This is a genomic window from Streptomyces sp. NBC_01520, from assembly GCF_045040375.1.
Classification (GTDB): domain Bacteria; phylum Actinomycetota; class Actinomycetes; order Streptomycetales; family Streptomycetaceae; genus Streptomyces.
In genome coordinates this window covers 7556863-7672205 of the sequence record NZ_CP109404.1, presented here as the reverse complement: position 1 = coordinate 7672205, position 115343 = coordinate 7556863, and the positions used below count along the sequence as shown (strand labels likewise).

The window sequence follows — 115343 nt, the reverse complement described above, 5'->3', positions numbered from 1 at the left end:
GTCCGGGCCCCCTCCGCTTCGCCGTCCCGGGCCGCACTCCGGCAGGGACGGCCCAGCCGTACCCCACCGTCCCGCCGAGGCGGGGTAAGCGGGTGGCCGTGCACTACGCGGCCCACCGCGAGGAGGCCGAGGAGCCACACCTCGGTGACTGAGCACTTGGGGAGCCTGAGCACTTCGGGGCCTGACCGAACTACCGCGCCGAGGACAACCCGGAGACGCTCTCCGGGGCGGTTCTCGTCGACGCCGACCTCCCCAGTTCTTCACGGACGAGGAGCTTTCCGGACTCATCAACCGCGACCAGGCCGCAGGTCGACGCGGCGACGAAGACGCGCCCCACCTCGTCGCTCTCGACCGGCCGGACCCCGCTACGAACACGGCCACCTCGACGAACGCCCGATGCCGGCGTGGCATGAGCGACCGCAACCGATCCGCGGAACGCTGCCCGTCGATCCGGGTCACTGGCGCGGGAAGCGGGCGCGCATGGCGTCGACGCAGGTGTCCCGGGACGTGGGCCCGCTGAACCGAAGACGGTCATAGCCAGTGAACGCCGTTCGCAGCGTGTCGAGTTCGTCGCAGCGTCGGCGATTGCCCGCGCGATCCGTTCGGTGCCCGGCGCTCGGCCTCGGCAGCTGTCTGGAGGGCTTCCTGCACGGTCTGTTCGGCAATGACGGGTCTTCGTCCTGATGGATGAGTCGGTGGGGTCTGGCTTATCCCCCGCCCGCGCAGGTGGAGGGCCGTGGACATCGGACAGTCGCGCGATTCCACGCGCGGCACCCGGCTCTGCTTCGCCATCGGCCAGATCCTCACCCGTACGTAACGGCCCTGGCTGGGCCATGGCCCCACCGCGCCCAGTCACCCCGTCTCGCCGTCCACACCCACTATGGCTGGATCATGATGATTATTAAGATCCAGCCATGGCGAAAACGCACGTGGTGGCTGTACTGGCCTTCGATGGAATGGCGCCTTTTGAGCTGGGCGTGGTGGTGGAGGTCTTCGGCCTGTCCCGGCCCGAACTGGGAGACCTGCCCTGGTATGAGCTGCGGGTGTGCGCCGAGGAACCCGGCCGGGATCTGCGGGCGGTCGGCGGATTCACGCTGCGCGCCGGGCATGGGCTCGATGCGCTGACCACGGCGGACACGGTGATCGTGCCAGGGGTGGCCAAGGCCGGGGCGGAGGTGTCGCCCGCCCTGGTGGAAGCTCTGCTGCGGGCCCATGCGAGGGGGGCGCGCCTGGTATCGATCTGCTCGGGGGCGTTCGCGCTGGCCGCGACCGGCCTGCTGGAGGGTCGGCGCGCCGCCACCCACTGGCGCTACGCCCGCGCGCTTGCCGAACGGCATCCCGGTATCGAGGTCGACCCCGACGTGCTGTACGTCGACAACGGCGATGTCCTCACCAGCGCGGGCAGTGCGGCCGGTATCGACCTGTGCCTCTATCTGGTCAGGGCCGATCACGGAGCGGCCGTGGCCAACACGGTGGCGCGCCGCTTCGTCGTTCCGCCACACCGCGAGGGCGGGCAGGCCCAGTTCATCGAGGCGGCGGTGGGAGAGATCGGCTCCGAGGACGACGGCGTCACCCAGAGCATGGACTGGGCGCTGCGCCATCTGCACACACCGTTGTCCGTGCCCGCCCTGGCCCGGGCTGCGCGCATGTCGGAACGCTCGTACTTGAGGCACTTCGCCCGCCGCAACGGCGTGAGCCCCATGCGCTGGGTCATCACCCAGCGGGTGGCTGCCAGCCTGCCGCTGCTCGAGTCCGGTGAGGGCACCGTGGACGAGGTTGCCGCCGCGGTCGGCTTCGACAGCACGGGGACGTACCGACACCACTTCACCCGTCAGATGCGTACGACGCCGACGGCCTACCGCAAGACGTTCACTCGCGTCCCGAGCACGCGTGACGGTCACTCCGCACGACCGGCACGACTGGCGGAATCTTGATGGCCGAAGGCGTTTACGCCACTCGCAGGGCGGGCCTGGGGATCAGAAGATGGAGCCGTCGCCGGCCGGGGAATCCCGGCACGGACCACCGGCCCTCCTCCCAACCGGCAAGAACAAGAGGTACCCCATGTCTGCCGCCGCTTCCGCCGAGATCACCAGCGTCGCCCTGAGCGTGCCCGCCGCCGCACCGGCCGAGGGTGCCGCCCACTACGCCGCCCGCCTCGCCTTCGAGGCGGATGTCTCCGACGTCCACGCCGATCTGGCATCTGGCGCACCCGGGATCGTGGTGGTCGACACCCGCAGCGATGCCGCCTGGGACCAGGGCCACATCCCCGGCGCCCTCCACGTCCCCACCGCACAGATTGCCGACCTGGCACCGCAGCTGATCGATCCCGCCCAGACCGTGGTCACCTACTGCTGGGGCCCCGGCTGCAACGGCGCGACCCGCGCGGCGCTGGCCTTCGCCCGCCTCGGCTACCCGGTCAAGGAAATGCTCGGCGGCTTCGAGTACTGGGTACGCGAGGGGTTCACCTACGACTCCGCCACCGGCTCCGAACGGCGCCCTGTCGACGACCTGACCGCCCCGCGCTCGGGCGTCTCGTGCGCATGCTGAAGGACACCGCCCGGCCGGACAGCGTAATTCGGCCGGCCACCGCGGCCGACCTGCCGGCGATTGCCCACCTGTGCGCCGTCCATGCCGCCTTCGAGCGCGCCGGACCCGTGCCCGTTGATCTCGCCACCCGCCTGGAGCCCGTGCTGTTCTCGGCACATCCGAGAGCATGGTGCCTCGTAGCCGACCACGGAGGCGAACTGATCGGATACGTAACCTGCTCCCGGGAGTTCTCCACCTGGCAGGCGAACATCGGCAGCCCCGGCCAGTACGTGCACTACGCCGCGGCGAAAGCCGCGGTGGACGCGATGACTGCAGGGCTGTCCAAGGAAGTCGCCCTGGACGGCATACGCGTCAACTGCGTCGCCCCCGGCACCATCTGGCCGGAACGGGGGCTCATTCGCGGCAGGCCCACGCTTCGCGGCCGACGCCACCCTCATCCACCATCTGCGCGTGCCCTGCACCCCACCCCACCACGTACTCGATCAGATCGCCGCCGTCCTCGACGACGCCTGCTGAGGCAGAGTGTGGCCCGGCTGGGGTACGGCTTCTCAGGCTGACGGAGGTTTCGGTCCCTTGGAAGTTCCGAGCCGGGGTCGCCCTGCGGGATGCCGCGGAGCGACAAGTCACCGAGTTTCGTGGGAGAGAAGAGTGCCGAGGGGGCCGAGGTCCAGGTTGAGGTCCTCGCGGCGCAGACCGTGCAGCTCACAGAGTTGCGTCATCCGCTCGTCGAGGAGCATCAAGGTGGTCCCCACGCTTTCTTCCTGTTCCTCCGTCAGCTCTCCGCTGTCGAAGCGGCGGACCGCCTGGCGTTCCATGAGCTGCCTGAGAAGCTCCACGACCGTCAGCACCAGCGAGGCCAGATCACGGCCCACGTTGTGCGGATCGATGTCCACGCGGGCGTCGTTCACAGGGGCCCGCTGTCGGCCCACGGTGCGGGAACGCGCTCGCTCACGGATGCCAGCAGGGCATGCAGTGAAAGCCGGACCAGTGGTACGTCCGCGATGGCGATCACGAGATCTCCGCTGATGACGACGCCCGTACCGAGCACCCTGTCGAGCAAGTCAACCAGTGGGACTCCGATGGGGGTCATGGCTTCCGGGCCCTGCCACGGAACGGGGCTACGATTGCCGTGCAAGATCTCCTCCATCCGTGAACGAGTAGGGGGCCCAGGGCCCCGATACGTCGATCTCGACGCCATCGAAGTCCGGGGATGTACGGAGCCGCCCGATCGTGGCCGCCAGCTCCGCGCTCCGGTCTTCGGCGATCAGACAGGCGAGGTTCATTACCTGGGTGCGGTCCTTGCCTGTGACCTCGGGCCCGTGCGGACGGCGCCGGACCGTGCCGACCGCCAGCCCCCGTACCGTGCTGTCCACCTGATCGGCGGCTGCCAGCGCGGCTTCCCGGTGCGACTCGCGCAGTTTCTGTCGGCTGCGGAGGCTCTTCATATACGCACGGCCCGAAGCCTGTTGTGGTCCGGGCAGGGCTTCCGCGGGCGCCATCCCGGGTGAGGTCGGCGCCGCGCCCCGTGCCAACGTGTCGGAGTGCGTCATGTAGACCTTGACGGCCCACTCTGCCCGCCCGGCGACCTGGTCCAGCACCTTGCCGAAGCGCTCCTGGTTTTCCCTGAGGGCGGCACCGGCCCGTTCGTCATCGAGATAGAGCGTGGCCAGCGGCAGCGGGACTGTGGGGCCACCCGCAGCCGCAGTGGTGACGACGTCATGGTGGATTCGCGCACAGTATTCAAGTTCGGCGGCATCCGCGAGCCGGTCACGCAGAGCCGCTTCGGAGAAGTCAGCCGTCGGCACGTCCTGCACCACCGCGCGCAGCCGGCCGACCGTCAGCAGTCGCACCGGCCCGCCTCCGGCATGCCCAGAGAGCACAGAGGCGAGATTCCCGGAGCGGTCAGCCAGACAGACCGCGAAGGCGTAGGTGATGGTGGAGGCGATGCTGTCGGTTGAGCAGGAGGAGGGATGGGGGGTCACGGTCATCGGCGAGGCCATTCCCTTCTGCTGCCGATCTGCTGGGGACTCCCGCGGTGCCGAGTGTCGCCGACCTCCTGCGGCTCGTCACCCTCCAGAGCCTCGATCCGGTCGCGCAGCCGCTGATTCTCCTCGGACAGGGCGTCGCGTGCGGCGCGCGAGGAGAGGGCTGGGTCGGTCTCCCACCAGTCGATGCCTGCCTTCTTCGCTGTCTCCACGGACGAGATGAACAGACGCAGACGAATGGTCAGCAGTTCGATGTCGAGGAGGTCGATCTTGATGTCACCGGCGATGACGATGCCTTTGTCCAGAACCCGTTCCAGGATCTCGGCCAGATTGGCTGTTGCGGGCGGGTTCGACCGGGGCTCCGAACCCCAACTGTTCAGTTCCGTCATGGTGCAACTCCAGGTACCGGCGACTTCCTGTCGAGAATGTCCAGCAACCGCTCCTCCTCGCGTTCGAACCGCGGGAGGTCGATCTCACCGTCGTCCAGGGCACGGTTCAGCTCGGCAAGCTGTGCGCGGATCACCGCCGGGTCGTAGAGTTCCGCCTCCGCCGCGTCGATGAGCCGGTCGGAGATCCAGACCACTCCGCGTACGGGTGCCAGGGGAAGGAGGAGGACACCGGAGAGCAGCCCCATGTCAGGCCCTGGCCGGTACAGGTTCCGGAACCACGAAGCTGTAGCAGGGCAGAGGTCCGTTGACCCGCAGGTCGAGACGGTCCGTGTGGACAGCGGCGAACCTCTCTGCGACACCGCGGAAACGTCCTTCCACACGGCGGGGCACGAGGAAGGACGCGTTCAGGACACATCCTTCCACTTCCGGCCCGGAGCACATGTCGTCGGCGATCCCTGCGAATTCGGCCGGCAACCGGGCCGCTGCCACCGCGGCCCTCCGCCGCAAGCCTGCCGCCACGGCCTCGCCGAGGCGAACGTTGGCTTCGTAACCAGGGTGACGGCGCGTCTCGTCGCGAATCCCCCGGACAACCGGGTCCTCACGGATCAGCGCTGCCAGGTTGTCCTGCACCGGCGTGATCTTGATGTTCATCTCGATGCGGGAGTCCAGCCGCTCCAGAACAGCGGCGTGCTCGCTCCCGCGGGCGGCAACGCCCGCCAGCACCGTGGCCTCGTCCGGTGCCACCATGCCGAAGCGCATCGGCAGCACGGGCCCGGTTTCGGCCAGCGCCATGAGCAGACCCTGATGCGCCATCAAGTCGCGTCGCCGGGCCCGGAGCCCCGGATACGCGGCGCTGACCACGACGGCGAGATCCTCGACCGGCAGCAGCCGCACCGGTGCCGGCGGCTCGCCCACACCCACGGCGCCTGGAGGAAGTCCGTGGGAGCTGCCCACGATGCCGTACACGTAGATGCCTGAAGCAGTCATGGGTCAGCGATCCTCTTTGTGACGGCGGGTTCGTTCGCTTGCGGTGCTCCTGGAGCTGGAGGACGTCTTGGACCTCCGGGGGCGTTCCTCCTCCTGCTCGTCCTCGTCGTCCCCGCCGACACCCACGGCCTTCTTGACCTTGTCGCCCACGGACTGCGCAGCCTTCTTCGCCCCGGCCTTGCCGACGCTCTTCGTCATGCCGCCGCCGAACAGTTCGGGCACCGTCCTGCTGCCTGCGTCGTTCTCCAGATCCAGCCGATTGCATGCTTCGGCGAACCGCAGGTAGGTATCGACACTGGCGACTACGATGCGTGCATCGATCTTCAGGATTTCGATGCCGACCAGCGACACCCGCACGAAGATGTCGATGACCATTCCGCGGTCGAGGATGAGTTCCAGGACGTCGTAAAGGCTGCCGGCGCGCGGAACGCGGACAACCTCCTCACTGTATGTACTCAAGGGATGACCATCTCTCGGGATTGGCTCCGGTGCCCGGCGCTCACGTGTCCGCCTGACCACGGCGATAGCGACGCACTCTGCGGTACTGCAGCAGTGAGCCGTCCTCATCGATGTCCACTTCGTACGTGGCGAGCAGGCTGGTGGTGTCAGGGATTCGCGGGAGCTCAAGCACATCGACGTCGACATGCCAACCGTCGTCGGTCCGCGAGACGGCGGAGACGCCTTCGGTCCTGTGTCTGATCAGCCTCGCCAGGCTCTGACACGCGCGTTCGGCCGCCTCCTCCGCTCCCTTCACGTGCTCCTTGCCCGCAGAGGTACGGGTGGTTCGAGAAGTCCGGGCACGCCCGGCTTGCTGCTCTGGCATGTTCGCCAGTCTGCTGACCCTCCGGCCGTGCCGCACGTGGTGAGCAGCCGAACGGGGTGCCACGGAATCCGCACGAATGGCGGCTTGCCAGAGCCCGGAGGACATTGGGAGGAGAGTGCGCACCGCGATGGCGGCCAGCGCTCGCCGCAGAACACAGCGCCTTGCCACTCGCAGACACATACCTTCTCTTTTCTGGAGGATCTCCGATGGCCAGCACCGACATCAGCGGCAACACCCCTCTCCGCTCAAGCGGCGACGGTGCGGGGCCCCGCGGCACGACCACCATCGCCGACAACGTCGTCGCCGCCATCGCAGGCATCGCGGCCCGGGAGACCGACGGGATTTACGCGCTGGGCGGCAGCACCTCGCGGACACTGGGATCAATGCGGGACAGGGTGTCGAAGTCGTCCGACCCGAGAAGGGGCGTCAAAGTCGAGGTCGGCGAGGTCCAAGCCGCAATCGACCTGGACGTCGTCGTGGAATACGGCGAACCCATCGGGGACGCCGCGAAGGAGATCCGAACCCGTGTGACGGATGCGGTGGAGACCATGACAGGTCTGGAAGTCGTTGAAATCAACATCAACGTGCTCGACGTCCACCTGATCGGATCGGACGACGAAGGCGACGACGAGGACAGCAGTGGTCGCCGGAGCGAGCGAGTCCTCTAGGCCACTCCCGTCGCCTGAAGAGCACGCAGTCCCATCTACCAGCATGTCGAGGCACTCATGGAAAACAGTAGGAAAGTCGCTCTCGCCACCGCAGTGGCGGCTGGCTACGTCCTGGGACGGACCAAGAAGGGGAAACTAGCCCTCGGTGTCGCCTCCCTCGTCATGGGACAGCAACTGCCCATGAATCCACGGGAGCTCGTCACCCTGGGCGTCCGCAAGCTGGCCGAGAATCCTGCGGTAGCAACCCTGGTGGAGCAGGCACGAGGTGAAGTACTGGATGCCGGGCGCACGGCGCTGTCGGCGACGGCGAACCGTCGCCTCGAAGCGGTCGCCGGTGCGCTCCAGCAGCGCACCGATGCCCTGCTCGCAGGACCGGACGAAGAGGGCAACGAGGAAGAGGACAACGAGGAAGAGGATTCCGAGGCAACCTCCGACCTGGAGGAGGGCGAGGAGGAAATCGAGGAGGAGCCGGAGGAAGACAACGAGCCGGAGGAGGACAACGAGCCGGAGGAGGACAACGAGCCGGAGGAGGACAACGAGGAGGAAGAGGAGGAAGAGGAGGAAGAGGAAGCACGTCCTCGCCGTCGTCCGGCGAAACGTCCGGCGGCAAAGAAGTCGCCCGCAAAAAAGGCCGCAGCCAAGAAGCCGCCGCCGAAGAAGGCTGCTGCCAAGAAGGCTGCTGCCAAGAAGGCCGCGAACCGTAACAGCCGGAAGAGGTAGCTCTCATGGCCAAGCAGCAGGACGACCCCAAGAGCGCGTCCGGCCTGGATCAGGTCAAGGAGCAGTTTTCCGCCTACGTCGGGGCCCAGGGGCAGCGACTCCTTGACTCCGTCGGCGACAAACTCACGGATCTCTCGGAGGGCCTCGGGGAAGGCGCCGACGGAGGCGGGGGCGGGGGGCTCCTGAATGTCGGAAAGCGAGTGCTCGGCGGCGACAGCCCGGTCAAGGCCTTCATGGGCGAGAAGGCCGGCGCGTTGAAGGACAAGGCCGTGGATGCGGTCAAGGGCGCCTTCGGCGGCGGGGGCGGGAAATCCGGCAGCGCCAAGGTGATCAACATCGTGGAGGTCATCGACGTCGGAAAACCTCTGCGCACGGTCTATGACCGCTGGACCGAGATAGAGGAATTCAACTCCTTCACCAAGGGCGTCACCAGTGTGTCCAAGTCGGATGAAATCGAAAGCGACTGGAAGCTGAAAGTGGCCTTCTCCAACCGCAGTTGGAAAGCCACGGTGCAGGAGCAGGTTCCCGACGACCGCATCGTCTGGTCATCCGAAGGCGCCAAGGGGACGACACACGGCGCCATCACGTTCCACGAACTGGCCTCGAACCTGACCCGGGTCGTCGCCGTCGTCGAGTACACCCCGTCCGGGTTCTTCGAGAAGACCGGCAACATCTGGCGTGCGCAAGGACGCAGACTGCGCCTGGATCTCAAGCACTTCCAGCGGTACGCCACGCTGACGGACGACGAAGACGTCGAAGGCTGGCGCGGCGAGATCCGTGACGGTGAGGTCGTCCGAAGCCACGAAGAAGGGCTCGAGGACGACGAACCGGAAGACGAAGGTCCCGACGAGGAGGACGAGGAACCTGAGGAAGAGGCCGACGAGGAGGACGAGGACGAGGAACCTGAGGAAGAGGCCGACGACGACTACGACGAGGACGCAGAAGACCCGGATGCGGAGGAGGAAGAGGCACGGTGAGCGACACCCGGCCGACTCACTGATCGAGGCGTCGTCACCGCGGCGGGGTCACGGGTCCGGACCCCGTCTCCCGGCCGCCTCCGACACGCTGATGTGACCCCACCCCCATGTTGACCGGCTTTCCATGCCTCCGAGTTACTACGGCGACCCCGGCAGGATCTGGCGTCACCTGCGGGCATTGTGCCCATGCCGCCACCCGGCTGGTCAGCCGTCCGGCGGCATCGGCGGTCTTGAGGTTGCGGACCATGCCTCAAGGCTGGTGATGCAACGTTGGCCCTTTCAGCGCCTTCTACCCCCTTGCCACCGCCCCCCGGTCTTGGTCGGCGTGTGTCTGGGGCAGGGGGCTGAGCTGGAGCCACGCCCCCAAGGTGGTCGCCCATCTCTTGACGGACGGTCGCTGCGCCGCCCTCAGCCGTGGCCTGGAGGCGACAGCCGCGAGCCTGGAGGCGTTCGCCCCCGGGGACGGAGCCGCCTGGCAGGGCCTGCGGGAGGTCTGGGAGGCACTGCGACCTGGCATTCTCGACGCCCTCTTCGCCCCGTTCCCTCCGATCCGCGCAGGAGCCCGGCTGGCGCTGCGGCTGCGTGCGGCGGGCGGGCTGCGACTTGCCAGGACGATGGTGCTGCCAGTACGGGCGGCTGGGCGAGGAGGAGTTCAGCGGCGAGGGCGGCAGGCTTCGGTCTGGCCGAGGCCGGCCGATCATCTTCACCGGTGCGACCCGCAATTCCCTCGTCGTCAGAAAGCCGCGCCCGAGCGGTGTGCAGCCCTCGTCGTCAGCCAGCCCTCCCGTGGGAGGTGCCCTCCTCGCCACTTTCGGCGACCAACTGGGGCGCGACCCACTCCTTGCCCAGCGGTGCGTGAGGTACTCACCAAGGCATGATCCTGTCGTTGCGGTCACCGCCCCGGGGCGACAGGCTGGTGTGGTGGCCGGGTACACGCCGCCGGGCAACCACGCATGGTTTCATGCGCCCACCGTGGTGAAAAGCCGCAGGGCTCGGTGCGGCCGCAGGGCGGGAATCCGGTACTGATGATTTTCTGACAACGTCAGTGTCCAAACTCCTTCGAGGAACACAGCCATGGCACCAAAGCGTCCGCATTCTCCTCCACCATGCCGGGCATGAATACCGGGTTCAGCATTCAGCTCATCGACGGTCTGCACATACCTGTGCGCTCCCTGACAACCCAGTCATCGGCGATTCGCGACAACGGTGAAATCAGCGTCGCTGGATATGCAACCGAACCGTGCTGAATCCAGGGTTCTGTACCAGGCATATCCGAATGAAGGAGCGGAGACCGCCACGTGCGGATGTCACGCCGTTCACGTGTGCGCGCCGTTCTTGCCGGCGACGGCTTCCGGTGCCGTGAGTACCCCGTCGTTGACAAAGTCCGTCCAGGGCTGCTTGGTGCGAGTCATCGACTGCATCACTTTTCCCGGAGCTGTGTTCATGCCGCAATACGGCGAGGACCGGCACCTGTTCGAGTTCTGACATCTGCTGGGGCCGGATGAACAGGCGCGGAGCCGAGTCGGGTACGCCACCACTGTGCCGGGCCAGAAGGCGAGTCCCCTGCCAGGCCACCGCCGAGGACGAGGGGCAGGCCGGTGACGGACAACAGCGACGCAGCGCCCCGCGCCCTCCCCGGAGCGGCCGCAGCGAACCCAGGCGACACCGGAGTCGGTGCACCCGTGTCCCATTCGGCAGCCGACGCCTACGTGGACGAGGCAGGAAGATTGAAAGGGCTGTGCATGCTTGACGGGCGGGCAGAGCAGGGTGGCACCGCCGGCCTTCTCGGCCGGCAGAACGTCCCGGGCACCGCTGCCGACGCCATCATGGCCGTCAACGGCGTTCTCGCGGAGCAGCTGGACGTCAGGTTGCGCGAGGCACACGATGTGGACGCCGTGTTCGCTCGTGAAGTCGCGAACCGGGTGGCTGCGTTCGTCCAGCGAGGCGGGAAGCGGCTACGGACTGCCTTCTTGTGGTGCGGGTGGCGGGCCGTCGGCGGGGACTGCGATCCGCGAACTCTGCTCCGGATCGGGGCAGCGCTCGAACTCTTGCAGGCGTGCGCGCTCATACACGACGACGTCATGGACGGGTCGCCGATGCGTCGAGGTGCTCCCGCCGTTCACGCCGACTTCGCTCGTATGCACTGCGTAGGCGGGATGAAGGGTGCGCCTGAGAAGTACTCGGCTGCGGCTGCCGTGCTCACGGGCGATCTGGCGCTGGCATGGGCCGACGACCTGTTCACCGACATCGTGCTCACTTCGCCGCAGGGACGGCAGCTGCACTGCGAGTGGCAGGCGATGCGCGGCGAGATGGTGGCCGGGCAGTACCTGGACATCCGTGCCCAGGCAACCGGCTCGTCCGCCGCGGACGAGGCGGTACGGATCGCGACTCTGAAAAGCGCTCTCTACACCGTGGAGCGACCGCTCGCCCTCGGTGCCTCGCTGGCAGGCGCCGGTGCCGGAACCCTCGATGCGCTGCGGTCAGCCGGCCGATGCGCGGGACTGGCCTTCCAGCTCAGCGACGATCTGTTGGGTGCGTTCGGAGATCCTGCGGTGACAGGCAAGCCGGCGGATGAGGATCTACGGGGGCGGAAGCTCACCTATCTCCTCGCGGTGGCCGTGCGGCTCGCTTCCGCGTCGGACGACGCGGAAGCGATCGGCGCGCTCCGGTCGGAGGACGTCCCACGCTCCGACGACAAGGTCGCACGGATGCGCGCAGCGCTGGAACGCACAGGCGCGCGCGCAGTCGTGGAGGCCGATATCGCCGGTCTGTGCGCGCTCAGCTTGCGGCACTTCGCAGCCACTGGAGCGGATCAGCACGCTCGGCAGGAGTTCGCCTCGCTGGTCGAACGGGCGGTCGTCGCACCGGCAGGGAACGAGGGAGCCAAGTGAAGACCGTGTCCGGGTCCACGGACCATGTCGTGGTGGTCGGTGCCGGCCTGTCCGGACTGGCCGCCACCCTGCATCTGCTCGGTGCCGGCCGTCAGGTGACCGTCGTCGAGCGGAGCGGCGGGCCGGGTGGCCGTGCCGGTCTGCTGCAGCTCGGTGGATACCGGCTCGATACCGGCCCGACCGTCCTGACGATGCCGCACCTGGCCGATGAGGCCTTTGCCGCCGTGGGTGACAGCCTCTACCGGCGGGTGGATCTCATCGATCTGCATCCGGCGTATCGGGCCCGCTTCGGCGACGGCACTCACGTGGACGTGTTTACGGACGGGGATGCCATGGAGGCCGAGGTGCGTCGCTTCGCCGGCCCTTTCGAGGCCGAGGGCTACCGTCGGCTGCGCATCTGGCTGCAGCGGCTGTACCGGGCTCAGATGCACCGGTTCATCGATACGAATTTCGACTCACCTCTGCAGCTCCTGCATCCGGACCTGGCCCGGCTGGCTGTCCTGGGCGGCTTCGGGCGGCTGGACCCGCAGATCGGCAGGTTCCTCTCGGACGAGCGACTGCGGAGGGTGTTCTCCTTCCAGGCGCTGTATGCGGGAGTGGCACCAGCCCGGGCACTCGCCGCCTACGCCGTTATCGCCTACATGGACACGGTGGCGGGCGTCCACTTCCCCAGGGGCGGAATGCACGCACTGCCCCGGGCCATGGCGGATGCGGCAGGCGACGCGGGAGGCCGGTTCCGCTGGTCGGCCGAGGTGGTCGGACTGGAACGCTCTGCCGGACGGGTGAGGGCCGTACACCTGGCATCGGGCGAACGGATCGCCTGCGACGCCGTGATCCTGACACCCGATCTACCCGTCGTGCATCGTCTTCTGGGGCGGGCTCCGCGACGTCCGGTACCTCTGCGCCACTCCCCCTCGGCGGTGATTCTCCACGCCGGTACCGACCGCACCTGGCCCGAGCTCGCGCATCACACGATCTCCTTCGGAGCCGCGTGGGAGCGCACCTTTGACGAACTGACGCGAACTGGACAGCTGATGAGCGATCCGTCGCTGCTGATCACCAGGCCGACCACACACGACCCGGGACTCGCGCCGGAGGGAAAACACCTGCACTACGTCCTGGCTCCGTGCCCGAACACCACAATCGGCCCGTCCGGCGACGCGTGGCACGACCTCGGACCGCGCTACCGCGACAGCCTGGTGGCGGAGCTGGAACGCCGAGGGCTGAACGGTTTCGACGCCTCCATCGACCGTGAGCTGCTGGTGACGCCAGTGGACTGGTCGGCCCAGGGCCTTGCGGCGGGCACGCCGTTCTCCGTGTCCCACACCTTCGCCCAGACCGGCCCCTTCCGGCCCCGCAATCTCGTGCGCGGTTGGGACAACGTCGTGCTCGCCGGGTGCGGAACAACCCCTGGGGTGGGGGTCCCGACAGTCCTGCTCAGCGGAAAGCTCGCTGCCGCCCGCATCACGGGCTTCCCTCGATCCGGCGCACGCAGGAGGGGCCGCACAGCAGCGGACCGTCGTCCTGTCCTCGAAGGGCAGCGCCGATGACGCGTCGTGAACTGGACGCCGCGGGCATCAGCGACCCCGCGATGCGAGCGGCCTACGCGGAGTGCCGCCGGCTCAACGCCCGCCATGGCAAGACCTATTTCCTGGCGACTCGTCTGCTGCCGGTCGAACGGCGCTGCGCTGTCCACGCCCTGTACGGATTTGCCCGCTGGGCCGATGACATCGTCGATGACATCAACCGGCGGGAGACTCCGGAGCAACGTGATCGGCTGCTGCGACGGTTGGAGAGCGATCTGGCACACGGGCTGCGCACCGGCTGCGGGACCGAGCCCGTGGTGCGGGCGGTGGCGGAGACCGCGAGACGGTACGGGATCGATCCGAGGCTGTTCGCCGACTTCCTGGTCTCCATGCGCAGTGATCTCAGCGTCACCGACTATGCGACGTACACGGACCTGCAGGCGTACATGCACGGTTCGGCTGCGGTGATCGGGCTGCAGATGCTGCCTGTGCTCGGGACGGTGGTCGCCCGCGAGGAGGCGGCACCACACGCGGCAGCCCTCGGCATGGCGTTTCAGCTCACCAACTTCCTGCGCGACGTGGGCGAGGATCTGGACCGGGGACGCGTCTACCTCCCGGCGGACCTGCTCGCGGCCCACGGGGTGGACCGGCCGATGCTGGAGTGGAGCCGCCGGACAGGCGGCCATGATCCGCGTATCCGCGCCGCCTTCATGGCTGCCGAGGAGATGACGCGGAACGTCTACCGGGAGGCTGAGCCGGGCATCGGAATGCTCGACCCCCGGGTGCGGCCGTGCATCCGCGTTGCTTGCACGCTGTACGGCGGCATCCTGGATGCGATCGCCGAAGCCGAGTACGCGGTGCTGCACCGCCGCTGCGTGGTGCCGCGCCGGCGCAGGGCGCGCACGGCTGCCGCCGGACTCGTGCGCATCCTGAGTGCCCGGATCCGCACCAGGGCGCCCGCCACGACGGCGTCCGCGCCCGCAGCGGTGCATCAAGAGGAGGGATACGGCCGATGAGGGACCGTCGGGGCGTGGGGCGTTGGGCGTCGCCGCTGCGGGTGCGTGGCGGGCCGGGCTGGTTCGAGCAGGAACCGACGTGGCGGGAGGCGAAGCCGTCCGTGATCTCGGACGCCCTCGCGCGGGCCGGCGCGAGACCTTCGGGGAACTGGTTCGTCGTCGGGGCATCCCGGAACATCGTCGGCGGCCGCCCGTACGGCAGGACCGTGAGTGGCGTGGAGGTCGTGCTGTGGCGCACCCGGACAGGAGACCTGCGGGCCGGCCCTGGCACGTGCCCGCACCTGGGGGCGCCGCTGCGTGAGGGCAAGGTGGTCTGCGGAACGCTTGTGTGTCATTGGCACGGGCTGGCGATCAAGAAGGAGTCGTTCGCCGGCTGGTCGCCCTTCCCCGTCCATGACGACGGGGTGCTGGTGTGGGTACGCCTGGACGAGGCCGGGGGTGAGGTGCCGCTGGAACATCCCGTGCTGCCCGCACGCCCCCCGGCCGCACTCGCGCTGGACTCGGTTTTCACCACGGTCGGGCGGTGCGAGCCGCAGGACGTGGTCGCGAACCGGCTCGATCCCTGGCACGGGTCCTGGCTCCATCCGTACTCGTTCGTCGACCTGCGGGTCGTGGACACCCCACGGGGTGGTGCCCAGGACGCGTTCGCCGTCGAGGTGTCCTTCCGCGTCGCGGGGCGCCTGGTGGTGCCCGTGCGAGCGGTGTTCACCGCGCCGGAGCCGCGTACGGTCGTCATGCACATCACGGAGGGCGAGGGGGCCACCTCCGTCGTGGAGGCGCACGCCACTCCCCTGACACCCCGGGGGCATCACAGTCCTCGGACCGTCGTGGTGGAGGCGGTCGTCGCGGCGTCCGACAGGCGAGGTTTCGTCCTGGCACGTACGGCCGCACCGGTACTGCGCCCGCTGCTGCGCCGGGCGTCCGCCCGACTGTGGCGTGACGACTTGGCCTACGCCGAGCGCCGCTGGTCCCTGCGCCGCAGCGGCCTGTTCCCCGGCTGATCCGGCTGATCCGGCTGTCAGGTGTGCCCGGCCAGGCCGGCAAGGGTTCGCAGGATCGGGGAGCGGCCTGTGCGTGGCACCGTCCACAGCACCTGCCCGCGCACCTCCCATCCCGCGAGCAGCGCGTTGGCCGCCAGAAATCCGGTGGTGGCGGCACGTTCCATCAGCGCGACCGGCAGATCGCAGCGGACCGCGTCGCCGGCCGTCATCACCCTCGGATGCGGAGTACGTACCGAGGGTCGGTGCGGGTAGCCGCCGACCGGGAACATCGGGCAGTCCCCCCGCCATTCGTGGCGGGCTTCGATGATCCGGGCGTTCGTGGTCTCCGGGTAGACCTCGCGCAGTTGAGCGATCAGCCGGTCCTGTACCTCTTCCGGTTCGGCTCCGTCGTCCACGGCGTAGGCGTGCAGTTCCACCACTGAGCCGCCCGTCCGCCGCGCCCACCGAGCCGCCTCCTGGTCGAAGCGCTCCAGCACGCTGACGTTGTCCAGGCCTCGGTAGCCGCTGGTGCCGAGAAATCCGGCACGCTCCATGCGTACGGGCTGGTCGAGCCAGAGCCGCGAAACGAGGAACGGCGGAGCGTTGCGCAGCCGGCCGACATCGTCGCGCCAGGTGGCACTTCCCAGCCCCGGGGATGCCTCCACGACGTGGCGCAGTCCGGCCACGTCGAGGGCGAGGACCACCGCCTGGTGACGCTCGGTCCCGGCATCGGTCTCCACCTCTACGTCACCGCCGACGACCGGCCGGACACTGTGAGCGGTTGTGCCTGTGCGCACGTCCACGCCGAGCCGATCCAGATATCCGCTCAGCGGGTCCCAGAGGGCCTGCGGGAACGGCTCGCGCGGTACGTCGAAGAGGAGGCCCTCGGAGGAGCCGAGAAAGTAGAGGTGAAACATCAGCAGCATCTCGGCCGCGGACAGTTCGCGCGGGTCTGCGAAGAAGCTGCGTGAGAAGACCTCGAACGCCAGGTGCTCGGCTGCCTCGGGGAAACGGATGGCCGCCAGGAAGTTCGCCGCACTGACCTTGTCGAACCGCGCGTACACCTCAGGTACCCGCACGTCGAGCAGTGGCAGCGCCGAGCGCGGGTCCATAGCGGTCAGGTCGCGCCACCCGAACGTGGGGCTGAGGGCGACGAAGCCGAGTGCGCTCCAGGGGGGTGTGCGGGGCACGTGGGCGAAGCTGTCGGTCAGGCCACTGCTGTGCCGCAGCGGGTAGTCGGGCAGGGGGGTGAGTACGGAGAGTTCGGGATCCACGCGGCGCAGCAGGCCGCGCAGGTTGTAGTACTGACGGAAGAAGGCATGGAATCCGCGGCTCATGGTTGCTTCAGAGCCGTCGGCGAGGCGGGTGCGCCAGCCGCTCACCCGGCCGCCGAGCACCGTCTCCCGCTCGTACAGGGTGACGCGGACACCCCGTTCGGCGAGCGCCGTCGCGGCTGCGAGACCGGCGATGCCGCCGCCGATCACCGCAGTACCGGGCGCCTCTCCGAAGAAGCGGGCACGCCCCGGAGCCGGCAGGATCACCTCGGCCTTCCGGTCCCTGCCACGTCGGGCCGCGGTGTGCCGTGAGCTCGTTCTCATCGGCCGGCCGCCTGCTCGGAACGCAAGCGGTTCTCGGCGAGGAACGTGTGAACCACACCGGTCTGCCATCCGGCGACCGGGAGGGTACGCACGGTGGTGAAGCCGGCCCGGCTGAGCCGGGACGCGAAAGCCGGCGCCCTGTCGAAGGCAAGGACGCTGCGCCACAGGTGGTGGTACAGGTCGCGGTCGCCGGTCAGCGTGCCCGCAGGCCTGATCACTCCTCGGCACAGGGCGTTCCACAGGGCGCTGTGGAACGCGGAGCCGCTGAGGCAGTACTCGTGCACGGCGAGGCGCCCGCCGGGCCGCAGGAGCGAGCGGACCGAGGAGAGCACGGCGTCCGGATCGGTGATGTTGCGAAACAGATAGGCGGCCAAGACCGCGTCATAAGGACCATCACCGTCGGGCGCCATGAACTCCTCGGCGGTTCGGTGCAAGAAGCGCACGTTGTCGGGCCAGCGTTTGGCGAGCGCGCGTTCGAGCATCCCGGCGGACGCGTCGATGCCTGTGATGCGCGCGTACGGGGCGGCCTTCAGCAGTGCGCGTGTGGATGAGCCAGTACCGCAGCCGAGGTCGAGTACGCGCAGTCCCGCACCGCCGTGCGGGAGGCCAAGCCGCCGTGCGGAGCGGTTCAGCTCGATGCGGTAGCCGGGGTTGACCGCCGTGAGCCGGTCGTACGAGGGGGCGGCCTGGTCGAACGCTGCGGTGAGTTCTTGGTCTCGCAGAAGCTTCATCAGCGGCTCTCTTCGGGCGGGGTGGGGGCGCGTCGTTCGAGGAAAGGGAGTTCTGCGGCGGTGCGGAGCATGGGTAGCACAGGGGTACGCAGACCGATGCTGAGCTCCTCCCAGGGAGTGCTCGCGCCGTCGAGGAAGCGCAGCAGCAGCTCTGTCGGGGTGCGGCGGAAAAGGTCGGTGAAGAAGCGAGGGCCGTCGATGCGGCCTGTGTCGAGTGCGCGCAGCACCACCGCGTCCATCGCCACTGCCCGGCGGGGGTGGGGACGCGGCACGGTCGTCGTGCCGTCGCGGAGCGCGGTGGCGATGGCACGGCTCTGGCGTTGCACGGCGGCGAACGTGTAGCCGGTCGCCGGCCGGGTGGCCCCTCCTGCGGCCCCGATGCGGAAAACGGACTGCCCGGTCCTGCGCGGGAAACGTGCGTCGGTCATGGGGATGACGCCCTGTTCGGCGCTCTCGACGCTGAGCGGTCCCAGGTGCAGCACATCGTTGGTGTAGTGCCGCAGGGCGGTCTCGTACGCGGTCGTCGACAGGGCGGCTGGGGAGAATTCGGTGTACTCGACCAGTGCCCGGTCCGGTGCCAGGGGCAGGACGTAGCCGAAGGCGAGCCCGTGGACAGGCTGCGGTACACGAAAGTCCATCAGGTCCGCCACTTCGGGGTCGAAGCACGGTGTGGCCGTGCGGACGAACCAACCGCGGAAGTGCTGGAGCAGCGTGGTCCGGGCGGGCGGCAGACGGCGCAGGGGGCGTGAGTCGAAGACGTGTCTGCCGCGCACGGTCAGCGCGTCCCCTTCGGCGGTGGTGCAGGAGACCTCGGCTCCGCCTCTCATGTCACGCACCTCGTGGACGGTGGCGCGCAGGACCCGTGCGTCGGTGTATCGGCCAAGCCGCGAGTGGACCAAGTCCTCGAACGGCGCGGATCGCAGCATCCGGTAGCGAAGTGACATGGGGTCGGAAGTGATGGTGGTGCCGTCCGGTGCCGTAATCCGCAGACGTGACCAGGAGGCGATGACCGCTTCGTCGAATTCGCCTGGCCTGTCGTCCCAGTAGCACCAGGTGCGTTCGGCAGGCCTCAGCGGGCCGTCGGGCGCTTCGATGAGCGTCACGGCCGTGGTGCCCGTGCTCGTGAGCCAGTGCGCCAGACACAGCCCGGCCGCCCCACCGCCCACGACGACTGCGTCGGCGCGCTCCCGCTCCTCGGCCGCGGAGCCCGTCATGGGACTCGTGGCCCGAGGAAGGTGATCCCCTGGGAGTCGGTACGTGCCCTTTCTGCGTCAGCCGCAAGGGCTTCGACCGCGGTGTGAACGGCCGCACCGGGGTCAACTGCCTGCGGCACGGGGGGTGGGTGGCCGGCAACGGCACGGTCGGCCAAGCCGGTGTCCAGGTGTCGCGCGGACCTGGAGGCGCTGTAGTCGGCCATCCCGGGCTGAGGACGTTCGGCCACCACACCGGTGATCGCGGCGATGGTGCCGCCTGTGCCGAGCGCGGCACGGAAGAACGCGGCAGGCGCGAGGGCGCTCACCGCCATCAGGTGCTCGGCGATGTCGTCGCCCACCGCGTCGGCCTTCCCGACAGCCACCGAGCCGAACGCCGTCAGGACGGCGTCCAGGCCGCCGTGCTCGCCCGCCGTAGCGTGCACGGCGCGGGCGCACGAGTCCGGGGCGTACGCGTCGAACAGGACCGTAGGGGCGCCGCCGGGTGCCGGGGCGCGCCTCGTGAGGCGCTCCTCGTTCCGTCCGTCCAGGACAAGGCGCACGCCGCGAGCGCCGGGTCCGGCTGCCAGCGCTGCACCGATGACTCCCGTGGCGCCGGCAACCGGAACCCGCGCGCCTTCGGCCTTCACGTCTCACTCCGTTCGCTCGGTTGTGGCTGCACCTGCGCTCGACCGGTCAGCCCGGGCGCGAAGGTGCGTGCGAGGGCGGGGAGGCCGGGTGCCGGGAGGACCACGCCCGGGCAGCGGGCCAGCGGCCTCCCCCGGGCGCCTGGTGGGATCGGCGATCCGCACTCGTCCCCGGGATGTCCGGGCAAGAAGCCCAGGGGGTGACCGGCCTCAGTCACGGACGATGCCTGCCTCACCACCGGGCAACCCGGGCATCAACCGTCCCCACACCGTTCACATCGGCTGCCTGTAAGCCGACCACGAAGAGGCCGCCGAAGCCAGGAGCCTCCCCGGGCATCGGCACAATAATGGCGAAACCACGGGCCTCACGGAACGAGCGTCTCCCGGTGCGCGAACGCGCTCATCGCCGATGAGGGCTTGAGGCGGAGAAGGAGACCCGTGCCTGGAGGCGCTCAGGCGCAGCACGGCATAGCGTTTCCGGTAACGAGGCCGGGGCCGACTGTGGAGATACGAACGCGGAACACCCGGGGCCGCCGTACACCATGAGGGCGACGACCGGCTGGAGTTCTACCGGCAGCTGTCCCTGGCGCTGGAGCTGACTGAGACAGCCGCCATCAGGTAGGGCGCCCCGGGGTGGCTGTGCTTCCGACGGAGACGGACAACTTTCAGGTATGCCTGGCGAAGGCACGGCTCAGTCGCCGGAGGGGTCATTGGACGTCAGCCACGCCTCGCAGAGCGGAACCCGTCAGGCATGTGGGGCCGGCGAGGCGCCTGCCGTGCAGGAGCCCCGGGCACTCGGGCCCGACCCCTCACGCACCGTCCTCAGGCGGCGACGGTGCAACCCTCTCCGCAGCGGTGGTGACCCGACCTGAAGCGGCGAGAAGTGCGAGAAGTGCGAGAAGTACCAGCAGGATGACGACGAGCAGCAAGATCGTCAGGACCGTCGGGTGGTTCCAGAGTGCGAAGACCAGGGCCACGATCAGCATCATGGCCAGGGTGACCCACTTGCGGTGGGCCTGGGCCCACGTGCCGACCCGGCCGGTGTGGACGTCATGGCCGAACGCCCACCGGGCCGTCGAGTCCGCGGCGCGCTCGGACGTTCCACGGATCGCGACCGGCAGCCGTCCGGGGCCGATCAGGTAGGCGCCCAGCGCGATGACGACACCCAGCACGATCGCCGTGCGCAGGCTGACGCGCAGGAAGTGCAGCAGGGTGTCGAAAACGGCTGCGGCGGATGCCTCCGACTGGACCTGGGGCGGGAGGTGGTCGAGGTAGAACCGGCGCGCGATGACCAGGGCGATGGCCACGACCAGGCAGGCGCAGGCGGCGCCGAGGGCCGTACGTGCCAGGGCCCGTCGGCGTCGATGGGCCAGGAACACGCCGGCCGCGCCGATCAGCACGACGATCACGGGAAGCCAGTTCCCGATCGTGTCCAGCAGATGGACGGCGTCGCGGATCTTCTCCAGCTTGTCGGACTGGAAGAGCACCATCTGCTTGTCGACGTCGGGGATCTTGGAAGCCGGGGACAGTCCGGCGGCCACGAGATCTTCCTTGACCTGGTCGACGGCTTCGCCGACGTCGAGGGTGACCGTCCCGCCGCTCACGTCCAGCGCGCCGCGCCCCTCGCCGGTGAGCGCCTTGACGACGGCGTCGTGGGCCTCCCTGTTGGCCATCGTCCAGATCCGCTCGAAGCGGTCGCTGTCCACGAAACGCGTGGCCACCTTCTCGACCGTGGCGTCGACCGCGTCCTCGAACTGTGGACCCAGCCCCTTCAGAGCCTGCGCGGCCTTCGGAGGCAGCCCTTGCGACTGCAGCCAGGCGGCGATGTCCGAGGTGACCTGACTGCCGTCCACCCGAACGTCGGCGGCTTGGGTGATGCGGTCGACCGCGGCGTCCTCGATCGCCGGATCCAAGGCCAGCGGCGAGACCGTCGCCACGTACCGGTCGGTGTCCAGCGCGATGTCGTGCACCCATACCGTGAGCAGGGCGACCGGCACCAGGATGCAGGTCAGGACGATGAGGACCGCGGAGGCGATGTTCCGCGAGATCCGTACAGCCGCCGACCCGTGTTTGTGGCTGTTCCCCGCCGAGGCGCCGGCCTGCCTCTGTGGGGCTGCATCGGGCGCGGACGGCTCGTCGGGGCTGTTCATGTGGGCTCCAGGGCTGCTGAGTGCGTGCTTTGCCTGTCTCCATCTCGGCAGCTCCACCGCGAGACGGCACGCCCGGGCGGACCGTACGGGCGAGTCATGGCTACGCCCGTGCTCGCACATATCTGCGTGGCCGACGTCGACCCGCCGTTCCACACGACGCTCTCCGGCGTGTCCCTGTCCGTAGCAGGGTTCGCCGCGCTGTAGAAGGGGCCCACGGGCGATCATCCGGAGGTCTGGAAGAATGAGCAGTGGTGCTTGGGCAGGCGCCGCAGTGGCCACGGTCACCGCCGCGTACGCGCTGGGCTCGCGTCGGCTGTCCACCACGCCGATCTCGTCGGCGATGGTGTTCGTCGGTGCCGGCATCGTCATCGGCCCCGCCGTGCTGGACATCATCGACCTGGCGCACGACGCCGCGCCGATCGTCGCCCTCCTCGAAATCGCCCTGTCGCTCGTGCTGTTCACCGATGCCATGACGGTCCGCAGACGAGACCTCCGGGCGGGCGGATTCCTCCCCGGCCGCCTTTTGGGCATCGGGCTTCTGCTGAGTATCGGGGCCGGCTGGCTGCTTGCCTGGCCTCTGTTGCCGGGGCTGACGATGTGGGAGCTCGGCCTTGTCGGTGCCATCCTCGCCCCGACCGACGCCGCCCTCGGAAAGACGGCGATCACTCACCCCCGGGTCCCGACGCTCGTACGGCACGGGCTGAATGTCGAGAGTGGTCTGAACGACGGTATGGTGCTGCCCTTCTTCCTCCTGTTCCTGGCAGCCATCCCGGGCACGCACTACGCGGAGGAGGGCGTGGTCGGCGTCTTCTGGCGGGCTCTGGTACTGAGCACCGCGCTGGGGCTGCTGGTCGGGTGGCTGGGCGGCAGGCTCCTGCAGTGGTCCAGGGCCGGGGGATGGATCACTCGGGCGTGGCGTCACCTGTACCTGCCCGCCGTGGCGGCCGGGGCGTACGAACTCGCCGTGGTGACGGACGGCAGCGGCTTCATCGCCGCGTGGGTCGCCGGCTTCGCCTGCGGGTTCGCCATGCGGCAGCACTCGACGGGAGCCGACAAGGAGCGCCCCGACAACACGGCCGAGTTCACCGAGAACCTCGGCGAACTCCTGGCGGCGATCAGTCTTCTCGCCTTCGGGGCGGTCCTGCTCGGCCCTGCCCTGGAGCACCTCAGCTGGCGTATCGTCCTGTACGCGGTGCTCAGCCTCACCGTGGTCAGGACGCTGCCTGTGGCTCTCTCCCTCGCCGGGAGCGGACTGCGGCTGCCCACCGTGGCGTACATCGGCTGGTTCGGGCCGCGCGGTCTGGCCTCCGTGGTCCTGGCGCTGCTCGTAGTGGAGGAACACGTCCCCGGGGTGGAACTGCTGGGGAACGTGGTCGCGATCACCGTCGGTCTCAGTGTCCTCCTGCACGGCGTCTCGGCCGTGTCCCTCGCCGAGCGGTACGGCCGCTGGCACGAGGAGACCGCGGCCGCCTCTCGTAACCTGCGCGAGGGCACCCCCGTAACCGAGACCCCCGCGCGGCGCAGACTCGGCCAAGTCGACCATCCGGAAGAGTGAGGGATGCCGACTGCGACGTCAGGTCGCCTTCCTGCGGCCTACGATCGGCATGCTCAGATGCCCCCTCCCTGTGAGGACCAAGATCCGGGCCACACACGGACCGGCTTCCTGCGGCTTGGCCGGATCGTGACCGTTTCCGCTGGTCAGAGGTCACGTGAGGCGTGTTCGTCTGCTCCGCCCGCCGCCGTTTCTCATGGACGCCCGCCTCACTGACCTGTGATTGCTAGAGGCCTGCACTCGTCCCGGGCTGCCCTGTCAGGGCGGTGAGGGGTTGCGACGGGTGGGCCTGGTCTCGGGGTACCAGGGTCCTCTGCACTGGCCTTCGCTGGTCCGATGCGAGTCCGAAGGCGCCGTCAGAGCCGACTGATGCGGGTGACCGGAGGGCAGCCAGGAGCACCGCGGCCGGTCGTCGGCCCCTGGCGGCTCGGCCTTGGACTTGCCTCAAGCCAGCAGCCTGGTCTTGGCGCGCTCGAACTCATCCTGGCGGATGTCGCCCTTGTCCTTCAGCAAGGAAAGCTGACTCAGCTCGTCCACCGAGCCGTTTCCGGCTGCCGCAGCCGTCCGGATGTACTGCCGGACGCCTTCCTCGCGCTCCTGTCACCACTTCCGCCCCTCATGCATACAGTCGTCCTGGCGCAGCCGCATGCGCAGTAGATATCAGTTCCCACGGTGCATTCGACCAGCAGGATCACGTTGGGGCACGACAGAACCACGACCGGAGGCTCGCTCACGTTGCCCGGTGGCGATGCGGCATTTTGCAGCTCACTTCAGACTTGGGGGTATGTGCGTTTCCAAAGGATGGGAGAAATTCCGTGAAGGACCTCACGTTCGAGCAGAAGACCTCGATGTCGCGTCTGGAGGCAGCTGACCAGCTCGGCGCGCTTGCAGCCGCTCTCCGGGAAGGAGGGGACGTCGAGTTGGAATTTGGTTCCGCGACGTTGAGCCTGCGGGTCCCCGACGAACTTCGCAGCGAGATGGAAGTCGAAATCGGCGATGGCAAGGTCGAACTGGAGATCGAGTTCAAATGGCCGGCTTCACCGCCCAGGACAGCGCAGTCACGGACTGTTGCAGGCGCAGAGGGGGCCACGAAAGGTGCAGGCGCGCCCGCCAAGTCAGTGCGCAGTAAAACAGGGAGCAAGGACAGGAGCGCGAAGCGGTCCGCCACGAAGCCGTCCTGAGTCCTGCGATGACCTCACGCCCACCGACGCCCCGCCCACCGGCCGTCCGGCACTACAAGTGACGGCGATGCCAGTGGTGGGCCGCCGGCAATTCCGGCTCGGACTCCTCCACAACTCGAAGCCGGGCCCACTCGCGCCGCTCCGCCTGCAGAGCGGACGCCTCGCACACGGCATCTCACGGAGCACCGGCCGCAGCAGACGTGAGCCGGGGCCGTTCCGCGGAACCGGATCGGAAGGGGCGGCAGCCATGCCTACCTCCGGAAGGAAGAGATCGGCCGCCGCCGCACTCGCCGTGCTCACGCTCGTCGTCACCACGGCCTGCGGCAGCCCGGATGGAGGGGAGACAAGTCCCACGACGCCGTCCGCACCACGCGCCGACGTCCTTGCCGTGAAGATCGACAACGTAGCCGCGGCCCGGCCGCCGACCGGACTCGAGAAGGCCGACATCGTCTACGTGGAGCAGGTGGAGGCAGGCCTCAGCCGCATACTCGCCGCCTACTCCTCCGAGGTGCCGTCCGCCATCGGCCCCGTACGCAGCGCTCGCGAGACGGATCTGGAGCTTCTCCGGCAGTTCGACGAGCCCACCCTCGCGTACTCGGGCGCCCAGTCCGCCCTCCGGCCGTCGATCGAAGCGGCCCCTCTCCACGCGCTGCCGCCGTCGAAGGCACCGCACGCCTATTTCCGCAGCGGGGACCGCGCCGCACCGCACAATCTGTACCTGCGCCCGGGAGACATCCCGCACGCCGCGACCGGGGTGAACGCGGCCGAGGACCTGGGGCTCCGCTTCGCTGCGCCACCCCCGGGCGGCACACCCACCGGCGGACGCACGGTCTCGTACCCGTCGGCACGGTTCACCTTCACCTGGTCCCCGGACGAAGACCAGTGGCTGGTGAGTATGGACGGCACCCCGGCCCGCACTGCCTCCGGTGACCGGCTCGCAGCGGCCACAGTGGTCCTGCAGGACGTGGACGTACAGGATTCACGCTTCCGTGACCGAGGGGGAAACACCTCGCCCTTCACCGCGACGGTGGGGACCGGCTCGGCGGCCGTCCTTCGTGACGGCAAGTCGTACGACGTGGCATGGGAGCGGAACACCGCCGAGTCGGCGACCGGCTTCACCACGGAGGACGGCGAGCCGATGACGTTCGCGACCGGCCAGGTCTGGATCGTGCTCGTCCCGAAGTGACGCGGGCCGCCGGGGTCCGCACGTGCGGACCCCGGCGGCCCCGATGACAGAAGCGGGCGCTCCCAGCAGGCGCGTCACAGTTCGGCAATTGTGCCACTCCATCACCAACGTGGCCTGATCGGGCGTGAGATCCGTGGCGGCAGTTTCTATTTCGACGCTCCGGTGCTGGGCACCCGGCAGCCTGCCGAAGCCGGGCAGCTGACCGTTGCAGCCGCCGGACCCGGCGGTCACCGCAACGCCGTGACCCCCGTCTTCGACGCGGTCGGCGCCCGGACCGTGTGGACCGGCGAGGACGGGGCCGCTGGCAGCGCCACCCCGCTGAAGCTCGTGGCAAAGAGCTGGGTCGTCGTCGCCACCAACGCGGTCGGCGAGGTCCTCGCCCCCTCCGAGGCCCTGGGCGTGGACCCGCAGAGCTTCTTCGACACCATCGCGGGCGCCGGCCTCGGCCTGCCGTACCTGCGTGCCAAGGCCGGCCTCGTCCTCGATGGCCGACTGCCCCCGGCCCAGTTCACCGTGACACCGCTGCCAAGGACGCCCGCCTCATCGTCGGGGCAGGACGCCGGCACGGCGTCCGGCTCGACGTCGCCGCCGCGAGCGCCGACCGCCTGGAGCGCGCCGCCGCGGCCGGGCACGCCGACGAGGATACGGCCGCCGCGTACTTCGCCGGCTTCGACGCACCGCCCGCGTCCTGAAGCCCTGACGGCGGCCTGACCCGCGTGTGTTCAGCGCCGGTCTTCACTGGGGGCCGGGGGACGTCCATAAGTCATCTCGTTTGGTGGCTACGTGTGGGGGACCCTTGACGAGTTGAGCCCTCTCGCGCAGGCGGTGCCAGTACTCAGGGTCGTCCGCTTCGCTGAGTACAGGTATGACCCGTCGAGGCGGGCGATGCAGCGGAGCAGAGTGCTTCGACGGCGCGCTTCGAGCTCGCCGCCGTTCTTGATCCAGGTAGAAAAACCCAGCCTGCTGTTTCCGAGTCCAACATCACCATGTCGAAGCCGGCCCCGACCGCTCGCCGCTGTTCTGACGCACGTGAATCCGTACGGCCGGTTCGAATTGGACATGAACAGCCGCCTGGACCTGGAGCTTGCGGCTGCGGTGACAGTGCCTGGCCCACGCAGTCCGCAGAGCGAGGCCCCAGCTACACGGTGACCCGAGCTACTGCCAGGTGGTCGTAGAGCCCGGGAAGATGCGGCGAAGGGCCGTCGGTAGGCAGCGGCCGTGGCAGCCGATGCCGGACAGTCCGGGCGAGGGTGTAGATCAGCTCGGAATCAAAGTGAGCATCGAAGTGGACAAGTCCCCCGAGAACTCATGAGGGCAGCTCCGCTCATCAGGGCTTCCTCCACCCAACGGAAGGGCCCGACCGGGGGCGTCGACGAGCCGGCCATGTTCCAGATCCCGGCGGACACCCGCCGACGTCCCTCTGGATCTCCTCCCAGACGATGGGTACGGCCGACGGGACGGGAACCGGGGTCAGGCGTCTGACGACTGCCCAGCCCGGGCAGTCGCCGCCCGCGGTGACTCTCAACAGCCCGGCCGTGCAACTCGGTTCCGCCGTCGGCACCGTCCTCACCGCAGCCCTCGCCCCGAGTTTGCTCCCCTACCGCACTGCCGCACTCGCCCCACCCCTGTGTCGCGACACCGCGAACGTCGCGGCGCCGGTTCCGCCACAGGGGCGCTCCGCGGCGTCTCGAAGCGGCGACAGCGTCACCGTCAGCGGCCCTCGCAGGTGGGCCCTCAGTCCGTGAGGAAGGATCCCTCGCGACAAGTGCGGCAGACGAAGATGTAGCCCAGCTGACCGCCGAGGTTCATCGCGGTCTCCCAGGTTATCCCCTCCTCCAGGTGGGCCGCGAACTCCATCGTGCCGGTGCAGGAGGGACACACGGGCAGTCGGTCGTCCTCAAGGTAGGAGGGGCTGCCACCGAGCGACCCGAGCACTTCGCGCTGCTTCCCGAACTGGTCTTCGGGTCCTCTCTTCCACCCCGAGCGTGCAAGGTCGTACGCGTCAGGCTCGGTCCCTTCGTCGTCGCAGGCCTCCTCGGGGTCGATCGTCACGACATGGGTGCGGATGGCCGAGGTGGCGGGCAGCAGCGTCACACCCGCCTCGGGCACGGCCACTGGAAGCAGGTCCTCCCGGGGAAACAGATAGACCCGGCTCGCGCTGGAGGTCGCCTCCCAGAAATCGCACGCCCCGGGGTCGTTCTGACACACGAACACCGACAGGACAGCGCCCTCGACGGGGAGATGGGCGAAGAACTGCAGCGGCCCTCCGCAGCCGCACACGGGCCAGGCGAATCCGGCCGGAGCCAGCGGCACGCCCCCGGTACGCGGGGCGTCGGAATCGGCCGGTGCGGGGCCGTCGTAGATCATCAGCGCTGTCTGCATGGCGAGAGGCTACTGGCTGCCTGTGACAGCCGGTGGGAGAGGGCGCCCGCGCGGGACATCGCGAACGAGGTTTCGCTGTCGGCGCTCCCCGGTCGCCGAGCAGCTGGGGCTTACCGACGTCCTCTTCCATGACGGTGATGACCACTACGTCCTCCACCCGCACTACGACGCCCCTCCGAGCACGGGACCCTGGAAGCGGCACGACTGTGCGCGCCCGACATCGAGGTGCTGCGGACCGCGATCCTGAGCGAGGCGCTGACACGACGGCTGAACACGATGTGGTCGGCCCCTACACGGGCCAGAAGTACACACTGGGACGCGTGGCGTCCTTTCGGGCCGAGGGCTACGGCACCGAGATGACCTACACCGCGCTGCACCCGGCACTGACCCGGCCGGTGTGATGGACCGCCATCGCCGGGCACTGAGCGGTTGTCCGGTGCTCGGGTGGCGGGCGGTGAGGTCCATCGCGGAGGCTCCGTCGTGGATGCGTAGTGCCACCTGGTCGCGGTGCTGGACGTCGAGGATGTGTCCGGTACCGCGTACGAGGCGGAACATCTCGGAGATGTGCACGGTGTAGCCCGGCCGCGCGTAGGTCAGCAGCTCGCCGACTTCGGCCGCTCCAGCGGATGGAGGCGGCTTGAGGTGCCGCCCTCGAAGACGACCGGCTCCTCGATGTCGGCTTCGTCCAGGACGAGGGTTCTGACGGTCGGTCGACTGCGCCCGCCGACCACGGAGCCAGGCCGATGGGGTAGCCGCAGCCGCGGAGCCTGGATCCCTCGCAAGATCGGTCCCGGGCCCGTCCGCGCCAACCGGAGGCACTGTCGCCCTCCACTACTCGGTGATACCGTATAGTGGTACTCGGTACTACGTAGTACTGCTAGGGCTGAGGAGGAGTCGCGATGGACGACCTGACGGAGATGCTGAAGGGCACGCTCGAAGGGTGCGTGCTCGAAATCATCGGCGGCGAGGAAACCTACGGGTACGCCATCACTCGTCAGCTGAACGGGCTCGGCTTCGCCGACGTCGTTGAGGGGACCGTCTACACCATCTTGCTGCGACTGGAGAGGAACAAGCTCGTCCAGGTGACGAAACGACCATCCGGGGTCGGTCCGCCGCGCAAGTTCTACTCCCTCAACGACGCCGGACGCGAGGAACTCGCGAAGTTCTGGGCGAAATGGCAGTACGTCTCATCACGCATCAACAAGCTCAGGGAGGGCGGGAGATGAACTTCTGGGAGAAGATCACAGGCAGCGATCTCACCAGGGAATGGAAGGCGTTCGAAACCCGGGCGGAGGTCCTGCCGGACGGCTACCGGGCGGCGTGGGGACAGATCATCGCCCACCTCTTCCCCTATGGGGACTTCACCGGCCGCAACCTGATGCCGATCCTCGACGCCGCCCTGGGACTGCTCGAAGTAGCAGCGGCCGACGGGCAGAGCGTCCACGAGGTGCTCGGCGACGACATTCCAGGCTTCTGCACCGCGCTGGCCGGTGGGGAGGGGGCTCGAACCTATCGCGACCGGTGGCGCGAGCAGTTGAACAGGAACGTCGCAAAGAAGCTGAGCCGGCTGGGAGGCTGACGTGAGCATCCAAGACATCATCGAGGGCAAGAAGCAGTGGCGGACGCACATGGCCCGGGTCAAGGTGCTCCCGCAGGACTACCAGATCGTCTACAAGGAGATGCAGAAGTACCTGTTCAAGGTCGGACCGATCGACCTGCCTGACGGGCCCCTGCTCTCCGGGATCGTCGACTTCTTCGAGGAGGGCGCCGCCACGGGCAAGGGGGTCCTGGAGCTCATCGGCACGGACATCGCCGCGTTCTGCGACGATCTGATCAAGGACTCACGCACCTACGCAGACGTCTATCAGGAGTCCATCAGCGGGGAATCCGGCACGGCCGAGAAGTAGCACCCGTCGCCTTACACCAGCCGACTTGGCCCGCACGCGCGGTTCGTTCGCCCTGGCACAGCGCGAATAGATGCGGGCCGACCGGCCACCAGATGCCGCCGCAGATCCTGCCCACCGAGGTGGTCGAGCAGGTCTCCGGCGGCGGGTCGCTCCACACCATTTCCCGAAAGGAAGTCGCCATGCCTTCATCTGTCATGCCCACATCCAGGCAGGATGACGGTCACCCGTCGCCGACCGCCGTATCCGTCGTCGGCCTCCGCAAGTCGTACGGGGACAAGCTCGTCCTCGACGGGATCGATCTGCGCATCCCGGCCGGGTCCGTGTTCGCGCTGCTCGGCCCGAACGGTGCCGGCAAGACCACCGCCGTCAAGATCCTGTCCACGCTCATCACCGCCGACGCCGGTGACCTGCACGTCGGCGGGCACAACCTTGCCGCCGACCCACAGGCCGTCCGTGCCGCAATTGGTGTCACCGGGCAGTTCTCCGCCGTTGACGGCCTGATCACCGGCGAGGAGAACATGCTCCTCATGGCGGACCTGCACCACCTGTCCAAGAGCGAGGGACGACGGGTCGCCGCCGAACTCCTGGAGCGCTTCGACCTGGCAGAGGCCGCGAAGAAGCCCGCCTCGACCTACTCCGGCGGTATGAAGCGCCGCCTCGACCTCGCGATGACGCTGGTCGGCAACCCGCGGATCATCTTCCTCGACGAGCCGACCACCGGCCTCGACCCCCGCTCCCGCCACAACATGTGGGGCATCATCCGCGAACTCGTCTCCGACGGCGTCACCGTCCTCCTCACCACCCAGTACCTGGAGGAGGCCGACGAACTCGCCGACCGCATCGCCGTGTTGAACGACGGCAAGATCGCCGCTGAGGGCACCGCCGAGGATCTCAAACGGCTCATCCCGGGCGGGCACATCCGACTCCGCTTCACCGACCCGGTCGCGTACCAGTCCGCCGCTGACGCCCTGCGCGAAATCACCCGGGACGACGAGGCACTGTCGCTGTCCATCCCCAGCGACGGCAGTCAGCGCGAACTGCGCTCCATTCTCGACCGGCTCGACTCCGTCGGCATCGAGGCCGACGAACTCACCGTCCATACCCCCGACCTCGACGACGTGTTCTTCGCCCTGACCGGCCCAGCCAACGTCCCCAACCAGCCCAAGGAGAACTCCCGATGAGCTCCCTCTCGCTCGCTGTACGCGACTCGAACACGATGCTGCGCCGCAACCTCCTGCACGCATGGCGCTACCCGTCCGGGACCCTGAACCTGCTTCTCACGCCGATCATGATGCTGCTGCTCTTCGTCTACATCTTCGGCGACGTGATGAGCGCCGGCATCGGTGGCGGCGGCGCGGACCGCTCCGACTACATCGCCTATATCGTCCCCGGCCTGCTGCTGATGACCGTCGGCAGCACCGTGATCGGGGCCGCGGTGTCCGTCTGCGTGGACATGACCCAGGGCCTCACCGCCCGCTTCCGCACGATGTCGATCTACCGGGGCTCTCTGCTCGTCGGGCATGTCGTCGGCGGCGTGCTGCAGTGCGTGATGAGCGTGGTCCTCGTCGGAGCCGTCGGCGTGGCCATCGGCTTCAGGTCCACGGACGCCACGGCACTGGAGTGGATCGCGGCGTTCGGGCTGATCACGCTGTTCGCCCTGGCACTCACCTGGATCGCGGTCGGCATGGGCGCGGCCAGTCCGAACCCCGAGGCGGCCGGCAATATGGCCATGCCGCTGATCCTCCTGCCGCTCATCTCCAGCGCCTTCATCCCTGCCGGTACGATGCCGGGCTGGTTCCAGCCGATCGCCGAGTACCAGCCCTTCACCCCCGCCATCGAAACCCTCCGCGGCCTCCTCCTCGGTACCGAAATCGGCAACAACGGCTGGATCGCAGTCGTCTGGTGCGTCGGCCTGATCGCGATCGGCTACCGCTGGTCGACGGCGCAGTTCAACCGCGACCCGAAGTAGTCGGGACGACCGCATTGGCCGCCTCCCGCACCTCATCTCGCCCCGTCCGCGTGCGGATCCGCACCCGTGTGCCCGGCCGGTGGCGGGGCCGATCGCCATGGCCCTTGGCGGGCCGGCTCTGGCCCGATCTCGGGGCACAGGCCGATGTGGATCAGTGCGCTTCTCGTCGCCGCCATCCTCACCCCGACCGACATCGGTTGGCGGGTGCGCGAGGGCGGCCCGGTGAAGTTGCGGGAGCCGCATCGAGCGTGTTCTGAACGCCTATGCCGCGACCGGCGCCCCGGGCCCGGAGACCTACCCTGCACGTCTACGACGGGAGTCAGCACCTGTGCCACCCGCAGATGCCCGGCCCGCCGCTGCCCAGGCTCTGACGGGCCGCAGGCTCCAGGCGCCCGGGCGGGAGCGCGTTGGCCCCGCCCGGGCGCCTGGCAGTTGGGCCGTGCTCCTACCAGGTCTGATCGCCGTGCCGGATCACTTCGCCGTCCCCCGGCGAGCCGAAGAGCGTCGAAAAGAGCGACGGCGGCGAATCGGCAGGAATGCTGCGCCCGTCGTCCCCCGAGAACCGATGAGCATGCAGGCGTCTCACCTGGCGGGTGTGAAGTCACGCGCCCCGATGAACTCGGGCCGGCGGACCGGAGCCGCGAAGGGCTCCTGCGCCGTGTTCTCCACGCTGTTGAACACGATGAAGACGTTGCTGCGCGGATACGGGGTGATGTTGTCCCCCGAGCCGTGCATCGCGTTGCAGTACGCTCTGCGACTTCGGCTCGATGACCGAGCGTTCGTCGGCACGGACCGCCGGATCGGCGATCAGGCGTTCCAGCTCCGCGTGGTAGCCGGCCGCCTCCTGCGGCGTGACGATCTGGTCGACGGTGAGGAAGCCGTTCCGGCCGAAGCCCTGGAGGTCCTTCGCGGAAACCGGTCCCGGCGCGCCCGGCGCGGACCAGATGACCGGGTCCTGGCGGGGAGTGGTCATCTCGGCGGCGCCGCGCGAGGGGTACAGGTCGGCGCGTGCATCGGTGGTCATGGTTCAGCCCTCCTCTGTCAGCAGCGGGTAGACACCGTTCTCGTCATGGTCCTCCTGTCCGGTGACGGGAGGGTTGAAGACACACACGCAGCGGAAGTCCGTCCTCGGCCGCAGCGTGTGGTGCTCGTGGCCGTTCAGCAGGTACATCGTTCCCGGGGAGATCCAGTGCTTCTCGCCGGTCTCGTCGTTGGTGAGCTCGGCCTCGCCCTCCGTGCACAGCACGGCCTCGATGTGGTTCGCGTACCACATGGACGTCTCCGTGCCCGCGTACAGCACGGTCTCGTGGAGGGAGAAGCCCACCTTCTCCCCGGCGAGCACGATGCGCTTGCTCTCCCAGGTCCCGGAGGCTGCCCTCACATGCCGGTCGGTGTTCTCGATGTCACTGAACGATCGGACGATCACGGTGAGAAGGTGCCCTCTGTCGGTGCCAGCGAATGTTCGGCGGTGCGCGACTGGCCGGCAGTCGGGGCCCCGAGCGGCCTTCCGGTGGCGAGCTCACTCAGTTTCGCCCACAGCCTTGGCGAGACGCGGCAGTAGCTCCGTACCTCGGACTCCAGGCTTTCGAAAACACTCCTAGCATGCGACCTGGTCATGACACGCTCCTAATTGCTGCGATTGTCCAGCCGGTGGGCCCCGAGCGACGGAACGGAACCTTGCGTCAGTGGTCCGATGCGATACACGAATTCGGACTCATGTGCGTCAGGGAAGAGCCATGCGGGGAAGAGCAATTCACGCTGCACTGTCGCTCCGTGACGCTCGGCGTAGGAGACGAAAAGCCGCAGCGACGCATCGCTTCGCGGACTGGTAGTCGTTTCCAGCCGCTGAAGTACGCCCCGGGACCCCAGACGGGCAGTCAGGTGGTCCAGCATGGCACCGGCCAGACCACGTCCAGGCCAGTCCTCCTCCACAGCGATCTGCCAGATGACCAGCGCGCCAGGCGCCTCAGGGCGGATATATCCCGTCACGAAGCCGATGACTGTGCCCGTTTCGCCACAGGCAACCGCAGAGGTCGCCGCCAAGTCACGAAACCACAACACATAGCAGTAGGAAGAATTTGCGTCCAGCACACGAGAATCGCGTGCGATGCGCCACGCAGAAGCACCATCCTCGACCGCGGGCTCTGCAATGCGCTCCAGATGACCCTTCGCCGTCACCATGGGTACACACCTCCGTCTCCCCGTATCGAACAAGGCGGAGAACTCCCGATAACTCCCCGCAGGCAACTGCTGTAGAACACGGACGTAAGCTGCGGATCGCGTAGCGAATTCAGGACCCTGCCTGCCGTGGTCTTCTGCACCAGCGGCACGACGGGTGTGCCGAAGGGTGCCGTGCTCAGCCACCTCAACCTGGTGATGAACGCGACGGCCAACACATTCGACGCCAACGATGTCCGTCCGGACGACGTGGCCCTGGGCGCGCTGCCGCTGTTCCACCTTTTCGGACAGACCGTCGGTACGAACTCCGCCCATCCGCACTTCGGCGCCCGGGCCGGCACCGTCGGCCACGCAATCCGGGGCGTGGAAGTGGAGATCGCCCGCCCCGAGTCGGCGCGGAGCGGATCGAGTGGATGCCCGACGGTGAGCTCGGCGAGATCGTGATCCGCGGCCGCAACGTCCTCTCCGGCTGCCCGGGCCGGCGCAAGGAGACCTCGGCTGCGTTCATCGACGGCTGGTTCCGTACCGGCGACCTGGGACGGAAGGACGCCGACGGCTTCATCAGCATCGTCGACCGGACCAAAGACGTCATCATCCGCGGCGGCTTCAACGTCTACCCGCACGAGGTCGAGGAAGTGTTGCTGCGCCACCCGGCCATCGCGGAGGCCGCCGTCATCGGCCTGCCCCACGCCACCCCCGGCGAGGAGAGCTACGGCGTCCTCATCGACAAGCACGGAGATGCATTTCGTCGCCGCACTCGACTCCGCACCTCGGATGCGCGATGTGCCCGGCCTCTCCGAGGGCGTCGTCATCGGAGCCGCCGACGGCTACGCGCGCATCGCCGACAAACCGGCTGCCACCCTGCTGCACCTGAGTCCCGTCCTGGCCGGGCCGGCCGCGGTGGGGCTGTGGCACAGTCCCGTACCACGGCGAGCCGGCCGCTGGCCCAGCATGTGGCGGCGATTCAGTGGGGTGTGCGTGGCGCTCGCAGGAAGCCGGCAGTCCTGACGCTCGGGCCCGGCTGGGCCGGACAGACCGTGCCCGGGTTCCCGCATCCGCCAGGGCTCGCGGAGGCGGTCAGGACAGTGGAGTCGGTGGTGCTCGGGTGATGCTGTGCTGTCTGTCGGGTATCTGATCGCAGTGGCGCCTGGCGGCACCGGACGGAACGTGCTCGGGTGGACTCGTGAGGATTCGGTCCTGTCGCCTCGCGCCCGACGAACGGGGAGCGACGCGTTCCGTGTCAAGGCGCGTCGGTGTGATCCAACAGGCTGAAGAGCGGGCCGGAGGACGAATCCCGGCTCTCGATGCACCGAAGCCAGCGTCAGAGGAAGAGAAGCATGACCACTCAACACCTTCAGGCTCCGGACACGGTCGTAGTCGGCGCGGGTCTGGCCGGCCTGGCTTGCGCCCTGGAACTGTGCCGTGCGGGTCAACGTGTGGCGCTGCTGGAGGCGTCCGACGCCGTGGGCGGCCGGATGCGCACGGATCGGCGCGACGGATTCCTGCTGGACCGTGGATTCCAGGTGTTCAACACCTCCTACCCTCAAGTGAAGCGACGCCTGGACTTGCGGAGTCTGCGGCTGAGGCCACTCACTCCGGGCATCATCGCGCACACGTCGACGGGGCCTGTGTGCCTCGCCGATCCGACCCGGCGGCCCGACAAGGCGGCAGCGCTGATGCCCGGTCGGGTTCTGTCCGCCCGGGACCTCGCCGCGATAGCGGCGCTAACCGTACGGGACGCCGTCCTGCCCGTCGGCTTCCTCAAACGACGTCCGGACAGTGCCACCGCCGCCACCCTGTCTCACGCCGGGCTGTCGGCCGAAGCAGTCACTGAGATCCTGCGGCCATTCCTGTCTGGCGTGTTCCTGGAGGACCGGCTGGAGACCTCCGCCCGCTTCTTCCATCTGGTCTGGCGGAGCATGGTGAGGGGAACACTCTGCCTGCCGGCCGACGGCATCGGCGCCGTACCCGCCCAGCTGGCCGGAGGTCTGCCCGAGGGAGTCCTCCGGCTGGAGACCCCGGTCACCGCGGTCACCCCCACGGGGGTACTCCTGGCGGACGGCCGAGAGCTGCCGGCCACGTCCATCGTGGTGGCGGCGGATGCCACGTCGGCGGCCCGTCTACTGCCGGGTCTGACCGTACCGAAGGGCCGAACGGTCACCACCTACTATCACGCGGCCCCGATCACACCTCTGGCTGAGCCGACGCTGGTTGTGGACAGCACCGGAGCGGTGCTGAACACCTGTGTTCTCACCGAGGTCTCTCCCACGTACGCTCCACCCGGCACCGCGCTGGTCTCCAGCTCCGTACTCGGCGCCGAGCGCTCCGGCGCGGACGGGATGGTGCTCCGGCGGCTCGCCGAGCTCTACGGCACCGACACGAGCGGCTGGCAGCAGGTCGCCGTGCACACCGTTGAGGGGGCACTACCCGCGATGGAGCCGCCCTGGCCGCTGAGCCGTACGACACGTTTCTCACCGGGCACGTACGTCTGCGGGGACCACCGGGCAACCGGTTCCGTGCAGGGCGCGATGGCGTCGGGCACCCGCGCCGCCCGGGAGGTACTGAGCGACCTGGCGCGCGGTTGACCCCGGTCGGACCCTGCCCCCGCATCCACCGGCGGCCAGTTCACGAAACAGTCAGTTGAGACACCAAGCCGCCGACCTGTCCCCTGCGATCGGGAGAGAAACATGAACCTCAACGATGGGCGCGTGCTGATGGCCGGCGCCACCGGCGTCCTCGGTGGTGCCCTCACCGCCGAACTGGCCGGCCGTCGAGCCCGCACGGCGCTCGCAGGCCGCGACCCGGCCCGCCCCCCTACCGAGGCCGTGCGAACGTGCCCAGGCGCTCACACCGTCCTGTTCGACGCGTAGGACCCGCGTCGGGCGCAGGCCTGGGAGGGCTGGACGCGCCTGTGACGGCCCTCGGCTCGGGGTGGCCTTCGGCGGCGGAGGTCAGTGACGAGGTCGGTGAGCATCTGATGGCGGTCAACGTCCTCGCGCCCGCCGCGTTCTTCCGCGCCGCGCTCGGCATCATGCGGCCCGGCTCGGTGATCGCCGCCGTCACCGGCGCGGTCGCGGAACGCCCACGGGCGGGGATGGCCGACTACAGCGCCTCCAAAGCCGCACTGAGCACATGGCCGGCACCGCGCGCCACGAAGTGCGCACCGTCGGCATCCGGGTGCTGGACGTCCGGCCCGGACACCTGGCCACCGGTTTCGCCGACCGGCCGGTCGCGGGCACGGCCCCACCGATGCCCGCGGGAGGAGACCCGCACCAACTCGTCGGTGCCGTCGCGGACGCGATGGAGGCGGACGCTGAGCTAGCTAGACGATTCCTCGCCGGCAGGCCGGTCAGGCCGTGCCCACCGGTACGGCCGCCCGTTCGGCGATCATTCGGAGGATCTCCTGCTGGTGCGCGACGAGGTAGAAGTGGCCGCCTCCGAAGACGCGGAACTCGAAGGCCTGTTCCGTGTGCCGCGACCAGGCCCGTGCCTCGTCGAGGGTGACCTTGGGGTCGTTGTCGCCCACGAGGCTCCACACCGGGCAGTGCAGCGGGGGGCCCGGCTCGTAGACATAGGTCTCAGCGGCGCGGTAGTCGGCGCGGATCGCCGGCAGGGCCATGCGGATCAGTTCAGGGTCGTCGAGGATGGCCGATTCCGTACCGCTCAGCAGCCTCATCTCCTCGACGATGCCGTCGTCGTCCCGCAGGTGAACGGTCTCCGTGCGCGGTGCGGCGGGGGCCCGGCGCGCGGAGGCGAACAGGGCGTGCGGCACGACGCCGTGGTCGCGCTCGAGGCGACGCGCGACCTCGAACCCGAGGGTCGCTCCCATGCTGTGCCCGAACAGGACCAACGGGCGGTCCGTCCACTCCAGGAGTACGGAGGTCACCTGGTCGGCCAGTTCGGCGATCGTGGCGACGCAGGGTTCGGCCCGCCGGTCCTGACGCCCCGGATACTGCACGGCGAGCACGTCCGTGTCGGCGGGCAGGCCCGCCGACACGGACCGGTAGAAACTCGCCGAGCCGCCCGCGTGTGGCAGGCACACCACCCTGACCGCCGCGTCCGGGCGGGGGTGGTAGCGGCGTATCCACAGGCGGTTGAGCTCGGCCGGCGTGGTCATGGGGTGCGGTTCCCTTCGTGGCGGCGGCGCGGACCGGGCGTGCCCCAGCAGTCTCACCGGCCGGGTGCGCGGGCCACACCCCTACCGCCCCCAGACCCGGGGGCGGCGGGCGGGACTCAGGCGTTGAGGTAGGCCAGGACCGCCAGGACGCGGCGGTTGCTGTCGCTCGACGGGGGGAGCATCAGTTTGGAGAAGATGTTCGAGATGTGCTTGGCCGCCGCGCCCTCGGAGACGGTCAGCCGTTGGGCGATGGCGGTGTTGGAGCATCCCTCCGCCATGAGTTCCAGCACTTCGCGTTCCCGGGCGGTCAGCGCGGACAGCGGCTCGTCGCGGGAGTGGGAGGTCATCAGCTGGGCCACGACGGTGGGGTCCATGGCCATGCCGCCGGCCGCGACCCGGCGGACGGCGTCGATGAACTGCCCGTCGTCGAGGACGCTGTCCTTCAGCAGATAGCCGATGCCGCCGGTGCCGTCGGCCAGCAGTTCGCGGGCGTACATCTGCTCGACGTGCTGGGACAGGACGAGGATCGGCAGACCGGGCTGCTCGCGGCGGGCGAGCAGGGCCGCCTCCAGGCCCTCGGTGGTGAACGTCGGTGGTAAGCGGACGTCCACCACGGCCACGTCGGGGCGGTGTTCCGCGATGGCCTGTCTCAGATCCGTGCCGTTGTCCACGGCGGCGACCACCTCGCAGTCGTAGGCCTCCAGCAGTTGGATGATTCCCTGCCTCAGGAGGAAGAGGTCTTCGGCGAGGACGACACGCACGGCAGCTCCATTTTCATGACGGTCGGACCGCCCGGGGGACTGTTGATCTCAAGGACGCCGTCAAAGGATGCCAGCCGCCGCCGGATGCCCTCCAGACCGCTCCCGGCCGACATCTCGGCGCCCCCTCGGCCGTCGTCGGTGACCTGCCCGTGCAGGGCGCCGTCCGCGTACCGGAGAGCCACCTCGACCTGTCGGGCATCGGCGTGCTTGAGCGCGTTGGTCAGCAGCTCCGATACCGAGAAGTAGACCGCGGACTCGACCGGATCGGGCAGTTTCCCGGGCAGGTCCGCCGTGACCGTGACGGGCAGCGGGCTGGCCAGGCCCAGAGCCCTCACGGCGTCGGCGAGTCCACGCTCGGCCAGCACCGGGGGGTGGATGCCCCGGACCAGGCCGCGCAGCTCACGCAGCGCCTGTACGGAGGAGCTGCGTGCGTCGTGCAGCAGGCGGCGGGCCTCTTCGGTGTTCCGGTCCAGCTGCCGGTCGGCGGCTCCGAGGGTAAGGCCGAGGCTGACCAGCCGGGCCTGGGCGCCGTCGTGCAGATCGCGTTCGATGCGGCGCAGTTCGGCGGCCTGGATGTCGAGCGCGCCGGAGCGCGTCTCCGCCAGGTGCCGCACCCGGGATGCCAGACGCCCGCGCTGGGTCGGGCCCAGCAGGAACAGGACGAAGTAGGCGTAGCCCTTCAGCACCCAGGGGCTGAGGTGGAGCCAGCCGGCGAACACGACGAGTGCCGCCATGGCCGCGGCGAGGGCGGCAGGCCAGCTGTCGACGGTGATGAACGTATACCAGCGGCCCACGCCGTCGGCGACGACGGACCGCCACAGCCCGAAGGCCAACGCCAGCCCCTCCCCCGCGTAGTACAGCATCGCGGCCGGAGCGCAGCCGAGCAGCAGGCCGACACCGCTGTTGAGGAGCAGCCACAGCAGGTCCCGCCAGGTCGCCGGGTCGGCCAGGATCCACTTGCAGCGGCGCACCCATCCGACGATGTCCCGTTCGATCTCCTCGGGTTCCGGCCGGTACGGCCGCTCCACCGGGACCCCGGAGCGGGCGGCGGCACGCCGGTTCAGGTCGCAGACCCAGCGCACCGCGGTGGTCAGGTGGGGCAGGGCGAGGAAGCCGATCCCGATGAGGCACAGGATGACGAAGTACGTGGTCGTGACGAACAGGACGACCGAGGCGAGTGCTCCGGCGGCGATCAGCGCGCCGACCATGGTGTCCTGGGCGGACCGGACCAGCCGCGCGCGCCCGCCCTCCCACCTGTGGGGAAGGGCGGGGGAAGGGCCGTCCCCGTACGGGGGTGCCGGGGACGGCCCGGTTCGGATACGGCTCACGCGGCCTTCACCGTGTCGACGGCGGGCGTGCGCATGCCGCGCCACGAGGGCAGGAGCGTGGCGCCGAAGACCAGCACCAGGGACCCGCCGACGATGGCGAGGTAGATGCCGGGGGACCCGGAGGGCAGATACGAGTCGGACTTCACCATGCTGTAGGGCACGATGGTGGTCGCGGCGGCGATCGTGCCGAGGACGGTGGCGATGATTCCGATGAGTACGCCCTCGACGGTCAGCATGCCGAGCACCTGACGGCGCGTCGCCCCCGTCAGCTGCTGGAGGCCGAACTCGGCGCGGCGCTTGCGCGTCACCGCCACGAGGGTGTTGACGACGGTGATGGCGGCGTATCCGACGATCATGGCCACGATCGTATAGTTCGCGGCGACCAGGATCTGCTGGATCTGGTTGTTCCGGCCGGCCAGTGAGTCGCCGTCGTCCAGCTCGGTACCCGGCACGCTCGCCGCCAGCCCGGCCAGTGTGTCGCGGACTCCGTCCGGGCCACCCGGTCCGGAGCGGACCAGGATCTGGAGCGGGAGCCCCTCGCTCGTGTGCGGAGCCAGAGTCGCCACGGGCAGGGTCACGTACTGCTGCTTGGGGTTGTCGGCGTAGAGAGCGACGACGGTGGGGCGTACGGCGGTGCCGTCGCCGAGGCGCAGCGGCAACCGGTCGCCGACCCCCACGCCGTATTCCTCGGCCTTCTTGTCGGAGAGCGCGACGGTGTCGCCGCGCAGACCGGACAGCGACCCGGCGACGGGCCGCAGATCGAGGCTCTGCCGCACACCGTCGGCGGACACGCCCCGCAGTTCGGCGTCGGCCGGCCCGTCGGGGGCGTCGACGAATCCGCGGCTGGTGACGAACTCCGAGGCCGCGGCCACGCCGGGGGTCGCCCGGACCCGGTCGACGACGCCGGGGGCGAATCCGCCCGTGGTGGAGTCGAGGACGTAGTCGGCCAGGACGTTCTGATCGTAGGAGCTCTGGGAGACGTGGTCCTCGGTCGCCTGCATGTAGAGGGTCCCGGTGGCGATGCCGATCAGCAGGACGATGGGCGCGACGGCCCCCGCCATACGGACGTTGGCCGTGGTGGCGTTGCGCAGGGCGAGCATCCCCGGGATGCCGGAGAAGGCGCGCACCGGGAGCTTCAGCAGGAAGACCATCGCCTTGGTGATCCCGGGGGCGAGCAGCGCCAGGCCGATGCAGAACAGCACGGAGGCGGGCCCCGCGGTACTGGCGAGCGTGGGGCCGTCCTCCATCACCGTGGCGGTGGCGACGGCGAGGCCGACGCCGTTGGCGAGGAAGAACAGGGCGATCAGCAGCCGCGGAACGCTGAACCAGCGGATGCCCACGGCGCTCTCGGCCAGGGCGGCGACCGGCTCGGTGCGGGCGGCGCGGCGGCCCGCGAAGCGGGTGGCCCCGGCTGCGGCGAGCACGGTGACGACGGCGCCGACGGCCATCGGCATCCAGCCGGCGTGATAGACGATCGCCGACGAGACGACGCCGCTGGAGGTGAGCACGCCGAAGAGTAGCCGGCCGAGCAGATATCCCGGATACAGGGCGAGCAGTAGTGAGCCCACCGAGAGCACCGCCGTCTCGGTGAGGATCATACGGCGCAGTTGCTGCGGGGTGGAGCCCACGGCCCTCAGAAGGGCCATCTCCCGGGTGCGCTGCTGGAGCGACAGCCCGAGGGTGGAGGCGACGCCGAACATCACGATCAGCACCACGGACGAGCCGAAGATCGCCGCCAGGATCACGACGGTGCGCTGGCTGGAGAGGGTGCCGGGCAGTTCCGCCAGGCCCCGCCGCTCGCCGGTGAGCACCTCGGCCCGGTCGCCGACGGCGGACCGCACCACGTCGGCGACCGCCGCCGTGTCCGCGCCCTTCTCCGGCAGTACGCCGATCGAGTCGATCCGGCCGCCGGCCAGGGTACGGGCCTGCTCATCGCTGAAGAACACCGCGGCGTCCGGGTTGTCGTCGCCGCGCTGGCCGGCGACACCGCTGACCGTGAACCGCCGGGTGTCGCCGTTGACGACGATCTGGACGGCCGAGCCCGGGCGTGCGCCGGCGCGCTCGGCGAGTCCGGAGTCGAGGACGACCTCGCCGCCGGCAACGGGGGATTCACCGGCGGCGAGGGTATAGGGGGTGAGCCGGGCACCGGCCCAGCCATGGCCGTACGAGGCGTCCTCACCGGTCAGCGCCTTGCCGTCCTTGAGGACGGTGGCAGGGAAGGACACGTCGCCGACGGCATCGCGGACGCCTTTGGTCCGGGCCACCTCATCGACCAGCGCGGGGTCGATACGGTGTCGTTCCGTCAGGGCGGCGCCCTCGTAGGACTGTTCGCCGGTCACCACGACCGGGGCGCCGTTCAGGCGCAGCGGGTCGGCGGCCATCCGGACGCCGGTCTCCATCAGGCCTCCGCAGCCGATGACGATCGCGGCGCCGAGGAACATCGCGAGGAAGGTCGCGACGAAGCTGGTCCGCCGGAACTTCAGGGTGCGCAGGGCGAGCCGCCACATCAGTACATCCCTCCGGACGTCATCGGTGCGGCCTGCCCGCGGTTCTCGTCCTCAAAGGCGCCGAGCCGTGTCATCCGTGCCGCGACAGCGTCGGCCGTCGGCCGGTGCAGTTCGCCGGCGAGGGCGCCGTCGGCGAGGAAGACCACGTGGTCGGCGTACGAGGCGGCCACCGGGTCGTGGGTGACCATGACCAGGGTCTGGCCGGCCGTGTCGACGGACTCGCGCAGCAGGGAGAGCACGGCCGCCGCGGTGCGGGTGTCCAGGGCGCCGGTGGGCTCGTCGGCGAAGACAACCGCGGGCCGGGTGACCAGGGCGCGCGCGATGGCGACGCGCTGCTGCTGGCCGCCGGACAACTCGGAGGGCAGGTGGCCGAGGCGGTCGGCGAGGCCCACGCGCTGCACGACGTTCTGGATCAGTTTCTTGTCGGGCCGCTTCCCGGCGAGTTGCAGCGGGAGGGTGATGTTCTGCATCACCGTCAGTGCGGGCAGCAGGTTGAACGACTGGAAGATGAAGCCGATCCGGTCGCGGCGGAGCACGGTCAGCTGGGTGTCGTCCAGGCCGGCGAGGTCGGTGCCGCCGACGGTGACGGTTCCGGAGGTGGGCCGGACCAGGCCTGCGGCGCAGTGCAGGAAGGTGCTCTTGCCGGAGCCGGAAGGTCCCATCACCGCCGTGAAGGTGGCGTTGGCGAAGCTCATGGAAAGTTCCCGGAGCGCGGCCACCTGACTGTCCGCTCGTCCGTAGATCTTGGACACGGTGTCCAGCCGTACCGCCTCCGACCGGCGGAGGTCATGTGATGTGTGCATCGGGCTCTCCAATGAAATGACGCGCTTCGAACGCGGTGTCTGCGGATCAGATTAGGAGGATCGGAACCGCCGCACATTGGCCTTATACCGCCGATTCGAGGTAGAGGTTTCTCTACCCCCGCACCGCATGTATGTGGAGTCGTGCGAAGGTTTTATGTCATGGCGCGTATTGCGTGCTGTTGCCGGTGTCGAGCCGGATGCGGGTGTCCCCGCACTGCGGATGAGCCGGGCCGGCCGGGCCCGGCTGCTGGAGGAATCCGTCACCGGTGGGCCCTGACATGGTATTGACGGGCCAGGAGGCACCCGGTCTGCTGCAGCGGGACGCCGTGGGAACCCCTGCCCGCCCGCGACGGACACAGGTCGGAAGAACTATGGTGCAGCGCATTTCTTCGCAAATATTACTGATGCTCTGTCAAGGTGGCAGGAATACCCGTAGGACAGTACATCTGTCGGCCCCCCTGTCCGAATCGTTTACCCCACCGTGGGGGGTGCGGTCACCGCCAGTGCCACAGTGTGGATGAACAGGTAACGTCGAAGCATCCGAAAAACCGTCGAGGGATGGGATTCTCTGTGTCCAGGACAGCCGGCCTCCCCACGGCCGAGAGGCATTACGGCACCGCACACGCAAGGCCGGTGCGGCATGGGGCGTGACCACGGGCTGATCGCCAGCGTGCAGCCCGACGGGTACCTGGAACTTTTCGTACCGCTCACCGGAAAACGCCACAGGTGCGGCCCTCGCGGCACGACGATGTGGCTGGCCCTGCAGCGCAGTGATTGGCAGATGGAAGTGGCCGCGGAGGAAATCGCCGTGCGATTGGGTGTGGATCCGGACGGTATTCGCTGCGATATCGAAGCATGGATGTCGCATTTCCGTGAGGCGGGTGAGTGACCGCCCCGCGGCGGGTTCGGTGGCTGTTGCCTGCGGCACGGCCGACGGTCGCCTTCCGGCGCTCTCCGTGTCAGGGCACCGCGATGCCGGACAGCCACTTCTCCACCGCTCCGGCGGTGGACTCGGCCCTGTCCTCCATGATCGTGAAGTGCGTGCCGGGCACCTCGGCGAGTTCGTGCGTGCCGTCCCAGACCGCCTGCCAGCCGTCGAGGCCGGGCGCGAAGGGCTCCTCCGGCCGGACGAACAGCACCGGAGCGGTCAGCGCGCCCGGCAGGCAGTGCGGGATCAGACCGCTGTAGCGGCTCATCGCGGCGAGGCGCGCGGTGCCGAAGCCGCCCACCGACGATTCCCGGTCGAGCATGCCGTTGAACATCTCGCGCCGGAGCTGTTCGGTGCCGTCGTCGGCGAGCAGATAGGTGTCCAGCAGGACCACGCCGGAAGCCGGCCGGCCGGCCTTCTCCATCGCCTCGGCCGCCGCGTGGGCGAACTGCCCGCCGGAGGAGTAGCCGAGGAGCACGTAGGGCCGTCCGTCCGCGCAGGCCCGCTGGATGCCCTCGACCACGACCTCCACGACCGCCTCGACGGAGCGCGGCAGCGGCTCCCCGGAAACGAAGCCGGGCACGTCCGGTACGAGGACGTCGCGTCGGCCGTGGAAGTGCCGGGCGAACCGCACGTACTGGTGGGCTCCGCCCAGCGCCATCGGGGAGGGCAGGCAAAACAGGCGGGGCCCCTCGTCTCCCGTGGACAGGCGCACGGGATCGCTCACGTCGCCGAACTCGGCCGCCGAGGAGAAGCCCGGCAGGATGTCCGCCGCGCTGTGCAGAAGCGTCATGGCTCGTTCCCAGGCGCCCCCGGCCGCCGCGCGCCGCACCAGCCCGCTGACCGATTCGATGTCGTCGTCCGCCGGCTCGGGGGCACCTCCCCCGGCGAGATGCTCGCGCAGGTGGCCGGCGAGCGCGACGGGTGTGCGGTGGTCGAAGACGGCCCCGGCCGCGACGGTGACGCCGAGGGCCTTGCCGAGGGCTCCGCGCAGTTCGGCCGCGGAGACCGAGTCCATGCCGATCTCCAGGAAGGCGTCGTCGGGTTCGACGGCCTCCGGCCCCTCGTGTCCGAGGATCGTGGCGGTCTGGGCGCGCACCAGGTCGGCCAGCAGGGCATCCTGCTCGGTCTCCGGAGCCGCCGCCAGCCGCTCCCGCAGACTCTGCGCGTCCGGGGCCGCGGCGGGCGCGGCGGGTCCGCCGGGATGCGCGGCGGCCGGCTGCGGGGTGGGCCTGTCCAAGGTGAGGGGAACATCGGCGTTCAGCCAGAACCGTTCGTGCCGGAACGCGTAGGTGGGCAGCTCGGCGCGGGCCGTACCGGGGAAGAGCGCCGCCCAGTCCAGGGGCAGGCCGTCGGCGTGCAGCCCGGCGAGCCCGGACAGCAGGACCGTCGGTTCGGCGCCGTGGCGCCTGCCGAGGGCCACGAAGGCCGCGTCGCCCTCGCCGACGCACTCCCGGCCGAGCCCGGTCAGGACGGCGTCGGGACCGACCTCGACGTAGCGGGTGACGCCTGACCCGGCGAGGGCGGCGACGGCGTCGGCGAAGCGGACGGTGCCGCGCACATGCCGTACCCAGTACCGCGGGTCGCACAGCTGGTCCCCGGTGGCGGGACGTCCGGTGAGCGCGGAGACCACGTCGACGCGGGGTTCGTGGAAGGTCAGCCGCTCGACGACCGCGTGGAAGTCGTCGAGCATGCCGTCCATCAACGGGGAGTGGAAGGCGTGCGAGACGCTGAGCCGCTTTGTCCTCTCGAACGTCGCGGCGGCGGAGAGGACCGCCTCGCGCTCCCCGGACAGGACGACCGCCCCAGGTGCGTTGACCGCCGCCAGGCCCACCCTTTCGTCCAGCAGCGGGCGGACCTCGTCCTCGCCCGCCTGCACGGCCACCATCGCGCCGCCCTCGGGGAGGGCCTGCATGAGCCGGCCGCGTGCGGCGACCAGGGTGCAGGCGTCGGCCAGGTCCAGCACTCCGGCGACGTGGGCGGCGGCGATCTCGCCGACGGAGTGCCCGGCCAGCACATCGGGCTGTACCCCCCAGGACTCCAGCAGCCGGAAAAGGGCCACCTCGTAGGCGAACAGGGCGGTCTGCGCGTACTGGGTGCGGTGCACCGCCTCGGTGTCGTCGCCGCTCAGCACGCCCACCAGGTCCAGGCCGAGGTGAGCGTCGATCGCGTCGAACGTCTCGGCGAACACCGGGTAACGGGCGCGCAGTTCAAGCCCCATGCCGGGACGCTGCGCTCCCTGCCCGGTGAACAGGAAGGCCGTGCGGCCACCGGTACGGGCCCGGCCGGTGACGGCGGCGGCCGACGGACGTCCGGTGGCGAGGGCGTCCAGGCCGGCCCGGAGCTGCTCGCGGTCCCCACCGACGACGACGGCGCGGTGGCCGAACGCCGCACGCCGGGTGCCCAGGGCCCTCGCGACAGCGGTCAACGGCAGGTCGGGACGGGCGTCGAGGAAGTCGCGCAGCTGCTCGGCCTGTGCGGGGATGGAGCGCGCGGAACGGGCGGAGAGGGGCAGTAGCACGGCCGGTGCGGGGGGTTCGGCCTCGGCACGGGGGGAGGTGTCCGAGGTGTCGTCGTCGGGGGCCTCCTCCAGGATCACATGCGCGTTGGTCCCGCTGATCCCGAACGACGACACCCCCGCACGACGCACCCGCTCACCCCGCACCCACGGACGCTCCTCCTCCAGCAACCGAACCCGCCCCACACCCCACTCCACCTTCCGCGACGGCACACCCACACCCAACGTCCGGGGCAACACACCCTCCCCCAACGCCAGCACCATCTTCATCACACCCGCCACACCCGCAGCCGCCTGCGTATGACCGATGTTCGACTTCACCGAACCCAACCACAACGGACGATCCCCCGGCCGATCCTGACCATACGTAGCCAGCAACGCCTGAGCCTCGATCGGATCACCCAACTCCGTCCCCGTACCATGCGCCTCCACCACATCCACATCAGCGGCCGACACCCCCGCCGACACCAACGCCTGCCGCAACACCCGCTGCTGCGACGGACCATTCGGCGCCGTCAGACCATTCGACGCACCATCCTGATTCACCGCACTACCCCGCACCACCGCCAACACCCGATGCCCCGACCGCCGAGCATCCGACAACCGCTCCAACACCAGCACACCGAGGCCTTCGGAGAACCCGGTGCCGTTCGCGTCGTCGGAGAAGGACCGGCACCGGCCGTCCGGGGAGAGAGCGCCCTGCCGGCTGAACTCGACGTAGGTGCCGGGTGAGGCCATGACCGTCACTCCGCCGGCCAGGGCGAGGGTGCACTCGCCCTGGCGCAGCGCCTGCGCGGCGAGGTGCAGTGTGACCAGCGACGAGGAGCAGGCCGTGTCGACGGTGAGGGCGGGCCCCTCCAGACCGAGTGTGTAGGCGACCCGGCCCGAGACGACGCTGCCGGAGCCGAAACTGCCGAAGTAGTCGTGGTACATGACACCCGCGAACACCCCGGTGGGGCTGCCGCGCAGCGACGTCGGGTCGATGCCGGCGTGCTCCAGCGCCTCCCAGGACCCTTCCAGCAGGAGCCGCTGCTGCGGGTCCATGACCAGTGCCTCGTGCGGGGAGATGCCGAAGAAGGCGGCGTCGAAGTCCCCGGCGTCGTAGAGGAATCCCCCCTCGCCCGTGGAGGAGCGGCCCGGGGTGCCGGGCACCGGGTCGTACAGGTCCGGGTCCCAGCCGCGGTCCTCGGGGAACGTGCCGATGCCGTCGCGGCCCTCGGCGACGAGACGCCACAGGTCCTCGGGCGAGCGGACTCCGCCCGGGTAGCGGCACGCCATGCCCACGATCGCGATCGGTTCCCGGGCCGCGGCGGTCTGAGTCCTGTTGCGCTCGCGCAGCCGCTCGATCTCCTTGAGCGAGGCGCGTAGCGCCTCGACCATCCTGGTGTCCGGCTTCTCGGACTCGGCCATGGTCTTCTTCCTTCTCACAGGGCGTCGTCGTCGCCGACGAGGTCGTCGAGCGCCAGGGTGATCAGGCTCTCGGCGTCCATCGCGTCGATCGCGGGGCGGCTGGGCGCTTCGTTCGCGGACTGCTCCCGCGCGGGCCGCAGCCCGGCGAGTTCGAGCAGGCTGTCCAGCAGTCCGGCTTCGCGGAGCCTGGCCACCGGGAGGGCGGCCAGGGCGGCGCGGACGGTGTCCTCCTCGCGCGGACCGTCGGCGGCTGCCGGCGTCAGCTCTGCGGCGAGGTGGTCGGTGAGGGCGGCCGGACTCGGGTGGTCGAAGACGAGTGTGGCGGACAGCCGCAGCCCGGTCGCCTCGTTGAGCCGGTTGCGGAACTCGACGGCGGTCAGTGAGTCGAAGCCGAGGTCCTTGAAGGGCAACTCGGCCTCGAACTCCTCGGTCCCGAGCACCTGCCGGGCCTCGTCCCGCACCAGTTCGAGCAGCAGCGCGGTCCGTTCCTCCGGTGTGCGGGCGGCCAGGTCCCGGCGGAGCGCCGCCGAGGCCACGGACGCGGTGGCACCTGTGCGTCGGGGCGCGCGCACCAGGCCGCGCAGCAGCGGGGCGATACGGTCGGCGTCCCGCGGGGCACCCAGGTCCAGGCGGGCCGGCAGCAGGACCGGCTCCTCGCGTCCCACCGCGGTGTCGAACAGCTCCAGACCCGCCGACGTGTCGAGGGGGAGCACTCCCCCGGATGCCATACGCCGCGTGTCGGTGTCCCTGAGACGGTCGGCCATGCCTCCGCCGCCCGCCCAGGCGCCCCAGGCGAGCGAGACGGCCGGCAGCCCCAGGGAGTGCCGGTGCGTGGCGAGGGCGTCGAGGAAGGCGTTGCCCGCGGCGTAGGCGGCCTGGCCCGGGCTGCCGAACAGTCCGGCCGCGGACGAGAACAGCACGAACGCGGTCAGCGGACGGTCCGTGGTGAGTTCGTGCAGATGCAAGGCGGCGTCCAGCTTGGGCCGCAGCACCGTGTCCAGTTGCCGGGGCGTGAGGGAGGTGAGGACTGCGTCGGCGAGGACACCGGCGGTGTGCACCACCGCGGTGACGGGGTGGTCGTCCAGGACGCGGGCGAGGGCGGCGCGGTCGGAGGCGTCGCAGGCGACGAGGGTGATCCGCGCGCCGAGGGCGGTCAGTTCCTCCCGCAGTTCCGCGGCGCCGGGGGCGTCGGCTCCGGCTCGGCTGAGCAGGACAAGCCGCGTGGCACCGTGTCGGGTGACCAGGTGGCGGGCCACCTCCCGGCCGAGAGCGCCGGTTCCGCCGGTGATCAGCACGGTGCCCGTCCAGTCGGCCGGGGCGTGCCCGTCCCGGCGCGGGGCGCGGATGAGCCGGGGGGCGGCCACCGTTCCCTTACGGAGCACCAGTTGGGGTTCGCCGGAGGCGACGGCGGAGGGCAGCAGGCGGCGGGATGCGTCGGTGTCGTCGAGGTCGGCGAGGACGACCCGGTCGGGGTGCTCGGACTGGGCCGAGCGGATCAGGCCCCACGCGGCGGCGGCACCGGGGTCGGTGACCGCAGCGGCATCGGGGCCGACGGCCCCCCGGGTGGTGACGACCAGGCCGGTGCCGGCGAACCGCTCGTCGGCCAGCCAGTCGCGGACCACGGCGAGCAGCCGCCGGGCCCCGGCCCGGATCTCCTCGGGGCCCCGTCCGCCGGGGTGCGGGACGACCAGGGTGTCGGGCGCCTGGGCGGCTGCCTCCGGCAGCCCGGTGACGGTCGTGACCTCGGCTACCTCCCCGGCGAGCGCGGCGGCCAGTTCGTCGTGGCCGGATCCGAGGACGGCCCACCGGCCGGCCTGGGGGGCGGTGGGCACGGTGACGGGCACCCAGTCCAGCGCGAACAGGTCCTCGTGCCCACCGGCGGCCGCCGCGGCGATCCGCGCGGGGTCGACCTCCCGCAACGTCAGCGACGCGACCCGGGCCACGGGCCGGCCGTCGGCGTCGGCGGCGTCGATGCGTACGGCGCCGGAGTCCAACGGCGCGATCCGCACGCGCAGGGCGGTCGCTCCCGTGGCGTGCAGTTCGACGCCGTTCCAGACGAACGGCAGCGCCATATGCTCCGGGGCTCCGGCGCGCAGTCCGATGGCGTGCAGCGCGGAGTCGAGCAGCGCCGGGTGCAGTCCGAACGCGACGCCGTCGGTGCCTACGGCGACCTCGGCGTACACCTCGTCGCCGAGGCGCCAGGCCGCGCGCAGGCCCTGGAAGCGGGGCCCGTACTCGGCGCCCAGCGCGGCGAGCCGTCCGTAGACGTCGTCCAGGTCGACGGGTTCGGCGCCGGGCGGCGGCCAGGACGTCAGGTCGTGGGCGGGTGCCGGGTCCGCGGGGCGCAGCGCACCGGTGGCGTGGGTGGTCCACGGGTCGTCGTCGGCCGTCGCGGCGTACACGGTGAAAGCCCGGACGCCGCCGGCGTCCGGTTCGCCGACGGTGCACTGGAGGCGGACGCTGCCGTGCGCGGGCAGCACCAGCGGTTCGGCGATGGTCAGTTCCTCCACCACGGGGCAGTCCAGTCCGGCACCGGCGGCGAGGGCCATCTCGACGAACGCCGTGCCCGGCAGGAGCGGCACACCGCCGACGGCGTGGTCGGCCAGCCACGGCTGGGCGGAGAGCGAGAGCCGGCCGGTGTGCAGGGCCGCGTCCGCGTCGGCACGTTCGACCGCAGCGCCCAGCAGCGGATGGCCGACGGCGGGCCCGGGCTGCCCCGGGTCGCCGGTCATCCAGTAACGGTCGCGCTGGAAGGCGTAGGTGGGCAGGTCCGAGCCGTCGCGGTGGGGCAGCAGGTCCGTCCAGTCGACGGTGACGCCGTGCACGTGCAGCGCGGCAAGCCCGGTGACCAGTGCCTCGGTCTCCTCACGGTCCTTGCGCTGGAGCGCGACGACGGCGGCCGTGTCCTCGGGCAGGCAGTCACCGGCGGCGGCGGTGAGCGCGCTGCCGGGGCCGACCTCGGCGAAGTGCCGGGCGCCCGCGTGGTGCAGGGCGGACACGGCGTCGGCGAAGCGGACCGCCTCGCGGGCGTGCCGCACCCAGTACTCCGGGGTGGACAGTTCGTCGGCGGCCGCGGGGGCGCCGGTGACGGTGGACACCAGCGGGATGCGCAGCGGCCCGTACGACAGCGACTCGGCGACCTCGCGGAACTCCTGGAGCATCGGTTCCATCAGGGCCGAGTGGAAGGCGTGGCTGACGGCCAGTTCCTTGCTCCGGCCGAAGCGGGCGGCGAGGGCGCGGGCCGGGCCGGCCGGGCCGGAGACCACCACGGACCCGGGTCCGTTGACGGCGGCGAGGCCGACCCCTTCCCCGAGCAGCGGCGTGACCTCGTCCTCCGCCGCGCGTACGGCGATCATGACGCCGCCGGTGGGGAGAGCCTGCATCAGTCGGCCCCGGGCGGCGACGAGCCGACAGGCGTCCTGGAGGCCGAGGACGCCCGCCACGTGGGCGGCGGCGAACTCGCCGACGGAGTGGCCCGCAAGGAGGTCGGGCCTGACGCCGAACGACTCCAGCAGCCGGAACAGGGCCACCTCGAAGGCGAACAGGGCGGGCTGGGTGTACTCGGTGCGCTCCAGCAGTTCGGCGGAGCCGAGTACGTCGCCGAGCGGCCGGTCCAGCAGCGGGTCCATGTGCGTGCGGACCTCGTCGAAGGCGGCGGCGAAAACGGGGAACGCCGCAGTGAGCCGGGCACCCATGCCGGGCAGTTGGGAGCCCTGGCCGGAGAAGAGCAGGGCCAGCTTGCCGTCGGTCGCCGGGCCGGCCGTGCCGACGGGAGGTGTGCGGCCCTCGGCCAGCGCCCGCAGCCCGGCGGTCAGGTCCTCGTCGGTGTGCCCGACGACGGCGGCTCGGTGGCCGAGTGCGGTACGGGCGTGGGCGAGGGCGCCGGCGATCCGGTGCGGGTCGGCGTCCGGGTGGCCGGTCAGGTGGTCCAGGAGCCGGCCGGCCTGGGCCCGCAGCGCCTGGGGCGTGTGGCCGGAGAGCAGCCACGGCACGACGCCCACCGCGGGCCCGGCGGGCGGCGCAGCGGGGGCGGACGGCGTGGCGGGCGGCGCCTCCACGATCACGTGGGCGTTGGTGCCGGAGATCCCGAAGGAGGAGATGCCCGCGCGGCGTGGCCGGCCCGGGTCCGGCCACGGCAGGGACTCGGTCAGCGGACGGACGTTGCCGCCCTCCCACTCCACGTGCCGGGAGGGCTGGTCGATGCCGAGGCTGGCCGGCAGGGTCTCGTGGTGGATCGCCTGGACCATCTTGATGACGCCGGCGACACCGGCGGCGGCCTGGGTGTGGCCCAGGTTGGACTTGACCGAGCCGAGCCACAGCGGGCGTTCCTCGGTGTGCTCCGCGCCGTAGGTGGCGATCAGGGCCTGGGCCTCGATGGGGTCGCCGAGGGTGGTGCCGGTGCCGTGGGCCTCGACCACGTCGACGTCGGCCGCGCCGACGCCCGCCGCCTCCAGGGCGCGGCGGATGACGCGTTGCTGGGCGGGGCCGTTGGGGGCGGTGATGCCGTTGGAGGCACCGTCCTGGTTGACGGCGGTGCCTCGGAGCACGGCGAGGATCGTCCGGCCGTTGCGGCGGGCGTCACTGAGCCGCTCCAGCAGCAGCACGCCGGCTCCCTCGCCGAACCCGGTGCCGTCTGCGGCGTCGGCGAAGGGGCGGCAGCGGCCGTCACCGGAGAGGCCGCGGTTCCGGCTGAACTCCACGAACGTGCCGGGGGTGGCCATGACGGTCACTCCCCCGGCGAGGGCCAGGGAGCACTCGCCCTGGCGCAGCGCCTGAGCGGCCAGGTGCAGGGCCACCAGCGAGGAGGAGCAGGCGGTGTCGACGGACAGGGTCGGCCCCTCCAGGCCCAGGGTGTAGGCGACCCGGCCGGAAACGACGCTGCCGGAGCCGAAGCTGCCGAAGTAGTCGTGATACATGACACCCGCGAAGACACCGGTGTCCGATCCGCGCAGGGTGGCCGGGTCGATGGAGGCCCGCTCCAGGGCTTCCCAGGAGGTCTCCAGCAGCAGCCGCTGCTGGGGGTCGGTGACGAGGGCTTCCTCCTCGTCCATGGCGAAGAAGGCCGGGTCGAAGTCGGCCGCTCCGTAAAGGAAGGCGCCGTGCCGGGTGTAGCTGGTGCCCGGCCGGTCCAGGGTCGGGTCGTGGAGGGTCTCGACGTCCCAGCCGCGGTCCGCGGGGAACTCCCCCACGGCGTCGCGGCCTTCGGCCACGAGGCGCCACAGTTCCTCCGGGGAGGAGATGTCGCCGGGGAAGCGGCAGCCCATGCCGACGATCGCGATGGGCTCGTCGGCGGCGGCCCGTGCCGGGGTGGCGGGCGCCGCCCGGTCGAGTGCGCCGGTCAGTTCGCCCAGAAGGTACCGGGCGAGTTCCGCCGGGGTCGGGTGGTCGAAGACCAGGGTGGCGGGCAGGCGCAGTCCGGTCGCGGCGGCGAGCCCGTTGCGCAGTTCGACCGCGGCCAGTGAGTCGAAGCCGAGTTCCCGGAAGGGCAGCGTGCGGCCGACGTCCTGGGCGGAGCGGTACCCGAGGATGGTGGCGACCCGGCTCTGCACGAGTTCGGTGAGGAACGGTTCGCGCTCCGGCTCCAGCAGCCCGGCGAGCTGGTCGCGCAGCGAGTCGGCGCTGCCTGCGGCCGCCTGACCGGCGGTGGCGCGGCGTACGGGTACCAGGCCGCGGAAGATCGGGGCGAGGGCATCCGCCTGGCCGCGCAGCGCCGCGGTGTCCAGTCTGACCGGGAGAACGACGGGTTCGGTGCCGCGCAGGGCGGCGTCGAACAGGGCGAGTCCTTCCTCGGTCGGCAGTGGGGCGACACCGCCGCGGGCGATGCGTGCCCGGTCGGATTCGTCGAGGGTTCCGGTCATGCCGCTCGCCTGGGCCCACAGGCCCCAGGCCAGGGAGTGCGCGGGCAGGCCGAGGGAGTGCCGGTGGGCGGCGAGGGCGTCGAGGTAGGCGTTGGCGGCGGCGTAGTTGCCCTGGCCCGGGGAGCCGAGGGTGGCGGCCGAGGAGGAGAAGAGCACGAACGCCGACAGGCCGAGGTCCGCGGTGAGTTCGTGCAGGTTCCAGGCGGCGTCGACCTTGGGCCGGAAGACCGTGTCGACACGTTCGGGGGTGAGGGAGGCGAGCACGCCGTCGGCGAGGACGCCGGCCGCGTGGATCACTGCGGTCAGCGGCCGGTCGGCGGGGATCCCGGCCAGCACCCCGGCGAGGGCCTCGCGGTCGGCTGCGTCGCAGGCGACGCCGGTGACCTCGGCGCCCAGCTCGGTCAGCTCGGTGATCAGGCCGTCGTCGGCGCCGCTCCTGCTGAGCAGTAGCAGGTTGCGCACGCCGAGGCGGCCGGCCAGATGGCGGGCGATGATCCCGCCGAGGGCGCCGGTCGCGCCGGTGAGCAGGACGGTGCCGGATCCCAGGCCGACTCCGGCACCGGTGCTGGCGTCCGGGGCGACGGCTTCGGCTGCGGCGTCGGTGCGCGTGTCCAGGACACGCGCCAGCCGCGGCACGTACCAGGCGCCGTCGCGCAGCGCGAGGTGCGGTTCGCCGCTCGCGACGGCCTCGGCGAGACGGTCCGGGCCGGGGTCCGTCCCGCTCTCGACCAGGACGATGCGGCCGGGGTTCTCGGACTGGGCCGAGCGGACCAGCCCTCCTACCGCGGCGCCGGCCGGATCGGGCCCGGTGAGGACGACGAGAGCGCTGTCGCCGCCCTGGTCGTCGGCGAGCCGGTCGCGCAGCTCGTCGAGGACGGTGGCTACGGCCTCGCGCGTCTCGGCGGCGCCGACGCCCGCAGGGGCGCGCAGCACCTCTCCGTCCTGCGAGGTGTGCGCGGTCTCCGCCGGGGCAGGTGCGGGGATCCAGTCGACGCGGTGCAGCGCGCCGGACCGGGAGGTCCTGGCTGCCGCGTCCACCAGGTCGGTGCGCAACGGGCGCAGGGTGAGGGAGTCGACCGTGGCGACGGCTGCGCCGGCCGGGTCGGCGAGGGTGAGGGCGACGGTGCCCTCGCCGGTGGCGCGGACCTTCACGCGCAGCGCGGTGGCCCCGCTTGCGTGCAGTCGCACCCCGGACCATGCGAACGGCAGCAGCGCCCGGTCGCCGGCGGCGTCGGTGAGGCCGACGGTGTGCAGGGCGGCGTCGAAGAGGGCCGGGTGCAGTCCGAAGCCGTCGACCGGCGCGTCGGTCGCCACCTCGGCGTACACGGCGTCCTGGGTGCGCCAGGCGGCGCGCAGGCCCTGGAACAGCGGCCCGTAGCCGAGTCCGAGGGCGGCGAGTTCGTCGTAGAGGCCGTCGAGAGGAATCGGTTCGGCATCGCGCGGCGGCCAGGACGTGAGGGGTTCCACGACGGCCGGGAGAGATCCGGTCGGAGCGAGCAGCCCGTCGGCGTGCCGGGTCCAGGGCAGTTCCTCGTCCGCGCTCTCGGGACGGGACCACAGGGTGAGCGGGCGGGTCGAGCCGTCGGGCGGGCCGACGACGGCCTGGAGCTGGACGGCTCCGTGGTCGGGCAGGACCAGTGGGGCGTGGAGGGTGAGTTCGACCAGGTCGCCGCAGCCGACCTGGTCGCCCGCGCGCAGGGCGAGTTCGAGGTGTCCGGTGCCGGGGAACAGCAGCCGGTCCCCGACCCGGTGGTCGTTCAGCCAGGGGTGCGTGCTCGCCGAGAGCCGGCCGGTGAGGACGGCCTCCTCGCTGCCTGCCCGTGCCATGGCGGCGCCGAGCAGGGAGTGGTCGGTGGCCGCGAGGCCGGCGGCCGTGACGTCGGCGCCGGTGGTGGTGCTGTCGAGCCAGTACCACTCGTGCTGGAAGGCGTACGCGGGCAGGGGGACCAGGCGGGTGCGGCGGCCTTCGGCGACCGCGGCCCAGTCGACGCCGGCGCCGTGGGTGAAAGCCTCGCCAAGGGCGACGAGCAGCCGGTCCCGTCCGCCTTCGTCGCGGCGCAGCGAGCCGACCGCGGCGACCGCGTCGTCCGTCTCCTGGATACCGACGGTCAGCACCGGGTGCGGGCTGGACTCCACGAACAGGGTGTGCCCGGCGGCGACGGCGCCGCGCACCGCCTGCTCGAACAGCACGGTACTGCGGAGGTTGGTGTACCAGTAGTCGGCACCGAGTTCGGCGGTGTCGATCGGGGCACCGGTGACGGTGGAGTAGAACGGCACGTCGGTGCTGCGCGGCTCGATGCCGGCCAGGTCCTCGGCGAGGCGTTCGCGCAGGGACTCCACGTGGGCGCTGTGGGAGGCGTAGTCCACGGGCAGCCGCTTTGCGCGGACCTTCTCGGCGCGCAGCCGGACGATGAATTCGTCGAGGGCGTCGGAGTCCCCGGAGACGACCGTGGAGGCGGTGCCGTTGACCGCGGCGACCGACAGCCGGCCGTCCCAGGCGGCGAGCCGGGCGCGGACCGTGTCGGCGCCCTCGCCCACGGACATCATGCCGCCGGAGCCGGACAACAGTTCGGCGATGGCCTGGGAGCGCAGGGCGACCACGCGCGCGCCGTCCTCCAGGGAGAGCGCCCCGACCGCGCAGGCGGCGGCGATCTCGCCCTGGGAGTGGCCGATGACCGCAGCCGGGGTGACGCCGTAACCGCTCCAGGTGCGCGCCAGGGACACCATCACCGCCCACAGCAGGGGCTGGACGACGTCGACCCGGTCGAGCCCGCCGCGCAGCTCGGTGGCGAAGTCCCAGTCGACGTAGGGTTCCAGGGCGGCGGCGCACTCGGCCATGCGGGCCGCGAACACAGGTGATGCGTCGAGGAGTTCCGTGGCCATGCCGGACCACTGCGAGCCCTGGCCGGGGAAGACGAAGACGGGCCGGGCCCGGCCGGTGGTGGTGCCCTCGGCGAGGTTACGGGCCGTACCGCCTTCGGCCAGCGCGGTGAGAGCCGCGCGCAGTTCGGCGGGGTCGCTGCCGGTGACGGCGGCACGGTGCGCGAAGTGGGCGCGGCCGGTGGCCAGCGACCAGCCGATCTCGTCGGGGCCGAGTTCGGGGTGCGCGTCGAGGTGGCCCAGCAGCGCGGCGGCCTGTCCGGCGAGCGCTGCGGGCGACTTCGCCGACAACAGCCACGGGACCGATGTCTCCGGGGTGACGCCGTCGTCCGGCGCCGCGTCGGACTCCGGGGCCGAGGGGACCTGTTCGAGGATGACGTGGGCGTTGGTACCGCTGATCCCGAAGGACGACACCCCGGCGCGGCGCGGTCGGCCTGTCTGGGGCCAGGACCGCTCCTCGGTCAGCAGGCGCACCTGCCCCGCCTCCCAGTCGACCTTGCCGGACGGCTCGTCGACGTGCAGGGTCCTGGGCAGGCTGCCGTGCCGCATCGCCATGACCATCTTGATCACACCGGCGACACCGGCCGCGGCCTGGGTGTGCCCGATGTTGGACTTGACCGACCCCAGCCACAGCGGCCGGTCCTCGGGCCGGTCCTGCCCGTAGGTGGCCAGCAGGGCCTGCGCCTCGATCGGGTCGCCGAGGGTCGTTCCGGTCCCGTGCGCCTCCACCACGTCGACGTCGGCGGTGGTGAGGCGGGCGTTCTCCAGGGCCTGGAGTATGACGCGTTCCTGGGACGGGCCGTTGGGCGCGGTCAGGCCGTTGGAGGCACCGTCCTGGTTGACGGCGGTGCCTCGGACGACCGCGAGGACCGGGTGGCCGTTGCGGCGGGCGTCCGAGAGACGCTCGACCACGAGGACGCCGACACCCTCACCCCACACGGTGCCGCCTGCGGCGTCGGCGAACGCGCGGGTGCGGGCGTCGGGGGCGAGGGCGCCCTGCCGGCTGAACTCGATGAAGGTCTCCGGCGTGGCCATGACGGCGACGCCGCCGACCAGCGCGAGTGAGGACTCACCCTGGCGCAGTGACTGCCCGGCCAGGTGCAGCGCCACCAGCGACGAGGAGCAGGCGGTGTCGACGGACAGCGAGGGGCCCTCCAGGCCGAGGGTGTAGGCGACCCGGCCGGAGATGATGCTGCCGGAGCCGAAGCTGCCGAAGTAGTCGTGGTACTGCACACCAGCGAACACGCCCGTCGGGCTGCCCTTGAGGGAGTGCGGGTCGATGCCGGCGTGCTCCAGTGCCTCCCAGGAGGCCTCAAGCAGCAGCCGCTGCTGCGGGTCGGTGACGAGCGCCTCCTTGGGGCTGATGCCGAAGAACGCGGCGTCGAACTCGCCCGCGTCGTAGAGGAACCCGCCCTCGCCGACGTAGGAGGTGTCGGGGCGCTGCCGCGTGGGGTCGACGACGCGGTCGACGTCCCAGCCGCGGTTGACGGGGAACGGGGCGATGGCGTCCGTCCCGTCGGCGACCAGCCGCCAGAGGTCCTGCGGCGTGCGTACGCCGCCCGGGTAGCGGCAGGCCATGCCGACGATCGCCAGCGGCTCGTCGGCGCGGACGCGCCCGGTGCGGCGGGCGCGGCGTACGGCGCCGCCGGCTCCGGCGACCAGGGTGCCAAGGTGGAGGGCGAGCGCCTCGGGCGAGGGGTGGTCGAAGACGAGGGTGGCGGGCAGCCGCTGCCCCGTCTCGGCGGACAGGGAGTTGCGCAGTTCGATCGCGGCGAGCGAGTCGAAGCCGAGTTCCTTGAAGGCCCGGTCGGTCTCCACGGCGTCCGGTCCGGCGTGTCCGAGGACGGCGGCCACATGGGCGCGGACGGTCTGCAGCAGCGCCTCCGCCCGCTCCGTCCCGCCGAGGGCGGCCATGCGCTCCGCGAAACCGGACCCGGTGCCCTCGGTGGCGGCCTCCCGGCGCGCCGGGCGCCCTGCCAGGGCACGCAGAACGGGGGCGAGTTCGCCCCCCTGGGCGCGCAGCGCGGACAGGTCGAGCCGTACGGGGGCCACCACGGGGCGGCCGGTGCGCAGTGCCCGGTCGAAGAGGGCGGTGCCCTCCTCGGCGGACAGGGGGATCACGCCGCCGCGGGACATGCGGGCGAGGTCGGCCTCGTCCAAGGCACCGGTCATGCCGCCGGTCGGGGCCCAGGGCCCCCAGGCCAGGGCGAGGGCGGGCGATCCGTTCGCGCTGCGGTGGGAGGCGAGCGCGTCGAGGCAGGCGTTGGCGGCGGCGTAGTTGCCCTGTCCGGGCGCGCCGACGGTGCCGGCGACGGAGGAGAACAGCACGAACGCGGAGAGGCCGTGATCCCGGGTCAGTTCGTGCAGGTGCAGGGCGCCGAGTGCCTTGGGGGCGAGGACGGCGTCGAGGCGCTCGGGCGTCAGGGAGGACACCACTCCGTCGTCGAGGACACCCGCGGCGTGCACGACCGCGGTGAGCGGACGGTCCTGTCCGATGCCGTCGAGGAGGGTGGCGAGGGCGTCGCGGTCGGCGACGTCGCAGGCGTGCGCGGTGGCGCTCGCGCCGAGCGCGGCGAGTTCGGCGACCAGTTCGTCGGCGTGGCCGCGGCGACTGACCAGGGCGAGGTGGCGTACGCCGTGGGCGGTGACCAGATGCCGGGCGAGTACGGGGCCGAGCCCGCCGGTGGCACCGGTCAGCAGCACGGTGCCCTCCGGGTCGAGGACCGGGGCCGCCGCGTCGTCGAGCGGCTCGGCGCGTACCAGCCGGCCCGCGCGGGCGGCGCCGGAGCGAACGGCGACCTGCGGTTCGCCGGAGGCGAGAACGGCGGGCAGCAGGGTGCCGGGGTCGGTGCCGGGTTCGAGGTCGAGCAGGACGCACCGGCCGGGGTTCTCCGACTGCGCGGAGCGCGCCAGTCCCCACACTGCGGCGCCGGCCAGGCCGGGCACGTCCTCACCGCCGGTGGAGACGGCGCCCCGGGTGACGACGGCCAGCGGCCGGGGGTCGTCGTCCTGGAGGGCGGCGAGGGCGGTGTGCAGCGCCGCGCGTACCGCCTCGGCATCGGAGCCGGACGGGATCTCCAGCAGGCGGTGGTCGGCAGCGGGGGCGTCGGTGTCGAGCGCCAGCGGCTGCCAGTCGAGGGCGAACAGGGCCGCGCCCGCGATGTCCTGCCCGGTCGTCAGCCGGGTCAGCGGACGGGAGGCCAGCGAGTCGACGGTGGCGACGGGGGCACCCGTGGCGTCGGCCAGGTCGACGGCGAAGGTGTGGTCGCCGGTGGGCGTCATGCGGGCCCGCAGGACCGAGGCGCCCACGGCGTGCAGGGTGACGCCGGCGAACATGAACGGCAGCCGGGCGGTGTCGTCTCCGGAGCCGTCGCCGAGCAGGGCCAGGGAGTGCAGGGCGGCGTCGAAGGCGGCGGGATGGAGGCCGAAGCGGGGGGCGTCCGCGGCAGGCCCCTCCGGAAGGCGCACCTCGGCGAGGACCGCGTCTCCGTCCCGCCAGGCGGCGGTCAGGGCGCGGAAGGCGGGCCCGTAGTCCAGGCCTGCGGCGGCGTGCCGCTCGTACAGGCCGGTGAGGTCGAGCTCCTCGGCGTCCTGCGGCGGCCAGACGTCCAGCCGGGCGCCGGGGGGCGCCGTGCCGTCGGTGAGCAGACCGGAGGCGTGCAGGTTCCAGGGTCCGTCGGCGGGGCTGCTCTCGGCGCGCGCGTAGATCTGGACCGTGCGGGCCCCGGCCGGGTCGGGGGTGCCTACGGCGACCTGGACACGGACGCCGTCGGCGGGCGGCAGCACCAGCGGTATCTCCAGGGCCAGTTCCTCCAGCCGGCCGCAGCCGACCTGGTCGCCTGCGCGGACCGCGAGTTCCACCATGGCGGTGCCGGGCACGACGACGGAGCCGCCGACGGCGTGGTCGGCGAGCCAGGGGTGGGTGCGCACGGACAGCCGGCCGGTCAGGACCGCGCCGTCGGAGCCGGCGAGCACGGTGGCGGCACCGAGCAACGGGTGGTCGGCGGAGTCCAGTCCGACGGAGCCGACGTCGCCGACCGGGGCGGCCGTCTCGGGCCAGAACCGCTCGCGCTGGAAGGCCGTGGTGGGCAGGTCGACGGTGCGGGCCCCGGTGAACAGCGCCTCCCAGCGCGGTCCGGCGCCGCCGGCGTGCAGCTGGGCCAGGGCGGTGAGCAGGGTCTCGGTCTCGTCCCGTCCGCGACGGGTGGCGGCGGCCAGGACGGCGCCGCCGCCGGCGGTCTCGTCCTCCGTGGCGGCCAGGCACTCGCGGGCCATGGCGGTCAGCACCGCGTCGGGGCCGATCTCCAGGAACCGGGTCACGCCCTCGGCGGCGAGGGCGCGGATCCCGTCGTGGAAGCGGACGGCCTCGCGCGCGTGCCGGACCCAGTACTCGGGGGTGCTGATCTCCTGAGTGGCGAGCCGGCCCGTGACGCCGGACACCAGGGGCACGGTCGCCCGCCGGAAGGTCAGAGACGACACCACGGACCGGAACTCGGCCAGCATCGGTTCCATCAGCGGCGAGTGGAAGGCGTGCGACACCGTCAGCCGGCGGCTCTTCTCGAAGTGCGCGGCGACCGCGTCGGCCTCGGCGGCGTCGCCGGAGATCACGACGGAGTCCGGCCCGTTGACGGCGGCGACGCCGACCCCAGCGGTGAGCAGGGGGCGGACGGCCTCCTCGGAGGCGCGCAGGGCGATCATGGCCCCACCCTCGGGGAGGGCCTGCATGAGCCGACCGCGCGCGGCCACCAGCGTGGTGGCGTCCGCCAGGTCCAGTACGCCCGCGACGTGGGCGGCGGCGATCTCGCCGATGGAGTGGCCCGCGAGGTAGTCGGGTGCGAGGCCCCAGGACTCCACCAGCCGGTACAGCGCCACCTCGAAGGCGAACAGCGCGGTCTGGGTACGGCCGGTACGGTTCAGCGGCTCGGGATCGTCGCCGAGGACCAGCTCCCGCAGGCCGCCGTCGCCGGACAGCTCGCAGATCTCGTCGAAGGACCGGGCGAAGACCGGGAAGTTGGCGCGCAGTTCGCGGCCCATGCCGGGGCGCTGGGAGCCCTGGCCGGTGAACAGGAAGGCGGTCTGGCCCTTGCGGACGCGGCCGAGCGCGGTGGCCTGGCCGCCCTCGGCGACCCGGGTCACGGCGTCGAGCAGTGTGTCCCGGTCGGCGCCGAGGACCACGGCCCGGTACGGGTGGGCGGTGCGGGTGACGGCCAGCGAGTGCGCCACGTCCACGGGATCGGCGTCGGTCACGGCCGCGGCCAGGCGGGCGGCCTGCTCGCGCAGAGCCCGCTCGCTGCGGCCGGAGAGCACCCACGGCACCAGCGCCGGCGCGGTGCGCGGCGCGGGTTCCTCCGCGGGTTCGTCCGCGGGCGCCTCTTCCAGGATGGTGTGGGCGTTGGTTCCGCTGGCGCCGAAGGAGGAGACCGCGGCCCGACGCGGGCGCCCGGGATCCGTCCAGGGGCGGTTGGCGGTGAGCAGGCGGACGTTGCCCTGGCTCCAGTCGACCTTGACGGACGGCTCCTCGGCGTGCAGGCTCCGCGGCAGCACGCCGTGCCGCATCGCCATGACGACCTTGATGATGCCGGCGACACCCGCGGCGGCCTGGGTGTGGCCGATGTTGGACTTCACCGATCCCAGCCACAGCGGTGCGTCCTGCGGCCGGTCCTGCCCGTAGGTGGCGAGCAGGGCCTGCGCCTCGATGGGGTCACCGAGCGTGGTGCCGGTGCCGTGCGCCTCCAGCAGGTCGACATCGGCCGCGGTGAGTTGCGCGCCCGCCAGCGCGGCGCGCACGACCCGCTGCTGGGACGGGCCGTTGGGGGCGGTCAGGCCGTTGGAGGCGCCGTCCTGGTTGACGGCCGAGCCCCGGATGACGGCGAGGACCTCGTGGCCGTTGCGGCGGGCGTCGCTCAGCCGCTCCAGCAGCAGCATGCCCACGCCCTCGCCCCAGCCCGTGCCGTCGGCCGAGTCCGCGAAGGACTTGCACCGGCCGTCAGGGGCGAGACCCCTCTGGCGGGAGAAGGCGACGAACGAGTTGGGGGTGGACATGACCGTGGCGCCGCCCGCCAGGGCGAGGGTGCACTCCTTGCCGCGCAGGGCCTGGACGGCGAGGTGCACCGCCACGAGCGCCGACGAGCAGGCGGTGTCGATGGTGACGGCCGGGCCCTCCAGCCCGAGGGCGTAGGAGATCCGGCCGGAGATCACGGCTGCCAGGGCGCCGGTGCCGAGCGCCGCCTCGGAGTCCTGCGGCATCCGGGCCAGCAGGTCCCGGTAGTCCTGGCCGTTGGTGCCGGCGAACACCCCGACCCGGGCGCCGTGCACCGAGTCGGGGGCGATACGGGCGCGTTCCAGCGCCTCCCACGACACCTCCAGCAGCAAGCGCTGCTGGGGGTCCATCGCGACGGCCTCCCGCGGGCTTATGCCGAAGAAGTCCGGCTCGAACCCTGCGGCGTCGCGCAGGAAGCCGCCGCGCGTGGAGTACGTCTTCCCCGCGGCGTCCGGGTCCGGGTCGTACAGCGCGTCGACGTCCCAGCCGCGGTCACCGGGGAAGTCCTCGATGGCGTCGGTGCCCTCGTGGACCAGCCGCCAGAACTCCTCGGGGGTGGTGACCCCGCCGGGGAAGCGGCAGCTCATTCCGACGATGGCGATGGGTTCCCGGTCCTGGGTCTCCACCTCGCGCAGCCGCTGGCGAGTCTGGTGCAGATCGGCGGAGACCCGCTTGAGGTAGGAGAGCAGCTTTTCGTCGTTGGTCATCGGGTGTCGCCACTCCTGTGCGAAGAGGTGGGCCGCGGGCAGGCCGGGGTGTCGTGGGAGTGCGGGGTCACGCCGAGCCGAGTTCGTTGTCGATGAACGCGAAGACGTCGTCGGCGGAGGCCTCTTCCAGGCGGCCGGTGACGGCTGCCGCATCCTGGCCGAGGGTTTTGTCCAGGTCGTTGAGCAGGGTCTGCAGGCGGGTGGTGACCCTGCTCCGTTCCAGGTCCTCGGCGGTGAGGTCGCCGAGCCGGGCGGCGACCCGTTCGAATTCGGCGACCACGGCGTCCACGGAGGTGTCCGCGCCGACGAGTTCGGTGCCCAGGTACTTGGCGAGGGCGGCGGGGGTGGCGTAGTCGAAGATGAGTGTGGCCGGCAGCGGCACCCCGGCGGCGCCGCTGATCCGGTTGCGAAGGTCGACCGAGGTGAGCGAGTCGAAGCCCAGGTCGCGGAAGGCGCTGGTCGCTTCGACGGCTCCGGCGTCGCCGTATCCGAGGACGGTGGCCGCCTGGCCGCAGACCAGGTCCTGCAGGGCGCGCTCGCGTTCCCCTCCGGTGAGTCCCGCGAGCTTCTCCGCGAAGCCGTCGGCCGCGTTCGCGCCGTCCGTCACGGCGGTGCGCCGGGCCTCCGGGAGTGCGGAGAAGAGCGGGCTGGGCCGGGTCGCGGTGAACGCGGGGGCGAACACCGACCAGTCGACGTCGGCGACGGTGACCGTGGTGTCGCCGCCGTCCAGGGCGCGGCGCAGCGCGGTGAGGGCGGTGTCCGGGTCGAGCAGGGACATGCCCATCGCACGGGCCGAGGAGCGCACCGTGTCGTGCGCCGCCATGCCGTCGCCGCCCCAGGGTCCCCAGGCCACGGAGGTGGCGGGGAGTCCGGCCGCGTTTCGGTGTTCGGCCAGGGCGTCCAGGTAGGCGTTGGCGGCGGCGTAGTTGGCCTGGCCGGCGCCGCCGACGGTGGCGGTCAGGGAGGAGAACAGCACGAACGCCGAGAGGCCGAGGCCGGCCGTCAGTTCGTGCAGATGACGGGCGGCGTCCGCCTTGGGGCCGAGGACGCGGGCGAACCGGCCTGCGTCCAGGGCGTCCAGGACGCCGTCGTCGAGGGCGCCGGCCAGGTGCACGACGGCCGTCAGGGGGTGCTGCGCCGGTACGGAGTCCAGCAGGCCGGCCAGTGCCGACCGGTCGGCGACGTCGCAGGCGGTCAGGGTGACGCCGGTACCGGTGGCGGTAAGTTCACGGACCAGGTCGGCGGCGCCGGGCGCGTCCGGACCGCGGCGGGAGGCGAGCAGCAGGTGTTCGGCGCCCTCGGCGGCGAGCCGGCGGGCGACGGCTGCGCCGACTGCGCCGGTGGCGCCGGTGACCAGCACCGTGCCGGACGGCTGCCAGGGGGCGCCCGCGCGGGCCCGGGCACGCTCCAGCCGGCGTCCGTAGGCGCCGGATTCCCGGATCACGACCTGGTCCTCGCCTCCGGCGTCGCCGAGCAGCCCGGCGAGGCGGGCCACGGTCCGCGGACCGGCCTCGGCGGGCAGGTCGACGAGGCCGCCCCACCGATCGGGGTGCTCCAGGGCGGCGACCCTGCCGAGGCCCCACAGGGCGGCCTGGGCGAAGCCGGTGACGGTGGCTCCGGCGCCGTGCGCGACGGCGTCCCGGGTGGCACACCACAGCGGGGCGTCGGCGCCGGTGTCCCCGAGGGCCTGGACGAGGGCGGCGAGGGCGTCGGGCCGCGTCGCCGGGGCGGACAGATACAGGATGCCGTCGGCCGTGCCCCGGCCGGTGAGTGCGGCGGCCAGTGCGGCACGGTCGGCGGTGTCCTGCACGGTCAGGGTGTCGACGTTCAGCCCGTGGCCGGCCAGGCCCCCGATCAGGCCGGTGGCCCACGGCGCGTCGGCGACGGACTCGGGGACGACGGCCAGCCAGGTCCCGCCGAGCGCCGGGGTGGCGGAAGGCGCCAGCGGTTCCCAGGTGACGCGGTAGCGCAGTCCGTCCGCCGCGGCGGACGCCTGTCGCCGCCCGTGCCAGGTGGCGAGGGCGGGCACGACGGCGGCTACGGATCGCTCGTCGTCGAGACCGAGGGTGGCGGCGACGGCGCTCACGTCCTGCTCGCGCACCAGGTCCCAGAACGGGTCGCCGGCGTCGCCGCCGGAGCCGGCCGCGGCCTGACGCTCGGCCTGCAGGATGGGGGCGTCCTCCCAGTGCCGGTCCCGCCGGAACGGATAGGTCGGCAGGTCGACGGTGCGGCCGCCGGTGAAGACCGTGCGCCAGTCGGGCCCGGTGCCGGTGAGGTGGAGGCGGCAGAGGGCATCGACGAGGGCGGCGTCCTCGGCACGGTCGCGGCGCTGGGTGCCGATGGCGTCGGGGACCACGTCCTGCGCCATGGTGCTGAGCACGGAGTCGGGACCGATCTCCAGGAAGCGGGTGGCACCCTCGGCGGCGAGCGTGGTGACCCCGTCGTGGAAGCGGACGGCCTCGCGGACGTGCCGTACCCAGTAGTCGGCGCCGGCCAGGTCGTCGGCGATCCGGCCGGTGACGTTCGAGACGACCGGGAGCGCGGGCTCGTGGAAGGTGAGGCCGGCCAGGACCTCGCGGAAGGATTCAAGCATCGGGTCCATACGGTGCGAGTGGAAGGCGTGCGACACCTTCAGCCGGGTGCTCTTCTCGGCCCGGGCGGCGACGGCGAGGACGGCCTCCTCGTCGCCGGAGACCACGACGGAGCGCGGGCCGTTGACGGCGGCGATGTCGACACCGCCGGTGAGGAGCGCGGTGACGTCGGCCTCGGAGGCGCGCAGGGACACCATCGCTCCCCCGGCCGGCAGGTCCTGCATGAGACGGCCCCGGGCAGCGACCAGGGTGACCGCGTCCTTCAGATCGAGCACGCCGGCGACATGGGCCGCGACGATCTCGCCGATGGAGTGTCCGGCGAGCAGGTCGGGACGGACGCCCCAGTGCTCCAGCAGCCGGTAGAGGGCGGTCTCGAAGGTGAACAGCGCCGCCTGGGTGTAGACGGTGCGGTGCAGCGGCGCGTCGGCTCCGTCGGCGTCCTCGTCGAACATGACGTCGGCCAACGGCCGGTCGAGGTGCGTGTCGAACGCGGCGCAGATCTCGTCGAAGGCGGCGGCGAACACCGGGAAGCCGGCGTGCAGAGTGCGGCCCATGCCGGGGCGCTGCGAGCCCTGACCGGAGAAGATCACGGCGAGGCGGCCGGGTTCGGGGGCCACGACGGGCGTGCGGGTGCCCGCGGCGACCTCGCGCAGGGCGGCCAGCAGTTCGTCCCGGTCACGTCCGGTCACGGCGGCGCGGTGGCTGAACAGGGAACGGGTGGTGGCCAGCGAGTGGCCCACGTCGTACGGGTCGAGGTCTCCGGCGACCGCCAGCAGCCGTTCCGCCTGCCGCTGCACGGCGTCGGCGCCCTTGCCGGAGAGCAGCCAGGGTACGACGGGCAGCTCGGCGCGGTCGGGGGTGCTCTCGCCCATCTCGGCGGGCGGGGCCTCCTCCAGGACGGTGTGCGCGTTGGTGCCGGAGATGCCGAAGGAGGAGACGGCGGCGCGGCGCGGCCGGCCGTCACCGTCCCAGGGGCGGGGTTCGGTGAGGAGTTCGACGGCTCCGGCGTTCCAGTCGACAGCGGTGCTGGGGGTGCCGACGTGCAGCGTCCTGGGGAGGGTGCCGTGGCGCATCGCCATGACCATCTTGATGACGGCGCCGACTCCGGCGGCGGCCTGGGCGTGGCCCATGTTGGACTTGATGGAGCCCAGCCACAGCGGCCGGCCCTCGGGGCGGTCCTGCCCGTAGGCGGCAATGACGGCCTGGGCCTCGATGGGATCGCCGAGCGTGGTGCCGGTGCCGTGGGCCTCCACCGCGTCGATGTGGTGCGGGGCCAGCTGGGCGTCGGCGAGCGCCTGCCGGATGACACGTACCTGGGCCGGTCCGCTGGGCGCGGTGAGGCCGTTGGAGGCACCGTCCTGGTTGACGGCGCTGCCTCGGACGACGGCGAGCACCGTGTGGCCGTTGCGGCGGGCGTCGGACAGCCGCTCGACGAGGAGCATGCCCGCGCCCTCGGCCCAGGCGGCGCCGGCGGCGTCGTCGGAGAAGGAGTGGCAGCGGCCGTCGGGCGACAGCGCGCGGCGCTCGCTGAACTCGACGAACATCTCGGGGCTGGCCATGACAGCGGCTCCGCCCGCCAGCGCGAGGGAGCATTCGCCCTTGCGCAGCGACTGGATCGCCGAGTGGAGGGCGACCAGCGAGGAGGAGCAGGCGGTGTCCATCGTGACCGCCGGACCCTCCAGTCCGAGGGTGTAGGCGATCCGGCCGGAGACGATGCTGCCGGAGATGGTGCCGCCGACGTAGTCGTGGTGCATCAGGCCGACGAAGACACCGGTCTGCGTGCCCTTCACGGCCGTGGGGTCGATGCCGGCCCGTTCGAAGGCCTCCCAGGTGACCTCCAGCAGCATGCGCTGCTGGGGGTCGGTGCCGGGCGCGTCCTTGGGGCTGATGCCGAAGAAGGCGGGGTCGCACTCGGCGGCGTCGTACAGGAAACCGCCGTGGCGCACATAGGACTTGCCCGGGGCCCCGGGCTCGGGGTCGTAGAGGGCGTCGACGTCCCAGCCACGGTCGGTGGGGAAGTCGGAGACGACGTCGACGCCCTCGTCGACGATGCGCCACAGGTCCTCGGGGGTGCGTATCCCGCCGGGGTAGCGGCAGCCCATACCGATGATGGCGACGGGTTCGTGGTCCTGCTCCTCCAGCTCCCGTACGCGGCGCCGGCTGCGCTCCAGCTCGGTCGTGGCCCGCTTCAGGTAGTCGCGGAGCTTGTCGGCCGTTGCCGGGTCTTCCATCACAGGGCTCCCAGTTCGTTGTCGATCGTCGCGAAGAGTTCTGCGTCGCTGGCCTCGCCGAAGTCCTGCGGCGACGCGGGCGCGGCGTCGCCGCCGCGGGCGTCCTGCCAGCCACGGAGCAGTGCTTCGAGGCGCGCGGTGACGCGGGCGTGGCTGCCGTCCTGGTCGGGCAGGCCGATCAGGGCGGCCTCGAGCCGGTCCACGTCGGCCAGGGCGGACCGGGCGAGGTCGGCCGGTCCCGGGACGAGTGCGGTCTTGAGGTGGGCGGCGAGTGTGCGGGGCGAGGGCTGGTCGAAGACCAGCGTCGCCGGAAGGGTGAGGCCGGTCGCGCCCGCGAGGAGGTTCCGCAGCTCGACGGCGGCGAGCGAGTCGAAGCCCATCTCCTGGAAGGCGCGTCCGGGGTCCACCGACTGCGGTGAGGGGTGCCCGAGCACACCGGCGACATGGGTGCGGACCAGGTCCAGCAGGACACGGTCGCGTTCGGTGTCGGGCAGGGCGGCGAGCCGCTCGCCCCAGGAGACGGACGAGGGACCGTCCGCGGTGTCGGCGCCGGGCCTGCGGGCCGCGGGGCGGACGAGTCCGCGCAGCAGCGCGGGGACGCCGTCCGGCCTGGCCCGTACGGCCGCCCCGTCCAGCCGGACGGGAACCACGAGGGCGTCCTCGGCACCGAGGGCCGCGTCGAACATGCGCAGTGCCTGGGCGGGGGCCAGGGGTGGCAGGCCGAGGCGGCGCAGCCGCTCCAGGTCGGCCGATTCGATGCCCGCGCTCATGCCGCCGCCCGATGCCCACAGGCCGTAGGCCAGCGAGACGGCGGGCAGGCCGAGGGAACGGCGGTGGACCGCGAGGCCGTCGAGAAAGGTGTTGGCGGCCGCGTAGTTGGCCTGGCCGCCGCCGACGAGCAGACCCGCGGTGGAGGACAGCAGGACGAACGCCGACAGGTCCGACTCCCGCGTCAGGTCGTGCAGGTGCCAGGCGGCGTCCACCTTGGGCCGCAGGACCCGTTCGACGCGGTCGGCGTCGAGCGTGGCCAGAACCCCGTTGTCGACGACGCCGGCGGCGTGCACCACGGCGCGGACCGGGTGCCGGCCGAGCAGTGCGGCGAGGTCGGCGCGGTCCGCGACGTCGCAGCGGGCGAGGGTGACCTCGGCACCGAGCGCGGCGAGTTCGTCACGGAGGCCGGCCGCGCCGGGGGCGTCCGCGCCGCGCCGGCCGGCCAGCAGCAGGCGGCGTACGCCGTGCTCGGTGACCAGGTGGCGGGCGATCAGGGCGCCCAGGCCCCCGGTGCCGCCGGTGATGAGCACGGTGCCGTCAGGGTCCCAGGCGAGGGGACCGCCGGGCTTGGCGCGGGCCAGGCGCGGCACGCGTACCTCGCCGTCCCGTACGGCGATCTCCGGCTCGTCGGAGGCCAGCGCGGTGGCGAGGGCAGCGTCCGGCGCGGCGCTGCCGTCGGTGCCGATCAGCAGGAAGCGGCCGGGGTTCTCTGCCGCCGCGGCGCGCAACAGGCCGAACAGCGGGCTGTGCGCGAGCTGGTCGCCGCGCAGCAGTACGGCGAGCCGGCGGCCGGTGAAGCGTTCGTCGTCGAGCCAGTGGCGCAGGGTGTCCAGGGTGGTGCCGACCAGGTCCCGTGCCCGCTCCGGCAGGCCGGTGCCGACGGCGGGGTCGGCGGGTACGGCCAGGACGACCGTGCCGGGCACATCGCCCGCGTCCGCCAGTGCGGCGAGGTCGCGGTGCCGGGGCACGTCGAGGCCGGCGTCGGCGCCGCACACGGCCAGGGCGGACGGGACCGGGTGCGCCGCGCCCGGGGCCGGGACGAGGTCGACCCGGTACAGGGGGTCGTCGGCGTCCGCGGTGAGCTGGTCGGCCGTGACGGGGCGGGCCACGAGGCCGCGGACGGTGGCGACGGGTGTGCCGTCCCCGTCGGCCAGGTCGAGGCGTACGGCGTCGTTCCCGGCCGGGGACAGGCGCAGGCGCAGGCGGTCGGTGCCCGCCCGGTGCAGGGTGACGCCGCTCCAGGCGAAGGGCAGAACGGCCTGTCCGCCGGCCAGGTCCAGCAGGTTGACGTGCAGGGCGGCGTCCAGCAGGGCCGGGTGGATGCCGAACGCGCCGGCGGTGGTGCGTGCCCCCTCCGGCAGGGCGGCTTCGGCGTACAGTTCTTCGCCCCTGCGCCACATGGCGCGCAGGCCCTGGAAGACCTCGCCGTAGCCGTATCCGGTGCGGGCCAGTTGGGTGTAGAGCCCGTCCAGGCCGACGGGTTCCGCGCCGGCGGGGGGCCAGGTGGCGGGGTCGGCGGGCGGTGCCCCGTCGGTGGGCGCGGTGGTCAGGACGCCCCCGGCGTTACGGGTCCACGGGGTGTCCGGGGTGTCGGTGCGGCGGGACCAGACGGTGAGTTCGCGGCGTCCGTCCCGTTCCGCGTCGACGGCGACCTGTACGGCCACGGAGCCGTGTTCCGGCAGGGTGAGGGGGGCGTGCAGGGTGAGTTCCCCGACGGTGTCGCAGCCGGTCTGCGCGGCGGCCCGCAGCGCCATCTCGACGAAGGCGGTGCCGGGCAGCAGAACGGTGCCGTGGACGGCGTGGTCGCCGAGCCAGGGGTGGGAGGACAGGGACAGCCGCCCGGTGAGGACCGCGCCCTGGGTGTCGGGCAGTTCGGTCGCGGCGGTCAGCAACGGATGGCCGGTGGCCTGCTGTCCGAGCCCGTCGGCGTCGCCGGTGCCGCCCGCTGCGGCCTCGAGCCACAGGCGGGTCCGCCGGAAGGCGTAGGTGGGGAGGTCGGTGACCCGGGCGTGGTGCGGGACGTGGAACGCCTCCCAGTCGACGGTCCCCCCGGCGGCGTGGAGCCGGGCGATCGCGCTGACGAATCCGTGCGGTTCGTCACCGTCGCGGCGCATGACGGGCAGACACACGCTGTCCGGGGGGAGGCACTCGGCTGCCAGGGCGGTGAGCGCCGCGTCCGGGCCGACCTCGAGAAACGCCCGAACGCCCAGGTCGTGCAGGGTCTTGAGAGCGGGGGCGAAACGGACGGTGCGGCGGACATGGTCCACCCAGTAGCCGGGGGTGGTGAGCTCGCCGGGGCCGGCGAGGGCGCCGGAGAGGGCGGAGACCACCGGGATCCGGGGCTCCTGGTAGTCGCACCGGGAGGCGGCCTCGGCGAAGGCTTCCAGCATCGGGTTCATCAGCGGCGAGTGGAAGGCGTGGGAGACCTTGAGCCGCTTGCCGCCTCCGAAGCGGGCGGCGAGTGCGTCGACGGCCTCCTCGGTTCCCGAGACCACCACGGAGCGGGGGCCGTTGACGGCGGCGAGGCCGACCCGCCCGTCTAGGTACGGGGCGACTTCCTCCTCGGTCGCCCGCAGCGCGGCCATGGCACCGCCGGCCGGGAGGGATGCCATCAGGCCGCCGCGGGCGAGGACGAGGGAGACCGCGTCCGGCAGCGAGAACACCCCGGCGACGTGGGCGGCCGCCAGTTCACCGACGGAGTGACCGGCCAGGTGGTCCGGCACCGCGCCCCAGGACTCCAGCAGCCGGTACATGGCCACCTCGGTGGCGAAGATCGCGATCTGCGCGTAATCGGTGCGGGTGAGCAGCGTGGAGTCACCGTCGATCACCTCGCCGAGCGGGCGCTCCAGACGGGGGTCGGCGAGCGCGCACACCGCGTCGAACGCCTCGGCGTAGACCGGGTAGGCGCGGTGCAGGGCGCGGCCCATGCCGGGGCGTTGGCCCCCCTGCCCGGTGAACAGGAACGCCGTCCTGCCGCCGACCGGGGTGAGCGGGCTCGCGGCGGCCAGGGCGTCGAGCAGTGCGCCGGTGTCGCTGCCGACGGCGACGGCTCGGTACGCGAAGTGGGTGCGGGTGGTGGCCAACGACAGCGCGATGTCCGCTGGAGCGGCGTCGTCGTGTCCGGTGAGGTGATCGCGCAGGCGGGCGATCTGGCCGGTGAGTGCCTCGGAGCTCCGGCCGGTGACGATCCAGGGCACGGGCGTGGCGGCGGGAACGCTCGCACGGGGTTCGGCCACCGCCGCGGTGGGTGTCTCCTGGGTGCCGGGGGCGGCCGCAGGTCCCTCTTCGAGGGGGGCCTGTTCCAGCACGACGTGGGCGTTGGTGCCGCTGATGCCGAAGGAGGAGACGGCCGCGCGGCGCGGACCGCCGGTGTCGGGCCAGGGGCATCGCTCCAGGGCCAGTTCGACGGCTCCCGCGTCCCAGTCCACCTGGTCCGTGGGGGCGTCGACATGGAGGGTGGGCGGCACCTCGCCGTTGCGCATGGCCATGACCATCTTGACGACCCCGGCGACGCCTGCGGCGGCCTGGGTGTGACCGAGGTTGGACTTGACGGAGCCCAGCAGCAACGGCCGGTCGGCGGGGTGCTCGCGGCCGTACGTCGCCAGCAGCGCCTGTGCCTCGATCGGGTCGCCGAGTGAGGTTCCGGTGCCGTGCGCCTCGACCACGTCGACGTCGGCGGCGGTGAGTCCGGCGCTGGCCAGTGCCTGGCGGATGACCCGTTGCTGGGAGGGGCCGTTGGGCGCGGTCAGCCGGCTGCTGGCGCCGTCGGAGTTGACGGCGCTGCCACGGACCACGGCGAGCACCGGGTGTCCGTTGCGCCGGGCGTCGGCCAGACGTTCAACGAGCAGCATGCCAACACCCTCGCCCCAGCCGGTGCCGTCGGCGGCGGTCGAGAAGGCCTTGCACCGGCCGTCGGGGGCGAGGCCGCGCTGCCTGCTGAAGTCGACGAACGTCTCGGGGGTGGACATCACGGTGACCCCGCCCGCCAGCGCGAGGGAGCACTCGCCTGCCTGCAGCGCGCGCACCGCCCAGTGCAGGGCGACCAGCGAGGAGGAGCAGGCGGTGTCGACGGTGACGACCGGGCCCTCCAGGCCGAAGGTGTAGGCGATGCGCCCGGAGGCGATACTCGCGGCGCTGCCGTTGGCGAGGTAGCCGTCGAGGTCGTCGGGGACGGTGTCGAGGCGGGTGGCGTAGTCGTTGTACATCACACCGGCGAAGACGCCAGTGCGGCTCCCGCGCAGGGATGCCGGGACGATGCCTGCCCGCTCGAAGGCCTCGAAGGACGTCTCCAGCAGCAGGCGTTGCTGCGGGTCCATGGCGAGGGCCTCACGGGGGCTGATGCCGAAGAAGTCGTAGTCGAAGTCGGGGGCGTCGTGCAGGAAGCCGCCCGTGCGTGCGTAGGTCGTCCCGGGCCGGTCCGGGTCGGGGTCGTACAGGGCGTCCACGTCCCAGCCGCGGTCGCCGGGGAACTCCGACACGGCGTCGGTTCCCGTCGCCACCAGGTTCCATAGGTCCTCGGGCGAAGTGACACCGCCCGGGTAGCGGCAGCCGATCCCGACGATGGCCACCGGGCCGTGTGCGCGTTGTTCGTTCTCGCGCAGCCGGCGTCGTGCCTCCCGCAGATCCGCCGTCGTACGCCTGAGGTAGTCGAGCAGCTGCTCTTCGTTGTTCACCAGCGCGCCATCCGATCGGGATCGAAAGTGGGCCTCGGTCCTGCGGACTGTCTCCGGACGGGATCCCGGTCCGCTTCCCCCTCCGTTGACGGAGGCTAGGTAGGGGACGGTGGCGCTTGATACCCCTACGGCCCCCAGGGGCCCGGGAGCCGGTACAGGGGGCGGCCGGACAAAGTGCCCGAACGGGCAGGTGCGATACGGGAAACGTGACCGGTTTCATGCGCGCCGCGGCCCGATTCTTTTCTCTACTTTCCGGTAAATCAATCCACCGGGAAAGCCGTCCCGCCAGGCATCATGAACAGGAAGTAACTTCCGGAAGGGCCTGGTTGACAACGTTGACAACGACCTATAACCTCGCCACTCATTTGATTGAGCAGCTCTTTTCCTTCCCTCCGGAAAGGATTGCCGAACCGATCGAATCGCGCCACACAAAAGAATGACACTTTCCTACTGCTCTCACATTCGGAACCGTCGTAGGGTTGGACCGCAGCCCCGACAGGCCGCCACCGCAACGACGCAGTGGCGACCCTCGGCAGCAGGACGCGGGCAGAACAAGGGACTCGAATCGGTCCCATATCGCCGCATTCCATCCCAGACAGGCGCGAATCCATGTGAGTTACTGGACACAGGGGGGACCCCATGCGCCTTTTCGACCGCTCCAAAGAATTACAGATACTTAACGAGTCGTTTACCGAATGCACTCGAAGATCCGGGCGGCTGGTGATAGTCACGGGTGGCCCCGGTTCCGGGAAGACCCAGCTCCTGCACGAATTCCTGGCCGCTCCGGACCGATCGGGCGCACGCATACTCCACGGCACGGCACATCCGGCCCAGCGAGACCGGCCGATGAGTCTGCTGCGGCAATTACTGCGCAACGGTGAGGTGCAGCCCCTACCGTTGAACCCCACGCCAGGGGTCGGCATACACGCAGAGGCATTCTCTCGGCATTCGGAGTACCGGGCCGGAACGGAAGGCGAAGTTTCGGAGCCGGACACGACAGAGGCGCTGCTGAGGCTCGCAGAGGGCGACGGCCCCCTGGTCGTGGCCGTGGACGACGCCCACCTCATGGACGAGGCGTCCCTGTGCGCCGTCGTCCATCTGCTGGGCAGGAGCCGCTTCCGGCCCGTCCTCGTGGTGTGCACCACATCCGGCCATTCCGGCACCGGCCGGTGCTCGGCCGCTCACGCCGAGCTGATCCGCCGACCGCACCGCCGGGCCCGCCTCGGTCCCCTGTCGGAGCGGGGCGTCGGCGAACTCCTCGGCGCGCAGTCGGGTGCCGCGCTGCCGGCCGGGGTGGGCCGCGCCTTCCACCGGGCCACAGCCGGCAACCCCCTGCTGGTGCACGCCCTGCTGGACGACAGCACCCGCTTCGGCCACGACACCGACCGGCCCATCGCCGGCACCGCCTACCGCCAGGCGGTGCTGTCGCTTGTGCACCGCGGTGAGCCGCGCCACCTACGAGTGGTCCGGACGCTCGCCGCCCTCGGCGCACCCGCTTCCTCCGGCACTCTGAGCGATCTGGCCGACACCTCGCCCACCGGTGTCGAGGAGGCCGTCGAGGCTCTCAACTCCGTGGGGCTGCTCGACGGTCACGTCTTCCGGCTGCCGGCCGCGGCGACCGCGGTGCTCGACGACATGGACGCCCCCGCGCGCACCGCACTGCACGAACGCATCGCCGACCTGCTGTACCGCTGCGGCGCGCCCGCCGGTGACATGGCCCGGCACCTGCGCGCCGCGGACCGGGTCCCGCACCCGTGGGGCCCTGGCGTGCTGCGTGCCGCCGCCGAGCAGGCCCTGGCCGCGGACGACGTGGAGCTGTGCAGCAGTTACCTGGACCTGGTGCTGCGCGACTGCACCGACCCGAAGGAGCGCAACTCCCTGTCGGCCGCCCTGGCCCGGGCGGAGTGGCGCGTGAACCCAGCCGCGGCGGGCGCCCACCTGGAGCCACTGCGCCGGCCCGCGCTGGACGGTGCGCTGAACATGCGCGACACCGCCACCGTCATGAGGCACATGCTGTGGCAGGGCGACACCGAATTGGCCGCCGAGACCGTGGCCACGCTGGTGCCCGCGCACTCTCCCGGTGACGCGCAGATCCTCGTCGAGGTCGAGTTCGTGCGGCAGTGGTTCTACGGCGTCGGGCTGCCCGCCAGGAGCCCGCAGGGCGTCGGCGACGACCTGCATCGGCGGGCTCCCGACGGCGGACTGGCCGCGCAGGTGGCGATACTGGTCGGCGGTGTCGCCACGGACGACTCCGCGGCGGCCGTGGCCCAGGCCCTGCGGGGCAGCAAACTCGACCACCTCAACCTAGAGCTGGTGGCGATGGCGCTCCTCGCGATCGCCCACGCCGACCGGCCCGCGGTCGCCGCCGAGGCGTGCGACGCCCTGCTGGAGTCTGCGGTCGAGCGCCGGGCGACCACATGGCAGGCGCTGCTCGGCAGCGTACGGGCGGAGATCGCGCTGCTGCGCGGGGACATGCCGAAGGCGGCCGAAGGGGCCGACACGGCGCTGAGCAGCCTGCACGACGAGAGCTGGGGAGTCCTCGCCGGGCTTCCGCTGTCGACGGCGATCTTCGCCCACACCGCCATGGGCGCCTACGACGAGGCCGAGCGGGTGCTCAAGCGGGACGTGCCCGAGCCGATGTTCCGCACCGTCTTCGGCATCCAGTACCTGCGGGCCCGGGGGCACCACTACCTCGTCACCGACCGGCCGTTCGCCGCGCTCAACGACTTCGAGACGTGCAGTCGGCTGATGCGGCAGGGAAACTCCAGCCTGCAGAAGGGCATCCCCTGGCGGTCCGACCTGGCCCTGGCGAACCTACGGATCGGCAAAGCCCGCACCGCCCGGGAGTGCGCCGAGGAGCAGTTGCGACTGCCCGGCGGTCACAGTTCCCGCGCGCGGGCGATGGCGTTGCGCATGCTGGCCGCCACCAGCAAGCCCCACCGCCAGGCCTCGCTGCTGCGTGAGGCGATCGACCTGCTCAAGCTCTGCGGCGACCAGCACACCCTTGCCCAGGCCTACGCCGATCTGTCAGCGGCCCACTACGAACTGGGCGAGTACGCCCGCGCCCGGCTGGTCGCCCGCCAGGCGGCCCGTGAGGCGGAGGCGTGCAGCGTCGATTCGCCGGTCGACGCGCACCTGCTGGAGGATCCGGGGCAGTCCGAGGGGTCCGAGGCCGAGGGCACGGCCATCCTGAGCGACGCGGAGTGCCGGGTCGCGGGCCTGGCCGCGCTGGGGTACACCAACCGCGAGATCAGCGGGCGGCTGCATGTCACGATCAGCACGGTGGAACAGCACCTCACCAGGGTCTACCGCAAGCTGAACGTGGCCAGCCGGTCCGAGCTGCCGCCGAAGATGCTGGAGCACCGCATCCCGAAACTGTCCGACCGCTGGGCTGCCACCCACTCCTCCGCGGGCTGACCTCCGACCCGGCCCGCCCGGTTCACCCTGCTCCCGTGACGACGGGATGCCACTTCTGCCTGCACCGCACGGCCCTCTCCCCGAGTCCCCAGAGGCTCCGGAGGGGGCCTTTCGGCCGACCGGGACAAGTCGCCGACGGCAGCCGTGCGGCTCCTCGGCAGGCTCGGCAGGCTCGGCAGGCTCGGCAGGCTCGGCAGGCTCGGCAGGCTCGGCAGGCTCGGCAGGCTCGGCAGGCTCGGCAGGCTCGGCAGCTAGAGCATGTCTCTTAGGTCCGCCCATGAGATCGTCGTGCTCGTGATCGAGGAGGGCCTCACCGCCAGCTTTTGCCGACGTTGGGACTCGGGCGACCTCCGTGACAGAAGGGACTCCAAGGTCGACATCGATGAGCTTCGGAGGGGCTTGAAGAAGGTACTCACATACGGGAACTCGCTGAAGGTCCCCGTCATGAACCTCACGTGACCCAAGCGCACGCCGGATGGCCATCGCTGAAGCAGAGGGCTATCGCCGGGCCCAGATGCGAATGGCAGCAAGGTGGAGTGCAGCCAGGTAGACAATGGCCAGCTTGTCCGTTCTCATCGCGAGACCACGCCACTGCTTGAGCCGGGCGATGCATCGCCCGACAGCATTGCGTTGCTTGTACGCCTCGGCGTCGAAGGCCGGAGGCCGGCCTCCCGCACGACCTCGCCGCCGTCGGTGACCTGCCTGGTCGGACGGTTGGGGAATGACGGAACGGATCCCGCGCCGACGGAGATGGCTCCGGATCGCACGGGACGAATACGCGCGGTCCGCCAGGACAGCGTTCGGCCGGCTCCTCGGTCTTCCCGGCCCAAGCCGCGGGACACGAATGCCTGCCGGCACCGCTTCGAACGAAGGCGCATCGCCCGCCCGCCTGGCCTGCGGTCACAAGGCCAACGGGCGAGCGTGGCTGTCGCCGGCAAGATGCACCTTTGTGCTCAGGCCGCCGCGGGAACGTCCGAGCCCGTGATCGTCTGGCTCAGCCCGACCTGGCGCCCCCTTGCCTTGCTCCCGCTGCGTGCTGGTGGGCCCGGCAGACGGTGGAGTCCACAGACACCGTCCAGCCGATGTCGTTGCCCTCGTCGGCCGCTGCAAGGATCGCAGTGAGGATTCGCTCCCACGTGTTCCGTCCACGGCCCACCTGGTCAGCCGCTTGTGAGCAGTCTGGAACGAGCCGAGCTCGTCCGGCAGGTCCCGCCACTCAAGGGTGCGGCGATGGTCGGCCCACGGCCGCCCGCTGACCGGATCGGCCGGCATCAGCGGCTCGATCCGGCTCCACATCGCATCAGTGATCACTAACCGGACAGACATGGCTGTCCAACTGGCCCGCCGACCAAAGAGACACGCTCTGTGCCCAGGGTCACGAGACGGGTGAAGCCCAGCCTCACCCGTCCCACCGTCCCGCCCGTCGTCGTCGGGTCAGCCGAAGCTGCCGAGTTCGTCGTCGAGGATGCCGAAGAGCTCGTCGGCCGTGGCCGCCTCCAGCCCTTTCTCTCCGGCGTCGTCGGCCTTTCCGGGTTCCCGCCAATGCCCCGAACCGTCCCAGTGGGCGGTGAGGGCCCGGAGGCGCACGGCCACCCGGGCACGCCGCTCGTCGTCGAGCCCGTCGGAGTCCAGCGCGGCACCCAGCAGCGTCTCCAGGCGTACCACCTCGGCCTCGACATCGACGAGTTCCTCGTCGGCCCCGGCCCCGCCCATTTCCTCGAACAGGTGCTCGGCGAGGGCGTCGGACGTCGGGTAGTCGAAGGTCAGCGTGGTGGACAGCCGCAGCCCTGTCTCGGCGCCGAGGCGGTTGCGCAGCTCCAGCGCGGCGAGCGAGTCCACACCGAGGTCGCCCAGCGGGCGTTCGGGGTCGACGGCACTGCCGGAGCCGTGTCCGAGGACGTCGGCCACGTGGCCGCACACCAGGTCGACGAGCAGCCGCCTGCCGTCCACGGCTCCGAGTGCGGCCAACCGCCGCGACAACGGCTCCGCCGCCTCCGGGGCGGCCTCCACCGCCCGGGCTGCCCGGCGGGCCGGCGCCGGCGTCCGTGCCAGCGCACGGACCAGGGCCGGTGCGCCCTCGGTAACCTGGACGCGCATCGGCAGCAGCAGCGGGCCCTCGGTGGTCAAGGCCTGGTCGAACAGGGACAGCGCCCGGTCGGCGGGCAGCGGCAGGATGCCGTCGCGGGCCAGCCTTCGCATCTCGGCCTCCCCGAGCCCGGCCGCCATGCCGTCGCCGGTGTCCCACAGACCCCAGCCCAGCGACAGGGCGGGCAGCCCCTCCGCCCGCCGCCGCGCGGCGAGGGCGTCGAGGAAGGCGTTGCCCGCCGCGTAGTTGGCCTGGCCCGCCGCTCCCAGGGTGCCGGCGGCGGAGGAGAAGAGGACGAAGGCGTCCAGGTCCAGGTGTCCGGTGAGCTCGTGCAGGTGCCAGGCCGCGTCGGTCTTGGGCCGCATCACCGCCTCCGTGCGCGCGGCTGTGAGGTCGGTGAGCAGACCGTCGTCCAGGACGCCCGCGGCGTGCACGACAGCGGTCAGCGGATGGGCTTCCGGTACGGAGGCCAGCAGTTCGGCCAGGGCGGCGCGGTCGGTGGTGTCGCAAGCGGCGACCCTGATCCGCGCGCCGGGGGCGACGGGATCCTCGTACCCCTCCGCGTCCGGTGTCCGGCCGCCGCGGCCGACCAGCAGCAGGTGCCGGGCGCCGTGGTGCTCGGCCAGGTGCCGGGCGAGCAGGCGGCCGAGGCTGCCGGTTCCGCCGGTGATGAGGACGGTGCCCTCCGGGTCCAGTGGGATGACAGGCGTCGTCCCCGGCCGGCCGGCCGGAGTCAGCTCCGGTGTGTACACCGTGCCGCCGCGCAGGGCGAGTTCGGGCGCGCCGGTCGCGACGGCGGCCGGCAGGGCCGCGGCCGAGGCGGCGTCACCGTCGGTGTCGGCCAGCACGAACCGTCCGGGGTGCTCGACCGCGGCCGACCGCACCATGCCCCAGATGACGGCCTGGGCCGGGTCCGGCGCCCCGTCGGGGGTGACGGCGACCGCGGACCGGGTGACGACGACCAGGGGGGTGCCGTCCGCAGGTCCGGCCAGGTGCTCCTGGAGCGCAGCGAGGGTGCGCACGGCGGTCTCGCGGGCCCGGGCCGGCAGGTCGGCGTCCGAGGCGTCGTCCAGGGCCACGGTCAGGGTGCGGGGCTCGGCCGCCGCCCCGTCGGCGGTCACCTCCCCCGGGGTCCAGCGCACGGTGAACAGGTCACCGGGGGCGGAGGCGGAGGCGTTCAGCTGCTCGGCCGTCACCTGGCGGATGCGCAGCGACGCCGCCTCAGCGACCGGTGCGCCCGAGGTGTCATACAGGGCCAGGGTCATGTGGTCGGTGCCGTGCGGGGTGAGCCGCAGCCGCAGGGCGGTGGCGCCGGTGGCGTGCAGGGTGACGCCCTCCCAGGCGAAGGGCAGGGTCATGACGGTCGGGTCCTGGCCGTCGAGCAGGTCGATGGCGTGGAGCGCGGAGTCGAGGAGTGCCGGGTGCAGTCCGAAGCCGTCGGCCGCGTCGGCGTCGGGGAGGGCGAGTTCGGCGAAGACCTCGTCCCCGAGCCGCCAGGCGGCGCGCAGGCAGCGGAACAGCGGGCCGTAGCCGTACCCCTGCTCGGCGAGGTGGCCGTACAAACCGCTCACCTCGACGGGGACGGCGCCCTCGGGCGGCCACACGGCGACGGGGGCCGGTTCGGGAGCGGTCTGCTGGGCGAGGACTCCGGTGGCGTGCCGGGTCCAGTCGTCGTCGGTGCCCTCGGGCCGGGCGTGCACGGCCAGTTGCCTGCGTCCGTCGGTGCCGGGAGCCGCGGCGGTCACCTGGAGGTGCACGGAACCGTGCCGGGGAAGTACCAGCGGCCGCTCCAGGGTGAGTTCCTCCACGTGCGGGTAGCCTGCGCGGTCGCCGGCCTGGAGGGCGAGTTCCACGAAGGCGCTGCCGGGGACCAGGACGACTCCCGCGACGGCGTGGTCGGCCAGCCAGGGGTGGGTGGCCAGGGAGAGGCGGCCGGTCAGCGCGACGGTGTCGGCGGCGGCCAGGGTGAGGACGGCTCCGAGCATCGGGTGCCCGGCGGGCGACTGGCCGAGCCCGCTGGCGTCGGTGGCCGTCCCGGGCCCGTCCGTCAGCCAGAGCCGCTGCCGCTGGAAGGCGTACGTCGGCAGGTCGACGCGGCGGGCGTCGGTCCCGGCGTGAACTCCCCGCCAGTCGATGGGCAGGCCACGGACGTGCGCGGCGGCGACGAGCCCGGCGAGCGTCACCTCCTCGTCGCGCTCACGGCGCAGGGCCGGCACGAACACCGACCGCTCCGGGTCGGCGAGGGCGTGCGCGCCCATGGCCGACAGGACGGCGTCGGGGCCGAGTTCGAGGAAGGTGCGGACGCCGTCGTCCTCCAGGGCGCGGATCACGTCCCCGAAGCGGACCGTCTCCCGGACGTGACGCACCCAGTACTCGGGCGAGCACAGCTCGTCCTCGGTGGCGTACGTGCCGACGACGTCGGAGGCGACGGGGATCGTGGGCGTGGCGTAACTCACTTCGCGAGCGGCCTTCTCGAACTCGGCCAGCATCGGGTCCATCAGGGGCGAGTGGAAGGCGTGGCTGACCCGCAGCCGCTTGGTACGGCGGTCGGCGAAGGCGGCGGCGACCGCCTCCACCGCCGCCCGCGTACCGGAGACCACGACCGCGCGCGGGCCGTTGACGGCGGCCAGGGACACGTCGGGGCCGAGGTGCGGCAGCACCTCGGCCTCGGTCGCGTCCACGGCGAGCATGGCGCCGCCCTCGGGCAGGGCCTGCATGAGCCGGCCGCGCGCGGTGACCAGCCGGGCCGCGTCCGCGAGGTCCCAGACGCCGGCGACGTGGGCCGCGGTCAGTTCGCCGATGGAGTGGCCGGCCAGCCGGTCCGGGCGGATGCCGTAGGACTCCAGGAGGCGGTACAGGGCCGTTTCCACCGCGAACAGGGCGCTCTGGGTGTAGAGCGTGTGATCGAGCGACTCGGCTGCGTCGGTACCCGGTTCGGCCCACATGACCTCGCGCAGCGGCCGGTCCAGGTGGGCGTCCAGGGCCTCGCACACCTCGTCCAGTGCCCGCCGGAAGGCGGGGTGGGCGTCGTACAGGCCACGACCCATGCCTGCCCGCTGGGCGCCCTGCCCGGTGAACAGGAAGGCGGTGCGGCCGGCGACGGGCCGGCCGCGCACGACGGTGTCGCTGGTGGCACCGTCGGCCAGCGCGGTCAGGCCGGCCAGCAGTTCGTCCCGGTCACGGGCGACGACCGCGCCCCGGTGGGTGAGGGCGGCACGGCCCGTGGACAGCGAGTGGACGAGGTCGGTGATCCGCTCGTCGGCGACGGCGCGCAGCTGGTCGGCCTGGTCGGCCAGTGCCCCGGGGGTGGCGCCGGAGAGGACCACGGGCAGCAGGGGGGCCTGGATCCCGGCCTCGGTGTGGGGGCCGATGTCGTCGTCGGGGGCCTCCTCCAGGATCACATGCGCGTTGGTCCCGCTGATCCCGAACGACGACACCCCCGCACGACGCACCCGCTCACCCCGCACCCACGGACGCTCCTCCTCCAGCAACCGAACCCGCCCCACACCCCACTCCACCTTCCGCGACGGCACACCCACACCCAACGTCCGGGGCAACACACCCTCCCCCAACGCCAGCACCATCTTCATCACACCCGCCACACCCGCAGCCGCCTGCGTATGACCGATGTTCGACTTCACCGAACCCAACCACAACGGACGATCCCCCGACCGATCCTGACCATACGTAGCCAGCAACGCCTGAGCCTCGATCGGATCACCCAACTCCGTCCCCGTACCATGCGCCTCCACCACATCCACATCAGCGGCCGACACCCCCGCCGACACCAACGCCTGCCGCAACACCCGCTGCTGCGACGGACCATTCGGCGCCGTCAGACCATTCGACGCACCATCCTGATTCACCGCACTACCCCGCACCACCGCCAACACCCGATGCCCCGACCGCCGAGCATCCGACAACCGCTCCAACACCAGCACACCGGCGCCCTCCGACAGGGCCGTGCCGTCCGCCTCCTCGGCGAAGGACTTGACGCGGCCGTCCGCGGCGAGATTGCGCTGCCTGCTGAAGTCGACGAACGTGTCGACCGTCGACATCACGGAGACTCCGCCCGCCATCGCCAGGGTGCACTCGCCCCGTCGCAGCGCCTGCGCGGCCAGGTGCAGCGCGACCAGCGACGAGGAGCAGGCCGTGTCGACGGTGAGGGCGGGCCCCTCCAGACCGAGGGCGTAGGCGACCCGGCCCGAGACGACGCTGCCGAGGCTTCCGTTGCCGAGGTAGTCGCGGACGGCCTCGGGGACGTCGCGCAGCCGGCTGCCGTAGTCGTGGTACATGACGCCGGCGAACACCCCGGTGCGGCTGCCGCGCACGCTGTGCGGGTCGATGCCGGCGCGCTCCAGTGCCTCCCAGGAGGTTTCCAGCAGCAGCCGCTGCTGCGGGTCCATGGCGAGGGCCTCACGGGGGCCGATGCCGAAGAAGTCGTGGTCGAAGTCGGCGGCGTCGTACAGGAATCCGCCCAAGCGGGTGCTGCAGTGGCCCGGCTTGCCGGGCTCCGGGTCGTACAGGGTGTCCAGGTCCCATCCCCGGTCGTCCGGGAAGTCGCCGATGCCGTCCCCGCCGTCGGCGAGCAGCCGCCAGAACTCCTCGGGGGTGGTGACACCACCGGGGTAGCGGCAGGCCATGCCGACGATCGCCACAGGTTCGTCCGCCGCGTACGCCGTCTCCGGTGCCGCGGTGCCGGGGGCGTCCGCGGCGTCGCCGAGGAGTTCCGTCCTCAGGTATCGCACCAGTGCGTCGGCGTCCGGGTGGTCGAAGACGAGGGTGGCGGGCAGCCGCAGGCCGACGGCGCCGCCCAGACGGTTGCGCAGTTCGACCGCGGTCAGCGAGTCGAACCCGGCCTCGCGGAAGGAGCGGCGCGAGTCCAGCACCATGTCGGTTCCGTGACCGAGGACCGCGGCCACCTGGGTGCGGATCAGCTCCATCAGCTCCGCGTCCCGTTCGGCGGGGCCCAGAACGGCCAGCCGGTCGGCCAGGGAGACGCCGGCTGCCCTGGCGGCCGCGGACCGGCGGGCGGGGGCGGGCACCAGACCGCGCAGCAGGGCCGGGACACCGTGGGCGCCGCGCAGGGCACGCAGGTCCAGGCCGATGGGCAGCAGCAGCGGCTCGTCGGCGGCGAGCGCGGTGTCGAACAGCCGCAGTCCCTCCTCGGTGGGCAGGGGCCGGACTCCCGCGCGCGTCATGCGCTCGACGTCGGCGTCGGTGAGGTGGGCGGTCATGCCGGTGCGCTGTTCCCAGAAGCCCCAGGCCAGCGAGAGCGCCGACAGCCCCAGGGAGACTCGGTGCGCGGCGAGGGCGTCGAGGAACGCGTTGGCGGCGGCGTATCCGGACTGTCCGGCTCCGTCGACGGTGCCGGCGGCCGAGGAGAACAGCACGAACGCCGCGAGATCCATGTCCCGGGTGAGCTCGTGCAGGTTCCAGGCGGCGTCCGCCTTGGGCCGCAGCACGGCGTCCAGGCGCTCGGGGGTCTGGTCGGTGACCAGCCCGTCGTCGAGGACGCCCGCGAGGTGCACCACGGCGGTCAGGGGATGCGCCGCGGGTACGTCGGTCAGGAGCGCGGCCAGCTCGTCGCGTTCGGCGGCGTCGCAGCGGGCGACGACGACCTGGACGCCCTGCTCGGCGAGGTCGGCGAAGTCGTCCGCGGCGGTGCCGCTGCGCCCGGCCAGGACCAGCCGGCGCACGCCGTGTCCGGTGGCCAGGTGCCGGGCGACCACGGCGCCGAGCACGCCGGTGCCGCCCGTGATCAGTACGGTGCCGTCGGGGTCGAGCGGGACGGCGCTCCCCCGTACGACGGCGCGGGCCAGCCGGGGCACCCGGACAGTGCCCGCGCGCAGGGCCAGCTGCGGTTCGCCGCTCACTGCGGCGGCGTGCACCGCGGCGGCGATCCGGTCACCGTCGTCGCCGTCCGCCGTGCCGGGGGCACTGTCGACGAGGACGATGCGGTCCGGGTGTTCGCCCTGGGCGGCGCGGACGAGGCCCCACACGGCGGCACCCGCCAGATCGCCGGCGCCCTCCTCGCCGGTGGTGACCGCGCCGCGGGTGAGGACCAGCAGACGGGCGGCGGCCGTCCGGTCGTCCGCCAGCCAGCCCTGCAGGGCGGTCAGGACCCGTTCGGTCGCCTCGCGCACCGAGGCCAACGGGTCGTCGCCGCCGGCCACCGGCAGTACCACCCAGTCGGGCAGCGGTGCGAGCGCGGCCGCGCCCCTCTCGTCCAGTACGGCGTGAACGGGAGTCGCCGCATCCGGTACGGGTACCACGGGCCAGTCCAGCCGGTACAGGTCGTCGGCGCGGACCGGGGAGGCAAGCGCCCGGCCGTCGACCGGGCGGGAGACCAGGGCCTCGACGGAGGCGACCGGGGCGCCGGTGGGGTCGGCCAGTTCCAGGGAGAGCGTGTCGCCGCCGCGGAGGCGGACCCGCAGGGCGGTGGCCCCTGCCGCGTACAGCGACACACCGGTCCAGGCGAAGGGCAGCCGGGCCGTCTCCTGGCCGTGCGCGTCGAGGCCGTCGGCGTGCAGGGCGGCGTCGAACAGGGCCGGGTGGAGGCCGAAGCCGCCTGCCTCGCCGGGCAGTTCGACCTCGGCGTACGTCTCGTCGCCGCTGCGCCAGGCCGCGCGCAGGCCCTGAAAGGCCGGCCCGTAGTCGTAGCCGAGGGCCGCCAGCCGGGCGTAGGCGTCGTCCACCGGGACCGGTTCGGCGCCCTGGGGCGGCCAGGCCGCGAGGTCGAAGGCCGGCGGCGCGGTCTGCGGGGCGAGCAGGCCCGAGGCGTTCAGGGTCCAGGCTGCCTTGTCGGTGCCCTCGGGGCGGGAGTGAACAGTCACCGCGTGGTGCCCGTGGTCGTCGGCAGGGGCCACATGCAGCTGGAGCTGGGCGGCGCCGCGCTCGGGCAGCATCAGGGGTGCCTGCAGGGTGAGTTCGGCGAGGTGTCCGCAACCGAGGTCGTAGCCCGCGCTCAGCGCCAGCTCCACGAGCGCGGTACCGGGCAGCAGGATGGCGCCGGAGACGGCATGGTCGGCCAGCCAGGGTGTGGTGGACAGCGAGAGCCGGCCCGTGAACAGGGTGCCGCCGCCCGCGACCGGGACGGCCGCGCCAAGCAGCGGATGGCCGGCGCTCTCGAGCCCGGCGGCGGTGACGTCCCCGGCGGCCGCGGACCGGCCGAGCCAGTAGCGCTCACGCTGGAAGGCGTAGGTGGGCAGGTCCGCGGGCCGCACCGGCATCCCGGCGAACGCCGGGGACCAGTCGACCGGGACGCCCGCCACGAACGCCTCGCCCAGCGAGGTGAGCAGGCGTTCGGCACCTCCGTCGTCGCGGCGCAGCGAACCGAGACCGGTGACGACCGCGTCCGCGGCGTCGGCGGTCTCCTCGATGCTGTTGAGCAGGACGGGGTGCGGGCTGCACTCGACGAACACCCCGTAGCCGGCGTCCAGCAGGGACCGGGTGGTCGGCTCGAACAGGACGCTCCGGCGTAGGTTGGTGTACCAGTAGCCGGCGTCCAGCGTGGTGGTGTCCAGGACGCCGTTGGTGACGGTGGAGTAGAACGGCACGTCCGCGGCTCGCGCCCGTACGTCCGCGAGGTCGGTGAGGAGCCGTTCGCGGATCGACTCGACGTGGGCGCAGTGCGAGGCGTAGTCCACCGGCAGCCGCTTGGCGCGTCCGCCGTCGGCGACGATCGTCTCGCGCAGGGCGTCGAGGGCGTCGGTGTCCCCGGAGAGCACCACGGAGGAGGCGCCGTTGACCGCGGCCACGGAGACCCGCCCCTCGTGGGCGGCGACGAGTTCGCGTGCCCGGGACTCGGGCAGGGCCACCGACATCATGCCGCCCCGGCCGGAGAGCGCCTCGGCGATGGCCTGGCTGCGCAGGGCCACGACGCGCGCGCCGTCGGAGAGACTGAGCGCACCGGCCACGCAGGCGGCGGCGATCTCACCCTGGGAGTGGCCGATGACGGCGGCGGGACGCACCCCGTGGGCGCGCCACACCTCGGCCAGCGACACCATGATCGCCCACAGCGCGGGCTGTACGACGTCCACCCGGTCCAGCGGGCGGCGTTCGCGCACGGTCTCGATGAGATCCCAGTCGGTGAAGGGGGCGAGCGCCTCGGCGCAGTCGGCCATGGTGGCGGCGAACACCGGAGAGGCGTCCAGGAGGTCGGCTGCCATGCCGGCCCACTGGGAGCCCTGCCCGGGGAAGACGAACGCGATGCGGGACTCCCCCGCCGGCGTGCCGCGCACCACACCGGACGCAGGGTCGCTCTCGGCCAGGGCGGTGAGGCCGGCGGTCACGGCGCTCAGGTCCGCGCCGACGACGACGGCCCGCCGGTCCAGGGCGGCGCGGGCGGTGGCCAGGGCGTGGGCGACGTCGGGCACGGGATCCGTGCCGGTGGCGAGGTGGTCCAGAAGGCGGCGGGCCTGCGCGGCCAGTCCCGGCTCGTCACGGGCGGACAGCACCAGCGGCAGCGGCCGGTCCCAGACCGGCTCCTCGGTCCGCGGCTCGGGGTCGGGGGCCGCCTCGACGATGACGTGGGCGTTGGTGCCACTGATCCCGAAGGAGGACACCGCGCCACGGCGGGGCTCGCCGGTGACGGGCCACTCGCGCGGTTCGGCGAGCAGCTCGACGGCGCCGGCCTCCCAGTCGACCTGGGAGGTGGGCCGTTCGGCGTGCAGGGTCCGTGGCAGCCGGCCGTGGCGCATGGCCATCACCATCTTGATGACGCCGGCGACTCCGGCGGCGGCCTGCGTGTGCCCGATGTTGGACTTCACCGAGCCCAGCCAGAGCGGTTCCTCGCGGTCCTGGCCGTAGGTGGCCATGAGGGCCTGCGCCTCGATCGGGTCGCCGAGCGGGGTGCCGGTGCCGTGCGCCTCCACGGCGTGCACCTGGTGCGGTTCCAGGCGGGCGTTGGCGAGGGCGGCGCGTATGACGCGCTGCTGCGAGGGGCCGTTGGGGGCGGTCAGGCCGTTGGATGCGCCGTCCTGGTTGACGGCGGTGCCCCGCACCAGGGCGAGCACCCGGTGGCCGTTGCGGCGGGCGTCGCTCAGCCGCTCCAGCAGCAGCATGCCCACGCCCTCGCCCCAGCCCGTGCCGTCGGCCGAGTCCGCGAAGGACTTGCACCGGCCGTCAGGGGCGAGACCCCTCTGGCGGGAGAAGTCGATGAACGTGTCCGGGGTGGACATGACGGTCACCCCGCCGGCCAGGGCGAGACCGCACTCACCGGTGCGCAGGGCCTGGACGGCCAGGTGGAGGGCGACCAGTGAGGAGGAGCAGGCGGTGTCGACGGTGACGGCCGGGCCCTCCAGGCCAAGGGTGTAGGACACGCGACCGGAGGCGACGCTGCCGAGGTTGCCGTTGCCGAGGTAGCCCTCGACGCCCTCGGGAACGTCCGTGAGCCAGCTGCCGTAGTCGTGGTACATGACACCCGCGTAGATGCCGGTGCGGCTGCCGCGCAGGGTGTGCGGGTCGATGCCGGCGCGTTCGAACGCCTCCCAGGCGGTCTCCAGCAGCAGCCGCTGCTGCGGGTCCATGGCGACGGCCTCGCGCGGGCTGATACCGAAGAACCCCGGGTCGAACCGCGGCGCGTCGTGGAGGAATCCGCCCTCGCGCACATGGGTGCGGCCGGGAGCGTCGGGGTCGGGGTCGTAGATGGCGTCGACGTCCCAGTCGCGGTCGGCCGGGAAGTCGCCCACGGCGTCCGTTCCGGCGTCGACCAGCTGCCACAGCTGTTCGGGGGTGCTGACGCCGCCGGGGTAGCGGCAGCTCATGGCGACGACGGCGACGGGCTCGTGCGCGGCTTCGGAGATTTGGTCGTTGTGCCGGCGGAGCCGCTCGTTCTCGAGCATGGCCTCGCGCAGCGCCTCGACGATCTGCTCGACGGATGTGTCCACGGTCGGTGTCGCTCCCTGCTGACTCGACGGCGCTGATGATGCGATGGGGTGGAAGTGCGCCGCGCGCGGATCGCCGGTGCCGGACGCGGCGCGTCGTCCGGCACCGGGGCGGGTCACTGGGGGCTGCTGCGGTTCAGGGCGGCGCGCACCAGGTCGGCCACGGCCATGGACTTGATGTCCATGACCGGCTCGGCGGCGGCCTCGGCCGGCGCGGGCCCGGACAGTCTCAGCAGTCCGTCGAGCAGTCCTGCCTCGCGCATCCTCGCGACCGGGATCCTGGCGATGAGGTCCCGCACCTCGTCGTCGGGCCGGTGCTCGGCCGGTTCCGGGCCGGAGTCCGGGGCGAGCCGGTCGAGCAGCTGGTCCGCCAGGGCCGTCGGGGTGGCGTAGTCGAAGATGAGCGTGGAGGGCAGGCGCAGTCCGCTGACGGCGTTGAGCCGGTTGCGCAGTTCGACCGCGGCGAGTGAGTCGAAGCCCAGCTCGGTGAAGGCGCGCCGGGGGTCGACGGCCGCGGGACCGTCATGGCCGAGGACCGCGGCGACCTCGGTGCGGACCGCTTCGAGCACGGTGTGCCCGTGGTCGGCCTCCGGTAGCCCGGCCAGGCGCTCCCCGAGGGTGCGGACCCGGTCGTCCTGCGCGACGCGGGCGGTGACACCGGCCAGGGTGCGCAGCACGGGGGGTACGTCGTCGCCGCGGCGACGCAGGGCGGCGTTGTCCAGTCGGACCGGCACCAGGGCGGGGATCCCGGACTCCATGGCCGCGTCGAACAGTTCCAGCCCCTCGGCCGGGTCGAGCGCGCCGATACCGGACCGTTCGATGCGCTGTACGTCGTCCAGGTCGAGGCCGGCTCCCATGCCGCCGCCGGACCACAGGCCCCAGGCGAGCGAGGTGGCGGGCAGGTTCCGGGCGGCGCGGTGGGCAGCCAGGGCGTCGAGGAAAGTGTTGGCGGCGGCGTAGTTGCCCTGGCCCGCGGCGTCGATGGTGCCGGCGGCCGAGGAGAACAGCACGAAGTGGGACAGGTCGCGGTCGAGGGTGAGCTGGTGCAGGTGCCAGGCGGCGTCCGCCTTGGGCCGGAGCACGGTGTCCAGGCGCTCGGGGGTCAGGGAGGGCACCAGCCCGTCGTCGAGGACGCCGGCGGTGTGCACGACGCTGTCGACGGGGTGGGCGGCCAGCAGTGCGGCGAGTGCGGCCCGGTCGGCGACGTCGCAGGCGACGAGGTCGGTTCGGGCGCCCAGGGCGGCCAGTTCCAGTGCCAGCCCGGCGGCGCCGGGGGCGGAGGGTCCTCGCCGGCCGGCGAGGACCAGGTGGGTGACGCCGTGCCGGGTGACGAGGTGACGGGCCACCAGGGCGCCGAGTCCTCCGGTGCCGCCGGTGACGAGGACGGTGCCCCAGGGGCGGGCGGGGCGCGGTGTGTCCGGATCCGCGGCACGCGTCAGGCGGGGGGCGTGGGCCCGGCCGTCCCGCCACAGCACCTCCCGCTCGCCGGAGTCGAGGACGGCGGCCAGCGCGGCACGGTCGGGTACGGGGCTGTCGGGCCCGGTCCGGCCGACGAGGACGATCCGGCCCGGGTCCTCGGCCTGCGCGGCCCGTACGAGTCCGTGCACGGCGGCGTCGGTGAGGGTTCCGGCAGTGAGCACCATCAGCACCGAGCCGGCCCACCGCTCGTCGCCCAACCACTCCTGGACGGTCGCGAGCGTCGCGTCCAGCGTGGTGCGCAGGTCCAGCGGCAGCTGCTCCCCGTCGGTGTGCGGGGCGCGCACCGGGAGGACGACGACCTCGGGCGCGGAACCGTCGATCGCGGACAGGCTCGGGTGGGCGGGGGCGTCGAGGCCGGCGTCGTCCGGGCCGAGCACGGCCCAGGTGCGGCGCTCGGGCCGCCCGGCGGACTCCGGCAGCGGTTCGTCCTCGGCGACGTAGAGGGAACGCGCGCGTCCGGTGAGCCGGTCGGCGGTGACGGGGCGGGTGACGTAGGACTCGACGGTGGCCAGCGGCCTGCCGTCGGTGTCCGTGAGGTCGAGCCGTGTGCCGTCCTCGCCCCGGGTGACGCGGACGCGGGCGGTGAGCGCCCCCCGGCCGTGCGCGGTGACACCGGTCCAGGCGAAGGGGAGGGCGATCGTGCCGGCGGGCGTGTCGTCGCCGGGGCCCTCCTCGGTGAGGGACGTGGCGTGCAGGGCGGAGTCCAGCAGCGCGGGGTGCAGGGTGTGCCGGGCGGCGTCCTGCCGGGCGTCGGCGGGCAGTTCCAGCTCGGCCAGGACGGTTTCGCCGAGCCGCCAGGCGGCCCGCACGCCGCGGAATACGGGGCCGTAGTCGTAGCCCGCGCCGTGCAGGCCCGGGTAGAGGCCGTCGGTGTCGAGCGGGACGGCTCCCGGTGGCGGCCAGGCGGCGGTTTCGGCGGTTTCGGTGCCGGTGAGAGTGCCGGTGCCTGTGCCTGTGCCTGTGAGAGTGCCGGTCGCGTGCCGCGTCCAGTCCTCGTCCTCCGGGGCGTTCTCGGGCCGGGAGTGGATCTCCACGGAGCCGTCGGGCCGCGCGGCGACCTGGAGGCGTACGGCGCCGTCCCCGGGCAGCGCCAGCGGGGCCTGGAGGGTGAGTTCCTCCAGGACGGGCCGGCCGGTCAGCCGGCCGGCGTGCAGGGCGAGGTCGACCAGGGCGGCGCCGGGTACCAGCACCGAGCCAAGCACGGCGTGCTGGGTGAGCACCGGGTGGGTGGCGGTGGAGATCCGTCCCGTGAGCAGCAGTCCGGCGTCACCGGGCAGGTCCAGGCGGGCGCTGACGTACGGGTGGTCGGCGGTGGCGAGACCGTGCCCGGCGGCGTCGCCCCGGGCGGCGGTGGTCGGCAGCCAGTAGTGGCGGTGCTCGAAGGCGTAGCTGGGGAGTTCGGTGCGGCGTCCCGCGTAACCGTCGTACAGGACCGACCAGTCGACGTCCGTGCCCCGCGTGTGCACGGCGGCCAGGGCGGCGAGCAGGCCGGGGACCTGGGCGGTGTCCTTGCGGGCCGTGGGGACGAACGCGGTGCCCTCGGCGTCGGCGAGGCAGTCCGGGCCCATCGCTGACAGGACGGGCGCGGCGCCCAGTTCGAGGAAGGTGTCGACGCCCTGTGCGGCCAGCGTCCGGACGGCGTCCGCGAAGCGCACGGTCTGCCGAACGTGCCGCACCCAGTAGTCGGCGGAGCCCAGTTCGGCTGCCGTGGCCTGGACACCGGTGAGGGTGGAGACGATCGGCAGGGCCGGGTCCGCGGCCGGGAGGGCCGCCATGACCCGGCGGAACTCCTCCAGCATGGGCTCCATGCGGGGCGAGTGGAAGGCGTGCGAGACGCGCAGCCGCCGGGTGGTGGTGAAATGTGCGGCGACGGCGGTGACTGCGTCCTCCTCCCCGGAGACGACCACGGCGCGCGGGCCGTTGACTGCGGCGATGCCGCACCGTTCGTTCAGCAGCGGCGCCACCTCCTCCTCCGAGGCCTGTACGGCGATCATCGCGCCGCCCGCGGGCAGCGCCTGCATGAGGCGTCCGCGTGCCGCGACGGCGGTCACAGCGTCCTGCAGTGACCAGACCCCGGCGACGTGCGCGGCGGCGAACTCACCGACGGAGTGGCCGGCCAGCCAGGCGGGCCGCACCCCGAAGGACTCCAGCAGGCGGTAAAGACTGACCTGGGTGGTGAACAGGGCTGCCTGGGTGTAGGCGGTCTGCTCCAGTACAGCGGGGTGGTCGCCGAGGACCACCTCGGCGAGCGGCCGCTCAAGGTGCTTGGCGAAGAGTTCGGCGACTCGGTCGAAGTGTTCGGCGTAGACCGGGTAGGTGTCGTACCAGTCGCGGCCCATGCCGGGCCGCTGGGCGCCCTGTCCGGAGAACAGGTGGGCGAGGGTGCCGTCGGTGGCGGCGCCGGTGACGAGCAGTCCGGGCGCCTCGTGTCCACGGGCCAGGGCATCCAGCGCTTCGGTGGTCCTCCGCTCGTCGGGGGCCAGGACGACGGCGCGGTGCGGGTGGGTGCTGCGAGTGGTGGCGAGGGCCAGGCCGACGTCCGCGGGCGCGGCGGTCAGGTCCCGGAGACGGGCGGCCTGGCCTCGCAGCGCCACGGAGGAGCGCGCGGAGACCGCGAGGGCGAGCACAGGCGGCACGGTGGCCGGGTCTGGCTCCGCGGTCTCCGGATCGCCTCCGGTGAACTCCTCCAGGATGACGTGGGCGTTGGTGCCGCTGATCCCGAAGGAGGAGACCCCGGCGCGGCGCGGCCGGTCCGGGGCCCGCCAGGGCCGCTCGTCGGTGAGGAGCCGCACCGCGCCCGCCGTCCAGTCCACCTGGGGCGAGGGCGCGTCGACGTGGAGGGTGCGCGGCAGGGTGCCGTGCCGCATCGCCATGACCATCTTGATGATGCCGGCCACCCCTGCGGCGGCCTGGGTGTGGCCCATGTTGGACTTGACGGAGCCCAGCCACAGCGGCTCGTCGTCGGGCCGCTCCTGCCCGTAGGTAGCCAGCAGTGCCTGGGCCTCGATCGGGTCGCCGAGCGTGGTGCCGGTGCCGTGTGCCTCGACGGCGTCGACATCGGCGGGGGTGAGCCCTGCGGCGCTCAGCGCGGCGCGGATCACGCGCTGCTGGGAGGGGCCGTTGGGAGCGGTCAGTCCGTTGGAGGCCCCGTCGGAGTTGACGGCGGAGCCGCGCACCGTGGCCAGCACCCGGTGGCCGTTGCGGCGGGCGTCCGAGAGGCGCTCGACGACGAGCATGCCGACGCCCTCGCCCCAGCCGGTGCCGTCGGCGGCCGCGGCGAACGACTTGCAGCGGCCGTCGGCGGCCAGGCCGCGCTGCCGGGCGAAGTCGACGAAGGTTTCGGGGGTCGACATGACGGTGACGCCGCCGACCAGGGCGAGATCGCACTCGCCCTGCCGCAGGGCCTGCGCGGCCAGGTGCAGGGTGACAAGCGAGGAGGAGCAGGCGGTGTCGACGGTGACGGCCGGGCCCTCCAGGCCGAGCGCGTAGGCGACCCGGCCGGAGACGACGCTGCCCAGACTCCCGTTGCCGAGGTAGGCGGCGAGGTCGTCGGGGACCTCGGTCAGCCAGGTGCCGTAGTCGTGGTACATGACGCCCGCGAACACGCCGGTGCGTGAGCCGCGCAGAGTCGCCGGGTCGATGGCGGAGCGCTCCAGTGCCTCCCAGGAGACCTCGAGGAGCAGGCGCTGCTGCGGGTCCATGGCGGTGGCCTCGCGCGGGCCGATGCCGAAGAAGCCGGGGTCGAAGTCGGCCGCGTCGTAGAGGAAGGCGCCCTCGCGGGTGTACGTACGGCCGGGGGTGCCGGGCTCGGGGTCGTACAGGCTGTCGGTGTCCCAGCCGCGGTCGGCGGGGAAATCGCCGACCGCGTCGACGCCTTCGGCGACCAGTCGCCACAGGTCTTCCGGGGAGCGGACGCCGCCGGGGTAGCGGCAGCCCATGCCGACGATGACGACGGGGTCGTCGCCCTCGGCGGGGCGCGGTCCGGCGGCGGGCTCGCCGGCCGGCCGTGCGGTGCCGAAGAGGGCGTCCCGGATGTGCTCGGCGAGTGCACGGGAGGTGGGGTGGTCGAAGACGAGGGTGGCAGGCAGCCGCAGTCCGGTGACGGTGTTGAGCCGGTTGCGCAGTTCGACGGCTCCCAGGGAGTCGAAGCCCAGCTCGGTGAAGGCCCGCCCGGGGTCGATGGCGGAAGGGGAGTCGTGCCGCAGGACCGCGGCCACCTCGGTGCGGACCAGGTCCAGCAGGGCGCGTTCCCGGTCGGCGGCGGGCAGTTGCGCCAGCCCGCGCTCCTGGTGGGGCGCCGTGTGGGCGGCGGCCCGGCGGGGGACGGGACGGACGAGAGCGCTCAGCAGCGGCGGCGGGCCGTCGGGCCGGCGGCGTACGGCGGCGGCGTCGATCTCCACGGGGACGAGGTGGGGACTGCCGGAACGGACGGCGGCGTCGAAGAGCCGCAGGGAGTGCTCGGCGGACAGCCCTGGGACACCGTACGCGGCCACTCGCTCCAGGGCGGCGGCGTCCAGCGCGGCGCCCATGCCGGTGCCGGTGGCCCACAGGCTCCAGGCGAGGGCCGTGGCGGGCAGTCCGTGCGCCTCCCGGTGTACGGCGAGGGCGTCCAGGTAGGCGTTGGCGGCGGCGTAGTTGCCCTGGCCCGGTCCGTCAAGGACGGCGGCGAGGGAGGAGAACAGCACGAAGTGGGACAGGTTCCGGTCGAGGGTGAGTTCGTGCAGGTGCCAGGCGCCGGCGGCCTTGGCGTGGAAGACCTCGTCGATCATTTCCTCGGTGAGGCTCTCGACGATGCCGTCGCGCACGGTGCCTGCGGCGTGGACGACGGAGTCGACCGGGTGCCGGGCCAGCAGGTCGCGCAGCGCATCCCGGTCGCCGACGTCGCAGGCGGCGACGGTCACTTCGGCCCCCAGCCCGGTCAGCTCGGCGTGCAGTTCGGGAGCGTGCCCCCGGCGGCCGACGAGGACCAGCCGGCGCACATCGTGGGCGCGCACCAGGTGGCGGGCGAGCAGGGCTCCGAGCCCGCCGGTGCCGCCGGTGATCAGGACCGTGCCCCAGTCGGCGGCCGGCCGGGGTGCGGCGGTTGCTTCGGCGGTCAACCGCGGTACGGCGAACCGGCCCTCGGCGAGGGAGAGTTCGGGTTCCCCGGTGGCGAGCACCTGGCGCAGCTCGGCCTCGGAGGGCAGGCTGTCGTGCTCGACGAGGACGTAGCGGCCGGGGTTCTCGGCCTGTGCCGAGCGGACCAAGCCGCGTACCGCGGCGTGGGCGGGACTGCCGGGCCCGGTGATGAGGACGAGGCGGGCACCGGCCGCCCGTTCGTCCGACTGCCAGGTCTGCAGCAGGCGCAGGGTGCCCAGCACATGGGCGCGCGCGTCGGCGGCGTCGGGGCCCGCCGGGCCGGCCGGGCGGTACATCACGGCGTCCGGCGCGGGGGCGTCGAGCAGCGCGTCCACGGCACGGGCGAGCGGGTCCTCGAAGGGATCGGCGTCCGGCGGTCCGTCCGGGCGGGGGACGCCGTCGAGGACGGCAATGCGCAGGGGCGCGGTGGTCAGCGGCCGGGGGTACGACGACCACCGCACGGAATACAGGACGTCGTCGTCCGGTACGGGCAGGGAGGTCATGGCCTCGATGTCGGCGACGGGGGCGCCGGCGGTGTCCGCGAGGTGCAGACCGATGGTGTCGCCGTCGCCACGGGTGATCCGTACGCGCAGAGCCGAGGCTCCGGTGGCGTGCAGGCGGACACCGGTCCAGGCGAACGGCAGCAGCACCTCTCCGCGCGGCGGGGCGTCGAGGTCGGCGGCGTGCAGCGCGGCGTCCAGCAGCGCGGGGTGGAGCCCGAAGCGCGCAGCGTCGGCGGTGGCGTCCTCGGGCAGGGCGACCTCGGCGAGGACGTGCTCGCCGTGCCGCCAGGCGGCGCGCAGGCCCTGGAAGACGGGGCCGTAGGCGTAGCCCTGGCCGGCGAGGTCCGCGTAGACCTCTGTGGTGTCCAGGGGTTCGGCGTCCGGAGGCGGCCATGCGCCCGGCTCGGTGTCGGCGGCAGGCGGGGCTGTGTCGGTGAGCACCCCGGCCGCGTGCCGGGCCCAGGGCGCGTCCTCGTCGGCGCGCGAGTGGACGGTGACGGTACGGCGACCGGTGTCGTCGGGTTCCCCGACAGCCACCTGGACGGCGACGTCCTCGTCCGGGGCGAGCACCAGCGGTGCGCCGAGGGTGAGTTCCTCCAGGTCGGTAGCGCCGACATGGTCGCCGGCCCGCAGGGCGAGTTCGACGAAGGCGGTGCCCGGCATCAGCACACGGCCCGCGATCACGTGGTCCGCGAGCCAGGGGTGGGTACGGGTGGAGAGGCGTCCGGTCAGGACGACGCCCTCCGCGCCGACCGCGACCACGGCCGCCAGCAGCGGGTGTCCGGCCGCGATCTGCCCCAGGCCGGACGCGTCGGCGGAGGTGCCTGGTTCCAGCCAGAAGCGACTCCGCTGGAAGGGGTAGCCGGGCAGCTCGACGCGGCGGGCGTCCTGGCCGGCGTAGTGCCGTGCCCAGTCGACGGGGACGCCGCGGGCGTGGGCCGCGGCGAGCGCGGTGACGGCCTCGCGGGCCTCGGGCCGCTCACGCCGCAGCACCGGCAGGAAGGCGGTGCCGGGCGCGTCCGTGCAGTCCGGTCCCATGGCGGTCAGCACCGCGTCGGGGCCGATCTCCAGGAACGTCCGGACGCCGGCGTCGGCGAGCCACCGCACGGCGTCGTGGAAGCGGACCCTGGCCCGGACGTGTTCCACCCAGTACTCGGGGTCGCACAGTTCGCGGCCGACGGGGGCGCCGGTCACGGTGGACACGATCGGCACGGTGGGTTCGGCGTAGTCCAGCACCTGTGCGACCCGGCGGAACTCGGCCAGCATCGGTTCCATCAGCGGTGAGTGGAAGGCGTGGCTGACGCGCAGGCGCTTGGTGTCGTGTCCGCGGGCGGAGAGTTCGCCGGCGACGCGCTCCACGTCGTCCAGGTCTCCGGAGATCACGACGGAGGCGGGGCCGTTCACGGCGGCGATGCCGGTGCGCTCGGTGAGCAGCGGTGCGACGTCGCTCTCACCGGCGCGGACCGCGACCATGGCACCGCCCTCGGGCAGCGCCTGCATGAGCCGGCCGCGGGCGGCGACGAGGATGGTGGCGTCCTGGAGGGTGAGGACCCCGGCCACGTGCGCGGCGGCGATCTCGCCGACGGAGTGCCCGGCCAGGTGGTCGGGGCGCATCCCCCAGCTCTCCAGCAGGCGGTGGAGGGCGACTTCGACGGCGAACAGGGCCGGCTGCGCGTACTCGGTGCGGTGCAGCAGTTCCGCGTCGGGTGTGCCCGGCGCGGCGAACAGGACGCTCTTGAGGGGCTTGGGCAGCTGGAGGTCGAAGTGGGCGCAGACGTCGTCGAGTGCGTCGGCGAACGCGGGATACGCGGCGGCGAGTTCGCGGCCCATGCCGGGGCGCTGACTGCCCTGCCCGGTGAACAGGAAGCCGAGTTCGCCGCCCGCCCGCCCGGTGGCGGGGGTGTTGCCCGAGGCCACGCCGGTGAGCGCCTCCCGCAGCTCGGCCCGGTCGGCGGCGACGAGGACGGCCCGGTCGGGCAGGGCCGCCCGGGTGGTGGCCAGGGCGTGGGCGAGGTCGGCCGGTTCCGTGGCGTCGGCAAGGGGCAGCAGGCCGGCCGCGCGGGCCCGCAGGGCGGCTTCACCGCGGGCTGACAGCGGGAAGACGAGCGGGACCGGGGCGGCTCCGGGGGCGTGGGTGGCCTCCCTCCCGGGGGTGGTGCGCGCTGCCTCCGTGTACGGGTCCCGGGCGCTGCCCGTGTCCTCGGCCCGGTCCCCCGCGTCCGGCTGTTCCAGGATGACGTGTGCGTTGGTGCCGCTGACGCCGAAGGAGGAGACGCCCGCCCGGCGAGGGCGGCCGGTCCGCGGCCAGGGCCTCGGCTCGGTGACGAGTTCCACGCTGCCGGACGCCCAGTTGGCGTGCGGGGTGGGGGCGTCGACGTGCAAGGTCGCGGGCACCTGACCGTGACGCATGGCGAGGACCGTCTTGATCACGCCGGCCACACCCGCGGCGGCCTGGGTGTGGCCCAGGTTCGACTTGACCGAGCCGAGCAGCAGAGGGGCCCCGGCGGGGCGGCCCTGCCCGTAGGTGGCCAGGAGCGCGGTCGCCTCGATGGGGTCGCCGAGGCGGGTGCCCGTACCGTGCGCCTCCACCACGTCGATGTCGGCGGGACCGAGCCCGGCGACGGCCAGCGCCCGGCGGATCAGCTTCTGCTGCGCCGTTCCGTTGGGAGCGGTGAGCCCGTTGGAGGCACCGTCCTGGTTGACGGCGGAGGACCGGACGACGGCGAGCACCTGGTGGCCGTTGCGGCGGGCGTCGGAGAGCCGTTCCAGGACGAGGACGCCGACGCCCTCCGCGAAGCCCGTGCCGTCCGCGGCGGCGGAGAACGCCTTGCAGCGGCCGTCCGCGGACAGCCCTCGCTGCCTGCTGAACGCGGTGAAGACGCCCGGCCCGCCCATCACGGCCACCCCGCCGGCCAGCGCCAGCGACGACTCGCCCTGCAGCAGCGAGCGGCAGGCCAGGTGGATGGCGACGAGGGAGGCGGAGCAGGCGGTGTCGATGGTGACCGCCGGTCCCTCGGTGCCCAGCACGTAGGCCACCCGGCCGGAGATGACGCTGGAGGCGTTGCCGGCCAGCAGATGGGCGTCGAGTCCGTCCGGCGCGTCGTGCAGGCGCGGACCGTACTCCTGCACCTCAGCCCCGAAGAACATGCCGGCCGAGGTGCGTCGCAGCGTGGTGGGGTCGATACCGGCGTCCTCCAGGGCCAGCCAGGAGGTCTCCAGTACCAGCCGCTGCTGGGGGTCCATGGCCAGCGACTCACGCGGGCTGATGCCGAAGAACTCGGCATCGAACTCGGTGGCCGTGTCCAGGAACCCGCCGGTGCGGGCGTAGGAGCTGCCGGGGACGTCCGGGTCCTCGTCGAAGAGCTGCTTCAGGTCCCAGCCACGGTCCTGGGGGAAGCCCGAGAGCACCTCGCCGCCGTCGGCGAGCAGACGCCACAGGTCGGCCGGCGTCTCGATGCCGCCGGGGAAGCGGCAGCCGATGCCGACGATCGCCACGGGCTCGTCGGCGGGGCCGTCACCGGTCGGCTCCGGCGGAGCGTCGTCCGCGGCCCGGTTCCCGGCCAGCAGTCGGTCGGCCAGGTCCCGCACGGTGGGGCAGTCGTAGGCGATGCCGACCGGCAGGTCGAGGCCCGTCCGCTCGGTCAGCCTCCGGTGCAGGTCCACCGCCGCGAGCGAGTCGAGTCCCTGTTCCGCCAGCGGTACGGAGGGGTCCAGGGTCCGCGAGGTACCCGGCCGGGCCGCCTCGACCGCCTCGGTGACGGCGGTGCGCACCAGATCCGTCACCAGCCTGCGGTGCTGCGTCGGTGCGGCCTCGGCGAGCAGTCGCGCCAGGGCTGATTCGGATCCGGGCCCATTCATCCACGCATCTCCACTTTCGACCGACACCGTTTCCCACCTTTTTTCTCACCGTAATGACGACCCCGGAAAGGCCACACCCTTAGGCACCCCTAGGGGCCGGGCCGGGCGAGCCACCCGCCTGCGCGGGTGCGTTGCGGTCGAATGAACGCCGGACGAAAGACAGGGAATCGAGCAGTTCCGTCGAGGTGACCGTGTGGGCCGGGCGGGCGTCGGTGACGCCAGCCAGCGGCATCTTTCCCACGTCCGACCAGCGCAGCCGGCCGTCCTCGGCGATGTAACTCCGGCTCAGTCCCGCGTTGTCCGGATGCAGGCAGTAGGGCACGTCCAGCCGGCCCTCCGCGAACGCCTTCAGCAGTGCGGTGCCGAGGTCGTCGTCCAGGTTCAGCACCCCGTCGACCAGCGCGTACGCCTCGGCGTACGTCTCCGTCCCGGCGCCATCCAAAGGGTCCGGCCCGGTGCGCGCGGCGACCGCAGCGGCATATTCCAGTGCGGCCACGTTCTCCGCCACCGACGGGATGCGCCGGGATTCCGCGACGGTTTTCACGATGAGGCGCTCGGAACCGCTCTCGACCGCCAGTTCGGCGGCCTGCGCGAGCAGTCGACGGGCGCCGTACTCGGTTTCCGGGAACAATCCCATGTAGGCATAGACGACCACGTGCCATTCGGTGTCCGCGAGGAACCGCGCGCACAGGCTGCGCAACGCGGCGACCGCTTCGGAGTCCTGACGCCGATTCGTCTGCTGGGCGTAACTCACCGAAATGCTCCGGATTCCGTGTCGGCGGAAGAACAGCGCCTCGAGCACGCTGACCGCCACGAGCAGGCCGGGCGGGCAGAGCTGGCCGAGCAGACACCCCCCGAAGGTCTCCAGGTGCGGTTCGGTGCCGGTTCCGCGGAGCGCGGCGAGCAGTTCGCAGGATTCCGTCCAGTGGGCGACGGACTCCCGCAACGGAACCCTGCCATAGGGAAGGCAGTAGGAGACGGGCCCGCCCTCCGAGGCGTCGAGCCCCACGGACAACAGCGCCCGGAAGATGTGCTGGGGCGCTGCCGAGCCGTGCCGCACCTGCACCGGGAACCCCGGACCGTGGATCCGGTCGAGGACCCGGCGGGTGGTGGCCGTCTCGTGACCAACCAGCGGATAGCCGTTGAGGTCGGCTCCTTCGAGGACGGCGAGTTGAGCGGACTCCAGGTCACCGACCCGGGTGTAGCTGTCCAGGGTGAGAGTCCCGACGGTCGTCGCGTCGGCGTCCCGGGTGGCGAGCAGCCCCGCCCGCATGCGCTGCGGGCTGCTCATCCCCATCCGGGGCTGCACCACCAGCCGGCCGGCGTCGTGGGCAGCGCGCACGAACCCTCCGAACCCGGCACCGGTCACACCAGGGCCCGCTGGGGCAGCGCGTCGAGCATCCGCCGGAAGGTGGCGACGCCTTCGGAGGTGTCGTCGAACACCGCGTCGTAGCCGGCGGCACGCAGCGCGGCCGACTCCTCCCCACCGCAGGGTCCGGCGATCCCGAGCTTGCCGCCTATGACGACGGGCACGGCGGTGAGGCCGGGGTGCTCGCGCAGCCGGGTGACCGTGCGCATGCCGTCGTGGTAACCGTGCCCGTTGACGCTGCTGATCACGATGAGCGCGGGGTCCTGCGCCAGGGCCTCGCCTATCAGCAGGTCCTCGGGTACGCAGGGGCCGAGGTTGACCACGCGGTGGCCGTGTTCCTCGATGAGGAGCTGGAGGTATACCAGGTTCCAGGTGTGCGAGTCGGAGATGCCGCCCGCCACGAGCACGGGCTGCTCGCCGGGGGTGGGGGTGAGGCGGTTGCTCATCACAGGGCCTGTCCGTGTTCGTAGGTTCGGGTGTGCTCGATGCGGGAGACGGAGACGAGTTCCTCGCCGCGGACGACGATCTCCGCGGGGGCGGGCCTGCCGAGGAACATCAGAAGGCTGGCGGTGGGCCCGTACGACCCGGCGTTGGGGACGGTCAGCAGGTCGCCGGGGGCCGGGTCCGACAGCGGAACCTGCCGTCCGAGCAGGTCGCCGGGCGTGCACAGCGGTCCGGCGAGGTGGGCCGGAACGCCGTCCGTACCGACGGACTCGTGCGGTTCGACGGAGACCGGCAGGATGAGGCCTAGACCGGACATGCCGCCGAAGGTGTTGATGCCCGCGTCGAGGACGACGTAGCGGGTGCCACGGCTGTCCTTGACGTTGACGACGGAGGTGAGCAGGGTGCCGCTGTCGGCGACCAGGTACCGTCCCGACTCGCAGGCGATGCGCGGGGCGCCGTCCCGCCAGCCGGGGAAGTGCTCGTCGAGCGACGTGGCCAGGGCGTCGCCCAGTTTGCCGTAGACAGGCCGCCGTCCCTGGACCGCGTACGGTGCGGCGAAGCCGCCGCCGAGGTCGACGATGCGGAAGGTGACGCCCAGTTCCCGCTGGAGGGCGGCGGCGGTGGCGATGGTGTGCCGGAACTCGGCGATGAGGCTCGCCTCGTCCTTGGCGTTGCTCAGCGGGAAGAAGTGCAGTCCCGCCAGGTTGGTGCCGGGTACGTCGCGCAGTTCGGCGGCGAGGCCGGGCAGGGTCTCGCCGTCGAACCCGAACTGCGAGGGCACCCCGGTCATACGGATGCTGGTGGCCGCGGCTCCGGTGGCGTTGTTGACCCGGATCAGGCAGTCGGCGGTGATGCCGAGCCGGACGGCGGCCTCGCCGACGTGGCGCAGATCGCCGGGTGACTCCACGGAGAACGTCCGCACGCCCCGGGTCATGGCCTCGGCCAGCTCCTCGGCCGTCTTGCCGGGGCCGGTGTACAGGATCTCGGTGCCCTGGAAGCCGGCCCGCAGAACGGCGTCGAGTTCCCCGACGGAGCTGATCTCCGCGCGGCAGACGCGGTGGCCGCCCGCCCGCATCTCGCGCAGGATCTCGGGGTGCGGGTTGGCCTTGGCCGCGTAGTACACGGCGATCTCGTCGGGCAACGCGGCGAACAGTTCGTCCCGCGCCGCCGCGACCCGGTCCAGGTCGTAGATGTAGGAGGGGGTGCCGAAGCGCCGGGCGAGATCGGTGGTGCCGGTCACGGCGTGGTTCCTTCCAGAAGGCTGACGAGCTGCTTGCGGTCGTGCTTGCCGTGCGCGGTCAGCGGCAGTTCGCCGACGACACGGCTGACGCCCGGCACCTTGGCGGGCTCCAGCCGGAGGGACAGCTCCCTGAGAAGCACGTGCGGGTCGATGTCGCCCTCGGCGAACACCGCGAGGTCACGGCCGGGGGCGGGCGGCAGGACCGCGGCGGCGCGGACACCGGGTACGTCCGCGGCCGCGGCCTCGATCTCGGTGGTGCTCATGCGGACGCCCTTGTGCTTGAACATGTCGTCCCGTCGGCCCTCGTAGTAAAGGAACCCGTCCTCGTCGACGTGTCCGAAGTCGCCGGTGTGCAGCCGCAGTCCGCCGTCGGGAGCGGGCCGGAAGGCGCGTGCGGTCTGCTCCGGCGCGCGCCAGTAGCCGGGCATGACGTGGGGGCCCTCGACGACGATCTCCCCTGTCTGCCGGGGCGGCAGCCGGTTGCCCTCTACGTCCACGGCGAAGGCCCGGGTGCCGGGCAGCGGGCGGCCGACCGACTCGGGCCGGGCGTCCTGCTGGTCGGGCGGCAGGACGGAGACGCGCTTGCACTCGGTCTGGCCGAACTGGATGACCACCTCGGATCCGGGGAAGGCCGCGCGGAGCCCGTCGGCGGTGGCCTTCGGCAGCGCGGCCCCGGTGTTGGTGAACATGCGGACGGTGGAGTCCTGCCGCGGTTCGCGTGCGGCCAGCGCGCAGACCATGGTGGCCAGGGACGGCACGATGGGGACAACGGTGGCCCCGGTCTCCCGGATGCGGCGCAGCAGCACGAGGTCGGACTCGCCGTCGGCGAGCACGAGTTCGCTGCGGCCGGCCGCGGTGAGCAGCACCTTGTAGAGACCGTAGTCCCACGAGATGGGGAAGCGGCAGAAGACCACGTCGTCGGGTCGGTAGCCGAGTTCGAGGTTGATGGCCTCGGTGGCGAAGACCATCCGGCCGTGCGGGCAGACGACGGCCTTGGGGGCCGCCGTGGAGCCAGAGGTGTAGACGAGGACGGCGAAGTCGTCGCTGTGGACGGGGGCGCCGTCGCCCCGGGCCTCCTTGTCGCGCAGGTCGGTGACCGCCTGCCACACCTCTTCCAGACCGAGGACGGAGACCGGATCGGCGAGCGCGGATACCCGGGAGACGGCGGGATCGGCGACGATCACCAGCGACGGCTCCGAGTTCCCGACGACGGCCTCGAGGTGAAAGTCCTTCATGCCGGTGTTGACGGGGACGAGAACGGCGCCGCGGCGCGCGGTGCCGTACAGCAGGGCCACCAGCTCGCGGGTGCTGGCCAGTTGCACCAGGACCCGGTCACCGTGGCCGACGCCCTGGGCCTGGAGCCACGCGTCGACGGCGTGGCTCCAGGCGGTGAGCTCCCGGTAGGTCCATCGCCCGGTGCCGTCGGCGACCGCCGGCGCGTCAGGGTGCTCGGCGGTGGCCTCGTCGAGCAGGTCGTGCACCCGGGCATCGGTGCGGGCCCGTGTTGTCGGTTGACCGTTCACTACGACTCCTGCCGTCCTTCGGTCCTGCTCCCGGTTCCGGCGTGCTGCTCACGCAGGGCCGCGGCGCGGGAGGTGAGCTTCCTGCGGTCGGTCTTGCGGTTGGGGTTGAGCGGGAGCGCGTTCAGGTGGTGGTAGGCCCGGGGGACGACCGCGGCCGGCAACAGTTCCCGCAGATGACGGGCGAGCCGGGCGGGCGGCACCGGGTCGCCGGTGTGGAAGACGGCGAGCTCGACCGTGCCGTCCACGGGGACGGCGACGGTCGCGGCGTCCTCCACGCCGGAGCAGGCGCGCACCGCGGCATCGACCTCGGCCAGTTCCATCCGTATGCCGTGCACCTGGACCTGGGCGTCCTGGCGGCCGAGGTACAGCCAGGCATCGCCTCCGGCGACGCGGCGGACCCGGTCCCCGGTCCGGTAATAGCGCAGGCCGTCCCGCTCCAGGAAGCGCCCGGTGTCGTCGGCCGGGTCGAGGTAGCCGGGGGTCAGCTGTGGTCCGGCGATGCACAGTTCGCCCTCGCCGGTGGTGCTCGGCGAGCCCGCGTCGTCCAGCAGCATCACCGGGTGGCCGTCGTGCACGGCCCCGATCGGCACCATGCCGTGCAGGTGTTGGCTCCCCGGCACCCGGCGGTGGGCGGTGATGGTGACGGTCAGCTCGGTCGGCCCGTACAGGTTCTCCAGCACGGTGCCGGGAGCCGCCGCCGTCCAGTCGTCGGCGTCCCGGCAGCTGAGCGCCTCCCCCGCGAAGAAGCTCCGGCGCAGCGAGGACAGCGCACCGGGTGCGAGTCCGCCGGTGCGCCGCACCAGGGTGATCGCGCTGGGTGTGGAGAACCACACGGTCACACCTCGCTCCGCCACGAACTCGGGCAGGCGCGCGTACGCCCGCGCCGGGACCGGCACGACGGTGGCTCCGGCGCCCCAGGCGCAGAACAGGTCGAACATGGCGCAGTCGAAGTTGAGGTCGAAGGTCTGCGAGAAGACGTCCTCGGGACCGAAGTCGTATCGCTCGTCGAGCAGGGAGAAGTAGTACGCGGTGTTGGCGTGGGTGACCGGCACACCCTTGGGGCGCCCGGTGGAGCCGGAGGTGAAGAGCACGTAGGCGATGCCGTCCGGGCGGGCGGGCATCGGCGCCTTCAGCACACTGTCGGGGTCGACAGTGAGCTCCGGCATCGGTTGGCCGCCGGGGGCGAACAGGGTGGGCAGGGTGACGCCGTTCTCGTGCAGCGCGGTCAGCGCCGGCAGGGCGTCGTCGTCGGCGAGCAGGGCTCCCACACCGGCGGCCTCGATCATCTGCCTGGTGCGGGCGGCGGGAAAGGCCGGCTGCAGGGGGACGACGGTGACCCCGCTGTAGAGGCCTGCCAGCAGGCTCGTGTACGCCGACGGGCCTTTGCCGGCGAGCACGCCCACGGCGGGCGGCCGGTCGGGGAGCCCTGCCAGCAGGGAGCCGGCGAGCAGGAGGGCCCGCTCGTGGAGCTCGCGGTAGGTGAGGGTGGCGCCGTCGGCCCACAGCGCGGGCCGGTCGGGCGCCAGGGCCAGCCCGCGCAGGAACCGTCCGGACAGGGCTCCGTCCATGGTGAGGTCCAAGGGATCCGTCCCGTCAGCTCTTGGCGCGCTGGAGCGTGCCCTCGACGGTCTCCCACAGCACGCCCGCGCTACGGAAGGTGCCCATGGTCAGCGCGCTGTCACGGAAGCGCACCTGGTACGCCTCCTCCAGCATGCCGAGCAGCTGGACCATGCCCAGCGAGTCCAGACCGAGGTCGTTCAGCTCGACGTCGGCGGTCAGCGGTTCCTGCGGGGGCAGGAACGGCAGGAAGGTGCGGAGTATCTCTTCGAACTGTTCGTCCCACATGGGTGTGCCTCCTGCGGATAGGGCGGATGGACGGGTCAGGCGGCGCGCGGACGGCGCCGGGGGGTCATCGCCAGGCGGGGATGCGCGGCGACGACCTCGAAGGTGCGGATGGTGCGGGGAACCCGGCCGAAGAGGCTGTCGGGTCCGGCGACGCACATCCGCCGGACTCCGGCGTCACGCAACGCCGTGGTGACGCTCGGCCAGTTCATGGGGTGGTCGAAGCTGTCGAGCAGCATGGTGCGCAGTTCCTCACCGGTGTGCAGCAGCCTGCCGTCCTGGTCGGCGACGACCGGCAGTGCGGGATCGGCGAAGGTGAAGCGGGAGATGACCTCGCGTTCCGCCTTGGCGCGCAGGGGCGCGAACGCCGACGCGTGCATGGGCGGCCGCATGGTGTAGAGGGGAAGGCTGCCGATACCGCGCAACCGCTCCCTCATCCACTCCACGCGCCGTTCGGCCAGGGAGACCATCCAGAAGCCGTCGTCGATGTGGCAGGAGATCTCGTGCCACTCCCCACCGTCGTCGAGTTCGGCGAGGATCGCGTCCAGCTCCTCGCGCGGGGCGCGGACGAAGGACAGGGTGACGATGTCCCGGTGGTGGTCGGCGAAGTACTCCTCGAGGCACCGCGCGATCCCGGCGGTGAGCCGGATCGCGTCGGGCAGGTCGAGGGCGCCGGTGTAGGCAAGGGCCGCCTTCTCCCCGAAGCTGGGGCCGGCCACGACGTCGGGGTCGATGTCCAGGTGCTCGCGGGCCCAGTAGGCACTGGCCAGGCAGTTCACGAAGAACGCGACCTGGGCGGCCTCCGAGTAGTCGCCCTCGGCGCTGCGGTAGGTGTCCACCAGCGAGTAGCCGAGGACGTCGTCAGCGACGGCGACCAGCTCCCGGGCCCAGGGGCTGGCGACCATGAAGCGGCCCACCTCGGCGAACGGGACGGGTCCCATACCGGGAAAGACGAGAGCGGTGTCGTACGCCATGGCGGTGTCCCCGCCCCCTTTCACAGTGGTGCGCGACGCTCGGGCCGGCGACGCGGCGCGGCGTGTCACAGGCCGGCGAGGAAGTCGGTGAGCACCTCGAAGAACCGGTCCGGTTCCTCCAGGTGCGGCAGGTGGCTGGACTCCTCGAAGATCTCCCAGCGGGCCCCGGGGACACGGTCCATGTAGGGCTGGACGACGGCCGGGGTGGCCTCGTCATGGCGTCCGCTCAGGAGCAGGGTGGGAGTGCGGATGGTGTCCAGTTCGTCGACGATCGACCAGTCCTTGAGGGAGCCGATCACGTGGAACTCGGTGGGCCCGTTCATCGCGTAGTAGACCGTCGGGTCGTTGTAGATCTCCATGAAGGAGGAGAGGAAGTCGCGGGGCCACGGGGCGAGGCGGCACACGTGGCGGTCGTAGAAGACACGCATCGCGGCCAGGTACTCCTCGGTGTCGTACGTGCCGGCCGTCTCGTGCCGCACCAGGGTCTCCTGCACGTCCGGCGGCAGGGAGGCCCGCAGCCGGGCCATCTCCTCCAGCCAGATGGGGTACGAGGCGGGCGCGTTGGCGACGACCAGGCCGCGCAGGCCCGGCGGGCGGCCCATCGCGTGCCGGGCACACAGCGGGCCTCCCCAGGACTGGCCGAACAGGACGTAGTCCTCCGCGATGCCCAGTTCCCGTACGAGGTTGTCGAGTTCGTCGAGGAAGAGGTCGACCGTCCAGAAGTCCGGTGTGCTCTCGGGCAGATGGGTGGAGCCGCCGTTGCCCAGCTGGTCGTAGTGGACGACCGGCCAGCCGTGCTCGGTGAGGCGGGCCAGCTGCAGCAGGTAGTCGTGCGTGCTGCCGGGTCCCCCGTGCACGACGACGACCGCCGGGCGGCCCGTACCGAGTTCGCCGGTCACCCGGTACCAGGTCCGGTACTCCCTGAAGGGGACGGTGCCCTTGACGCTGGGTACAAGACCCTGCGCACTGGGTTTCGGGGCCACGCTGATCACCTCTACTCGGCTGCGGAGTGCGGCGGCCGTCCGGTCAGGGAGATCCGGCCGGGACCGCGGAGCGTGGTGGCGCCGGGCGAACGGTGCTTCCGCCGTGGTCCGCAGCCGACGCTAACCGTCGCCCTGACGTTCGACGGACCCCTAACCGCCCCTAGTGGCAGGGGGGGTGACGAGGGCCACGGCCGCACCCCACAGGGGCCCGTGCCGCTAGGGGCGCGTAGGGGTGGGCCGCCCCCGGCCGCGCTCCTTAGCGTGCGGGAAACGGGCCGGCGGACCGCGCCGGCGCCGAGCCCGGAGCCTCCCCTGGTGAACGGCGCGTCCCGCTCCCTCCCGTGTGAAGAGGACACCATGACTGCACCTGCCGAAGCGGCCGACCAGGACGCCCTCCCGGAGTTCCCGATGCGCCGGGCCTGCCCCTTCAGTCCTCCCGCCGCCTACACCGGACTGCGCGAGAACGAACCGGTCTCCCGGGCGCAGCTGAAGGTGAACGGCAAGCCGACCTGGCTGGTCACCCGCCACGACCTGTACAAGAAGTTGCTCGGTGACCCGCGGGTGAGCGCCAATCTGAAGCTGCCCGGCTACCCGCTCCAGGTGCCGGTGCCGGAGGAGACGCTCCAGTCGGTGCCGCTCACCTTCCTGTCCATGGACCCGCCCGATCACACGGTGCAACGTCGCATGCTGGCGGCGGAGTTCAGTGTGCGCCGCATGCGCGAACTGCGCACCCGGGTGCAGCAGCTCGTGGACCAGCAGATCGACGACATGCTCGCCAAGGGCTGCGACAGTCCGGTGGATCTCGTCACGGCCCTCGCGCTGCCGGTGCCGTCCCTGGTGATCTGCGAACTGCTCGGCGTCCCCTACGAGGACCACGCCCGGTTCGAGCAGTGGGCGTGGGCCATCATGAACCACGAGGTCAGCGACGAGGAACGAGGCATCGCCCACTACGAACTGGACCGCTACGTCGACGGGCTGGTCACCGCCAAGGAGAGCGAGCCCGGCGACGACATGATCAGCCGGCTGATCGAGTTCAACCGGGGGACCCCGGCGGTGGAGCACTCGGACATCGTCAGCATGTCCAAGCTGATGCTGGTCACCGGTCACGAGACCACCGCGAACATGATCGCACTGGGTGTGCTGGCCCTGCTGGAGCACCCGGACCAGCTCGCCGACGTGCGCGAGGACCCCGACCTGATGCCGCGCGCGGTCGAGGAACTGCTGCGGCTGTTCTCCATCTCGGACGCCGGCACGGCACGCGTGGCCATGGAGGACATCGAGCTGGGCGATGTCACCATCCGCGCGGGCGACGGCATCCTGCCGCTGAACAACGCCGCCAACCACGACGAGGCCGTCTTCCCCGATGCGGACCGGCTGGACGTGCGCCGCGAGGCCCGCAGTCATGTGGCCTTCGGGTACGGCGTCCATCAGTGCGTCGGTCAGAACCTGGCCCGGATGGAGCTCGACGTCGTCTACTCCACGCTGCTGCGCCGGGTACCGACGCTGCGCCTGGCCACGCCGGCCGAGGAACTGCGGTTCAAGGACGACGCCATCGTCTGGGGCCTGTACGAGCTGCCCGTCACCTGGTGACGCCGAACGCCCGGCCGCGCATCCCTTTCCCCACCGTTCCGTTCGAGAGGCTTCCCCATACTGATGTCAAGCCGCTGCCGTGACAGCGGGTGCATCTTGATAGCACACACCGTCATGGATCATGGCCCACAAGACATTGATGCGGCGGCGCGCGAGTGCCAGCAGCGCCTGCTCGTGCCCTTTCCCCTCGGCGCGTTCGCGCGCGTAGTAGGACTTCGTGGCCGGACAGCTCTTCAGGCTCGACAGCGCGGAAAGATACATCGCGTTGAGCAGCGCACGGCGGAAGCGCCGGGGTCTGCGGAGGTTCCCGCTGACGCGCCCGGAGGCGCGCGGGGCCGGAGCCAGGCCGGCGAAGCCGGCGAGCCGGTCGGCGCTTCCGAAGGCGTCCATGTCGCCGCCGGTGGCAGCGAGGAACACGGCTCCCAACAGCTTGCCCATGCCAGGCAGGCTGACGATCACCTCGGCGTGCGGGTGCTCGCGAAACCGGGCCTCGATCAGGGCTCCGCCGTGGTTGAGGTCGACGGCCCACAGCACGTCGGTGTCGAGGGTCAGGACGTCCCCGATCAGTTCCAGCAGTACCGTCTCGTCGTTCAGGACCCGGCGGGACAGCAGGCGTTCGCCGTCCGCGTTGATCACCACGCAGTGGTGGTGCTCCTCCCCGATGTCCACTCCGGCCCATATCCGGGGCACGGTCACCTCCGCCAGCTCGTCGCCCATCACATGCCCAGCAGACGACCTCGCCGACGTTGCCCTGCACAGCGATCGGGTCGCATCTCCCACTTGGCGGTCGAGTCGTCGCGGAGCTCCGGGCGGCCAAGCCTCTCCAGCCATCTCACGGCGCAGCCATGACAGCCATACCCAGAGCCCCCGGGTCCCGCTGATCTTACGAGTGACCAGTTGGAACCACGATCAAGAAAGCAGGGCACACCATGACCCAGTCCGCCGACCCGGCGCCCGACACGGCGTCGCCGCATCCCCAGTTCCCGATGCGACGCGCCTGCCCGTTCAGCGAGCCGGGCGAGTACGCCGAACTGCGCGCGAAGGAGCCCGTGTCCCGCGCCTCGCTCAAGGTGAACGGCAAGCCGACCTGGCTGGTGACCAGGCACGAGCACGTCAAGCAGGTGCTCGGCGATCCGCGGGTGAGCAGCAACCTCAAGCGTCCCGGCTACCCGCACCAGTTCCACATCTCCGAGGAGATGCTGGCCCATGTCCGGCTCATGATGCTGTCCATGGACCCGCCGGACCACACCGCGCAACGCCGCATGCTGATACCGGAGTTCACGGCACGGCGGGTGAAGGAGATGCGACCGCGGATCCAGCAGATCGTCGACGAGCGTATCGACGCCATGTTGGCCGCGGACGGCCCGGTGGACCTGGTTGCGGCCCTCGCTCTGCCGGTGCCGTCCCTGACCATCTGCGAACTGCTCGGCGTCCCCTACGAGGACCACGCCCGGTTCGAGGAGTGGTCGGCGGCCATGATGAACCACGACCTCGGCCCCGAGGAGTACGGGGCGGCGGTGCAGGCCCTGGACATGTACCTCGACGAGCTGGTCACCCTCAAGGAGACCGAGCCGGGCGACGACCTGATTAGCCGGTTCCTGGAGAAGAACCGCGCCGAGCAGGCCGCCGACCACACCGACGTGGTGACCATGGCCCGGATGATGCTGGTGGGCGGCCACGAGACGACGGCCAACATGATCGCGCTCGGTGTGCTGGCGCTGCTGGAACACCCGGACCACCTGGCGGAGCTGCGGGCAGACGACACGTTGCTGCCGAACGCGATCGAGGAGTTGCTGCGCGTCTTCTCCATCTCGGACTCGGGCACCGCCCGTGTCGCCGTGGAGGACATCGAGGTGGGCGGAGTCACCATCCGCGCCGGTGAGGGCATCCTCGCGCTGAACAACGCCGCCGACCACGACGAGGCGGTCTTCGCGGACCCCGGCACCCTCGACTTCCACCGCAAGGAGGCGCGCAGTCACCTCGCCTTCGGATACGGGATCCACCAGTGCATGGGCGCGAACCTCGCCCGCGCGGAGTTGGAGATCGTGTACGGCACCCTGCTGCGCCGCGTTCCGGGCCTCCGGCTGGCCGTGCCGAGGGAGGAACTACGTTTCAAGGACGACGCCATGGTCTACGGCGCCTACGAACTGCCCGTCACCTGGTGACGGCCGAACCGATCGGAATCCCTGTCATGCGTGTCACCACGGACCACGACCGGTGCGTGGGCGCCGGCCAGTGCGCGATGCTCAGCCCCGAGGTCTTTGACCAGGACGACGACGGTCTCGTCGTCGTCCTCCAGGACAGGCCCGCGGCGGAGCTGCTGGACGACGTGCACCGTGCGGCGGAACTGTGCCCGTCACGGTCCATCCACGTCACCGGCTGATCTGTTCCGCGCTCGCGGCGCGGTCCCGTACGGGCCGGGCGCCAGGTACCGCGGGGGCGCCAGGCCCACGTACGGGAGGGGCAGCGTCGTCCGCCCCGCACGACGACGACAACTGAGGACGTGAACCCGTGGTGACGAACCGACCTCGCTCCTCCGAATCCGGACTGCCCATCCAACCGGTCCACGGGCCCGGCGCCCAGGCGGGCTGGGACCCGGCCGAGAAGCTGGGTGAACCGGGGAAGTGTCTCTTCACGCGGGGCGTGTACCCGTCGATGTACACCGGCCGACCGTGGACGATGCGCCAGTACGCCGGTTTCGGCACCGCCAGCGAGTCCAACACCCGGTACAAGCAGCTGATCGCCAACGGCACCACGGGCCTGTCGGTCGCGTTCGACCTGCCGACCCAGATGGGGCACGACTCGGACGCCCCGATCGCCTCCGGCGAGGTCGGCAAGGCCGGCGTGGCGATCGACTCGATCGACGACATGCGCGTCCTGTTCGCCGGGATTCCGCTGGACGAGGTCTGCACCTCCATGACCATCAACGCCCCCGCCGCGCTCCTCCTCCTGCTCTACCAACTGGTCGCGGAGGAGCAGGGCGTGGCGGCGGAGATGCTGACGGGCACGATCCAGAACGATGCGCTCAAGGAGTACATCGCCCGGGGCACGTACATCTTCCCGCCGAAGCCTTCGCTGCGGCTGATCGTCGACATCTTCAAGTACTGCCGTGCCGAGATCCCGAGGTGGAACACCATCTCGATCTCCGGCTACCACATGGCGGAGGCGGGTGCCTCGCCCGCGCAGGAGATCGCGTTCCCCCTCGCGGACGGCATCGAGTACGTCCGCACCGCCGTGGCGGCCGGCATGGACGTGGACGACTTCGCGCCGCGGCTCTCCTTCTTCTTCGTAGCCCGTACGACGATCCTCGAAGAGGTCGCCAAGTTCCGCGCCGCGCGCCGGATCTGGGCCCGGGTGATGAAGAAGGAGTTCGGCGCGGAGAACCCCAAGTCGCTGATGCTGCGCTTCCACACCCAGACCGCCGGCGTCCAGCTCACCGCCCAGCAGCCCGAGACCAGCCTGGTCCGCGTCGCCGTGCAGGGACTGGGCGCGGTCCTGGGCGGCACCCAGTCACTGCACACCCACTCCTTCGACGAAGCCATCGCCCTGCCGACGGACAGATCCGCCCACCTCGCACTGCGCACCCAGCAGGTCCTGACGTACGAGACGGACGCGACGGCCACCGTCGACCCCTTCGCGGGGTCCTATGTCATCGAGAAGATGACCGACGACATCGAAGGCGCGGCCCTGGAACTGATGCGGAAGATCGAGGACCTCGGTGGGGCCGTCGGCGCCATCGAACACGGCTTCCAAAAGCGGGAGATCGAGGACAACGCCTACCGCATCGCGAAGGAGACCGACTCCGGCAAGCGGGTCGTCGTCGGCGTCAACCGCTTCCAGCTCGACGAGGAGGAGCCCTACGAACCGCTCCTCGTCGACCCTTCCATCGAGACCCAGCAGGCCGAACGCCTCGCCAAACTCCGCGCCTGGCGGGACCAGGACCGGGTGGACCGCCACCTGGCCGACGTGCAGAAGGCGGCGGCCGGGGACGACAGCGTGCTGTATCCGATGAAGGATGCCCTGTCCGTCGGGGCGACCGTGGGCGAGGTGTGCGACGCGTTGCGCGAGATCTGGGGCACCTACACTCCCGGCGCCCCCTTCTGACCGGCCCATCGGCCGGACCGCCCTCGGATCAGGTCGCCGGCGCCACCGGCCCGCAATCGTGTTGAAACGTCCGGGCTGCGAGATAGGTAGGACGCCTCCCGGAAGCGGGAGGCGTCGGGCGTCGAAGCAACTCGCGGGCCTTGGCAGGCTCAGGGCGGTGCCGGGCTCGACTGTACCCGCGGGGCCCCGTAGGCGCCGCGAGATCCGGCGTGAAGCACCCAAATCTCGCCCACCAGCACCTCCTCGGCCCGCTCCCGCACCATCCGGGCCGGCCGTGACGCCCTGTGCGCGTAGTAGGTGGAACGGGGCACCGCCAGCACACGGCACAGGAGCGCAAGGCTGTGACCTGCGCGATTTCTCTCCGACGCCTTCTCCGCATCGATGAAACGACACCGTGCCGCGGTGTCTACCTCATCTTGTCCTGAGCGAAGAAGGCGGTCGCTTTTCCCAGAACCTCGATCGTGGCCTCCTGCTCGCGGACCTTCCGCCGCAGCCGGACCAACTCCTCACGCTCCGCAGTGGTCAAAGCCCCGGCGGGCCCCTCACCGCGGTCGACCTTCGCCTGCGTCACCCACCCGCGCAGCCCTTCCGGACTCACGCCCAGATCCCTCGCGACCGCGGTG

The 115343-nt window shown here is 71.9% G+C and carries 68 protein-coding genes and 5 pseudogenes (1 of these 73 running past the window's edge); 33 read left to right on the top strand and 40 right to left on the bottom strand.

The annotated features are described in order from the left end of the window. Positions 1 to 914: 914 nt before the first annotated feature. From OG524_RS34460 to OG524_RS34450, 3 genes are all read left to right on the top strand, one after another. Entirely contained in the window at positions 915 to 1934 is a 1020-nt protein-coding gene (locus OG524_RS34460) for a helix-turn-helix domain-containing protein (protein ID WP_405386328.1), read from the top strand. A gap of 127 nt (positions 1935 to 2061) precedes the next feature. After that, a complete protein-coding gene (locus tag OG524_RS34455; RefSeq protein WP_405386330.1) occupies positions 2062 to 2547 on the top strand; it encodes a rhodanese-like domain-containing protein in 486 nt (161 codons plus the stop codon). Further along, the gene (locus tag OG524_RS34450; RefSeq protein ID WP_405386332.1) at positions 2541 to 3104 is read left to right on the top strand and encodes an SDR family oxidoreductase; all 564 of its coding nucleotides are present in this window, start codon (positions 2541 to 2543) and stop codon (positions 3102 to 3104) included. Before OG524_RS34455 ends, OG524_RS34450 begins: the two co-directional genes overlap by 7 nt. A 66-nt stretch (positions 3105 to 3170) precedes the next feature. On the opposite strand, the gene OG524_RS34445 is transcribed toward OG524_RS34450, so the two are convergent. The 8 genes from OG524_RS34445 to OG524_RS34410 are packed head-to-tail and all read right to left on the bottom strand — an operon-like array spanning position 3171 to position 6731. Beyond that, positions 3171 to 3455, bottom strand: coding sequence for a gas vesicle protein K (locus OG524_RS34445; protein ID WP_384493121.1), 285 nt, complete (start codon positions 3453 to 3455; stop codon positions 3171 to 3173). Then, positions 3452 to 3694 (bottom strand): gas vesicle protein, encoded by a 243-nt coding sequence (locus tag OG524_RS34440; RefSeq protein ID WP_405386334.1) that lies wholly within the window; start codon positions 3692 to 3694, stop codon positions 3452 to 3454. The genes OG524_RS34445 and OG524_RS34440 overlap by 4 nt, the downstream gene beginning before the upstream one ends. Beyond that, on the bottom strand, positions 3666 to 4535 hold the full coding sequence (locus OG524_RS34435; protein ID WP_405386336.1) for a GvpL/GvpF family gas vesicle protein: 870 nt from the start codon (positions 4533 to 4535) through the stop codon (positions 3666 to 3668). The genes OG524_RS34440 and OG524_RS34435 overlap by 29 nt, the downstream gene beginning before the upstream one ends. Continuing rightward, the gene (locus OG524_RS34430; protein ID WP_405386338.1) at positions 4532 to 4921 is read right to left on the bottom strand and encodes a gas vesicle protein; all 390 of its coding nucleotides are present in this window, start codon (positions 4919 to 4921) and stop codon (positions 4532 to 4534) included. Before OG524_RS34430 ends, OG524_RS34435 begins: the two co-directional genes overlap by 4 nt. Beyond that, entirely contained in the window at positions 4918 to 5166 is a 249-nt protein-coding gene (locus OG524_RS34425; RefSeq protein WP_405386340.1) for a gas vesicle protein GvpG, read from the bottom strand. The genes OG524_RS34430 and OG524_RS34425 overlap by 4 nt, the downstream gene beginning before the upstream one ends. Position 5167: 1 nt before the next feature. Beyond that, positions 5168 to 5908, bottom strand: a complete 741-nt coding sequence (locus OG524_RS34420; RefSeq protein WP_405812319.1) for a GvpL/GvpF family gas vesicle protein — start codon at positions 5906 to 5908, stop codon at positions 5168 to 5170. 3 nt (positions 5909 to 5911) lie between these two features. Then, positions 5912 to 6367 carry a gas vesicle protein GvpJ gene (gene gvpJ, locus OG524_RS34415; protein ID WP_405386344.1) on the bottom strand — a complete coding sequence of 152 codons (456 nt, stop codon included), beginning with the start codon at positions 6365 to 6367 and terminating at the stop codon, positions 5912 to 5914. Between the two features lie 40 nt (positions 6368 to 6407). Beyond that, positions 6408 to 6731: a gas vesicle protein gene (locus tag OG524_RS34410; protein ID WP_405386345.1), complete on the bottom strand. Its 324-nt coding sequence runs from the start codon at positions 6729 to 6731 to the stop codon at positions 6408 to 6410. A gap of 206 nt (positions 6732 to 6937) precedes the next feature. Here OG524_RS34410 and OG524_RS34405 point away from each other — a divergent pair, with 206 nt between their 5' ends. The 4 genes and pseudogenes from OG524_RS34405 to OG524_RS34390 form a co-directional block, all read left to right on the top strand. Further along, positions 6938 to 7399 carry an Asp23/Gls24 family envelope stress response protein gene (locus OG524_RS34405; RefSeq protein WP_405386347.1) on the top strand — a complete coding sequence of 154 codons (462 nt, stop codon included), beginning with the start codon at positions 6938 to 6940 and terminating at the stop codon, positions 7397 to 7399. A 57-nt stretch (positions 7400 to 7456) separates the two neighbouring features. Beyond that, a complete protein-coding gene (locus tag OG524_RS34400) occupies positions 7457 to 8119 on the top strand; it encodes a histone protein (protein WP_405812318.1) in 663 nt (220 codons plus the stop codon). A gap of 5 nt (positions 8120 to 8124) precedes the next feature. After that, positions 8125 to 9096, top strand: coding sequence for an SRPBCC family protein (locus OG524_RS34395; RefSeq protein ID WP_405812317.1), 972 nt, complete (start codon positions 8125 to 8127; stop codon positions 9094 to 9096). A 278-nt stretch (positions 9097 to 9374) separates the two neighbouring features. After that, positions 9375 to 9771: pseudogene (locus OG524_RS34390) on the top strand (NAD(P)/FAD-dependent oxidoreductase); the annotation flags it as partial. A 284-nt stretch (positions 9772 to 10055) separates the two neighbouring features. Here OG524_RS34390 and OG524_RS34385 read toward each other — a convergent pair. Continuing rightward, positions 10056 to 10253 carry a hypothetical protein gene (locus tag OG524_RS34385; protein WP_405386352.1) on the bottom strand — a complete coding sequence of 66 codons (198 nt, stop codon included), beginning with the start codon at positions 10251 to 10253 and terminating at the stop codon, positions 10056 to 10058. Positions 10254 to 10838: 585 nt separating this feature from the next. On the opposite strand from OG524_RS34385, the gene OG524_RS34380 reads away from it, so the two are divergent. From OG524_RS34380 to OG524_RS34365, 4 genes are read left to right on the top strand one after another with little or no spacing between them, the layout of a single operon-like run. Continuing rightward, the gene (locus OG524_RS34380) at positions 10839 to 11987 is read left to right on the top strand and encodes a polyprenyl synthetase family protein (RefSeq protein ID WP_405386354.1); all 1149 of its coding nucleotides are present in this window, start codon (positions 10839 to 10841) and stop codon (positions 11985 to 11987) included. Further along, positions 11984 to 13537, top strand: a complete 1554-nt coding sequence (gene crtI / locus OG524_RS34375) for a phytoene desaturase family protein (RefSeq protein ID WP_405386356.1) — start codon at positions 11984 to 11986, stop codon at positions 13535 to 13537. The genes OG524_RS34380 and crtI overlap by 4 nt, the downstream gene beginning before the upstream one ends. Then, entirely contained in the window at positions 13534 to 14529 is a 996-nt protein-coding gene (locus OG524_RS34370) for a phytoene/squalene synthase family protein (RefSeq protein WP_405812316.1), read from the top strand. Before crtI ends, OG524_RS34370 begins: the two co-directional genes overlap by 4 nt. After that, positions 14526 to 15530, top strand: a complete 1005-nt coding sequence (locus tag OG524_RS34365) for a DUF5914 domain-containing protein (RefSeq protein WP_405812315.1) — start codon at positions 14526 to 14528, stop codon at positions 15528 to 15530. The genes OG524_RS34370 and OG524_RS34365 overlap by 4 nt, the downstream gene beginning before the upstream one ends. 17 nt (positions 15531 to 15547) lie before the next feature. On the opposite strand, the gene OG524_RS34360 is transcribed toward OG524_RS34365, so the two are convergent. The 5 genes from OG524_RS34360 to OG524_RS34340 form a co-directional block, all read right to left on the bottom strand. After that, positions 15548 to 17107, bottom strand: a complete 1560-nt coding sequence (locus OG524_RS34360) for an FAD-dependent oxidoreductase (RefSeq protein WP_405812314.1) — start codon at positions 17105 to 17107, stop codon at positions 15548 to 15550. Next, the gene (locus OG524_RS34355) at positions 17104 to 17838 is read right to left on the bottom strand and encodes a methyltransferase domain-containing protein (RefSeq protein WP_405386364.1); all 735 of its coding nucleotides are present in this window, start codon (positions 17836 to 17838) and stop codon (positions 17104 to 17106) included. The genes OG524_RS34360 and OG524_RS34355 overlap by 4 nt, the downstream gene beginning before the upstream one ends. Beyond that, positions 17838 to 19052, bottom strand: coding sequence for a lycopene cyclase family protein (locus OG524_RS34350; RefSeq protein ID WP_405812313.1), 1215 nt, complete (start codon positions 19050 to 19052; stop codon positions 17838 to 17840). Before OG524_RS34350 ends, OG524_RS34355 begins: the two co-directional genes overlap by 1 nt. Beyond that, a complete protein-coding gene (locus tag OG524_RS34345; RefSeq protein WP_405386368.1) occupies positions 19049 to 19678 on the bottom strand; it encodes an SDR family NAD(P)-dependent oxidoreductase in 630 nt (209 codons plus the stop codon). Before OG524_RS34345 ends, OG524_RS34350 begins: the two co-directional genes overlap by 4 nt. A gap of 806 nt (positions 19679 to 20484) precedes the next feature. Beyond that, on the bottom strand, positions 20485 to 21825 hold the full coding sequence (locus tag OG524_RS34340; RefSeq protein WP_405812312.1) for a hypothetical protein: 1341 nt from the start codon (positions 21823 to 21825) through the stop codon (positions 20485 to 20487). 241 nt (positions 21826 to 22066) lie between these two features. On the opposite strand from OG524_RS34340, the gene OG524_RS34335 reads away from it, so the two are divergent. The 4 genes and pseudogenes from OG524_RS34335 to OG524_RS34320 form a co-directional block, all read left to right on the top strand. Then, positions 22067 to 23380 carry a cation:proton antiporter gene (locus tag OG524_RS34335; protein ID WP_405812311.1) on the top strand — a complete coding sequence of 438 codons (1314 nt, stop codon included), beginning with the start codon at positions 22067 to 22069 and terminating at the stop codon, positions 23378 to 23380. Positions 23381 to 24192: 812 nt separating this feature from the next. Further along, the gene (locus OG524_RS34330; RefSeq protein WP_405386373.1) at positions 24193 to 24558 is read left to right on the top strand and encodes an amphi-Trp domain-containing protein; all 366 of its coding nucleotides are present in this window, start codon (positions 24193 to 24195) and stop codon (positions 24556 to 24558) included. Positions 24559 to 24805: 247 nt separating this feature from the next. Next, entirely contained in the window at positions 24806 to 25744 is a 939-nt protein-coding gene (locus tag OG524_RS34325) for a DUF3048 domain-containing protein (RefSeq protein ID WP_405386375.1), read from the top strand. A 138-nt stretch (positions 25745 to 25882) separates the two neighbouring features. After that, positions 25883 to 26436 (top strand): annotated as a pseudogene (locus tag OG524_RS34320) (NAD-binding protein); the annotation flags it as partial. Positions 26437 to 27478: 1042 nt separating this feature from the next. Here OG524_RS34320 and OG524_RS34315 read toward each other — a convergent pair. Beyond that, positions 27479 to 28126 (bottom strand): hypothetical protein, encoded by a 648-nt coding sequence (locus tag OG524_RS34315; RefSeq protein WP_405386377.1) that lies wholly within the window; start codon positions 28124 to 28126, stop codon positions 27479 to 27481. Positions 28127 to 29025: 899 nt separating this feature from the next. Here OG524_RS34315 and OG524_RS34310 point away from each other — a divergent pair. The 5 genes from OG524_RS34310 (at position 29026) to OG524_RS34290 (ending at position 32002) form a co-directional block, all read left to right on the top strand. Then, positions 29026 to 29352: a PadR family transcriptional regulator gene (locus tag OG524_RS34310; RefSeq protein WP_405386380.1), complete on the top strand. Its 327-nt coding sequence runs from the start codon at positions 29026 to 29028 to the stop codon at positions 29350 to 29352. Continuing rightward, positions 29349 to 29705 (top strand): DUF1048 domain-containing protein, encoded by a 357-nt coding sequence (locus tag OG524_RS34305; protein ID WP_405386381.1) that lies wholly within the window; start codon positions 29349 to 29351, stop codon positions 29703 to 29705. The genes OG524_RS34310 and OG524_RS34305 overlap by 4 nt, the downstream gene beginning before the upstream one ends. Before the next feature lies 1 nt (position 29706). Then, complete coding sequence (locus OG524_RS34300; protein WP_405386383.1) at positions 29707 to 30033, top strand: DUF1048 domain-containing protein; 327 nt, start codon at positions 29707 to 29709, stop codon at positions 30031 to 30033. 194 nt (positions 30034 to 30227) lie between these two features. Beyond that, positions 30228 to 31214 carry an ATP-binding cassette domain-containing protein gene (locus OG524_RS34295; protein WP_405393012.1) on the top strand — a complete coding sequence of 329 codons (987 nt, stop codon included), beginning with the start codon at positions 30228 to 30230 and terminating at the stop codon, positions 31212 to 31214. Continuing rightward, positions 31211 to 32002, top strand: a complete 792-nt coding sequence (locus OG524_RS34290) for an ABC transporter permease (protein WP_405386385.1) — start codon at positions 31211 to 31213, stop codon at positions 32000 to 32002. The genes OG524_RS34295 and OG524_RS34290 overlap by 4 nt, the downstream gene beginning before the upstream one ends. 582 nt (positions 32003 to 32584) lie before the next feature. Here the strand turns inward: OG524_RS34290 and OG524_RS34285 are convergent. The 3 genes and pseudogenes from OG524_RS34285 to ectA form a co-directional block, all read right to left on the bottom strand. After that, a pseudogene (locus tag OG524_RS34285) lies at positions 32585 to 33026 on the bottom strand (hypothetical protein). Between the two features lie 3 nt (positions 33027 to 33029). Then, on the bottom strand, positions 33030 to 33428 hold the full coding sequence (locus OG524_RS34280) for an ectoine synthase (RefSeq protein WP_405812310.1): 399 nt from the start codon (positions 33426 to 33428) through the stop codon (positions 33030 to 33032). 200 nt (positions 33429 to 33628) lie between these two features. After that, positions 33629 to 34183 (bottom strand): diaminobutyrate acetyltransferase, encoded by a 555-nt coding sequence (gene ectA / locus OG524_RS34275; protein WP_405812534.1) that lies wholly within the window; start codon positions 34181 to 34183, stop codon positions 33629 to 33631. 120 nt (positions 34184 to 34303) lie between these two features. Between ectA and OG524_RS34270 the strand changes: the two are divergent. The 5 genes and pseudogenes from OG524_RS34270 to OG524_RS34250 form a co-directional block, all read left to right on the top strand. Next, positions 34304 to 34917, top strand: a pseudogene (locus OG524_RS34270) (AMP-binding protein); the annotation flags it as partial. 1 nt (position 34918) lies between these two features. After that, a complete protein-coding gene (locus OG524_RS34265) occupies positions 34919 to 35188 on the top strand; it encodes a hypothetical protein (protein ID WP_405812309.1) in 270 nt (89 codons plus the stop codon). 329 nt (positions 35189 to 35517) lie between these two features. Beyond that, positions 35518 to 36765, top strand: a complete 1248-nt coding sequence (locus OG524_RS34260) for an NAD(P)/FAD-dependent oxidoreductase (RefSeq protein WP_405386389.1) — start codon at positions 35518 to 35520, stop codon at positions 36763 to 36765. A gap of 102 nt (positions 36766 to 36867) precedes the next feature. Beyond that, entirely contained in the window at positions 36868 to 37050 is a 183-nt protein-coding gene (locus tag OG524_RS34255; protein WP_405812308.1) for a hypothetical protein, read from the top strand. A gap of 41 nt (positions 37051 to 37091) precedes the next feature. After that, positions 37092 to 37502 carry a hypothetical protein gene (locus tag OG524_RS34250; protein WP_405812307.1) on the top strand — a complete coding sequence of 137 codons (411 nt, stop codon included), beginning with the start codon at positions 37092 to 37094 and terminating at the stop codon, positions 37500 to 37502. 27 nt (positions 37503 to 37529) lie between these two features. Here OG524_RS34250 and OG524_RS34245 read toward each other — a convergent pair whose 3' ends face one another. The 5 genes from OG524_RS34245 to OG524_RS34225 form a co-directional block, all read right to left on the bottom strand. Then, positions 37530 to 38297: a thioesterase II family protein gene (locus OG524_RS34245; RefSeq protein WP_405386392.1), complete on the bottom strand. Its 768-nt coding sequence runs from the start codon at positions 38295 to 38297 to the stop codon at positions 37530 to 37532. Positions 38298 to 38413: 116 nt separating this feature from the next. Continuing rightward, positions 38414 to 39058, bottom strand: a complete 645-nt coding sequence (locus OG524_RS34240) for a response regulator (RefSeq protein WP_403922123.1) — start codon at positions 39056 to 39058, stop codon at positions 38414 to 38416. After that, a complete protein-coding gene (locus tag OG524_RS34235; RefSeq protein ID WP_405393013.1) occupies positions 39022 to 40266 on the bottom strand; it encodes a sensor histidine kinase in 1245 nt (414 codons plus the stop codon). The genes OG524_RS34240 and OG524_RS34235 overlap by 37 nt, the downstream gene beginning before the upstream one ends. A gap of 116 nt (positions 40267 to 40382) precedes the next feature. Continuing rightward, positions 40383 to 42893: an FtsX-like permease family protein gene (locus OG524_RS34230; protein ID WP_405386394.1), complete on the bottom strand. Its 2511-nt coding sequence runs from the start codon at positions 42891 to 42893 to the stop codon at positions 40383 to 40385. Continuing rightward, positions 42893 to 43696 carry an ABC transporter ATP-binding protein gene (locus OG524_RS34225; protein WP_405386396.1) on the bottom strand — a complete coding sequence of 268 codons (804 nt, stop codon included), beginning with the start codon at positions 43694 to 43696 and terminating at the stop codon, positions 42893 to 42895. Before OG524_RS34225 ends, OG524_RS34230 begins: the two co-directional genes overlap by 1 nt. Positions 43697 to 44336: 640 nt before the next feature. Here OG524_RS34225 and OG524_RS34220 point away from each other — a divergent pair. After that, a complete protein-coding gene (locus tag OG524_RS34220) occupies positions 44337 to 44585 on the top strand; it encodes a hypothetical protein (RefSeq protein ID WP_405386397.1) in 249 nt (82 codons plus the stop codon). A gap of 70 nt (positions 44586 to 44655) precedes the next feature. Here OG524_RS34220 and OG524_RS34215 read toward each other — a convergent pair whose 3' ends face one another. The 4 genes from OG524_RS34215 to OG524_RS34200 form a co-directional block, all read right to left on the bottom strand. Beyond that, positions 44656 to 48552, bottom strand: a complete 3897-nt coding sequence (locus OG524_RS34215; RefSeq protein ID WP_405812306.1) for a type I polyketide synthase — start codon at positions 48550 to 48552, stop codon at positions 44656 to 44658. A gap of 14 nt (positions 48553 to 48566) precedes the next feature. Continuing rightward, positions 48567 to 64037, bottom strand: a complete 15471-nt coding sequence (locus OG524_RS34210) for an SDR family NAD(P)-dependent oxidoreductase (protein ID WP_405812305.1) — start codon at positions 64035 to 64037, stop codon at positions 48567 to 48569. A gap of 67 nt (positions 64038 to 64104) precedes the next feature. Then, the gene (locus tag OG524_RS34205) at positions 64105 to 68862 is read right to left on the bottom strand and encodes a type I polyketide synthase (protein ID WP_405812304.1); all 4758 of its coding nucleotides are present in this window, start codon (positions 68860 to 68862) and stop codon (positions 64105 to 64107) included. Continuing rightward, a complete protein-coding gene (locus OG524_RS34200) occupies positions 68859 to 74303 on the bottom strand; it encodes an SDR family NAD(P)-dependent oxidoreductase (protein ID WP_405812303.1) in 5445 nt (1814 codons plus the stop codon). The genes OG524_RS34205 and OG524_RS34200 overlap by 4 nt, the downstream gene beginning before the upstream one ends. A 206-nt stretch (positions 74304 to 74509) precedes the next feature. Here OG524_RS34200 and OG524_RS34195 point away from each other — a divergent pair, with 206 nt between their 5' ends. The 3 genes from OG524_RS34195 to OG524_RS34185 all read left to right on the top strand — a co-directional run bounded on the left by OG524_RS34195 (position 74510) and on the right by OG524_RS34185 (position 78179). Further along, positions 74510 to 74743 (top strand): hypothetical protein, encoded by a 234-nt coding sequence (locus OG524_RS34195; RefSeq protein ID WP_405386406.1) that lies wholly within the window; start codon positions 74510 to 74512, stop codon positions 74741 to 74743. Positions 74744 to 74942: 199 nt separating this feature from the next. Next, positions 74943 to 77720, top strand: a complete 2778-nt coding sequence (locus OG524_RS34190) for an AAA family ATPase (protein ID WP_405812302.1) — start codon at positions 74943 to 74945, stop codon at positions 77718 to 77720. 288 nt (positions 77721 to 78008) lie between these two features. Further along, positions 78009 to 78179, top strand: coding sequence for a hypothetical protein (locus tag OG524_RS34185; protein ID WP_405386412.1), 171 nt, complete (start codon positions 78009 to 78011; stop codon positions 78177 to 78179). A gap of 39 nt (positions 78180 to 78218) precedes the next feature. On the opposite strand, the pseudogene OG524_RS34180 reads toward OG524_RS34185, so the two are convergent. The 11 genes and pseudogenes from OG524_RS34180 to OG524_RS34130 all read right to left on the bottom strand — a co-directional run bounded on the left by OG524_RS34180 (position 78219) and on the right by OG524_RS34130 (position 109026). Continuing rightward, a pseudogene (locus OG524_RS34180) lies at positions 78219 to 79046 on the bottom strand (IS5 family transposase). A 108-nt stretch (positions 79047 to 79154) separates the two neighbouring features. Beyond that, positions 79155 to 89741: an SDR family NAD(P)-dependent oxidoreductase gene (locus OG524_RS34175; protein ID WP_405812533.1), complete on the bottom strand. Its 10587-nt coding sequence runs from the start codon at positions 89739 to 89741 to the stop codon at positions 79155 to 79157. A gap of 68 nt (positions 89742 to 89809) precedes the next feature. Continuing rightward, complete coding sequence (locus tag OG524_RS34170; protein WP_405812301.1) at positions 89810 to 100651, bottom strand: SDR family NAD(P)-dependent oxidoreductase; 10842 nt, start codon at positions 100649 to 100651, stop codon at positions 89810 to 89812. Between the two features lie 79 nt (positions 100652 to 100730). Continuing rightward, a complete protein-coding gene (locus OG524_RS34165; RefSeq protein WP_405386417.1) occupies positions 100731 to 102020 on the bottom strand; it encodes a methylaspartate mutase in 1290 nt (429 codons plus the stop codon). Further along, positions 102017 to 102466, bottom strand: coding sequence for a cobalamin B12-binding domain-containing protein (locus OG524_RS34160; RefSeq protein ID WP_405386419.1), 450 nt, complete (start codon positions 102464 to 102466; stop codon positions 102017 to 102019). Before OG524_RS34160 ends, OG524_RS34165 begins: the two co-directional genes overlap by 4 nt. Continuing rightward, on the bottom strand, positions 102466 to 103704 hold the full coding sequence (locus OG524_RS34155) for a type III PLP-dependent enzyme (protein ID WP_405812300.1): 1239 nt from the start codon (positions 103702 to 103704) through the stop codon (positions 102466 to 102468). Before OG524_RS34155 ends, OG524_RS34160 begins: the two co-directional genes overlap by 1 nt. Then, complete coding sequence (locus tag OG524_RS34150) at positions 103701 to 105227, bottom strand: AMP-binding protein (RefSeq protein ID WP_405386422.1); 1527 nt, start codon at positions 105225 to 105227, stop codon at positions 103701 to 103703. Before OG524_RS34150 ends, OG524_RS34155 begins: the two co-directional genes overlap by 4 nt. Continuing rightward, positions 105227 to 106795, bottom strand: coding sequence for an AMP-binding protein (locus OG524_RS34145; protein WP_405812299.1), 1569 nt, complete (start codon positions 106793 to 106795; stop codon positions 105227 to 105229). The genes OG524_RS34150 and OG524_RS34145 overlap by 1 nt, the downstream gene beginning before the upstream one ends. A 25-nt stretch (positions 106796 to 106820) precedes the next feature. Beyond that, the gene (locus OG524_RS34140; RefSeq protein WP_405386425.1) at positions 106821 to 107072 is read right to left on the bottom strand and encodes a phosphopantetheine-binding protein; all 252 of its coding nucleotides are present in this window, start codon (positions 107070 to 107072) and stop codon (positions 106821 to 106823) included. 35 nt (positions 107073 to 107107) lie between these two features. Further along, positions 107108 to 108043, bottom strand: a complete 936-nt coding sequence (locus OG524_RS34135; protein ID WP_405386427.1) for an ACP S-malonyltransferase — start codon at positions 108041 to 108043, stop codon at positions 107108 to 107110. 65 nt (positions 108044 to 108108) lie between these two features. Beyond that, on the bottom strand, positions 108109 to 109026 hold the full coding sequence (locus OG524_RS34130) for a proline iminopeptidase-family hydrolase (protein WP_405812298.1): 918 nt from the start codon (positions 109024 to 109026) through the stop codon (positions 108109 to 108111). 357 nt (positions 109027 to 109383) lie between these two features. Between OG524_RS34130 and OG524_RS34125 the strand changes: the two genes are divergently transcribed. Continuing rightward, positions 109384 to 110616 carry a cytochrome P450 gene (locus OG524_RS34125; protein WP_405386431.1) on the top strand — a complete coding sequence of 411 codons (1233 nt, stop codon included), beginning with the start codon at positions 109384 to 109386 and terminating at the stop codon, positions 110614 to 110616. Positions 110617 to 110682: 66 nt separating this feature from the next. Here the strand turns inward: OG524_RS34125 and OG524_RS34120 are convergent, their stop codons facing one another. Next, complete coding sequence (locus tag OG524_RS34120) at positions 110683 to 111333, bottom strand: transposase (RefSeq protein WP_405386432.1); 651 nt, start codon at positions 111331 to 111333, stop codon at positions 110683 to 110685. 212 nt (positions 111334 to 111545) lie between these two features. Here OG524_RS34120 and OG524_RS34115 point away from each other — a divergent pair, with 212 nt between their 5' ends. The 3 genes from OG524_RS34115 (at position 111546) to OG524_RS34105 (ending at position 114720) form a co-directional block, all read left to right on the top strand. Then, positions 111546 to 112781 carry a cytochrome P450 gene (locus OG524_RS34115; protein ID WP_405386434.1) on the top strand — a complete coding sequence of 412 codons (1236 nt, stop codon included), beginning with the start codon at positions 111546 to 111548 and terminating at the stop codon, positions 112779 to 112781. Positions 112782 to 112807: 26 nt separating this feature from the next. Next, a complete protein-coding gene (locus OG524_RS34110) occupies positions 112808 to 112999 on the top strand; it encodes a ferredoxin (protein WP_403922155.1) in 192 nt (63 codons plus the stop codon). A 131-nt stretch (positions 113000 to 113130) separates the two neighbouring features. After that, positions 113131 to 114720: a methylmalonyl-CoA mutase gene (locus OG524_RS34105; protein ID WP_405812297.1), complete on the top strand. Its 1590-nt coding sequence runs from the start codon at positions 113131 to 113133 to the stop codon at positions 114718 to 114720. A gap of 406 nt (positions 114721 to 115126) precedes the next feature. Here OG524_RS34105 and OG524_RS34100 read toward each other — a convergent pair whose 3' ends face one another. Further along, positions 115127 to 115343, bottom strand: the 3' portion of a protein-coding gene (locus OG524_RS34100; RefSeq protein WP_405386438.1) for a transposase. It continues 71 nt past the right edge of the window; 217 of the gene's 288 nt are visible here — the last part of the coding sequence; its start codon lies beyond the right edge, outside the window — the gene reads right to left on this strand; it ends in the stop codon at positions 115127 to 115129.

What these genes read in the sequence shown, in the direction of transcription:
- OG524_RS34115 (WP_405386434.1), top strand. Translation starts at nt 111,546, where the DNA reads ATGACCCAGTCCGCCGACCCGGCGCCCGACACGGCGTCGCCGCATCCC.
- OG524_RS34420 (WP_405812319.1), bottom strand. Translation starts at nt 5,908, where the DNA reads ATGACTGCTTCAGGCATCTACGTGTACGGCATCGTGGGCAGCTCCCAC.
- OG524_RS34210 (WP_405812305.1), bottom strand. Translation starts at nt 64,037, where the DNA reads ATGACCAACGACGAAAAGCTGCTCTCCTACCTCAAGCGGGTCTCCGCC.
- OG524_RS34370 (WP_405812316.1), top strand. Translation starts at nt 13,534, where the DNA reads ATGACGCGTCGTGAACTGGACGCCGCGGGCATCAGCGACCCCGCGATG.
- OG524_RS34170 (WP_405812301.1), bottom strand. Translation starts at nt 100,651, where the DNA reads ATGAATGGGCCCGGATCCGAATCAGCCCTGGCGCGACTGCTCGCCGAG.
- OG524_RS34230 (WP_405386394.1), bottom strand. Translation starts at nt 42,893, where the DNA reads ATGTGGCGGCTCGCCCTGCGCACCCTGAAGTTCCGGCGGACCAGCTTC.
- OG524_RS34455 (WP_405386330.1), top strand. Translation starts at nt 2,062, where the DNA reads ATGTCTGCCGCCGCTTCCGCCGAGATCACCAGCGTCGCCCTGAGCGTG.
- OG524_RS34425 (WP_405386340.1), bottom strand. Translation starts at nt 5,166, where the DNA reads ATGGGGCTGCTCTCCGGTGTCCTCCTCCTTCCCCTGGCACCCGTACGC.
- OG524_RS34220 (WP_405386397.1), top strand. Translation starts at nt 44,337, where the DNA reads ATGGGGCGTGACCACGGGCTGATCGCCAGCGTGCAGCCCGACGGGTAC.
- OG524_RS34120 (WP_405386432.1), bottom strand. Translation starts at nt 111,333, where the DNA reads ATGGGCGACGAGCTGGCGGAGGTGACCGTGCCCCGGATATGGGCCGGA.
- OG524_RS34125 (WP_405386431.1), top strand. Translation starts at nt 109,384, where the DNA reads ATGACTGCACCTGCCGAAGCGGCCGACCAGGACGCCCTCCCGGAGTTC.
- OG524_RS34360 (WP_405812314.1), bottom strand. Translation starts at nt 17,107, where the DNA reads ATGAGAACGAGCTCACGGCACACCGCGGCCCGACGTGGCAGGGACCGG.
- OG524_RS34215 (WP_405812306.1), bottom strand. Translation starts at nt 48,552, where the DNA reads ATGGCCGAGTCCGAGAAGCCGGACACCAGGATGGTCGAGGCGCTACGC.
- OG524_RS34135 (WP_405386427.1), bottom strand. Translation starts at nt 108,043, where the DNA reads ATGGCGTACGACACCGCTCTCGTCTTTCCCGGTATGGGACCCGTCCCG.
- OG524_RS34190 (WP_405812302.1), top strand. Translation starts at nt 74,943, where the DNA reads ATGCGCCTTTTCGACCGCTCCAAAGAATTACAGATACTTAACGAGTCG.
- OG524_RS34405 (WP_405386347.1), top strand. Translation starts at nt 6,938, where the DNA reads ATGGCCAGCACCGACATCAGCGGCAACACCCCTCTCCGCTCAAGCGGC.
- OG524_RS34235 (WP_405393013.1), bottom strand. Translation starts at nt 40,266, where the DNA reads ATGGTCGGCGCGCTGATCGCCGCCGGAGCACTCGCCTCGGTCGTCCTG.
- ectA (WP_405812534.1), bottom strand. Translation starts at nt 34,183, where the DNA reads ATGGTGACGGCGAAGGGTCATCTGGAGCGCATTGCAGAGCCCGCGGTC.
- OG524_RS34260 (WP_405386389.1), top strand. Translation starts at nt 35,518, where the DNA reads ATGACCACTCAACACCTTCAGGCTCCGGACACGGTCGTAGTCGGCGCG.
- OG524_RS34340 (WP_405812312.1), bottom strand. Translation starts at nt 21,825, where the DNA reads ATGAACAGCCCCGACGAGCCGTCCGCGCCCGATGCAGCCCCACAGAGG.
- OG524_RS34245 (WP_405386392.1), bottom strand. Translation starts at nt 38,297, where the DNA reads ATGACCACGCCGGCCGAGCTCAACCGCCTGTGGATACGCCGCTACCAC.
- OG524_RS34290 (WP_405386385.1), top strand. Translation starts at nt 31,211, where the DNA reads ATGAGCTCCCTCTCGCTCGCTGTACGCGACTCGAACACGATGCTGCGC.
- OG524_RS34400 (WP_405812318.1), top strand. Translation starts at nt 7,457, where the DNA reads ATGGAAAACAGTAGGAAAGTCGCTCTCGCCACCGCAGTGGCGGCTGGC.
- OG524_RS34435 (WP_405386336.1), bottom strand. Translation starts at nt 4,535, where the DNA reads ATGACCGTGACCCCCCATCCCTCCTCCTGCTCAACCGACAGCATCGCC.
- OG524_RS34350 (WP_405812313.1), bottom strand. Translation starts at nt 19,052, where the DNA reads ATGACGGGCTCCGCGGCCGAGGAGCGGGAGCGCGCCGACGCAGTCGTC.
- OG524_RS34335 (WP_405812311.1), top strand. Translation starts at nt 22,067, where the DNA reads ATGAGCAGTGGTGCTTGGGCAGGCGCCGCAGTGGCCACGGTCACCGCC.
- OG524_RS34315 (WP_405386377.1), bottom strand. Translation starts at nt 28,126, where the DNA reads ATGCAGACAGCGCTGATGATCTACGACGGCCCCGCACCGGCCGATTCC.
- OG524_RS34295 (WP_405393012.1), top strand. Translation starts at nt 30,228, where the DNA reads ATGCCCACATCCAGGCAGGATGACGGTCACCCGTCGCCGACCGCCGTA.
- OG524_RS34225 (WP_405386396.1), bottom strand. Translation starts at nt 43,696, where the DNA reads ATGCACACATCACATGACCTCCGCCGGTCGGAGGCGGTACGGCTGGAC.
- OG524_RS34255 (WP_405812308.1), top strand. Translation starts at nt 36,868, where the DNA reads ATGAACCTCAACGATGGGCGCGTGCTGATGGCCGGCGCCACCGGCGTC.
- OG524_RS34140 (WP_405386425.1), bottom strand. Translation starts at nt 107,072, where the DNA reads ATGTGGGACGAACAGTTCGAAGAGATACTCCGCACCTTCCTGCCGTTC.
- OG524_RS34410 (WP_405386345.1), bottom strand. Translation starts at nt 6,731, where the DNA reads ATGCCAGAGCAGCAAGCCGGGCGTGCCCGGACTTCTCGAACCACCCGT.
- OG524_RS34395 (WP_405812317.1), top strand. Translation starts at nt 8,125, where the DNA reads ATGGCCAAGCAGCAGGACGACCCCAAGAGCGCGTCCGGCCTGGATCAG.
- OG524_RS34450 (WP_405386332.1), top strand. Translation starts at nt 2,541, where the DNA reads ATGCTGAAGGACACCGCCCGGCCGGACAGCGTAATTCGGCCGGCCACC.
- OG524_RS34310 (WP_405386380.1), top strand. Translation starts at nt 29,026, where the DNA reads ATGGACGACCTGACGGAGATGCTGAAGGGCACGCTCGAAGGGTGCGTG.
- OG524_RS34110 (WP_403922155.1), top strand. Translation starts at nt 112,808, where the DNA reads ATGCGTGTCACCACGGACCACGACCGGTGCGTGGGCGCCGGCCAGTGC.
- OG524_RS34325 (WP_405386375.1), top strand. Translation starts at nt 24,806, where the DNA reads ATGCCTACCTCCGGAAGGAAGAGATCGGCCGCCGCCGCACTCGCCGTG.
- OG524_RS34160 (WP_405386419.1), bottom strand. Translation starts at nt 102,466, where the DNA reads ATGAGCAACCGCCTCACCCCCACCCCCGGCGAGCAGCCCGTGCTCGTG.
- OG524_RS34460 (WP_405386328.1), top strand. Translation starts at nt 915, where the DNA reads ATGGCGAAAACGCACGTGGTGGCTGTACTGGCCTTCGATGGAATGGCG.
- OG524_RS34145 (WP_405812299.1), bottom strand. Translation starts at nt 106,795, where the DNA reads ATGGACGGAGCCCTGTCCGGACGGTTCCTGCGCGGGCTGGCCCTGGCG.
- OG524_RS34365 (WP_405812315.1), top strand. Translation starts at nt 14,526, where the DNA reads ATGAGGGACCGTCGGGGCGTGGGGCGTTGGGCGTCGCCGCTGCGGGTG.
- OG524_RS34305 (WP_405386381.1), top strand. Translation starts at nt 29,349, where the DNA reads ATGAACTTCTGGGAGAAGATCACAGGCAGCGATCTCACCAGGGAATGG.
- OG524_RS34355 (WP_405386364.1), bottom strand. Translation starts at nt 17,838, where the DNA reads ATGAAGCTTCTGCGAGACCAAGAACTCACCGCAGCGTTCGACCAGGCC.
- OG524_RS34440 (WP_405386334.1), bottom strand. Translation starts at nt 3,694, where the DNA reads ATGGAGGAGATCTTGCACGGCAATCGTAGCCCCGTTCCGTGGCAGGGC.
- OG524_RS34430 (WP_405386338.1), bottom strand. Translation starts at nt 4,921, where the DNA reads ATGACGGAACTGAACAGTTGGGGTTCGGAGCCCCGGTCGAACCCGCCC.
- OG524_RS34265 (WP_405812309.1), top strand. Translation starts at nt 34,919, where the DNA reads ATGCATTTCGTCGCCGCACTCGACTCCGCACCTCGGATGCGCGATGTG.
- OG524_RS34380 (WP_405386354.1), top strand. Translation starts at nt 10,839, where the DNA reads ATGCTTGACGGGCGGGCAGAGCAGGGTGGCACCGCCGGCCTTCTCGGC.